Origin of the sequence: Pseudomonas sp. 1928-m (assembly GCF_029269135.1) — a bacterium.
Lineage (GTDB): Bacteria > Pseudomonadota > Gammaproteobacteria > Pseudomonadales > Pseudomonadaceae > Aquipseudomonas.
The window spans coordinates 624666-738302 of record NZ_JARIXO010000001.1; the positions used below are offsets into that span (position 1 = coordinate 624666).

The 113637-nt window shown below is 62.3% G+C and carries 103 protein-coding genes, 1 pseudogene and 1 riboswitch (1 of these 105 cut by a window edge); of the genes and pseudogenes, 48 read left to right on the plus strand and 56 right to left on the minus strand.

What is annotated here, in order from left to right:
• Positions 1-116 precede the first annotated feature (116 nt).
• From P3C18_RS02785 to P3C18_RS02810, 6 genes are all read right to left on the minus strand, one after another.
• Positions 117-368, minus strand: a complete 252-nt coding sequence (locus P3C18_RS02785; protein WP_090250215.1) for a YfhL family 4Fe-4S dicluster ferredoxin — start codon at positions 366-368, stop codon at positions 117-119.
• A 108-nt stretch (positions 369-476) separates the two neighbouring features.
• A complete protein-coding gene (coaD, locus tag P3C18_RS02790; RefSeq protein ID WP_160013623.1) occupies positions 477-956 on the minus strand; it encodes a pantetheine-phosphate adenylyltransferase in 480 nt (159 codons plus the stop codon).
• Between the two features lie 79 nt (positions 957-1035).
• Complete coding sequence (locus P3C18_RS02795) at positions 1036-1419, minus strand: phosphopantetheine adenylyltransferase (RefSeq protein ID WP_275960349.1); 384 nt, start codon at positions 1417-1419, stop codon at positions 1036-1038.
• Positions 1420-1441: 22 nt separating this feature from the next.
• Positions 1442-3034, minus strand: coding sequence for a GMC family oxidoreductase (locus tag P3C18_RS02800; RefSeq protein WP_275960350.1), 1593 nt, complete (start codon positions 3032-3034; stop codon positions 1442-1444).
• A 214-nt stretch (positions 3035-3248) separates the two neighbouring features.
• A complete protein-coding gene (locus P3C18_RS02805) occupies positions 3249-3794 on the minus strand; it encodes a twin-arginine translocation pathway signal protein (RefSeq protein ID WP_275960351.1) in 546 nt (181 codons plus the stop codon).
• Positions 3795-3848: 54 nt separating this feature from the next.
• Complete coding sequence (locus tag P3C18_RS02810; protein ID WP_275960352.1) at positions 3849-5291, minus strand: coniferyl aldehyde dehydrogenase; 1443 nt, start codon at positions 5289-5291, stop codon at positions 3849-3851.
• Positions 5292-5527: 236 nt separating this feature from the next.
• Between P3C18_RS02810 and P3C18_RS02815 the strand changes: the two genes are divergently transcribed.
• A complete protein-coding gene (locus P3C18_RS02815; RefSeq protein ID WP_275960353.1) occupies positions 5528-6187 on the plus strand; it encodes a TetR/AcrR family transcriptional regulator in 660 nt (219 codons plus the stop codon).
• Positions 6188-6390: 203 nt separating this feature from the next.
• Here the strand turns inward: P3C18_RS02815 and P3C18_RS02820 are convergent, their stop codons facing one another.
• From P3C18_RS02820 to P3C18_RS02840, 5 genes are all read right to left on the minus strand, one after another.
• Entirely contained in the window at positions 6391-7386 is a 996-nt protein-coding gene (locus P3C18_RS02820) for a hydrolase (protein ID WP_275960354.1), read from the minus strand.
• A gap of 126 nt (positions 7387-7512) precedes the next feature.
• Positions 7513-8121 (minus strand): 16S rRNA (guanine(966)-N(2))-methyltransferase RsmD, encoded by a 609-nt coding sequence (rsmD, locus tag P3C18_RS02825; protein WP_275960355.1) that lies wholly within the window; start codon positions 8119-8121, stop codon positions 7513-7515.
• Positions 8121-9602, minus strand: coding sequence for a pitrilysin family protein (locus P3C18_RS02830; protein ID WP_275960356.1), 1482 nt, complete (start codon positions 9600-9602; stop codon positions 8121-8123). Before P3C18_RS02830 ends, rsmD begins: the two co-directional genes overlap by 1 nt.
• A complete protein-coding gene (locus P3C18_RS02835) occupies positions 9595-10950 on the minus strand; it encodes a pitrilysin family protein (RefSeq protein WP_275960357.1) in 1356 nt (451 codons plus the stop codon). Before P3C18_RS02835 ends, P3C18_RS02830 begins: the two co-directional genes overlap by 8 nt.
• A gap of 266 nt (positions 10951-11216) precedes the next feature.
• The gene (locus tag P3C18_RS02840) at positions 11217-12152 is read right to left on the minus strand and encodes a LysR family transcriptional regulator (RefSeq protein WP_275960358.1); all 936 of its coding nucleotides are present in this window, start codon (positions 12150-12152) and stop codon (positions 11217-11219) included.
• 108 nt (positions 12153-12260) lie between these two features.
• Here P3C18_RS02840 and P3C18_RS02845 point away from each other — a divergent pair, with 108 nt between their 5' ends.
• The 7 genes from P3C18_RS02845 (at position 12261) to P3C18_RS02875 (ending at position 19865) form a co-directional block, all read left to right on the plus strand.
• Positions 12261-14003, plus strand: coding sequence for an amidohydrolase (locus P3C18_RS02845; RefSeq protein ID WP_275960359.1), 1743 nt, complete (start codon positions 12261-12263; stop codon positions 14001-14003).
• A gap of 118 nt (positions 14004-14121) precedes the next feature.
• Positions 14122-14898 (plus strand): TorF family putative porin, encoded by a 777-nt coding sequence (locus P3C18_RS02850; protein WP_275960360.1) that lies wholly within the window; start codon positions 14122-14124, stop codon positions 14896-14898.
• A gap of 208 nt (positions 14899-15106) precedes the next feature.
• On the plus strand, positions 15107-16540 hold the full coding sequence (gene ftsY, locus P3C18_RS02855) for a signal recognition particle-docking protein FtsY (protein WP_275960361.1): 1434 nt from the start codon (positions 15107-15109) through the stop codon (positions 16538-16540).
• Between the two features lies 1 nt (position 16541).
• Complete coding sequence (ftsE, locus tag P3C18_RS02860) at positions 16542-17210, plus strand: cell division ATP-binding protein FtsE (protein WP_090250172.1); 669 nt, start codon at positions 16542-16544, stop codon at positions 17208-17210.
• Entirely contained in the window at positions 17207-18226 is a 1020-nt protein-coding gene (gene ftsX / locus P3C18_RS02865; RefSeq protein ID WP_275960362.1) for a permease-like cell division protein FtsX, read from the plus strand. The genes ftsE and ftsX overlap by 4 nt, the downstream gene beginning before the upstream one ends.
• 113 nt (positions 18227-18339) lie before the next feature.
• Complete coding sequence (gene rpoH, locus P3C18_RS02870) at positions 18340-19194, plus strand: RNA polymerase sigma factor RpoH (RefSeq protein WP_167143438.1); 855 nt, start codon at positions 18340-18342, stop codon at positions 19192-19194.
• Between the two features lie 59 nt (positions 19195-19253).
• A complete protein-coding gene (locus P3C18_RS02875) occupies positions 19254-19865 on the plus strand; it encodes a hypothetical protein (RefSeq protein WP_275960363.1) in 612 nt (203 codons plus the stop codon).
• Position 19866: 1 nt separating this feature from the next.
• On the opposite strand, the gene mtgA is transcribed toward P3C18_RS02875, so the two are convergent.
• A complete protein-coding gene (mtgA, locus tag P3C18_RS02880; RefSeq protein WP_275960364.1) occupies positions 19867-20604 on the minus strand; it encodes a monofunctional biosynthetic peptidoglycan transglycosylase in 738 nt (245 codons plus the stop codon).
• Between the two features lie 67 nt (positions 20605-20671).
• Here mtgA and P3C18_RS02885 point away from each other — a divergent pair, with 67 nt between their 5' ends.
• The 6 genes from P3C18_RS02885 to P3C18_RS02910 all read left to right on the plus strand — a co-directional run bounded on the left by P3C18_RS02885 (position 20672) and on the right by P3C18_RS02910 (position 25044).
• Positions 20672-21058, plus strand: a complete 387-nt coding sequence (locus P3C18_RS02885; protein WP_275960365.1) for a DUF423 domain-containing protein — start codon at positions 20672-20674, stop codon at positions 21056-21058.
• Positions 21059-21160: 102 nt separating this feature from the next.
• On the plus strand, positions 21161-21361 hold the full coding sequence (gene thiS, locus P3C18_RS02890) for a sulfur carrier protein ThiS (RefSeq protein WP_275960366.1): 201 nt from the start codon (positions 21161-21163) through the stop codon (positions 21359-21361).
• 57 nt (positions 21362-21418) lie between these two features.
• Positions 21419-22213, plus strand: coding sequence for a thiazole synthase (locus P3C18_RS02895; protein ID WP_090250159.1), 795 nt, complete (start codon positions 21419-21421; stop codon positions 22211-22213).
• Between the two features lie 31 nt (positions 22214-22244).
• Positions 22245-22964 (plus strand): tRNA (guanosine(46)-N7)-methyltransferase TrmB, encoded by a 720-nt coding sequence (gene trmB / locus P3C18_RS02900; protein WP_275960367.1) that lies wholly within the window; start codon positions 22245-22247, stop codon positions 22962-22964.
• Between the two features lie 183 nt (positions 22965-23147).
• Complete coding sequence (locus P3C18_RS02905; protein WP_275960369.1) at positions 23148-24491, plus strand: DUF1329 domain-containing protein; 1344 nt, start codon at positions 23148-23150, stop codon at positions 24489-24491.
• A 151-nt stretch (positions 24492-24642) separates the two neighbouring features.
• A complete protein-coding gene (locus P3C18_RS02910; RefSeq protein WP_275960370.1) occupies positions 24643-25044 on the plus strand; it encodes a hypothetical protein in 402 nt (133 codons plus the stop codon).
• Here the strand turns inward: P3C18_RS02910 and P3C18_RS02915 are convergent.
• The 15 genes from P3C18_RS02915 to P3C18_RS02985 form a co-directional block, all read right to left on the minus strand.
• Positions 25041-25571, minus strand: a complete 531-nt coding sequence (locus P3C18_RS02915) for a type II secretion system protein N (RefSeq protein ID WP_275960371.1) — start codon at positions 25569-25571, stop codon at positions 25041-25043. The genes P3C18_RS02910 and P3C18_RS02915 overlap by 4 nt on opposite strands.
• 65 nt (positions 25572-25636) lie before the next feature.
• Entirely contained in the window at positions 25637-27433 is a 1797-nt protein-coding gene (locus P3C18_RS02920; RefSeq protein WP_275960372.1) for a zinc-dependent metalloprotease family protein, read from the minus strand.
• Between the two features lie 36 nt (positions 27434-27469).
• Positions 27470-28147 carry a hypothetical protein gene (locus P3C18_RS02925; protein WP_275960373.1) on the minus strand — a complete coding sequence of 226 codons (678 nt, stop codon included), beginning with the start codon at positions 28145-28147 and terminating at the stop codon, positions 27470-27472.
• Between the two features lie 223 nt (positions 28148-28370).
• Positions 28371-30620: a type II secretion system secretin GspD gene (gene gspD / locus P3C18_RS02930; RefSeq protein ID WP_275960374.1), complete on the minus strand. Its 2250-nt coding sequence runs from the start codon at positions 30618-30620 to the stop codon at positions 28371-28373.
• A gap of 292 nt (positions 30621-30912) precedes the next feature.
• A complete protein-coding gene (locus P3C18_RS02935; RefSeq protein ID WP_275960375.1) occupies positions 30913-31236 on the minus strand; it encodes a DUF3392 domain-containing protein in 324 nt (107 codons plus the stop codon).
• Positions 31237-31266: 30 nt separating this feature from the next.
• Positions 31267-32427 (minus strand): radical SAM family heme chaperone HemW, encoded by a 1161-nt coding sequence (gene hemW, locus P3C18_RS02940; protein ID WP_275960376.1) that lies wholly within the window; start codon positions 32425-32427, stop codon positions 31267-31269.
• Positions 32424-33020 carry an RdgB/HAM1 family non-canonical purine NTP pyrophosphatase gene (gene rdgB / locus P3C18_RS02945; RefSeq protein ID WP_275960377.1) on the minus strand — a complete coding sequence of 199 codons (597 nt, stop codon included), beginning with the start codon at positions 33018-33020 and terminating at the stop codon, positions 32424-32426. The genes hemW and rdgB overlap by 4 nt, the downstream gene beginning before the upstream one ends.
• Positions 33017-33436 carry a DUF4426 domain-containing protein gene (locus P3C18_RS02950; RefSeq protein WP_275960379.1) on the minus strand — a complete coding sequence of 140 codons (420 nt, stop codon included), beginning with the start codon at positions 33434-33436 and terminating at the stop codon, positions 33017-33019. The genes rdgB and P3C18_RS02950 overlap by 4 nt, the downstream gene beginning before the upstream one ends.
• Before the next feature lie 37 nt (positions 33437-33473).
• Positions 33474-34094 carry a methionine biosynthesis protein MetW gene (metW, locus tag P3C18_RS02955; RefSeq protein WP_275960380.1) on the minus strand — a complete coding sequence of 207 codons (621 nt, stop codon included), beginning with the start codon at positions 34092-34094 and terminating at the stop codon, positions 33474-33476.
• Positions 34095-34096: 2 nt separating this feature from the next.
• Positions 34097-35236 (minus strand): homoserine O-acetyltransferase, encoded by a 1140-nt coding sequence (locus P3C18_RS02960; protein WP_275960381.1) that lies wholly within the window; start codon positions 35234-35236, stop codon positions 34097-34099.
• A gap of 426 nt (positions 35237-35662) precedes the next feature.
• Positions 35663-37645 carry a dynamin-like GTPase family protein gene (locus P3C18_RS02965; RefSeq protein WP_275960382.1) on the minus strand — a complete coding sequence of 661 codons (1983 nt, stop codon included), beginning with the start codon at positions 37643-37645 and terminating at the stop codon, positions 35663-35665.
• Positions 37646-37882: 237 nt separating this feature from the next.
• Positions 37883-38179 (minus strand): DUF167 family protein, encoded by a 297-nt coding sequence (locus tag P3C18_RS02970; protein ID WP_275960383.1) that lies wholly within the window; start codon positions 38177-38179, stop codon positions 37883-37885.
• A 12-nt stretch (positions 38180-38191) separates the two neighbouring features.
• Positions 38192-38782 (minus strand): YggT family protein, encoded by a 591-nt coding sequence (locus P3C18_RS02975; RefSeq protein ID WP_090380362.1) that lies wholly within the window; start codon positions 38780-38782, stop codon positions 38192-38194.
• A 9-nt stretch (positions 38783-38791) separates the two neighbouring features.
• The gene (proC, locus tag P3C18_RS02980) at positions 38792-39610 is read right to left on the minus strand and encodes a pyrroline-5-carboxylate reductase (protein WP_275960385.1); all 819 of its coding nucleotides are present in this window, start codon (positions 39608-39610) and stop codon (positions 38792-38794) included.
• A 36-nt stretch (positions 39611-39646) separates the two neighbouring features.
• Positions 39647-40333, minus strand: a complete 687-nt coding sequence (locus tag P3C18_RS02985; RefSeq protein WP_275960387.1) for a YggS family pyridoxal phosphate-dependent enzyme — start codon at positions 40331-40333, stop codon at positions 39647-39649.
• A gap of 63 nt (positions 40334-40396) precedes the next feature.
• Between P3C18_RS02985 and P3C18_RS02990 the strand changes: the two genes are divergently transcribed.
• Both P3C18_RS02990 and P3C18_RS02995 read left to right on the plus strand, forming a co-directional pair.
• On the plus strand, positions 40397-41431 hold the full coding sequence (locus P3C18_RS02990) for a type IV pilus twitching motility protein PilT (RefSeq protein ID WP_090250115.1): 1035 nt from the start codon (positions 40397-40399) through the stop codon (positions 41429-41431).
• Positions 41432-41537: 106 nt separating this feature from the next.
• Positions 41538-42683 (plus strand): PilT/PilU family type 4a pilus ATPase, encoded by a 1146-nt coding sequence (locus tag P3C18_RS02995; protein ID WP_275960388.1) that lies wholly within the window; start codon positions 41538-41540, stop codon positions 42681-42683.
• Here the strand turns inward: P3C18_RS02995 and P3C18_RS03000 are convergent.
• Both P3C18_RS03000 and P3C18_RS03005 read right to left on the minus strand, forming a co-directional pair.
• Entirely contained in the window at positions 42649-43527 is an 879-nt protein-coding gene (locus tag P3C18_RS03000; protein WP_275960389.1) for a TIGR03915 family putative DNA repair protein, read from the minus strand. The two genes, P3C18_RS02995 and P3C18_RS03000, sit on opposite strands and share 35 nt — an antisense overlap.
• Positions 43527-44738: a putative DNA modification/repair radical SAM protein gene (locus P3C18_RS03005; protein WP_275960390.1), complete on the minus strand. Its 1212-nt coding sequence runs from the start codon at positions 44736-44738 to the stop codon at positions 43527-43529. Before P3C18_RS03005 ends, P3C18_RS03000 begins: the two co-directional genes overlap by 1 nt.
• A 156-nt stretch (positions 44739-44894) precedes the next feature.
• On the opposite strand from P3C18_RS03005, the gene P3C18_RS03010 reads away from it, so the two are divergent.
• Complete coding sequence (locus P3C18_RS03010; protein WP_275960391.1) at positions 44895-45293, plus strand: TM2 domain-containing protein; 399 nt, start codon at positions 44895-44897, stop codon at positions 45291-45293.
• A 52-nt stretch (positions 45294-45345) separates the two neighbouring features.
• On the opposite strand, the gene P3C18_RS03015 is transcribed toward P3C18_RS03010, so the two are convergent.
• The 7 genes from P3C18_RS03015 to gshB form a co-directional block, all read right to left on the minus strand.
• Complete coding sequence (locus tag P3C18_RS03015; RefSeq protein WP_275960392.1) at positions 45346-46617, minus strand: dihydroorotase; 1272 nt, start codon at positions 46615-46617, stop codon at positions 45346-45348.
• Complete coding sequence (locus tag P3C18_RS03020; RefSeq protein WP_275960393.1) at positions 46617-47627, minus strand: aspartate carbamoyltransferase catalytic subunit; 1011 nt, start codon at positions 47625-47627, stop codon at positions 46617-46619. The genes P3C18_RS03015 and P3C18_RS03020 overlap by 1 nt, the downstream gene beginning before the upstream one ends.
• Before the next feature lie 10 nt (positions 47628-47637).
• The gene (gene pyrR, locus P3C18_RS03025) at positions 47638-48144 is read right to left on the minus strand and encodes a bifunctional pyr operon transcriptional regulator/uracil phosphoribosyltransferase PyrR (protein WP_275960394.1); all 507 of its coding nucleotides are present in this window, start codon (positions 48142-48144) and stop codon (positions 47638-47640) included.
• Positions 48145-48175: 31 nt separating this feature from the next.
• Entirely contained in the window at positions 48176-48619 is a 444-nt protein-coding gene (ruvX, locus tag P3C18_RS03030) for a Holliday junction resolvase RuvX (RefSeq protein ID WP_275960395.1), read from the minus strand.
• Positions 48619-49188 carry a YqgE/AlgH family protein gene (locus tag P3C18_RS03035; protein WP_275960396.1) on the minus strand — a complete coding sequence of 190 codons (570 nt, stop codon included), beginning with the start codon at positions 49186-49188 and terminating at the stop codon, positions 48619-48621. Before P3C18_RS03035 ends, ruvX begins: the two co-directional genes overlap by 1 nt.
• Before the next feature lie 73 nt (positions 49189-49261).
• Positions 49262-50158 carry an energy transducer TonB gene (locus P3C18_RS03040; protein ID WP_275960397.1) on the minus strand — a complete coding sequence of 299 codons (897 nt, stop codon included), beginning with the start codon at positions 50156-50158 and terminating at the stop codon, positions 49262-49264.
• A 56-nt stretch (positions 50159-50214) separates the two neighbouring features.
• Positions 50215-51177 (minus strand): glutathione synthase, encoded by a 963-nt coding sequence (gene gshB, locus P3C18_RS03045; RefSeq protein WP_275960398.1) that lies wholly within the window; start codon positions 51175-51177, stop codon positions 50215-50217.
• 240 nt (positions 51178-51417) lie between these two features.
• On the opposite strand from gshB, the gene pilG reads away from it, so the two are divergent.
• From pilG to P3C18_RS03085, 8 genes are all read left to right on the plus strand, one after another.
• Positions 51418-51825: a twitching motility response regulator PilG gene (gene pilG / locus P3C18_RS03050; RefSeq protein WP_275960399.1), complete on the plus strand. Its 408-nt coding sequence runs from the start codon at positions 51418-51420 to the stop codon at positions 51823-51825.
• A gap of 47 nt (positions 51826-51872) precedes the next feature.
• Positions 51873-52238 (plus strand): twitching motility response regulator PilH, encoded by a 366-nt coding sequence (gene pilH / locus P3C18_RS03055; RefSeq protein ID WP_108485952.1) that lies wholly within the window; start codon positions 51873-51875, stop codon positions 52236-52238.
• 45 nt (positions 52239-52283) lie between these two features.
• On the plus strand, positions 52284-52820 hold the full coding sequence (locus P3C18_RS03060) for a chemotaxis protein CheW (RefSeq protein ID WP_160012894.1): 537 nt from the start codon (positions 52284-52286) through the stop codon (positions 52818-52820).
• Positions 52821-52904: 84 nt separating this feature from the next.
• The gene (locus tag P3C18_RS03065; protein ID WP_275960400.1) at positions 52905-54950 is read left to right on the plus strand and encodes a methyl-accepting chemotaxis protein; all 2046 of its coding nucleotides are present in this window, start codon (positions 52905-52907) and stop codon (positions 54948-54950) included.
• A 68-nt stretch (positions 54951-55018) separates the two neighbouring features.
• Entirely contained in the window at positions 55019-55876 is an 858-nt protein-coding gene (locus tag P3C18_RS03070) for a protein-glutamate O-methyltransferase (RefSeq protein WP_160090046.1), read from the plus strand.
• A gap of 177 nt (positions 55877-56053) precedes the next feature.
• Positions 56054-63490, plus strand: coding sequence for an Hpt domain-containing protein (locus P3C18_RS03075; RefSeq protein WP_275961566.1), 7437 nt, complete (start codon positions 56054-56056; stop codon positions 63488-63490).
• Positions 63483-64502 carry a chemotaxis protein CheB gene (locus P3C18_RS03080; RefSeq protein ID WP_275960401.1) on the plus strand — a complete coding sequence of 340 codons (1020 nt, stop codon included), beginning with the start codon at positions 63483-63485 and terminating at the stop codon, positions 64500-64502. The genes P3C18_RS03075 and P3C18_RS03080 overlap by 8 nt, the downstream gene beginning before the upstream one ends.
• Positions 64503-64533: 31 nt before the next feature.
• A complete protein-coding gene (locus P3C18_RS03085; protein WP_275960402.1) occupies positions 64534-65004 on the plus strand; it encodes a chemotaxis protein CheW in 471 nt (156 codons plus the stop codon).
• Between the two features lie 57 nt (positions 65005-65061).
• On the opposite strand, the gene P3C18_RS03090 is transcribed toward P3C18_RS03085, so the two are convergent.
• Together P3C18_RS03090 and P3C18_RS03095 are read right to left on the minus strand one after the other, a co-directional pair.
• A complete protein-coding gene (locus P3C18_RS03090) occupies positions 65062-65781 on the minus strand; it encodes a 16S rRNA (uracil(1498)-N(3))-methyltransferase (protein WP_275960403.1) in 720 nt (239 codons plus the stop codon).
• A gap of 80 nt (positions 65782-65861) precedes the next feature.
• The gene (locus tag P3C18_RS03095) at positions 65862-67268 is read right to left on the minus strand and encodes an adenosylmethionine--8-amino-7-oxononanoate transaminase (RefSeq protein WP_275960404.1); all 1407 of its coding nucleotides are present in this window, start codon (positions 67266-67268) and stop codon (positions 65862-65864) included.
• Positions 67269-67569: 301 nt separating this feature from the next.
• Between P3C18_RS03095 and P3C18_RS03100 the strand changes: the two genes are divergently transcribed.
• Together P3C18_RS03100 and P3C18_RS03105 are read left to right on the plus strand one after the other, a co-directional pair.
• On the plus strand, positions 67570-68115 hold the full coding sequence (locus P3C18_RS03100; RefSeq protein ID WP_275960405.1) for a cytochrome b: 546 nt from the start codon (positions 67570-67572) through the stop codon (positions 68113-68115).
• A 60-nt stretch (positions 68116-68175) separates the two neighbouring features.
• Entirely contained in the window at positions 68176-68754 is a 579-nt protein-coding gene (locus P3C18_RS03105; RefSeq protein WP_275960406.1) for a YceI family protein, read from the plus strand.
• A 124-nt stretch (positions 68755-68878) separates the two neighbouring features.
• Here the strand turns inward: P3C18_RS03105 and P3C18_RS03110 are convergent, their stop codons facing one another.
• The 5 genes from P3C18_RS03110 to ahcY form a co-directional block, all read right to left on the minus strand.
• Positions 68879-70753: a DEAD/DEAH box helicase gene (locus tag P3C18_RS03110; RefSeq protein WP_275960407.1), complete on the minus strand. Its 1875-nt coding sequence runs from the start codon at positions 70751-70753 to the stop codon at positions 68879-68881.
• Positions 70754-70967: 214 nt separating this feature from the next.
• Positions 70968-71732, minus strand: a complete 765-nt coding sequence (locus tag P3C18_RS03115; protein WP_275960408.1) for a transporter substrate-binding domain-containing protein — start codon at positions 71730-71732, stop codon at positions 70968-70970.
• Positions 71733-71917: 185 nt separating this feature from the next.
• Positions 71918-73291: a nucleotide 5'-monophosphate nucleosidase PpnN gene (ppnN, locus tag P3C18_RS03120; RefSeq protein ID WP_275960409.1), complete on the minus strand. Its 1374-nt coding sequence runs from the start codon at positions 73289-73291 to the stop codon at positions 71918-71920.
• A 213-nt stretch (positions 73292-73504) separates the two neighbouring features.
• Positions 73505-74350: a methylenetetrahydrofolate reductase [NAD(P)H] gene (metF, locus tag P3C18_RS03125; protein WP_275960410.1), complete on the minus strand. Its 846-nt coding sequence runs from the start codon at positions 74348-74350 to the stop codon at positions 73505-73507.
• Positions 74351-74436: 86 nt separating this feature from the next.
• Positions 74437-75831, minus strand: a complete 1395-nt coding sequence (ahcY, locus tag P3C18_RS03130) for an adenosylhomocysteinase (RefSeq protein WP_275960411.1) — start codon at positions 75829-75831, stop codon at positions 74437-74439.
• 22 nt (positions 75832-75853) lie between these two features.
• Positions 75854-76004: riboswitch (S-adenosyl-L-homocysteine riboswitch) on the minus strand.
• Positions 76005-76195: 191 nt separating this feature from the next.
• On the opposite strand from ahcY, the pseudogene P3C18_RS03135 reads away from it, so the two are divergent.
• A pseudogene (locus P3C18_RS03135) lies at positions 76196-76595 on the plus strand (MAPEG family protein).
• 123 nt (positions 76596-76718) lie between these two features.
• Positions 76719-77168, plus strand: a complete 450-nt coding sequence (locus P3C18_RS03140; RefSeq protein ID WP_275960412.1) for a cytochrome c — start codon at positions 76719-76721, stop codon at positions 77166-77168.
• Between the two features lie 7 nt (positions 77169-77175).
• Here the strand turns inward: P3C18_RS03140 and ligB are convergent, their stop codons facing one another.
• Complete coding sequence (gene ligB / locus P3C18_RS03145; protein WP_275960414.1) at positions 77176-78849, minus strand: NAD-dependent DNA ligase LigB; 1674 nt, start codon at positions 78847-78849, stop codon at positions 77176-77178.
• 140 nt (positions 78850-78989) lie between these two features.
• Between ligB and P3C18_RS03150 the strand changes: the two genes are divergently transcribed.
• Positions 78990-79853 (plus strand): hypothetical protein, encoded by an 864-nt coding sequence (locus P3C18_RS03150; RefSeq protein ID WP_275960415.1) that lies wholly within the window; start codon positions 78990-78992, stop codon positions 79851-79853.
• A 144-nt stretch (positions 79854-79997) separates the two neighbouring features.
• Here P3C18_RS03150 and metK read toward each other — a convergent pair whose 3' ends face one another.
• Genes metK through P3C18_RS03165 form a run of 3 tightly spaced genes read right to left on the minus strand, consistent with a single transcriptional unit; the run spans position 79998 to position 83183 of the window.
• Positions 79998-81188: a methionine adenosyltransferase gene (metK, locus tag P3C18_RS03155; RefSeq protein ID WP_275960416.1), complete on the minus strand. Its 1191-nt coding sequence runs from the start codon at positions 81186-81188 to the stop codon at positions 79998-80000.
• On the minus strand, positions 81185-82225 hold the full coding sequence (locus P3C18_RS03160) for a metalloregulator ArsR/SmtB family transcription factor (protein ID WP_275960417.1): 1041 nt from the start codon (positions 82223-82225) through the stop codon (positions 81185-81187). The genes metK and P3C18_RS03160 overlap by 4 nt, the downstream gene beginning before the upstream one ends.
• 46 nt (positions 82226-82271) lie before the next feature.
• Positions 82272-83183 carry a LysR family transcriptional regulator gene (locus P3C18_RS03165; RefSeq protein WP_275960418.1) on the minus strand — a complete coding sequence of 304 codons (912 nt, stop codon included), beginning with the start codon at positions 83181-83183 and terminating at the stop codon, positions 82272-82274.
• Between the two features lie 110 nt (positions 83184-83293).
• Between P3C18_RS03165 and P3C18_RS03170 the strand changes: the two genes are divergently transcribed.
• The 8 genes from P3C18_RS03170 to P3C18_RS03205 all read left to right on the plus strand — a co-directional run bounded on the left by P3C18_RS03170 (position 83294) and on the right by P3C18_RS03205 (position 93671).
• Complete coding sequence (locus P3C18_RS03170) at positions 83294-84418, plus strand: TDT family transporter (RefSeq protein ID WP_275960419.1); 1125 nt, start codon at positions 83294-83296, stop codon at positions 84416-84418.
• Positions 84419-84554: 136 nt separating this feature from the next.
• Positions 84555-86555, plus strand: a complete 2001-nt coding sequence (gene tkt, locus P3C18_RS03175) for a transketolase (RefSeq protein WP_275960420.1) — start codon at positions 84555-84557, stop codon at positions 86553-86555.
• 66 nt (positions 86556-86621) lie between these two features.
• On the plus strand, positions 86622-87677 hold the full coding sequence (gene epd, locus P3C18_RS03180) for an erythrose-4-phosphate dehydrogenase (RefSeq protein ID WP_275960421.1): 1056 nt from the start codon (positions 86622-86624) through the stop codon (positions 87675-87677).
• 3 nt (positions 87678-87680) lie between these two features.
• Positions 87681-88844, plus strand: coding sequence for a phosphoglycerate kinase (locus tag P3C18_RS03185; RefSeq protein WP_275960422.1), 1164 nt, complete (start codon positions 87681-87683; stop codon positions 88842-88844).
• A gap of 26 nt (positions 88845-88870) precedes the next feature.
• Positions 88871-89191, plus strand: coding sequence for an MliC family protein (locus P3C18_RS03190; protein WP_275960423.1), 321 nt, complete (start codon positions 88871-88873; stop codon positions 89189-89191).
• A gap of 110 nt (positions 89192-89301) precedes the next feature.
• Positions 89302-90366 carry a class II fructose-bisphosphate aldolase gene (gene fba / locus P3C18_RS03195; RefSeq protein ID WP_275960424.1) on the plus strand — a complete coding sequence of 355 codons (1065 nt, stop codon included), beginning with the start codon at positions 89302-89304 and terminating at the stop codon, positions 90364-90366.
• 185 nt (positions 90367-90551) lie between these two features.
• A complete protein-coding gene (locus tag P3C18_RS03200; RefSeq protein ID WP_275960426.1) occupies positions 90552-90989 on the plus strand; it encodes a hypothetical protein in 438 nt (145 codons plus the stop codon).
• A 189-nt stretch (positions 90990-91178) separates the two neighbouring features.
• Complete coding sequence (locus tag P3C18_RS03205) at positions 91179-93671, plus strand: collagenase (RefSeq protein WP_275960427.1); 2493 nt, start codon at positions 91179-91181, stop codon at positions 93669-93671.
• Positions 93672-93750: 79 nt separating this feature from the next.
• On the opposite strand, the gene P3C18_RS03210 is transcribed toward P3C18_RS03205, so the two are convergent.
• A complete protein-coding gene (locus P3C18_RS03210; protein WP_275960428.1) occupies positions 93751-94749 on the minus strand; it encodes an alpha/beta fold hydrolase in 999 nt (332 codons plus the stop codon).
• Positions 94750-94927: 178 nt separating this feature from the next.
• Between P3C18_RS03210 and P3C18_RS03215 the strand changes: the two genes are divergently transcribed.
• From P3C18_RS03215 to P3C18_RS03225, 3 genes are all read left to right on the plus strand, one after another.
• On the plus strand, positions 94928-95383 hold the full coding sequence (locus P3C18_RS03215) for a hypothetical protein (protein WP_275960429.1): 456 nt from the start codon (positions 94928-94930) through the stop codon (positions 95381-95383).
• A gap of 31 nt (positions 95384-95414) precedes the next feature.
• Complete coding sequence (locus tag P3C18_RS03220; RefSeq protein ID WP_275960430.1) at positions 95415-96515, plus strand: PQQ-dependent sugar dehydrogenase; 1101 nt, start codon at positions 95415-95417, stop codon at positions 96513-96515.
• A gap of 90 nt (positions 96516-96605) precedes the next feature.
• Entirely contained in the window at positions 96606-97130 is a 525-nt protein-coding gene (locus P3C18_RS03225; protein WP_275960431.1) for a M48 family metallopeptidase, read from the plus strand.
• Here P3C18_RS03225 and P3C18_RS03230 read toward each other — a convergent pair.
• Positions 97113-97346, minus strand: a complete 234-nt coding sequence (locus P3C18_RS03230; protein WP_275960432.1) for a DUF2789 domain-containing protein — start codon at positions 97344-97346, stop codon at positions 97113-97115. The genes P3C18_RS03225 and P3C18_RS03230 overlap by 18 nt on opposite strands.
• 151 nt (positions 97347-97497) lie before the next feature.
• Here P3C18_RS03230 and P3C18_RS03235 point away from each other — a divergent pair, with 151 nt between their 5' ends.
• Positions 97498-98253 (plus strand): transporter substrate-binding domain-containing protein, encoded by a 756-nt coding sequence (locus P3C18_RS03235; RefSeq protein ID WP_275960434.1) that lies wholly within the window; start codon positions 97498-97500, stop codon positions 98251-98253.
• On the opposite strand, the gene P3C18_RS03240 is transcribed toward P3C18_RS03235, so the two are convergent.
• Together P3C18_RS03240 and yccS are read right to left on the minus strand one after the other, a co-directional pair.
• A complete protein-coding gene (locus tag P3C18_RS03240; RefSeq protein ID WP_275960435.1) occupies positions 98250-98732 on the minus strand; it encodes a GreA/GreB family elongation factor in 483 nt (160 codons plus the stop codon). The genes P3C18_RS03235 and P3C18_RS03240 overlap by 4 nt on opposite strands.
• Positions 98729-100900: a YccS family putative transporter gene (yccS, locus tag P3C18_RS03245; protein ID WP_275960436.1), complete on the minus strand. Its 2172-nt coding sequence runs from the start codon at positions 100898-100900 to the stop codon at positions 98729-98731. The genes P3C18_RS03240 and yccS overlap by 4 nt, the downstream gene beginning before the upstream one ends.
• A gap of 228 nt (positions 100901-101128) precedes the next feature.
• On the opposite strand from yccS, the gene P3C18_RS03250 reads away from it, so the two are divergent.
• Complete coding sequence (locus tag P3C18_RS03250; RefSeq protein ID WP_275960438.1) at positions 101129-101848, plus strand: transporter substrate-binding domain-containing protein; 720 nt, start codon at positions 101129-101131, stop codon at positions 101846-101848.
• A gap of 4 nt (positions 101849-101852) precedes the next feature.
• On the opposite strand, the gene P3C18_RS03255 is transcribed toward P3C18_RS03250, so the two are convergent.
• Complete coding sequence (locus P3C18_RS03255; RefSeq protein ID WP_275960439.1) at positions 101853-103037, minus strand: NAD(P)/FAD-dependent oxidoreductase; 1185 nt, start codon at positions 103035-103037, stop codon at positions 101853-101855.
• Between the two features lie 134 nt (positions 103038-103171).
• Here P3C18_RS03255 and P3C18_RS03260 point away from each other — a divergent pair, with 134 nt between their 5' ends.
• Positions 103172-103909, plus strand: coding sequence for a transporter substrate-binding domain-containing protein (locus tag P3C18_RS03260; protein WP_275960440.1), 738 nt, complete (start codon positions 103172-103174; stop codon positions 103907-103909).
• A 3-nt stretch (positions 103910-103912) separates the two neighbouring features.
• Here the strand turns inward: P3C18_RS03260 and P3C18_RS03265 are convergent, their stop codons facing one another.
• The 3 genes from P3C18_RS03265 to P3C18_RS03275 form a co-directional block, all read right to left on the minus strand.
• Positions 103913-105148, minus strand: a complete 1236-nt coding sequence (locus P3C18_RS03265) for a diguanylate cyclase (RefSeq protein WP_275960441.1) — start codon at positions 105146-105148, stop codon at positions 103913-103915.
• Positions 105149-105208: 60 nt separating this feature from the next.
• Positions 105209-106588 (minus strand): ATP-dependent RNA helicase DbpA, encoded by a 1380-nt coding sequence (gene dbpA / locus P3C18_RS03270; protein ID WP_275960442.1) that lies wholly within the window; start codon positions 106586-106588, stop codon positions 105209-105211.
• Positions 106589-106677: 89 nt separating this feature from the next.
• Positions 106678-108897, minus strand: coding sequence for a primosomal protein N' (locus tag P3C18_RS03275; RefSeq protein ID WP_275960443.1), 2220 nt, complete (start codon positions 108895-108897; stop codon positions 106678-106680).
• A gap of 364 nt (positions 108898-109261) precedes the next feature.
• Here P3C18_RS03275 and rpmE point away from each other — a divergent pair, with 364 nt between their 5' ends.
• From rpmE to P3C18_RS03295, 4 genes are all read left to right on the plus strand, one after another.
• Positions 109262-109477: a 50S ribosomal protein L31 gene (rpmE, locus tag P3C18_RS03280; protein WP_275960444.1), complete on the plus strand. Its 216-nt coding sequence runs from the start codon at positions 109262-109264 to the stop codon at positions 109475-109477.
• A gap of 26 nt (positions 109478-109503) precedes the next feature.
• Entirely contained in the window at positions 109504-110304 is an 801-nt protein-coding gene (locus P3C18_RS03285; protein ID WP_275960445.1) for a thermonuclease family protein, read from the plus strand.
• On the plus strand, positions 110301-111740 hold the full coding sequence (locus tag P3C18_RS03290) for a M48 family metalloprotease (RefSeq protein WP_275960446.1): 1440 nt from the start codon (positions 110301-110303) through the stop codon (positions 111738-111740). Before P3C18_RS03285 ends, P3C18_RS03290 begins: the two co-directional genes overlap by 4 nt.
• A 102-nt stretch (positions 111741-111842) precedes the next feature.
• Positions 111843-113111 (plus strand): malic enzyme-like NAD(P)-binding protein, encoded by a 1269-nt coding sequence (locus P3C18_RS03295; protein ID WP_275960447.1) that lies wholly within the window; start codon positions 111843-111845, stop codon positions 113109-113111.
• A gap of 95 nt (positions 113112-113206) precedes the next feature.
• Here the strand turns inward: P3C18_RS03295 and P3C18_RS03300 are convergent, their stop codons facing one another.
• Positions 113207-113637, minus strand: the 3' portion of a protein-coding gene (locus P3C18_RS03300) for a penicillin-binding protein 1A (protein ID WP_275960448.1). The gene runs 1987 nt beyond the window's last position; 431 of the gene's 2418 nt are visible here — the last part of the coding sequence; its start codon lies off the right edge, out of view — the gene reads right to left on this strand; it ends in the stop codon at positions 113207-113209.

Below are 113637 nucleotides of genomic sequence, written 5' to 3' on the forward strand. Positions count from 1 at the left end.
CGAAGGCCAGGCAAGGCGAAATCAGGCGAGGCCGCGGAGTGTACGAGTTGTACATGAGCAGGCCGAGCCTGATTTCAACGCGGCATGGCCAAGTGCAGTAGCTTTCCATGGGCCTGTCAGGCTTTACCGGTAATGATTAGATACTTCTGCATCAACTCATCCTTGCTCTCGACATTGTTCTCATCGAGCGGGATGCAATCGACCGGGCAGACCTGTTGGCACTGCGGTTCATCGTAATGGCCGACGCATTCCGTACACAGGTTGGGGTCGATCTCGTAGATCTCTTCGCCCTGAGAGATCGCAGCGTTCGGGCATTCGGGTTCGCAGACGTCGCAGTTGATGCAGTCGTCGGTGATGATCAGGGACATTACGCACTCCTGCTGCGCCCTTTTGGGTACAGCCATAAAACTTGGGGAAGCAATGCGCAAATTGTGCCGCATCGGGGCCGCGCATGCACGCGGCCATGCGGTAATGGCTCAGCGCTTGAAGCGTTCGGTCAGCGCGGCAGCTACGGCCGGGTGCACGAAGTTGGAGATATCACCGCCCAGTGCGGCGATTTCGCGGACCAGGGTCGAGGATATAAACGAGTACTTTTCCGACGGGGTGAGAAACAGGCTTTCCACATCCGGGGCCAGTTGGCGGTTCATATTGGCCAGCTGGAATTCGTATTCGAAGTCCGATACCGCGCGCAGGCCGCGCAGAAATACATTTGCGCCTTGCTCTTTGGCAAAGTGCGCCAGCAGGGTGGAAAACCCCACCACTTCAACGTTGGGCAGATGCTGGGTGACTTCCCGGGCCAGCTCGACGCGTTGTTCCAGGCTGAACAGCGGGTTCTTCTTCGGGCTGGCGGCGACCGCAATGATCACGCTGTCGAACAGCCGTGCTGCACGCTCGACCAAGTCGCCGTGCCCCTTGGTGATGGGGTCGAAGGTGCCTGGGTATAACACTCGATTCATCGTGACGTCCTGGCGGGTCCGTTGGGGAGTCGGATGGTAGCGCAGCAAGGCGACTGCGGCCAAGTCGGTGCGTTTGGCCTCAGGTTCTGCTACGGGCCAGAAAAACCAGCAAGGACGCGATCACCAAACATACCAGCGCCACCCAATCGGCGATCACCACTCGGCGCAGCGCCTCGTTGTAACCGGGAGTGCTCCAGGCCAGGTAGAGAAAGCTCACCACGCTAAGCATGCCGCCGATCAGGGCGATCGGTTGCAGTGTTGGGCGGAATGCGGCGTAGAACAGCAAGGCGCTGAGCAGGCCAAACAGCACGGCGCGGCTGCGCATCAGCAGAAGCAGGTTGGGTTCCTGGAAGGTGAGGCCATAGAGTTGCGCCAGGCGTTCTGCACCGAGTACGCCGCTAAGCGGCAGCAAGTGAATGATGCCGGCGATGATCAGCAGCACGGAAACCACTTTCTGCAACATGGTCTGGCCCCTCCGAGATTAGCTAGGCGCGCAGCCGCTCAGCCAATTGGCTGGCCAGCTTGGCGGTCAGGCCGTAGATCGACAGCTGCGGGTTGGCGCCGATGCTGGTGGGGAACAGCGAGCCGTCATGGATCGACAGATTGCTCAGTTGATGGTGACGACCGAGGCTGTCGGTGACGGCCTGCTGCGGGTCTTCACCCATGGCGCAACCGCCCATGACGTGGGCACTGCCGAGGCGGGTGCGGTACAGCTCCAGGCTGAGGTTGTCGATCAGGCTTTTCGCCTCGGCCAGGGTCTTCACATAGCCGGCGTCGGCGTGCAGCGGCAGCACGGCTTTGGCCCCAGCGGCGAACTGGATCTCGGCCATGGTATGGAAGGCGCGGCGTACGCCGTCCCAGGTGTAGTCGGTCATCTGGTAATCGAGCACCGGGCTGCCATCGCCGCGCAGTTCCACTGTGCCTTCGGCGCTGTCCGGGTGGAAGCCGTCGCGCAGCAGGGCCAGCATCACGTTGGTATTGGGCAGTTGCTCCATGCGCATGGCGTTGTCGATGCCGAAGCGGCCGAGCAGGGTGGCGGTTAGTGCCGGTTGCAGCGGCGGTACTTCCAGCTTGTAGGAGAGCCTGCCGGCGGTACCGTCGTCCCACTGGAAGTGGTCGGAATAGATCGATTGCGGCGCGCCGTAGAAGGGGTTGATCACCTGATCGAACAAGGCCGCGGAGAAGTTCACCAGGTGCAGGAAGGTGCGCTTGCCGGTGCGTTGGTGCGGGTCCGGTGCATTCGAGCGCAGGAGAATCCCTGGTGTGTTGATGCCGCCACCGGAGAGTACGTAATGCTTGGCCTTGACCGTGATCGTGCGGCCATTGGGGGCGACGCTGCGCTCGTCCATACCGAGGCATTCGATGCCCGTGACCTGGTCGCCCTCGATCAGCAGCTTGTCGGCGCGGGCCAGATAGAGCAGCTCGCCGCCTTTATCCAGGGTCGCGGGAATGGTGGTGACCAGCATCGACTGCTTGGCGTTGGTCGGGCAGCCCATGCCGCAGTAACCGAGGTTCCAGCAGCCGCGCACGTTGCGCGGAATCGTCTGCCACTCGTAACCAAGCTTATCGCAGCCGCTGCTGATCACCGCGTTGTTGGCATTCGGTGGCACGACCCAGGGCGTGACGCCCAGGCGCTGTTCCATCTGCTCGAACCAGGGCGCCATTTCCTCGGGGCTGTGGCCTTTTACGCCATGCTCCTTGGCCCAGTGTTCCAGGGTTGGCGCGGGCGTGCGAAAGCTTGAGGTCCAGTTGATCAGCGTAGTGCCGCCGACCGCGCGGCCTTGCATGATGGTGATGGCGCCATCCTTGCTCATGCGGCCGATGCCTTCCTGATAGAGGCTGGCGTAGGCCTTGTCTTCGAGCATCTTGAAGTCGTCGCTGGTCTTCAGCGGACCTTCCTCGATCAACAGCACCTTGAAGCCGGCCGCGCTGAGGATTTCGGCGGTAGTACCGCCACCCGCGCCGCTGCCGACGATGGCCACGTCGGCTTCCAGGGTCAGATCGCTGTCCAGGCGTGAGCCGTCATAGGTCTTCCAGCCACGGGCCAGGCCTTCTTTGAAACTGTCGGGTACAGGCATTTGAGGATCTCTTTCTTATGATTGCGCTGCATACAAGGCTGAGCGAGCTAGAGCCAGGCTAGGCGCAGATGCGCGAGGACGCGGAGTTTACGAGCTGTAAATGAGCAGTACTCGCTTCACTCACCCTTACGGGCCGCCCTCCGGGCGTTCGGTGACAAGTCACCGTCCGAGCGCATCTGCAACAACGCCTGGCCGACGCGCAGCCAGCCGTTAGTCAGACCGTCGGAGGGCCGGGGTAGCCGCAGTGGGCCCATGATTCGGCTCGGCTATACCAGCTCATCATCACCAGCTGCAGCAGCGAGGCGTGACCCATTTTCAGCAGGCCGATGGAGCTGTTCTGCCAGCGGTCGAGAAACGCCTGCACATCGGCGGGCGATGCGTTTTCCCAGCTGCCCCAGACGCCAGTCAGCGGGCCGCGGGTGATCGGCATGGCCAGCACGTCGAACAGTTGCACGGTCAGCTTGAGCAATTCCGGCGAGACGTGATTAAGGCTGTAGTCGAGGTTGGCGAGGGTGCCTTCGACTGCTTGCGGCATCTTCTCGGTCGTTACCGCGCCGGCCAGCATCACCGGGATCAAGGCATGCAGAAAGGCCAGATCGGACTCGCGGATTACCGCAAAACCGGCTTTCGGCGTACTCGCCGAACAGCCGCTGAGGCTGGCAGTCAGCCCGGCAGTGGCGAGAAAGGCCGAGCCCATCAAGCTGACCTTGAGTAGGTTGCGCCGAGTTAGGGCCGGCGCTTCAAACGTGGTGTTGTGCATTTATTGTTATCACCGAATTAAGCCTTTGCCCCGGCATGCCAGGGCAAGATGGGTTTAGCGAACGAACAGCTTGTACACCAGCGTCTGCAGGGCTTTGCCGTAGGGTGGGTAGATCAGTTTGGCGGCGTTGAAGCGCTGTTTGATAAACACGCCCTTGGCCTTGCTGAAGGTGAGGAAGCCTTCATGGCCGTGGTAATGCCCCATGCCGGACGGGCCGACGCCGCCGAACGGCATGTCGTCCTGGGCCACGTGCAGCAGGGTGTCGTTGAGGCATACGCCGCCGGAGTGAGTCTCGTGCAGCACGCGCTGCTGCTCACTCTTGTCGTAGCCGAAGTAGTACAGCGCCAGCGGCCGGTCGCGCTCATTGATAAAGGCGAAGGCATCTTCCAGCTTGTCGTAGGGGATGATCGGCAGCAGCGGGCCGAAAATCTCGTCCTGCATCACCTTCATCTCATCCGTTACGTTCAGCAGCACGGCCTGCGGCATGCGCCGGCCCTGGGCTTCGGGGTACAGCGGGACGATGGTCGCGCCCTTGCTCTCAGCGTCCTGCAGGTAGCCATTGAGGCGCTGCTGCTGACGCTCGTTGATGATCGCGGTGTAATCCGGGTTGTCCTTGAGTTGCGGGTAGAAGCTCTGCACCGCATTGCGGTAAGCCTCGACAAAGCCCTCCACACGATCTTTCGGCACCAGCACGTAATCCGGTGCGACGCAGGTCTGGCCGGCGTTCATGGTCTTGCCGAAGGCGATACGCTCGGCGGCGTCACTCAGCGGTACGGAGGCCGAAACGATGGCCGGCGACTTGCCGCCCAGTTCCAGGGTGACTGGGGTCAGGTTCTCGGCGGCGGCGCGCATCACGTGTTTGCCGATGCTGGTGGCGCCGGTAAACAGCAGGTGGTCGAACGGCAGTTTGGAGAAGGCCATACCGACTTCCGCCTCGCCCAGCACCACGGTTACCAGATCCTCGGGGAAGACTTTAGCCAGTAGATCCTTGACCAGCTGCGAGGTGGCCGGGGTCGACTCACTCATCTTGATCATCACCCGGTTGCCGGCGGCCAGGGCGCCAACCAGTGGGCCGATGGCGAGAAACAGCGGGTAGTTCCACGGCACGATCACCCCAACCACGCCCAGCGGCTGATAGATTACCTTGGCCGAAGCCGGCATAAATTGCATGCCGACGCTGCGCCGCGAAGGCTTCATCCACTTCTTGATGCGTTTGGTCGCGTAGTGGATGCCATGCAGGCTCGGCATCAGCTCGGCGAGCAAGGTTTCGTCGGCGCTGCGGTTGCTGAAATCCTGGGAGATGGCGCTGATCAGCGCGTCACGCTGGTTGCTGAGCAAATCGCGCAGCACGTTGAGCCACTGGATGCGCTGCTCGGCCGAAGGCATGGGGTTGGCTTTGAACGCCTGGCGCTGACGGGCAAAGCTGCTCTCCAACTGGCTAAGCTGCTGTTGGCTGCGTTGCAGGCTTTGTTCTAGGTAGGCGACGTCGGCGACCATGGTGATACTCCTCGGCATTCCAGCAATGCAGTGCGTCAGATGAGCTGAGGCCGCTGCAGAAAAGGTGTGCTGGATTTTTAGAGCAATTGCTCTAATCTGTCAAATAGCATGGCGCTGTCAGCCGACGGACGCAGCCCAACGAAAAGTTAGCGCGCAGGATTGAGAGGCGCGCAGGTAACACTTTGGCGGCGGGTGCGTGTACCTTTGCCGGGCTTTTGAGCCGAGAACGAGTCGTTATGTCAGCCCCACTGAAAACCCGCGAACGCATCATTCAGGAGAGCCTGGCGCTGTTTAACGCCCAGGGCGAGCGCAGCGTCACCACCAACCATATCGCCGCGCACCTGGGGATTTCGCCGGGCAACCTGTACTACCACTTCCGCAACAAGCAGGCGATCATCGCCGAGCTGTTTGCCCTCTACGAAAGCCAGGTGGATACCTTTCTGCGTCGCCCCGAAGGCCGCGCGCTGACGGTGCAGGACAAAACCTTCTATCTGGAAGCGTTGCTCGCCGCGATGTGGCATTACCGCTTTCTGCACCGCGATCTGGAACACCTGCTCGACAGTGACGCTGAGCTGGCTGAGCGCTACAAGCTGTTCTCGCAGCGCTGTCTGCAGCGTGCACAGGAGATTTATCAGGGCTTTGTCGAGGCCGGCATCCTGTTGATGAATGCGCCGCAGATCGAGGCGCTGACCCTCAACAGCTGGATCATCATGACCTCCTGGGTGCGCTTTCTCTGCACCACTCGCGGCAATCCCGGCGACCTCAGCCAAGAGATGCTGCGCCGTGGCATCTACCAGGTGCTGACGCTGGAAGGCGGCTATATCGCCCCGCAAGCGCGCGAGGCGGTAGAGGCGCTGTACGCCAAGCTGCATGTGCCGCTGGAGCAGGTGATCTAAGAACGACTCGCCAAGTCAGTAGCCCGGGTAAGCCTGGGCGCAATCCGGGGTTACTGTCCCGAATTGCGCTGCGCTTATCCGGGCTGTGGGTTGAGTTGTTGTTTCAGTCGTAGGGTGGGCAACGCGAAGCTTGCCCGCCGTCACCTACACAACCACTCGAATATCACCTGCCCTATTGGTGGATGATAAGAGCGTCATCCACCCTAGAGGAGTTTCGCGGCCTGCTCGGTCAGCCACTGCGGAATACGCCGTTCCAGGTAGTAACTTGGTTTGGTCAGGCTGCCTTCGACAAAGCCGACATGCCCGCCGTGGGCGTGCAGTTCGAATTCGATGCTGGGCGACAGTTCGCTGGCTTCGGGCAGGCTGTGCGGGAACACAAAGGGGTCGTCGGCGGCCTGGATAATCAGCGTCGGCGTCTCGATCTGGCCGAGGAAGTAGCGGCTGGAGGCGCGGCGGTAGTAGTCCTCGGCATCGGCATAGCCATGCAGCGGCGCGGTGATGCGCCCGTCGAAATCCCAGAAGGTACGCATATTGTCCAGCGGGCCGAGTTTCTCCAGGGTGGACAGGCGGTCGGCCATGCCCTGGTGAGCAAACAAGCGCTGTTTGTCCTTCACGTAGGCCACCATCTCGCGCATAAAGTGGCTCTGGTAGACCCTGGAAAAGCCCATGCCGATGCGGTCGGCGCACTGATCCAGACGAAACGGCACCGACACCGCCGCAGCGCCCTGCAACTGACTCTCTGCGCCGCTTTCCCCCAGGTACTTGAGCAGCACATTGCCGCCCAGGGAATAACCCACGGCATAGATCGGCGCCATCGGTCGTTGGGCGCGCAGGTGGCGCACGGTTTCCGCCAGGTCCTCGCTGGCGCCGGAGTGGTAACCACGGGCCAGCAGGTTCGGCTCGCCCGAACAGCCGCGCCAGTTCAACGCCACGCTGGCCCAGCCCTGGGCCGCCAGTTTCTGCTGCAAACCCAGCACATACAGCGAGTCGGATGAACCCGTCAGGCCGTGTAGCACCAGCACCAGCGGTGCGTCGGCTTGGTGCGGACCGTGCCAGTCCAGATCGAGAAAGTCGCCATCCTCGAGCCATAGCCGTTCGCGCGTGCGCTCAAGTTTCGCCGGCTGGCGACACATCGGGTTCCACAGGGTTTGCAGATGCGGGCCGGGTAGCCACCAGGCGGGCTTGAAGGACGTTTGCATGACAAATATCGATTGGGAAAGCGCTCAGGCTAGGGCCTGAGGCGGTGAAACGGAAGTTAAATGAGTGGGGCGAATAACAGAACCTGACCGAGGTTGGGCTTCACGACGTGAAGCCCGGAGTTTGCCTCAGGCTGCGACTGTGCGCTGCCATAGCGCGTAGTACACCTGGCCGGCCTTCTGCTCACGGTGCAGGCGCCAGTTGCCGGGCATGCCGAGGCTGGAGGGTGAGTTCTCGCTTTCGGTGTAGACCCAGGCGTCGGCCGCCAGCCAGCCGTTCTGCTCGAGCAGGGTGCAGGCAGGGAGCAGCAGGTTCTGGTTGAACGGCGGGTCGAGAAATACCAGATCGAACGGCGTTGCAGCCGGGCTCTGCAGGTAGAGCAGGGCGTCGGTTTGCTGCAGCTGGCCGTTGTCGCACTTCAGCGTTTGCAGGTGGCCGCGCAAGCTGGCGATGGCGGTTGGATTGAGGTCCAGGGCCAGGGCGCTGCCGGCACCGCGCGACAGGGCTTCAAGAAACAGCGCGCCGCTGCCAGCGAATAGGTCGAGCACCTTGGCGCCCTCGACATAGGGCGCAAGCCAGTTGAACAGGGTTTCCCGTACGCGGTTTGGCGTCGGCCGCAAGCCGGCAGCCATGGGGAAGTTGAACTGGCGCGAGCGCCATTGCCCGCCGATGATCCGCAGTTGGCCATCGCCGCTATGGGCGGGGTTGGCTTTCGGCGGCTTAGGTCGCTTGCTCATCAGTGCTCCGGGACGCCAGTAGGTTGCTCGGCTGGGTTGTCGGTGGGCGGCGGCAGTTCTTTCTGCGCCACGCTCGGGCCGGCGGTGACGATCACCAGGGCGTCCGGGTTGAGGTGCTTGGCCATGGCGGCCTTGACCTGTTCCACGCTCAGCGCCTCGACGTCGCGCATAAAGTCTTCCAGGTAGCTCAACGGCAGGTCATAGAAACCCATGGAGCCGAGCTGGCCGACGATGGCGGCATTGCTCGCGGTGGACAGCGGGAAGCTGCCGGCCAGCTCGCGCTTGGCGTTGTTCAGCTCTTCTGCAGTCGGGCCGTTGCTGATGAAGTCGGCGAGCATGCTTTTGACCAGTTGCAGGGTGCCGTCGCTGAGTTCGGCGCGGGTTTGCAGGTTGATCATAAAGGGGCCGCGCGCCTGCATGGCGCTGAAGCCGGAGTAGACGCCATAGGTCAGGCCGCGCTTCTCGCGTACTTCGGTCATCAGGCGGGTGCCGAAACCACCGCCGCCGAATACCTGGTTGCCCAGGTAGAGCGCGGCGTAGTCCGGGTCGCGACGGTCGATGCCGAGCTGGGCAATCATCAGGTGGGTCTGGTTCGAAGGGAACTCGATATGTTGCAGGCCCGGCTTGGGCACTTCCGGCTGGGCGATACGCGGCAGCGCCGGGCCTTTCGGCAGGGCGGCGGACACCTGGCTGGCCAGGGCATCGGCGTCGCTGCGCGAGAGGTCGCCGACCAGCGCGATAATCGCGTTATTGGCGGTGTAAGCCTTGGCGTGGAAGGCCTGCAGCTGCTCACGGCTGATGGCCGGGATCGACTCGGCATTGCCGTCACTGGAGTGCGCGTAGGGATGCGTGCCGTACAGCCGCTCGAACAGCGCCAGGCTGGCCAGCTTGCCGGGGTTCTGCTTCTGGTATTCGAAGCCGGCCAACAGCTGATTCTTGATCCGCGCCAGGGCGTCGTCGGGGAAGGTCGGCTGGCCGAGCACCTGATTGAACAGCTGCATGGCCGGCTCGCGCTTGTCCGCAGCACTGAGGCTGCGCAGGCTGGCGATGGCCATGTCGCGGAACGCGCCGTTGCCGAAGTTGGCACCGAGGTTTTCGAAGCCGGCGGCGATTGCGCCGACATCCTTGCCCGGTACGCCCTCATTGAGCATGGCGTTGGTCAGCATGGCCAGGCCGGCGGTTCCGTCGTCATGGCTGCTGCCGGCGGCAAAGGTCAGTTGCAGGTCGAACATCGGCAGCTCGCGGGCTTCGACGAACAGCACCTTGGCGCCTTCGGCGGTTTGCCAGGTCTGGATATTCAGATCGCGGCGGCTGGGTGGCTGATCGCCCAGAGCGGCCAGGGATTCGATGCTGTTCGATTCGGCGGCCGGAGCGGGGGTTGGGCTGCTTTCCGGGCGGTTGATCACCAGGGCCAGCAGCGCCATCAATATCAGTAGCGCCAGGCCGAGCAGGCCGTAGCGCAGGCCATTGCGCTCACTCATTGCGCTTCTCCTCAGGCAGAACATGGGCGACGCTCAGGTGGTCGCGGGTAAAGAAGGTGCTGGCGGCCTGCTGGATATCCGCCGGGGTGACGGCTTCCAGTTCGGCCAGTTCCTGATCGATCAGCGTCCACGACAGGCCGACGGTTTCCAGTTGGCCGATGGCGGTGGCCTGGCTGGTGATCGAGTCGCGCTCGTAGACCAAACCGGCGATCACTTGTGCACGCACGCGGGCCAGCTCTTCGGCGCTCGGCGGGGTGTTTTTCAAATCCTCCAGCTCACGCCACAGGCCGGCTTCGACCTGCTCCAGGTTTTTCCCGGTCTGTACATTGGGCGTGGCGGACAGGATGAACAGGCTGTCGCCGCGGGAGAATCCGTCGTACCAGGCCGATGCGCCGGAGACCAGTTCCTCGCCACGTTCCAGGCGTGTCGGCAGGCGGGCGCTGTAGCCGCCATCGAGCAGGGCGGCGGCTAGGCGCAGGGCATGCACCTGGCGCGGCTGTTCGGCGGTGGCCAGGCCTGGCACGTTGAAACCCATCATCAGGCTCGGCAGCTGGGTTTTCAGGTGCAGGGTGATGCGTCGCTCGCCCGGTGCGGCCAGCTCACGCGGCGCTTTTGCCGTGGGCACAGTGCGCTTGGGGATGGCGCCAAAATAACGCTCGGCAAGGATCTTCACCTCGGCGACGCTGACATCACCGACCACCACCAGGGTGGCGTTGTTTGGCGCGTACCAGGCTTCGTACCAGGCGCGCAGCTCCTCGACGGTCATGCGCTCGAGGTCGGCCATCCAGCCAATGGTCGGGGTGTGGTAACCGCTGGCGGGGTAGGCCATGGCCTTGAAGCGCTCATAGGCCAGGCTCGACGGTTTGTCGTCGGTGCGCAGGCGGCGCTCTTCCTTGATCACCTCGATTTCCTTGGCGAACTCATCGGCTGGCAGCTTGAGGCTGGCCAGGCGGTCGGCTTCCAGCTCCAGGGCGATGGCCAGGCGGTCGCGGGCCAGCACCTGGTAGTAGGCGGTGTAATCGTCGCTGGTGAAGGCGTTTTCCTCGGCGCCCAGTTCACGCAGGATGCGCGAGGCTTCACCTGGGCCGAGTTTGCGGCTGCCCTTGAACATCATGTGTTCGAGGGCGTGGGACAGGCCGGTCTGGCCGGGCGTCTCGTAGCTGGAGCCGACCTTGTACCAGAGCTGGCTGACCACCACCGGCGCGCGATGGTCTTCGCGCACGATGACTTTGAGGCCATTGTCCAGGCTGAATTCGTGGGTGGGTTGCGGCTCGGCGGCCAGAGCCAGCAGTGGGGTAAAGAGCACGCCGAAACATAGGGCGGCGACACGATGGGCAAGCGTTGGCATGGGAGTCTGTTCACCGTAAATGACATGTTGCCGTGGCGCGGAGGGCGACTCGGCACGCTGTGAGGCGCAGGTATGAGGTGTTGGGCAAAACCTGCGGCAGAGTATGGCGTGTTGCGGCAGTCAATCCATAGAACCTGTTTGTGATCTGCATAGCCTCGGCCTCTCGGGCGGCTCAGGCAGGGGCGGATTCTAACGGCAAGCGGCGTGCAACAGAACCGTGAGACCTTGCCGCTGTGGGCCGGTTCCGCCTGCTCCGTGGCTATTATTTAGGTCTCGGCGGCGGAATTGAGGCCCAGCCCGCGGGCGTCGAGAAACGCCGCCAGGTAGTCGATGAAGGCCTGCACCTTGCGCGTGGCGCGCCGATGGCTGGGGTATACGGCGAGGATCAGTGGGCCGAAGGCGTCCGGGTCGAAGTCATATTCGCTCATCACCTGCATCAGTTGGCCGCTGTCCAGATACGGCTGCACGCTCCAGGTCGGGCAGCCATACAGACCGGCGCCGCTCAGGGTATTGCTCAGCAGCAGGTCGTAGTTGTCGCTTTCCAGGCGGGCATTAGGCACCGGGACGCGCAGGCGCACGCCGTTTTGCGCCAGCCACCAGAAATGCTGGTCCAGCGATGGGTGGCGGTAGAGCAGCCACTGGTGCTTGGCGAAGTGCTCGGGGCGCACCGGCGTCGGGTTGGCGACCAGGTAAGCCGGGCTGGCGCATAGCACGATGCGATTGTGCCCCAGGGGTTTGGCGATCAGCCCCGGCAGGTCACTGCGGCCCTCGCGCAGGGCCAGGTCATAACCACCTTCGACCAGATCGACAAAGGCGTCGCTCAGGTCCACCCTCAGGCGTATCTGCGGATTGGCGGCGAGAAAACCGCCACAAGCCTCATCGAGAAACGCCCGGCCAAAACCCAGCGGCGCGGTCAGACGCAGGTTGCCATGTAGGCCGTGCTTGAGCTGGCCGATTTCCTCACCAGCATCGTGCAGGCGTTGTAGCACCTGGCGCGCGGTATCCAGATAGAGCCGCCCGGCCTCGGTCAGCGCGGTGCGGCGGGTGCTGCGCTCGAACAGTTGCGCGCCCAGTTCGGCTTCCAGATGGCTGACCGCCTTGGTCAGGGCCGAAGGCGTCTTGCCCAGTTGCTCGGCGGCACGGCTAAAACTGCCGTGCTCGGCGGTGGCGACAAACATGCTCAGGGCGCTGAGCTTGTCCATATAGTTTTTCCTGTTTGGCAAAAGCGTTTTGCTTGGTACTGCGGTTCTGCACCGCTGCGCCAGGCGCTAGTCTCGCGGCGAATCCTATAAGAACAAGAGGCTAAGGCAATGCAACGATTTATTCCAAGCCTGTTGGCCGCAGCCATGGCTTTTTCCTCGATGGAAGCCATGGCTGCCGCCGACCTGCTGCTATTTAACGGCAAGGTGTACACCGCCGAACCCGGTCAACCTTTGGCGCAAGCGGTCGCCGTGGCCGATGGCAAGATCCTCAAGGTGGGCAGCAATGCCGAGATCAAGGCCCTGGCCGATGCCGATACGCAGCTGATCGACCTGGCCGGCAAGGTGCTGATGCCGGGCATGATCGACACCCACAGCCACCCGGTGGTGGCGGCCTACGACAGCATGGGCTCCAACCTGTATGACGAAGTGAAGCCGCTGGCCGAGCTGGAGCAGTGGATCATCGCCCAGGATCAGGCCGGCGCAGCGCGGGTGGGCGATATCATCGTCATCTCCGGCGCCAGCTCGGGCTATTGGGAGCAGAGCGCGGGGCTGGGCAAGATCTTCAACCAGGGCCGCTGGGCCGATCAGCCGGTGGTGCTGAATGGCATCGACGGCCATACCGGCTGGGCCAACAACGCCATGCTCGCGCGGGTGAAGATCGACGCGGCGCTGGTAAAAAGCCTGCCGGAGAAGGAACGCAACTATATCGGCCATGCCGCCGACTTCACCCCCAACGGCTACCTGGCGGAAAACGGCTGGGATCGGGTGCGCAGCCAACTGCCTGCGCCCACCGAAGCGGTGATGCTCAACGCAGCGCGTGAGGCAGTGAAGGTCAATAACCAGGTCGGCGTTACCGCCTGGATGGACGCGGCGTCCAATGCCGGCAGCGGCGATTCGCTGTTCGAAATGCGCCCCACCGAGCAGGATGTTGGCGTACTGCCGCTGTACCGCAAGCTGGCCGAGAGCGGTGAGCTGAGCGCCCACGTTGCGGCGCTGCTGATCACCCATCCGCAGAGCACGCCGGCCGATCTCGAAGTGTTGGGCAAGGTTATGCAGCAATTCCAGGGTGTGCCGAACCTGACGTTCCCAGGGATCAAGATCTTTGCCGACGGCGTGATGGAGTTCCCCGGCCAGACCGCTGCGGTGATCGACCCATTCAAGAACAGCCTCAAGCGCGGCGAGCTGCTGATCGATCCGAAGCACTTCGGCCAATTGGCGGTGGCGGCTGAGCAGCGCGGCTGGATCATGCATGTGCATGCGGTCGGCGACCGCGCGGTGCGTGAGGCGCTGAATGGCTTCGAATACGCCCGCTCGCTCAAGCCGGCGCTAGTGCCACACAGCATCAGCCACCTGCAGCTGGTCAATCCCAAGGAGTTTGCGCGCTTCAAGCAGCTTGGCGTGATCGCCTCGATGCAGCTGCTTTGGGCCACCGCCGAGACTTACACCGAGGAGCTGGTCAAACCCTACGTCAGCGCCGCCGCCTATCAGTACCAATACCCCGCACGTTCGCTGCACCAGGCCGGTGCGACCATCGCCGGTGCCAGCGACTGGCCGGTATCCAGCCCCAATCCGTGGAATGCCATCGCCCAGGCCAGCACCCGCAAGGGCCCGATGGGCGTGCTGAATGCCAAGGAAAGCATCGACCGCGAAAGCATGTTCCAGGCCTACACCCTGAATGCCGCCAAGGCGCTGCGCCTGGACAAGCAGATTGGCTCGCTGGCGCCCGGCAAGCAGGCTGACCTGATCGTCCTCGACCGCGATGTGTTCAAGGTCAGCGATGAAGAGCTGTTCGACACCCAGGTGCTGCGCACCTTCTTCGCCGGCAAGCAGGTTTACGCCAGCGAGGCCTGAGCCCGTTCCAGCCCCGTCTTACCCATAACAATTCACAGCCACCCTGCTCCGCGTACCGCGCGGGGCTTGGCGCTGCTTTGTCGCATCTGCCCACACCTATAAAAACAGGAAGATTCGTATGCGCTCCTTACCCACCGTGTTTCTCAGCAGCCTTGTCCTGGTCCCACTGAGCTGCGTTCAGGCGTTCGAGCTGAATCAGCAGTTTCGCCTCGACGTCACCCCAGCGATTGTCAGCGACTACCGTGCCAGTGGGCTTTCGCAAACCCAGGGCGATCCGGCGGCCCAGCTGAATCTTGTGCTCAGTCACGTCAGTGGTATGTACGCCGGGGTGTGGACCTCCAGCGTCGACTTCGGCTTCGACTCGAAAACCCGCCAGGAACTGGAGTATTACGCCGGTTACTACTGGCAGATCAGCGAGAACATCAGCCTCGACACCTACTACACCCGGTACGATTTCCCCCGTGAAAGCGATTACAACCAGAGCGATGTGCAGGCCCTGCTGGATGTCTATGGCGTGCTGCTGGGCGCCAAGTACGTCAGCAATATCAAAGGCCCTGACGCCTGGGATGAAGAAGGTAATTTCTATAAAGGCGACAAGGATGAAGACCTGGCCTCGTTCCTGATCGGCTACCGCACTCAGCTACCGGGCGAAGTCGGCCTGGAGGTGCGCTACGAATACGTCGATTACAAGGACGAGGTGTTTTTCCGCAACGAGGAGCAGGGCCGTGCGCAATACCGCAACTGGGAGGTCAAGCTGAACCGCGATTTTGTTGGCGTGACCTGGGGCCTGAGCTACATCGACACCGACCTGTCGAAAAGTGAGTGTGCAAGCTTTATGGGTTATGACGACCTGTGCGGGCCGACCCTGGTCGCCAGCGCCAGCAAGACCTTCTAAACGGCAGTACAAGCTGTCGGACGCGCCCGCTTGGTCTTAGCGCCGGCGGGCGCGGAGGTGCTAGGATACGCATCCGTTTTACTGGCGGCCGTGTCTGCTGGGGCATCCGGGTATTACTGCGCACACTCTTCAGCTCTGTTGCGCTGCGTGGGTAATACTTTCTGAGCCTTGTACCGGCGTGTCGCACCTTTCGAGATAGCCGTCCTCCATGTTTGGTTCCAACGACGACAAAAACACTCCCGCGCCTTCTGCGCCGGCCTCTGCCGAGAAGCCTGCGGAGAAGAAAGACCTGTTCGGCTGGCTGCGCAAGAAGCCACAAGCACCGGCCAGCCCTGAGCCGCAACCAACTCCGGTTAGCGAGCAGCCTGTTGTTCCGACTGTTGCCGAACCCGCACCTGCGCCCGTTGCGCCGGTAAGCGAAGTCGCTGCGCCAGTCGTAGAGCCGGTTATTACCGCTGAGGTCGTTGCTGAGTCGCAGCCTGCTCCGGTCGCTCCGGTCGCTCCGGTTGAGCAGGCCGCTGCCATGCCCGCGCCGGTTGACGCCAGCGAAGCCAATCCACAGCCACGCCCGTCGCGTTTCCGTATCAATGCCGGCAGCGAAGTGCTGCACGCGCATATTGAAGTGCCCGCACCGGTTGAAGTGGTTATCGAGCCGCCTGCGGCCGAGCCTGCTGCCGTGCAGCCAGCCGCTGCGCCGGTCAAAAGCGCCGAGGAAAGCCGCGCTGGCTTTCTCGAACGCCTCAAGCAGGGCCTGTCGAAAACCAGTGCCAGCCTTGGCGAGGGCATGGCCAGCCTGTTTCTCGGCAAAAAGGTTATCGACGATGACCTGCTCGAAGACTTGGAAACCCGCCTGTTGACCGCTGACGTGGGCGTCGAGGCCACCACCGCGATCATCGGCAACCTGACCAAGCGTGTCGCGCGCAAGGAGCTGGCCGACAGCGGTGCGTTGTACAAGGCCCTGCAAGATGAGCTGGTGGCGCTGCTAAAACCGGTCGAACAGCCGTTGAAAATCGACAGCAGCAAACAGCCCTATGTGATTCTGGTGGTCGGCGTTAACGGCGCGGGCAAAACCACCACCATCGGCAAACTGGCGAAAAAACTCCAGCAGGACGGCAAGAAGGTCATGCTCGCCGCCGGCGATACCTTCCGCGCTGCCGCCGTGGAGCAGTTGCAGGTGTGGGGCGAGCGCAACCAGATTGCGGTCATCGCCCAACACACCGGCGCGGATTCCGCGTCGGTGATTTTCGATGCCGTGCAGGCGGCCAAGTCGCGCGGCATGGACGTGCTGATCGCCGACACCGCCGGGCGCCTGCATACCAAAGACAACCTGATGGAAGAGTTGAAGAAGGTCCGTCGGGTGATCGGCAAGCTCGATGACACCGCGCCGCACGAAGTGCTGCTGGTGCTGGATGCTGGCACCGGGCAGAACGCGATCAATCAGGCCAAGCAGTTCAATCAGACGGTCAATCTCACCGGTTTGGCGCTGACCAAGCTGGATGGCACCGCCAAGGGTGGGGTGATCTTCGCCCTGGCCAAGCAGTTTGCTTTGCCGATTCGTTATATCGGGGTGGGTGAGGGCATTGATGACCTGCGCACCTTCGAGGCCGAGGCCTTCGTTCAGGCGCTGTTCGCGGAGAAATAGGATGATCAAGTTCGAGCAGGTCGGTAAACGCTACGCCAACGGCCACATCGGGCTGCACGAGCTGAGCTTCCACGTGCGCCGTGGCGAGTTTCTCTTCGTCACCGGGCATTCCGGCGCCGGCAAGAGCACCTTGCTGCGCCTGCTGCTGGCGATGGAGCGGCCGAGCAGCGGCAAACTGCTGCTGGCCGGGCAGGATTTGTCGCATATCACCAATGCGCAGATTCCCTTCCTGCGTCGGCAGATCGGCGTGGTTTTCCAGAACCATCAGCTGCTGTTCGACCGTAGCGTGTTCGACAACGTGGCGCTGCCGCTGCAGATTCTTGGCCTGTCCAAGGATGAGATCGGCACCCGTGTGCGCACCGCGCTGGAGCGCGTGTCCCTGGCCGACAAGGCCGAGCAGTCCCCTGGCGACCTGTCCACCGGTCAGCAGCAGCGCGTCGGTATTGCCCGCGCCATCGTGCATCGTCCGGCCCTGCTGCTGGCGGATGAGCCCACCGGTAACCTCGACCCGCGCCTGGCGGCCGAGATCATGGGCGTGTTTGAAGACATCAACCGCCTGGGCACCACCGTGCTGATCGCCAGTCACGACCTGGCCCTGATCGCGCGCATGCGCCACCGCATGCTGACCCTGCAGCGTGGCCGCCTGATCGGCGACGGGGAGGCCGCATGAGCGCCACCCGCATGCCGCCTCCGCAGCCCGCACAACGCGTCGGTGCCGCGCCGAAGAAATCCGAGTCGCCAACGCCGGGCGATGACGGCCCAAGCTTTACCCACCAGCTGCACGCCTGGCTGGAAAACCACCGCGCCAGCCTGGTCGACAGCCTGCGCCGTTTGGCTAAACAGCCGATTGGCAGCTTCTTTACCTGCCTGGTGATGGCCGTGGCCCTCAGTCTGCCCATGGGCCTGGCGCTGCTGCTGGATAACGTCGAGCGCCTGGGCGTGTCCTGGCAGCGTGCGGCGCAGATTTCCTTGTTTTTACAGATCGACGCCACGGATGCTCAGGGCCAGGCGCTGCGTGAGCAGATCGCCGAGATGGACGATGTGGAAGAGGCCGAGTGGATCAGCCGCGAACAGGCCCTGGCCGAGTTCCAGCAGCAGTCCGGCCTCGGCGAAGCGCTTAAAGAACTGCCGGACAACCCGTTGCCTGGAGTGATCGTGGTAACGCCGCAGCAAGTCGACAAGGTCGCCCTGGAAGCACTGCGCCTGCGCCTGGCCGAGTTGCCACGGGTGCAGCAGGCGCAGCTGGATCTGCTCTGGGTCGAGCGCCTGAGCGCCATGCTCAAGCTGGGTGAGCGCTTCGTCTTCGGTCTGACTCTGCTGCTGGTGATGGCGCTGCTGCTGGTGATCGGCAATACCATTCGTCTGCATATCGAGAACCGCCGCACCGAGATCGAAGTGATCAAGCTGGTCGGCGGCACCGACAGCTATGTGCGTCGGCCCTTCCTCTATATGGGCACGCTGTACGGTTTGGGCGCCGGGCTGCTGGCCTGGCTGCTGCTGGCTTACGGCTTGGGTTGGCTGAATGACGCCGTGGTGCGCCTGGCCGGTTTGTATGGCAGCGACTTCGCCCTGGCGGGTGTGCCGATAGCCGATGGTCTATCCCTGCTGCTCGGCGCGGTACTGTTGGGCTATATTGGCGCCTGGCTGGCGGTCGCACGGCACTTGAGCGAACTGGCCCCTAGATAGTAAGTTATTGTTTTGCTTGATATTGACTATGTGTAAGGGAACTTGTACCCCGGTATAAAGTCCCATGGGGCAGTGCTAGACTGCTCCACGATCTCGTAAGTCGGAGGATTCAAATGTCCACTTCTTTGCAACCTGTTCATGCTCTGGTTCCGGGTGCCAACCTGGAGGCATACGTGCATGCGGTAAACGGCATCCCGCTGTTGACCCCCGAGCAGGAGCGTGAGCTGGCGGAAAGTCTCTTCTACAAACAAGACCTCGAAGCCGCCCGGCAAATGGTGCTGGCTCACCTGCGTTTTGTTGTGCATATCGCCCGCAGCTACTCCGGTTATGGCTTGGCCCAGGCCGACCTGATTCAGGAAGGCAACGTCGGCCTGATGAAAGCGGTCAAGCGTTTCAACCCGGAAATGGGTGTGCGCCTGGTGTCGTTCGCCGTGCACTGGATTCGCGCCGAGATCCATGAGTTCATCCTGAAAAACTGGCGCATCGTCAAAGTCGCCACCACCAAGGCGCAGCGCAAGCTGTTCTTCAACCTGCGCAGCCAGAAGAAGCGTCTGGCCTGGCTGAATAACGACGAAGTGCATGCCGTAGCCGCAAGCCTCGGCGTTGAGCCGCGTGAAGTGCGCGAGATGGAAAGCCGTTTGACCGGCCATGATATGGCCTTCGATCCGGCTGCCGAAGCGGACGACGAAAGCGCCTTCCAGTCGCCAGCGCATTACCTGGAAGACCACCGCTACGACCCGGCGCGTCAGCTGGAAGATTCCGACTGGAGCGACAGCTCCACCGCCAATCTGCACGAAGCGCTGGAAGGTTTGGATGAGCGCAGCCGTGACATCCTTTATCAGCGCTGGCTGGCCGAAGAGAAAGCCACGCTGCATGACCTGGCTGCCAAGTACAACGTCTCGGCCGAGCGCATCCGTCAGCTGGAAAAGAACGCGATGAACAAGCTCAAGGGCTCAATCGCCGCGTAATCGCGCTACTGTCAGAAGCCGCACCCAGGTGCGGCTTTTTTCTGCCTAAGGAAAAGCCCGTGAAATTACCGCCCATACGCCCGCAGCACTGGCTGATCTTTGCCGTGGTCGCCGCCTTGTTCTTTGCCTGGGGTGCGTGGTTGATGCGCCCGCAGCCGGCTGCGCAGCCTCTGCCCTGGCTGGCGCAATGGCAAACCAAAGTGCTCACGCCTCTGGCCGATGATCGCTTGAGTCTGGTGCATCTGCATGACGCTCTGGATGGTGAGCTATGGCTGCAGCCTAATCTGGAAGGCGCACGCCTGCTGTATCGCGGCGACTTGCAGGATGCTGATGGCAATTGGTCGTTGGAGGCGGAAGTCGGTCTGGATAAGGCCGAGCGCGAGAGCTTGCTGGCCGCTGCAGGGTTAAAACCAACGGACAAGGAGCAGCCGCTGGGCAGTCAGCTGCTGGTGCCATTGGCCAATCGCCCGATTATTGCGCTGACCTTGCTACCACCGGCGCCGCTGGATGTTGCGCGACTCGCCGCGAGTATCGGTCAACCGCGTCTGACCCTGGAGCTGGCCGAAGGGCAGGCTTGGGTCTATCCCGAGCTGGGCATGACCGCACACCTGCAGGACGACGAGCTGTACTTCCTCTATGCCGTGCCGCGGCGCCTGCTTAAACAGCGCTGAGCTAAACGCCCTTTAACCAGCTCGGCCACCACTCGGGGCGGCTGGGTTGCAGGCGGTTGAGGTAATGGCTGCCGCCCAGTTGCCACATCTGCTGGCGAATCCAGCTGGCCCGACGGCTGATGTGCGCACTCGGGCGGCTGGCGCTCCACTCGCGCGGGTTGGGCAGCACGGCGGCCAGCAGGCTGCTCTGCTGGCGCGACAGGTAAGGTGCGCCGACCTTGAAGTGATGCTTCGCGGCTGCTTCGGCACCGAACACGCCATCGCCCCACTCGACGCTGTTTAAGTACACCTCAAGAATCCGCTGCTTGGGCCAGAGCAGTTCGATCAAGCCGGTAAACCACACTTCCATGCCTTTGCGCAGCCAGCTGCGCCCCGACCAGAGAAACAGATTCTTCGCCACCTGCTGGCTGAGGGTACTGGCGCCGCGCAGTGAGCCGCCTTGCTGATTGTGCTCCAGGGCGGCCTGGATGGCCGCGACATCGAATCCCCAGTGTTCGGCGAACTTCTGATCTTCGCCGGCAATCACTGCCATCTTCAGGTCGTCCGGCAGTTCACTCCACGGCCGCCAGCTGCGTTGCAGGTCGATGGGCTGATCAATGAGCCAGGATTCGACCTTGCGCTCGACCATCAGCGCTGTGCCGGGTGGCGGTACCCAGCGAAACAGCAGCACCAGCAATATAGAGCCGAGGATCAGCCAGAGCAGGAGTTTGAGCAGGCGACGGGCGATGGATCGAAACATGCGTGCTTGGCCAGGGTGATTTTGCCGGCCATTATAGCCAGCCCTGTCTTTATAGCTGGAGTGATGCATGGCTCGTCTGTGGTTATTGCTGTCTGCCTGTGCCGGTTTTACCGGTGTTGCCCTCGGTGCCTTTGCCGCGCATGGCCTGAAGAGCCAGCTGACGCCAGCCTATCTCGCGGTATTCCAGACCGGTACTCACTACCAGCTGATTCACGCCCTGGCGCTGTTCGGCGTCGGCCTGCTGGCCTTGCTGCGGCCAGCGCCGCTGGTCAATTGCGCCGGCGCACTGTTTGCCCTGGGCATCGTGCTGTTCTCCGGCAGTCTGTATGCGCTGACTTTGAGCGGCATCAGTGCGTTGGGCATGGTCACGCCTTTCGGTGGTTTGGCGTTTCTTGCCGGCTGGCTGTGCCTGGGCACGGCGGCCTGGAAGCTTGGTGGGCGTCATAACGCCTGACTCGTAAGTCAGAAAGCAGGGCGAGCGGCAGCCTTCAGCCTTGGTCAACGCCCATGATCAGGCTAGAATGCCGGCCCTTTTCCCAGTTGTGACCGACCCGTCATGCATATTCAGTTAAACGGTGAAGCATTCGAATTGCCCGACGGCGCCACCGTCGCCGGGTTGATCGACCGTCTGGATCTGGCCGGACGCCGCGTGGCGGTTGAACTCAATCTGGATATCGTGCCGCGCAGCCAGCACGCCACCACCGCCTTGCGCGAGGGTGACCAGGTTGAAGTGGTCCACGCCATTGGCGGTGGTTGATCCCCGCTCATCGGTTTATCGCGTTCTGACTGCCGCCCACCTTCACGAGGATTACCCATGAGCCATGCGCCCAGCGACAAGCCCTTTACCCTGGCCGGCCGTACTTATCAGTCGCGTCTGCTGGTGGGGACCGGCAAGTACAAAGACCTCGAAGAAACCCGTCTGGCCATCGAGGCTTCGGGTGCCGAGATCGTCACCGTGGCAGTGCGGCGGACCAATATCGGGCAGAACCCGGGCGAGCCGAACCTGCTGGATGTGATCTCGCCGGACAAGTACACCATCCTGCCGAACACCGCTGGTTGCTACGACGCCGTTGAGGCGGTGCGTACCTGCCGTTTGGCCCGTGAGCTGCTCGACGGTCACAAGCTGGTCAAGCTGGAAGTGCTGGCCGATCAGAAGACCCTGTTCCCCAATGTGATCGAAACCCTCAAGGCCGCCGAAGTGCTGGTCAAGGACGGCTTCGACGTGATGGTGTACACCAGCGATGACCCGATCATCGCCCGCGAATTGGCGGCCATGGGTTGCATCGCGGTGATGCCGCTGGCCGGTCTGATTGGCACCGGCTTGGGCATCTGCAACCCGTATAACCTGCGCATCATTCTCGAAGAGGCTACCGTTCCGGTATTGGTCGATGCCGGCGTGGGCACCGCGTCCGATGCCACCATCGCCATGGAGCTGGGCTGTGAGGCGGTGCTGATGAACAGCGCGATTGCCCATGCGCAGAACCCGATTCTGATGGGCGAGGCGATGAAGCACGCGATCATCGCCGGGCGCATGGCCTACCTGGCCGGGCGCATGCCGAAAAAACTCTATGCCAGCGCTTCTTCGCCGCTGGATGGTCTGATTAAGTAAAAGCACTCTATAAGCACTTTAAGAGCACAGCATGACCGAATTGCAGCAACAACCTGAGCCGGCTGAAGACACCTCCAAGCACCGCGCGATCAAGAGTTTCGTGATGCGTGCCGGGCGCATGACAGAAGGTCAGCAACGCGGCCTCGATCAGGGCTGGCCGAAGTTCGGCTTGCAACTGGAGGACGGCCTGCGTGATTTTGATCAGGTGTTCGGCCGCCGCGCGCCGCGCACCTTCGAGATCGGTTTTGGCATGGGTCATTCCACCTTGGAAATGGCCGCCGCATCGCCCGAGCAGGACTTTATCGGGGTGGAAGTACACCGTCCGGGTGTCGGCGCGCTGCTTAACGGCCTGATGACGCAGAACCTCAACAATATGCGCGTCTACAGCTGCGATGCGCTGGACGTACTGCGCAACTGTGTGGCCGACGCCAGCCTGGATCGGCTGCTGCTATTCTTCCCAGACCCGTGGCATAAGGCCAAGCACAACAAGCGGCGTATCGTGCAGCCGGCGTTTGCCGAGCTGGTGCGGCAGAAGCTCAAGGTTGGCGGTGTACTGCATATGGCCACCGATTGGCAGCCTTATGCCGAGTACATGCTGGAAGTCATGAATGCTGCGCCTGGTTACCAGAATCAGGCCGAGGACGGCCAGTATGTGCCGCGCCCGACGGAGCGCCCGACCACCAAGTTCGAGCGCCGCGGCGAGCGTCTGGGGCATGGCGTATGGGACCTGAAGTTCCAGCGCATCGACTGATTGATTCACGCGCTGAGGTATCGGCGCAGCAAGACCATAAGCACAGGGACGATTGCACAAGATCGGAATAATCCGACGCCCGCCAGGACGGCTCCTCACCAAGACGGCACATAAACCCGGGCAGCACTGCCCCGGTCATAAAAACAGCAGCCCTGCCTCAGGCCAGGCTGCGAGGAGATCGCTGTGTTGAGAACGCTTTCAATTCTGCTGCTGGCTACGTGCGCGTTACAGGCACAGGCCAAAGTCGACAGTACCCAGGCTGCACGTCTGGGCCAAGACCTGACCCCGCTGGGCGGTGAGCGCGCGGGCAATGCCGCCGGCACCATCCCGGCCTGGGACGGTGGCCTGGCGCAACCGCCGGCCAACTACCAGCCGGGCATGCATCACCCTGACCCCTACAGCGCCGATGCGCCGCTGTATCAGGTCAACAGCCAGAACCTGGCGCAGTACCAGGCGCAGCTGCCGGCGGGCCTCAAGGCATTGCTGGAGAAGAACCCGGATTACTTCCTACGGGTATTCCCGACCCGTCGCAGCGCCGCCGCGCCGCAGCGTATCTATGACGCCACGCGCTTCAATGCGCAGACTGCCGAGCTGATTTCCGGCGGTAATGGTGTCGACGGTGCCGCCGCCGGTATTCCCTTCCCGCTGCCGAAAACCGGCCAGGAAGTTATCTGGAACCACATCATGCGTTACCGCGGTGACCAGATCAGCTTTGTCACCAACCAGGCGGCGGTACTGAGCAACGGCGCCTACAACCTGCTCAAGCTGGAGCGCGACATCTACTTCCTCTACGGTCGCGAAGGCGTCAGCCCGCAGGATCTGGACAACACCCTGTTCTACTACAAGTACAAGGTGGTCGCGCCGGCCAAGCTCGCCGGTTCGGCGCTGGTGGTGCAGGAAACCCTCGACCAGGTACTGGCGATCCGCAAGGCCTGGCGCTTTAACCGTGGCGAGCGCCGCGTGCGCCGCTTGCCGATGTTGGCCTACGACACCCTGCAGCCGGACAGTAACGGCATGGCTACCGCCGATCAGGTTGACTCCTACAATGGCGCGCCGGATCGTTACGAGTGGACGCTGGTCGGCAAGCAGGAAATGCTGGTGCCATACAACAGCTACGCCGTGCACCAGAAGGGCATCCCCTACGACAACATCCTGCGCAGCAACACCGTCAACCCGGATCTGTTGCGTTACGAACTGCACCGTGTGTGGGTGGTCGAGGCCGAGCTGCGCAAAGGCTTTAGTCATCCGTATGCCAAGCGTCGCTTCTATATCGATGAAGACAGCTGGCAGATCCTCGCCGCCGATCTTTACGACAAGAGTGGCGAGCTGAGCGGCGTGCAGGAAAGCCACCCGATCAGTTACTACGACGTACCAATGTTCGGCAGCACCCTGGAAACCATCTACGACTTCAAAGGCAAGCGCTACTTTGTCGACGGCCTGGATAACAACGAGCCGATGTACAACTTCAACGCCAAGCTGGGCCCGCGAGATTTCACCCCGCAGGCGCTGCGCCGCGAAGGCAACTGAGCCTCGCTAGCATTGGAAAAACCGCCTCTTTGCAGGCGGTTTTTTTATGGCTGACGACTACAGTGATGCGAATGCCCGCAGCTGAGCATGCCTGTGCTGTGGCAGCTATCGGGCTGTTTCTATCGGCCAGGTGAGGCTCTAGGGAGGACTTATGGGCAAGTTGGGACAGTGTCTGCTGCTGGCGGCGGTGTTGTTGAGTGGTTGCAGCACCCAGGGCGAGCGCAGCATTCAGGAGGTGGCCGGCAGTTGGTCGATCCGCCAGTTCAATCAAAGCAGTTTTGCCTTGGGCAAGAGCAGCCATTACCGGGTTTATCACCGTGGTCAGCTGGTGCGCCTGACGCCACCGTTGGTGCAGCGCGAAACCAGCGAGCTGCTGGCAGTCGGCCACTTCAATGCTGGGGTGTTTCCTTATCCGGACCTGATCGTGCTGGTGCATGACCGTTTTACCAATGCGCAAGGCTATGGCGATGCCAAGCTGCGGGCATTTCAGCTGATCTCCAAGCAGGATCGGTTCGAGATCGTGCCGATCGAGATAGCCGCTGCGGGTTTTTAGTCGAGGCTGCTGGCCTGACTAAGTAATCCGGTCGCGACAGGGTCGGCAGCAGGTGTAAGCGGCTGGTTGGATTTATCCGGGAAGTGCAGGCTCTCGCGGCGACCCTGACGGAGCAGGGTGACATGCTGGCGCTGTACGCTCTCCAGAGTGACGCCTGGGGCGATGGTGGCACCGACCATAAAGCGCGCCGGGGGCAGGCCGGCCTGGCCAATAATGGCGCTGGAGCGGCTGCTTTGTGGATGATTGAAGGCGGCCATCAAGGTCAGTTGCAAGGATGTAGCCGGAGCCGGGCCGCCGCTGTCGAGTAGAGGGAGGCCGAACAGTCCCGCCAGTTGCTGCTCATCGATAACCGGCTGCACGGGGGCGTGCTGCACGGGCGCCAGGTTGATTGGGCTGTGCAGTAAGCGCCAGAACGCCGCGCCCTGATAGGCCAGGCTGAGGCTGCCAGCGAGCAGAAGCAGCAGGCACAGGCCCGTGATCAGATGCTCCGAGGCGACGGACTGGGCTGGTTTATTGGGCTGCAGCATAAAAATCCTTAATGAAAAAGCCCATGACTGCTAAGGCAGCCATGGGCTTGGGTACTACTGGGTGTTTACAGCTTGCCGATGCTGACGTTGTCGATAAACAGCGACTCACTGCGTTGGGTGCCCAGGATCAGCAGGTCGACGCGGCGCAGCGTACCGGCTGGCAGCTGCACCTCATGCTGCAACTTGCTCCAGCTGCCACCACGGGTGGAGCGTTGGCCAAGCGGCAGGTACTGGCCACGGCCATTGCTGTCTTCGACATACAGGTAGGCGTAGGCGATGGCGCTGACCGCGCTGCTGCGGCCAATGCTCAGGTCGGCCGAGACGCGGTAACGATTACCCGCCTGGACATTGCCGAGCAGGCTAACGCTGGCACCGGCGCCTTCGTACTGACGCTGATAGGCTTCCAAGGCCTGGCGGCTGCCGCTGGCGAAGGTGCTGGCGCGGGCGCTGCCATGGAAACCAGACCAGCCACCAATGCCGTTCTCGAAGTTCCAGCCGAACTGGGTTGGCGCAGGTGGTACCGGAGGCGCAGCGGCCTGGACTTCCTGCAGCTCGACTTCATCAACCAGCAGGCTGCTGCCGCTGTCGCTCCAGATCGCCACATACAGATTGCGCACGTTGCTTGGCGTTGTGTAGGTGAAGGCTTTTTCCAGGCGGCTGAACTCGTTGCCAGTCACCGACAGGCTGACCGTCTGCTCGGCGCTGTAGGTAAAGCGGCCGTCGGTGCTTTCCTGGAGGATCGCCACGCGCACGTTCTCACGGCTGTCGCGGGCCTTGAGCATGGCCTTGGCTTTCAGGCGATATTGCGCGCCAGCAGTCAGGCCGGTGACCGGTGTAGCCAGTACGTCGAAGGCCCGCGCATCCATTTGCAGGGCATTGTCGCGGCAGTTCAGCGCCACATTGACCAGGCTCAACTGAGCCTGGCCGAACAGCGCGCGCCAACCTTCGTTGCTGTTGAACTCGCCGTTGCTGACCAGGCCCTTGAGCGCTGGCTTGCTGCACCAGGGCAGTTCGGCCGGTGGCGTGGTTGGGTTGCCGGTACCGGGGTTAGTGGTGACCGGCACCTGGGTGGCGCGGAAGGCGGCGATCTGTCCGGCCATGGCGTTGAGCGCGCGCACGGCATCGGAGCGATCCGGCATGCCGCAGGGCTGATTGGCGCAGTCGGCGTCATTCAACCGTGGGTTGGAAAATACCGGCGCCTGACGACGAGCATTGAAGACCTGCGGGTAGGCCATGATGGTGCTGAACTGACCCTGGACGCCGTAGCCACGGCTCCATTCGTGGGTGCCATTGTGGCCGTTGGCGTTGTAGTAACCTTCCTGCTGGTCCTGCTCGTAGGAGTGGCGCAGGCCCATGTTGTGGCCAGCCTCATGGGCGAAGGTGCTGAGGCTGCAGTCGACGCCGGTCAGGCCATAGGCCATTTCCTTGGCGCCGCTGTTGAAGCGGTCGCTGTTCTTCGTGCCGGTGCCCATCCAGGCGATACCGCAGACGCCATAACCCTGGCCCTGGGTGGTGCGGTTGATCAGCTGTACCACGTCGGCGCCGTATTGCTCACGCAGGCGCTTTACCTGGGCGTCGTCGGTGAATTTGTTGAGGTTGGCGCCGGACACGTCGTAGTAGTTGGCCCAGTCGAGCAGCTGCTTGTGCACCAGGCGCAGGCGGATATTCACGCCGCTTTTGGCGTAGGCCGTGTTGGTGTATTCGATATAGCTGGCGATGCGTGCGTCGATATCGCGGCCGTTGGGCAGGCTCTGCGCGTCTTTGGTGTAGAGCACCATGATGTCGACGGTTTGCGGGTTGGCCTGGGCGCTATGGGCGGTTAGGGCCAGTGCGAGGGCAGAGAGCCATTGCACTTTCTTCATATCAGCGTTCCTTGTGCGATTTGAGTAAGACGGCGATCAGCCCTGGGTGGGCGGTGGCAGCGGGGCCAGTTCTTTATGGTCGTAGTGCAGGTGGTCATTGGGGTCGGCGCGCATTACCAATTGGTTCTCATCGGTGATCACCGTCTTGCCCGTGGCGTTATCGATGATGATCGACAGGCTGCCGTCGAGCGTGGCGACGGTGATATGGGTCTCCAGCGCGCCCTTGACCAGGGTCATGCTTTCCACCTCGTCGCCATCGATCAGGTTGCCTTGCCATACGGCGCTGCCAGCGGTGTTGCGGGTTTCGCCGAGGCTGGCGCGGGTTGGGCTGCTGCGCCCCGGTAGTGCCAGAGAAACCACCTGACCGAGCGCCAGGTTGTTGAGTTGCTCAGGGTCGACCTGGGTCAGGTGCTGGGTAATGCCGTTGCTCTCGGTTTCCTGCAGTGAGTCGGCATCCCAGAGCGTGGCCTGCGCGGCGCTGCTGGTGGCCACGGGCGGTTTGGCCTGCAGGGTGGAGACGCCGCTGGCGCCTTGGCTGGCTGCTGGGCTGGCGGATGCGGCCGTGCTTGCGCTGGGCGCGGACGATTTGCTGTCGGGATTGTTATTCGATGCCGCTTGGCTTGGCTTTGGCTCAAGGTCAGCCGAGAGCACGACCCCCAGGACGCCGCCGACAATGGCGGTGGCGACTGCGGCTGTAATCCAGCGTTTTGACATGCGACTGCTCCATTAGTCTGGAAAGTTGAAGTCGCGCAGTCTAGGTAGAGCCTCTGTGGTTATTCGCTATGCAGTTCACAGGCAGAGGGTATGGGCAGGGCCAGCTTGTTTAATTTGAACCTTGGTCTCATATCCAGGGTGTGCCACGTCTCGCTCGGAATGGGGCACAGTTCCACGCCGCTCGGCCATGGCGTTGCGGCGTGGTGCCGCAACGCCTGGTTGCTTACTCGGGCAGGGCGCTGGCGCCGCGTTTGGGCAGCTGTTCGGGCAGGGCGGCCAGGGCTTTAAGCGCGGTCTCGCGGCTCGGGTAACTGCCATAAAGCACGACGTAGCGGGTTTCCCCGTCCTGCTCGCGCTCGGCCAGGCGCAGCGGTTGTTTGGGGTGGCGCTCCAGCAGAGCCTGCATAAATTCGCGGTTGCTGCCTTCAACCAGCTGGATGGTGTGGCGGCGCGCTGCAACCTGGGGTTTGCTCTCGCCGCCACGACCATCGCCGAGGGTGGCGGGGTCGACAGGTTTGGGCGTCTCGATCAGGGTCTTGCTCGGTTTTGCCGGGATGGCTTTGGCCGGCTGGCGCAGGTCGGTCGCGGGTGCCTCAATGCCCTGGTCGAACAAAGCGTGGGCCTGCTGCGGCAGATGGTCGTAACCGTTGGCCTGGCCGAGCAGGCGCAGGTCACGGTATTTGCCCAGGCTCAGGTTGGCCAGGCCGACACCGTCACGCGCCACGGTGGGGCGCAGGAACACCATCAGGTTGCGCTTCTGTCGGGCTTCGCGGGTTGAGCGGAATAGCCGGCCGACGCCGGGAATATCGCCGAGCAGCGGCACCTTGCTCTCACTGCTGGTGATGTCGTCCTGAATCAGGCCGCCGAGCACGATCACCTGGCCGTCATCGGCCAGCACGGTGCTCTTGATCGAGCGCTTGTTGGTGACCAGGTCCACCGCCTGGGCATTCAGCCCGGTGCTCGGGGCAATGGAGGAAATTTCCTGCTCGATCACCAGGCGCAGGGTGGCGCCTTCATTGATATGTGGGGTGACTTTGAGGGTCACGCCGATATCCTTGCGCTCGATGGTGGTGAAGGGGTTGCTCGAGCCGGCGGCGTCGGTGGTGTAGGAGCCGGTCTGGAACGGCACATTCTGCCCGACCAGAATCTCGGCGGCCTGGTTGTCCAGAGTCAGCAGGGTGGGGGTGGAGATCAGGTTGCTTTTGCCGGTCGAGGACAGTGCGGTGATCAGCGCGCCGAAGTTGTCGTTGCCGACGCCGAAAATCGCCCCGTTGGGCAGCGCCTTGGCCAGCTCGGCGGGGTTCTCGCTGGCGATGGCGCCAAGCAGGGTGCCGACCGACAGCCCAGCATTGCTGAAATTGACGCCGCCCAGGCCACCGCCGTTGCGGCCATCGATGGCCCATTGCACGCCGAGGGCGTCATTGATGTCGCCGGACATCTCGACGATGGCCGCTTCCACCAGCACCTGGGCGCGGGGTATATCCAGCTGGCGTACCAGGTCCTCGAACATATTGACGATATCGGCTTCGGCCATGATGACGATGGCGTTCAGGCTCTCGTCGGCGCGAATCATCAACTTCAGCGGTGCGGCGTTTTCACTGCCCTGGCTCTGGCTCAGGTTGTCGCCGAAGTCGCCGAGGGTCTTTGCCATTTCCTTGGCATCACCATGGCGCAGGCGGATAACCCGGGTATTGGTCGAGCGCGAGCTGGGCGTGTCGAGGCTTTGCGCCAGCTTCAACAGGCGCGCGCGGGCGTCGCTGGGGCCGAGCAGCAGCAGGCGATTGGCGCGGGTGTCGGCGATCACCTGGGCGCCGCTGGTCTGAGCGTTTTTCAGTGAGCTGTTGATCACCGCCGCCAGCTCGTGGACCCAGGCATGGCGCAGGTCATAGACGCTGAAGTCATCCTGATTCTGGCTGTCCAGCTGGCGGATGATTTCGTCGATACGGGCGATATTGGCCGGGGTGTCGCTGATGATCAGGCTGTTGGATGAAGGCACGGCAGCCAGGTGGCCGTGGTTGGCCACCAGTGGGCGGATCAGCGGCAGCAGGTCGTTGGCGGCGCCATGCTGCACCTGCAGCACGCGGGTTTCCAGGTTGCCGTGGCTACCGGCGGTGGTCTTGGCCTCGCTGCTGGGGATGATGCTCAGCTGATTGCCCTGCGGCATCACGGCGAAGCCATGGGTGCTCATCACCGAAAGGAACAGCTTGTAGACCTCGGCGATATTCATCGGCTGCTGGGCAATCACCGTGACCTGACCTTTTACCCGCGGGTCGATGATAAAGGTCTGCCCGCTGATGCTGGAAATCTGCTCGATAAAGTCGCGAATCTCCGCGTTCTGCATATTGATGGTCCAGCTGTCCTCGCTCTGCGCAGATGCTTCAGTTGAGGCATTGGCCTGGCTGGCGATGCTTAGCAACAGGGCTGTGTGCAGCAGTAGCAGGCGGAACAGATGGCGCAGGGCAGGCGTGATCATGGCAAGGGCATCAATATGTGTGGCCGTAATGCACTGCCGCAGCTGACGCGAAGTCGGGCAAGGGAAGGCTGGAGGCGCTGTTCGGACGGGAGAAAACGGCTGCAACCAGTACTGCGAGCAGTGTTGGGGGCGCAAGGCTAATGAAAAAAGCCGGCGTATGTTGAGGCGTGATGGCGATCTGCGATGATCGTCACAGTCAGTCGGCGATTTGTTGCCAGGACGTGATGCGCGCTTCAGTTGGCAACTGCAGCCGAGAGCCCGTGGCCGGGCTGTCGATCAGTGGGCGCGCAGCTTAGCTGCGGTCGGCGAGGATACCGATGATAAAGAACACCAGAATCAGCACCGGGGCCAGGGTGAAGTTGTTGAAGAAACCCAGGCCCTTGGCCAGGTACGGCGTGGCGAAGACGATCAGCAGGCCGTAGCCGACCGCGCAGAGCAGCACGAAGATCAGCGTACGCAAGATGAAATTCATGCTGCTGGTATTGCGCTGCACCCAGGCATTGACCCCAGGCCCGAACAGCACCAACAGCGTCGCGATAATCGCCAGGGAGATGTCGTAGAGGTGGCTGCGGCTCCAGCGCGACAGGGTGACGATCAGGTCGAGTAGCAGGTCCATCAGGTTTCCTTAGCCGGGTGGGCGCATGCGTCAGGGTAGAAAGTGTTGCAGCAGATCATTGAGAAACAGCTGGCCTTCGCGGGTAGCGCTCAGGCGTGTCGGGTCGCTGTGCAGCAGGCCGCGTTGCTGGGCTTCGGCGCGCGCGGCAGCGAGCTGGATGAGCGGCAGGCCGGTGCGCTGAGTGAACAGCTCGCTGGCGACGCCGTCCGTGAGGCGCAGCACATTCATCAGAAATTCGAAGGGCAATTCATCGGCGCTAAGGGCGCGCTCGCCAGCGCTGAAGCGTTTGCTGCGGTCCAGGTAGTCCTTGGGCAGGCGGGTTTTCCAGCTGCGGCTGATGCTGCCGTCCGGGCGACTTAACTTGGCGTGGGCGCCAGCACCGATGCCGAGGAAGTCGCCAAAGGTCCAGTAATTGAGGTTGTGCCGGGCCGCCTTGCCAGGCTGGGCGTAGGCCGAGACTTCGTACTGCGCGTAACCTTCGGCGGCCAGCAGAGCCTGCCCGGCTTCCTGAATGTCCCAGAGAATATCGTCCTCGGGCATCACCGGCGGCTGGTTCCAGAACACCGTGTTCGGCTCCACCGTCAGCTGGTACCAGGACAGGTGCGTCGGTCCCTGGGCAATGGCGGTGCGCAGGTCGCTGAGGGCATCCTCGATGGACTGGTCCGGCAGGCCGTGCATCAGGTCGAGGTTGAAATTGTCGAAGCCGGCGGCGCGCGCCATATCGGCTGCGTGCACCGCTTCATCGCCGTCGTGGATACGTCCTAGGGCGATCAGCTTGGGCGCCTGGAAACTCTGTACGCCAATCGACAGGCGATTGATGCCAAGGCTGCGGTAGTCCTTGAACTTGGCCTGTTCGAAGGTGCCGGGGTTGGCTTCCAGGGTGATTTCGATATCGGCGGCAAACGGCACACGCCGCTCCACGCCTTCGAGCAGGCGACCGAGGGCTTTGGCCGAAAACAGACTAGGCGTGCCGCCGCCGAAGAAGATCGAACTCAGCGGCCGCTTATGCACCTGCGCCAGGTCGGCATCCAGATCGGCCAACAGGGCGTCGACGTACGCTTCTTCTGGCAGCGTTGGCCCGGCGGCGTGGGAGTTGAAGTCGCAATACGGGCACTTCTTCACGCACCAGGGGATGTGCACATAGAGTGCAAGTGGCGGCAGCTCGAAGCCGCCGCCGGGCGCGGTGGTCATGCCAAACCCAGCCGCTGTTTCAGCAGGGCCATGGCGCGGGCGCGGTGGCTGATCTGGTTTTTCTCGGCCGCCGGTAGCTCGGCGCTAGAGCAGTCGCGCTCGGGCACCCAGAACAGCGGGTCATAACCAAAGCCTTCCACGCCTTGCGCGGCGTGCAGGATGCGCCCATGCCAGAGGCCTTCGCAGATGATTGGCAGCGGATCGTCGGCATGCCGCACCAGCGCCAGGCAGCAGACGAACTGCGCGCCGCGCTCGGCATCCGGCACATCTTTCAGGGCGTCGAGCAACTTGGCGTTATTCGCCGCGTCACCCTGGCCATCGGCGTAGCGCGCCGAGTAGATGCCCGGCGCACCGCCGAGAAAATCCACCGCCAGGCCGGAGTCGTCGGCCAGCGCCGGCAGGCCGGACAGTCGCGCGGCGTTACGCGCCTTGAGGATGGCATTCTCGATAAACGACAGGCCGGTTTCCTCCGGCTCGACCATCGAGAATTCGCCGACCGAGCGCACGCGTACGCTGCTGCCGAGCATGGCTTGCAGTTCTTTGAGTTTGCCGGCGTTGTGGCTGGCAAGTACCAGTTCGCTGAAGGTCATCATTCGTCTGGGAAGAATTCCTGGTTGAAATTGAAGCTGTGCGCCACGCCATCGGCCGCGCGCACATTAATGGTGAAACGCAGCATCTCGCGCTGGGTAAAGGGGAACTGCGCCAGGTAATAGATGGCGGCGCCCTCGTTGACCTGCTTGAAGGTCAGCGGGTGGCTGCGGCCGACCAGGTCCTTCACTTCGCCGCTGACACTGGCGCTGCTGGCGGTACCGGCCTTGAGCACGGAAATGTTCACCACGCCCTGGGTCTTGCTGCGTACCAGGCCATTGGCAGCGGCGATATCCGGTTGCAGAAAGCCGGAATTGAAGGCGATGTAGTGCACGTCGAGATCGCCAAAGGTCTGCTTGCGTTCAGCCAGCGCCGGTAGGCTCAGGCACAGGGCGATAAACAGTAGTGCGATGTGACGCATAAGGATCTCCTGGTAGCTAATCGTGCAGTGCAGCCGCCTAGTTGGCGATCTGCAGGTCTTCGGCCGTAGGCCCGCTGATCCGGTAAATGCCGATTTCACCTAACAGATTAGGCCAGATCCGGCTGGCCCAGCCGTGCCGGTGGTCGCGGTCTACGGCCAGGCGATCCATGACTTTCGCGCCCTGGTCGTGGCACAGCTTTTCGAAGTCTTCAAAGGTGCAGAAGTGGATGTTCGGCGTGTTGAACCAGGTGTACGGGAGAAAGTCCGATACCGGCATGCGGCCCTTGGTGGTGAGGTACCAGCGGCAGTGCCAATGGCCAAAGTTGGGGAAGGTGATGATGCAGGTCTTGCCGACGCGCAGCATCTCCGCCAGCACCTTGTCCGGGTAATGCAGGGCTTGCAGCGACTGGGTCATGACCACCACGTCGAAGCTGTTGCTGGCGAAGTTGCCGAGACCCTTGTCGAGGTTCTGCTCGATCACGTTGACGCCCTTGCTCACGCATTGGGCGATGTTGTCCGCATCGATTTCCAGGCCGTAGCCGCTGACCTGTTTGTGCTCGGCCAGCCAGGCGAGCAGCTCGCCATTGCCGCAGCCCAGATCAAGCACCCGGCTACCCGCAGGAATCCACTCTTGGATGATTTCGAGATCCGCGCGCATGGCTACACCTTAATCCGTTTCATATAGCTGTCGAACGCCTGCAGGTAGCGCGGGATCGGCATGAGGAAGGCGTCGTGGCCCTGAGGCGCATCGATTTCCAGGTAGCAGACGTTTTTCCGCGCAGCGGTCAGCGCATCGACGATTTCCCGCGAGCGCGCTGGCGAGAAGCGCCAGTCAGTGGTGAAGGACATCACGCAGAAGTCGGCGGTGACGTGGGCCAGGGTCTTGGCCAGATCGCCATCGAAGGACGCCGCCGGATCGAAGTAGTCCAGCGCTTTGGTCATCAACAGGTAGGTGTTGGCGTCAAAGCGCCCGGAGAACTCTTCACCCTGGTAACGCAGGTAGCTTTCCACCTGAAACTCGACGCTGTGGAAGTCGTAGTTGAGCTTTTCGCTCTTCAGACCACGGCCGAATTTTTCGCCCATGGCGTCATCCGACAGGTAGGTGATGTGGCCGACCATGCGCGCCAGCATCAGCCCGCGCTTGGGGATCACGCCCTGTTCCTGGAAGTGCCCGCCATGGAATTGTGGATCGGTGAGGATCGCCTGGCGCGCCACTTCGTTGAAGGCGATGTTCTGCGCCGACAGCTTGGGTGCCGAGGCAATCGCCAGGCAGTGACGCACGCGCTCTGGGTAGCTGATGGTCCATTGCATGGCCTGCATGCCGCCCAGGCTGCCGCCGATCACCGCGGCCCACTGGCGGATGCCGAGGTTGTCGGCCAGCCGCGCCTGGCTGTGCACCCAGTCTTCCACGGTCATCACCGGGAAGTCGGCGCCGAAGGGTTTGCCGGTCGCCGGGTTGATGCTGCTGGGGCCGGTGGAGCCGTTGCAGCCGCCAAGGTTGTTCAGGCTGACGACAAAGAATTTGTTGGTGTCGATGGGTTTGCCAGGGCCGATGCAGCTGTCCCACCAGCCCGGTTTACGGTCTTCCGCGCTGTGATAACCGGCAGCATGGTGATGGCCGGACAGGGCGTGGCAGATCAGCACGGCGTTGCTGGCCGTGGCATTCAGCTCGCCATAGGTTTCGAAGATCAGTTGGTAGTCGGCCAGGCTGCGCCCGCAGGCCAGCGCCAGAGGTTCTGCGAAGTGCAGCACCTGCGGAGTTACCAGGCCAACAGAGTCTTGGGGAAAGGCAGTCGACATCGACCCTGCTCGCAATAAAAGAAGGCCGCAGTCTAGGGTCTGTTCCCATTTCGTCGCAAGCCGCGTTGCTGCGCAAAATTTCGCCAGGCTAGGCGGAGGGCGAAGGTAATGGTTGTTCCCTTGCCAAGTCCTCCAACACCGCATGGCGAAATTTTTCGCGCAACCCGCAGGGCCGGGCCAGTTTTTACGCGATGCAGCGTTTCTCGACACTCATTTGGAACAACCACAAAAACGCCGGGAGCGTTTTTGCGCGCAAGCCCCGAAGGGGTGAAGCACATGGATGTGCTGAACAAACTTCGTGTCTCGTGCCTTGCCTCGCGTAAAAACGGGCTCCGGCGCGGCTGCGCACGAAACGGGAACAGACCCTAAAAGCACCGCCCCACGCGGCAAGCGCATGGGGCGGCTGGGTATAGCTGGTGAGGAGGACTATTCGCCGATGCTATGCGGGCGCGCAGCCCCAGGCAGGTTGACCACCTTGCCTTGACGTTGCACAGGGGCGGGACGGCGCAGGATGCGCAGCATGTCGTTGGCCTGCGCCAGTTGCTGCTCCAATTCGCTGCTGTAACGCGCCAGTTGCTGGCCGCGCTGGCGCGACTGCTGGGTTTCCTGGGCCAGGGCCTTGAGCCGCAGCATGTGGGTTTCCAGCAACTGCTTGTGCTCCAGGGTGTGCTGCATCAGAGGCATCAGCGCATCGCTGGCCCATTGTTCGGCTTCCTGGCGCATGCGTTGGTGCAGGCCGATCACTTCCTGCACCAGGGTGGCGAAGAAGCGTTTGGTCAGGCTGCGCTGCTCGGTCAGCAGGGTTTTCAGTTGCAAGCGGAACTGGTCGGCTTTGGTTTGCTGCTGCTTGAGTTCGCGCAGGTAGCGGTTGACGTTGAACTGCGGGGCGTCCACACCGTGCAGCGGGTTCTCTTCGTTGTGCCGACGGTAGATGGCCGCGACCATCTTGTTGGCCATCTCGGCTTCCTGCGCCAGGTTGTGCAGGTCCTGCTCCACGCTGCGGAAGAAGTGCAGGATGGCCTGGTTGATACCCAGAGTGGTCCAGCTGCCGGTGAGATTCTTGCGCACCTTGTTCAGGTGTTCGTCCAGGCGCTCGCTGCGTGAGGCATGGCGCAGCAAGTCGCCCTGACGCTTGAGCAGGCGCTGGTTGGTTTTCAGGCCCAGCAGGCGTTTGTGGTGCTGGCTGTGGTCTTCTTTGGTCTTGGCGGTCAGCTCGAAGAGCATCTGGCCGTTGTCGTGCTGATGGTTGCTCAGCAGCGCCTGCTGTTCGTTGACCTTTTCCAGGCGCAGGTTGAGCACGTGCTGGCTGTTCTGCAGCAGAGCGAGCACCTGATTGACCACGCGGTCTTCGAGCAGGCGTTCCTTCTGCGCGATGATGCGCTCGCAGAGCAGGTTTTCCAGGTTGCTCATCTGGCTGCGAGCCAGCAGGTCCGGGTCCTTGCGCACCTTGGCTAGCATCGCTTGCTTGGCCGACAGCGGCAGTACGTCCTCGACGCGGATGCCGAGCTGGCGCGCGGTGCTGGTCTGGATCTGGCGGATGGCGTTCTGCACAAAGGCTTCGCCGGCCAGGTCATCCCACAGCACGTCGATCTTGTTCAATACGGCGAACAGACTGGTCTGGGTGTCTTCGTCGAGCTGGCGGATATGTTGCTGCCACACGGCCATGTCGCTGGCGGTCACGCCGGTGTCGGCGGACAGCAGGAAGATGATCGCCTGGGCGCTGGGCAGCATCGACAGGGTCAGCTCCGGCTCGCTGCCCAGGGCATTCAGGCCTGGGGTGTCGAGAATGCGCAGGCCCTGGCGCAGCAGCGGGTGGTCGAAGTTGACCATGGCGTGGCGCCAAGCCGGCACCAGTACTTCGCCGGGTTTATTGGTGCTTTCCAGCATGTCCGGGTGGAAGCCCAGGGCAATCGCCTGTTCGACCGGCATGGGTTTGGTCCGTGCGACCTGGACAAAGGCCTGGACCATATTGTCCGGGTCGCTGAGGTCCAGCGGGATATTGACCCAGTGCCGTGGAATACGTTTGAACTGCGCCACGCTGGCCTCGGACACACGGGTCTCGATCGGCAGCAGGCGGATATAGGAACGCTCCGAGCGCGGGTCGAAGAACAGCTCGGTCGGACACATGGTGGTGCGCCCCGCCTGGGACGGCAGCATGCGCTGGCCGTAGGAGGAGAAGAACAGGCTATTGATCAGCTCGGTCTTGCCGCGCGAGAACTCGCCGACAAAGGCCAGGGTGATGTGGTCGGTGCGCAGCAGTTTCAGCGCGCGCTCAAGCTTGGCTTCCACGGCCTCGGAGTTCAGCCGATTGGTCACCAGCCAGCTGCGGTAGCGGGTGATTTCGCGCATCAGCTCGCGCTTCCAGGTGACGTAAGCATCGACCTGCTGACTGAGACGTTCCATGCTCATCCTGGGCTTTCCTCCGGTTGGCGCATCCATTGTGGGGCGACTGGGGCTATACGGCACCCAGGTTAAGTCGGGCACACATTGAACGATGCCGCGCAGCAAGCCGACGCGGCAGATAACGCTTTAAAGCCTGTGGAATTACGCCAGATCCACGACGTTCGTGGATTGACCTGCTTGGCATTATGCGGGTCGCAGCTATGGCGTCAATTGCATGTCGTCGCACGCCCGCCTTATGGTCGGTCAGAGTGACCGAGCGGTCAGTGCGAGTTCGTCTGGCAGGCGCTGCGGTTGTTTGATGCGCACGCGCTTTTGCCGGCTTTGCTGGCCGCTTTCCAGGCTGACCTGGCTCTTGCTGACGGCGAACGCGCTGGCGAGAAAGGCCAGCAGCTGGGCGTTGGCCTTGCCATCCACGGGCGGCGCGGTGAGGTGGATCTTCACTCGATCACCGTGCAGCCCAGCGAATTCATCCTTGCTCGCCTTGGGCTGCAGGTGGCACTCGAGAATCAGGTCGGCGCCATCCCAGCGAAAGTGGCTCATCAGCGCTCGCGGTCAGATCGCCAGGCTCAGGCCTTTGTACATGCCCGTCATGATCGCCAGGTTGCGGATCACCAGCATGTCGATCAGGTTGAGCAGCAGAAACGCGACGATGGGCGACAGATCCAGCCCGCCCATGCTCGGCAGGATGCGGCGGATCGGCGACAGCAGCGGCTCGCAGATCTGGTTGATCAGCATGGCGGTCGGGTTGTGGCTGCCCTGGGCGACCCAGGAAAGAATCACGCTGATGATCAAGGCGAAGAAGAACACCTTGAGGAACAGCGCGGTGACGCCAATGATCGACCACACCAGCAGCTGCAGCGGGTTGTCCAGGCCATAACCGAGCAGCATCAGGGTCAGCGCCATCAACACCAGCTGTACCACGATGGCCAGCACCAGCGAGGCCAGATCAAGCCCGGCCAGGCTCGGGATGATCTTGCGCAGCGGTTTCAGCAGCGGATGGGTGGCGCGCACGATGAACTGGCTGACCGGGTTGTAGAAGTCTGCCCGCACCAGTTGCAGGATAAAGCGCAGCAGCACGATCAGCAGGTACAGGCTGCCAATGGTCTGCAGGATATAAACGGCGGCGGTGTTGAGTCCGATCATTTTCGTTCCTTATTGACCGAGTTGTTCGGCCAGCTCGGCAGAGCGGTGGGCGGCGGCGTTCAGGGCTTTTTCAACCAGGGCTTCGAAGCCTTCGGCCTGGAAGGTCTTGATTGCCGCTTCGGTGGTGCCGGCCGGTGAGGTTACCCGGCGGCGCAGTTCGCTGGCATCGACATCGCTGGCCACGGCCATGCGTGCGGCGCCAAGAGCGGTGTGCAGGGTCAGCTGGGCGGCGGTCTCGCGCGGTAGGCCAAGCTTCTCGCCGGCGGCGGTCATGGCTTCGATCAGCAGGAAGAAATACGCCGGGCCGCTGCCGGACACGGCGGTCACGGCATCGATCTGCGCTTCCTGATCCAGCCACAGAGCCAGGCCGACGGCGCTGAGCAGTTGTTCGGCCTGCTGGCGCTGGGCCGGCGAAACCTGAGCATTGCCATACAGGCCGCTAACGCCCTGACGTAGTAGCGCGGGCGTGTTGGGCATGCAGCGCACAATGGCGCGCGGGCCGAGCCAGCTTTCCAGGCTGGCGCAGCTGATGCCGGCGGCAATCGACACCACCAGCTGCTGCTCGCCGATATGTGCGGCGAGGTCCAGGCATACCTCTTTCATTACTTGCGGCTTGATCGACAGCACGATCACGTCCGCACCCTGAATCGCCTCGGCGTTGCTGGCAAAGGTTTCGATGCCATGCTCGGCGCTGATCTTGCTGCGCTGTTCGGCGCCGCGGTCACTGGCGCGAATGGCGCTGGCGTCGATGCCCTGGGCACGCAGGCCGCCGATCAGGCTGGCGGCCATATTGCCGGCACCGATAAAGGCAATGCGGGGAGTGGTCATAACGGGCTTCCTTAATAAGGCTGAAGGCAAACTCAATCAGTTATTGCTGTAGTCGCGCGCGCCGAACAAGGCGGTACCGATGCGTACCCAGGTCGCGCCTTCGGCAATCGCCGCTTCCAGGTCATGGCTCATGCCCATGGACAAGGTGTCGAGGTCCAGGTTCAAGCCGTGTTGCAGCTCACGCAGGCGGGCGAAGGCGGCGCGTTGCTCGCCGGGGTCATCGGTGGGCTCGGGGATTGTCATCAATCCGCGCAAGCGCAGGTTGGGCAGTTGTGTAACCGCTTGTGCCAGTGCCAGCAGCTCGTCCGGATTGCAGCCAGACTTGCTGGCTTCACCACTGACATTTACCTGCAGGCAGATATTCAACGCCGGCAAATGCGCCGGGCGCTGATCAGACAGGCGCTGGGCGATTTTCAGGCGGTCCACCGAATGCACCCAGGCAAAGTGCTCGGCGATGGGCTTGGTCTTGTTCGACTGGATGGGGCCAATGAAGTGCCAGGTCAGCGGCAGATCGCTCAGTTCGACCTGCTTTTCCAAGGCTTCCTGCAGGTAGTTCTCACCAAAATCGCGGGTGCCGGCGGCAAACGCCTGGCGAATCGCCGCGGCCGGTTTGGTTTTGCTCACCGCGAGTAGGCCAACAGTCGCACAATCTCGCTGCGAGGCTTGCGCCGCCTCACGGATGCGCACTCCGACCTTTGCAATATTCTCTGCTATCGTGGACATTACTTGCGCCCGCCGCCTGGGTTTCGCGGCATTCTACCTGCTTGTCTGTCATTAGGGAGTCCCATGGATATCACTGAATTGCTGGCCTTCAGCGCCAAGCAAGGTGCATCGGACCTGCATCTCTCCGCTGGCCTGCCTCCGATGATTCGGGTCGACGGTGATGTTCGCCGGATCAATTTGCCTGCGCTGGACCATAAACAGGTGCACGCACTGATCTACGACATCATGAACGACAAGCAGCGCAAGGATTTCGAGGAATTCCTCGAGACCGACTTCTCCTTCGAAGTGCCCGGCGTGGCGCGTTTCCGGGTTAACGCCTTCAACCAGAACCGTGGTTCTGGTGCGGTTTTCCGAACCATTCCGTCGAAAGTGCTGAGCATGGAAGACCTCGGCATGGGCGAGATCTTCCGCAAGATTTCCGATGTGCCGCGTGGTCTGGTGCTGGTGACCGGGCCGACCGGTTCGGGCAAATCGACCACCCTGGCGGCAATGCTCGACTATATAAACAGCAACAAATACCACCACATCCTCACCGTTGAAGACCCAATCGAATTCGTTCACGAATCGAAGAAGTGCCTGATCAACCAGCGTGAGGTGCACCGCGACACCCTCGGCTTCTCCGAAGCCCTGCGTTCGGCCCTGCGGGAAGACCCGGACATCATCCTGGTCGGCGAGATGCGCGATCTGGAAACCATCCGCCTGGCCCTGACTGCTGCAGAAACCGGTCACTTGGTGTTTGGCACCCTGCACACCACCTCGGCGGCCAAGACCATCGACCGCGTGGTTGACGTATTCCCGGCCGAAGAGAAGTCCATGGTTCGTTCCATGCTCTCCGAGTCCCTGCAATCGGTTATCTCGCAGACCCTGCTGAAGAAGATCGGCGGCGGTCGTGTGGCAGCCCACGAAATCATGATCGGCACCCCGGCCATCCGTAACCTGATCCGCGAGGACAAGGTCGCGCAGATGTACTCGGCGATCCAGACCGGTGGTTCGCTGGGCATGCAGACACTGGATTCCTGCCTGAAGACCCTGGTAACCAAGGGCATCGTCAGCCGTGAAGCGGCGCGCGAGAAAGCCAAAACGCCAGAAAATTTCTAAATCGACAGTACCCGGCCGGCAATCGCCTGTCGGGTTCAGCCAAGCGGCAATCCACGCGCCTGCCGCTGGCCTTGGATAACCGCGTGATGCACATGGGCGAACAACGATGGAATTCGAAAAACTGCTGCGCCTGATGGTGGAAAAGGGCGGCTCCGACCTGTTTATTACTGCTGGCGTGCCGCCGTCGATGAAGGTCAACGGCAAGATCATGCCGATCACCAAGACGCCCATGTCGCCGGAGCAGACCCGCGAAACCGTGCATGCAGTGATGAACGAGCAGCAGCGCCGCGATTTTACTGAAAATCACGAATGCAACTTCGCCATCAGCGCCCGTGGCGTTGGCCGTTTCCGCGTCAGCGCCTTCTATCAGCGCAACCTGGCTGGCATGGTGCTGCGTCGGATCGAGACCAATATCCCGACGCTGGACGAGTTGAAACTGCCGGAAATTCTCAAGAAGCTGGCCCTGACCAAGCGCGGTCTGGTGCTGTTTGTCGGTGCGACCGGTACCGGTAAGTCGACTTCTCTGGCGGCGATGATCGGCTACCGCAACAAGAACAGCAGCGGCCACATCATCTCCATCGAAGACCCGATCGAATATATCCACCAGCACCAGAGCTGCATCGTTACCCAGCGTGAAGTCGGCATCGACACCGAATCCTTCGAAGTGGCGCTGAAGAACACCCTGCGCCAGGCGCCAGACGTGATTCTGATTGGTGAGGTGCGTACCCGCGAGACCATGGACCACGCCGTGGCCTTCGCCGAAACCGGCCACCTGTGCTTGGCTACCCTGCACGCCAACAACGCTAACCAGGCGCTGGACCGCATCATCAACTTCTTCCCGGCCGACCGGCAGAACCAGGTGTGGATGGACCTGTCGCTCAACCTCAAGGCCATCGTCGCCCAGCAGTTGATCCCCACTCCTGATGGCAAGGGCCGCCGCGCGGTGATCGAGGTGTTGATCAATACCCCGCTGGCTGCCGACCTGATCCGCAAGGGCGAGGTGCACGAGCTCAAGGCGCTGATGAAGCGCTCCACCGAGCAGGGCATGCAGACCTTCGACCAGGCGCTGTACAACCTCTACAGCCAGGGCGAAATCACCTACGAAGACGCGCTGCTGTATGCGGACTCGGCCAACGACCTGCGCCTGATGATCAAGCTCGGTTCGGAAACCGATGGCGACCATCTGAGCAGCATGGCCCAGGGCTTGTCGCTGGAGGTCAGCGAGGAAGATCCGGGTCGGCGTTTCCGCTGACGTCAGGCGCTTGCGCGTGGGTGTGGCGAATGCGTTTGCCGCCCTGGCGCGCGACGGCCTCAGCCTGGCCATCGCGTTGCGCGCCGGCGCGGGCTTGGCTCATCAGGCGTGGAATAAGCGGGCCTTCCGGCAGGTTTTTCCAGAAACGCACGGGCAGGCTGGTTTCCAGGGCGCTGCGGTTCAGCCGCGCTGGGTTGAAGGTGCTGCCGTAATAGGCCAGCCACAGCGCTTCCCCCTCATCCTCGGGCGTTTGCGCCAGGCGTTGCCACTCACTCGGGCAAGGCCGTTGGTAGTGCAGGCGCTGGCCATCCCAATACACGCCGTCATCCGGCGTGGCAATCAACCAGGTACTGCGTCCCAGGCGTTCGGCAAAGTGCCCGCTGGCACTGGCCAGAATGTCGTGGGCCGGTTCGTGCCAGGCCACCAGCTGCGGCCCTTCGGCGTGTTCCGGGCGTGGATGAAAGCGTAGAAAGGCATGCAGGTGGTGGGCTTCGCGGCGCACCGCTTTCAGTCGTTTATGCAGCTGACTGCCGTCAATATCGCCCGGCAGCATGGCCGCGCGATCACCTTGGGCGACACGCCAGAGAATCCGATAGAGCAGGCTCCAGCGATCCTCAATGCGAAAGCGTGCAGCGCTCTGCAGCAACTCCAGCAGCTGCTTGGGGATGCGCGGCGCAGGGGTTGTTGCGGCGGGGGTGGGGCTTATCGGCGTCTGGTCAAACAGCCCGCCGCGGTCACCATCGCCCAGCCAGGTGACCTGGTGCGGTGGCACGCCTTGCTGCAAAAGGCTTCTGGCAACTTCACGCCAGCCGGCAAAGCTGCCGTCGAATGGGGCGCGGTGCATTACCAGAGCGCCATCTGTGCTGGCGTTTCGCTCAGTTGCTGACGCAGCAGTAGCGATTCGCGGCTGGCCTGCAGAGGGCGATAGTCCTGAGTGACGATAAAGGGCTTGGCCTTTTCCAGTGCGCAGCGCAGGCGCGTCAGATCCTCGAAGCGGATGCGTTTCTGCCTGCGCAGGGCGACCAGGCGTTTCGCGCTCAGCACGCCGATGCCGGGAACGCGGGCGATCATCGAAGGTTCGGCGCGATTCAAGTCGACCGGGAAGTGCTCGCGGTTGTTCAGTGCCCAGGCCAGTTTCGGGTCGATATCCAGGGCCAGGTTGCCCGGGCCGCTGAGCAGTTCACTTACCGCGAAGCCGTAACCGCGCAGCAGAAAGTCAGCCTGATACAGGCGGTGTTCACGCAACAACGGCGGCGCTTCGAATGGCACGGTATTCGGGCTTTGCGGGATTGGACTGAACGCCGAGTAATACACCCGGCGTAGGCGGTAGTCGCCGTAGAGCGAGGCCGCGGTGTGCAGGATGGTGCTGTCATCGGTGGCGTCGGCGCCGATGATCATCTGTGTGCTCTGGCCGGCCGGGGCGAAACGCGGTGCACGTATTTCTGCGCGGGCTTCGCTCTCGCCCTGATGGATCGAGTGCATGGCCTGCTTGATGGTGAGCACCTTTTTCTCCGGGGCCAGGCGGATCAGGCTGCTCTCGGTGGGCAGTTCGATATTCACGCTGAGGCGGTCGGCGTAGCGCCCGGCTTCGGCAATCAGCAGTGGGTCGGCGTCGGGGATGGTCTTGAGGTGGATATAGCCGCGAAACTCATGCTCTTCGCGCAGCAATTTGGCCACGCGGATCAGCTGCTCCATGGTGTAGTCGGCCGAGCGGATAATCCCGGAGCTGAGAAACAGCCCGCTGATGCAATTGCGTTTGTAGAAGTCGAGGGTCAGGGTCACCACTTCTTCTGGGGTAAAGCGCGCGCGCGGTACGTCACTGGAGCGGCGGTTGACGCAGTACTGGCAGTCATACAGGCAGAAGTTGGTCAGCAGGATCTTCAACAGCGCCACGCAGCGCCCGTCCGGGGTAAAGCTGTGGCAGATGCCCATGCCATTGGTCGAGCCGATTCCGCTCTTGCCCTTGGAGCTGCGGTTTGGCGCGCCGCTACTGGCGCAGGAGGCGTCGTACTTGGCGGCGTCGGCGAGGACGGTGAGTTTTTCGATCAGTTGCATGGTGTTGCCTGCTTAACTGTTTATACATACAGTATTTAGCAATCCAGTGCGGGCTTCAAGCGCGGCGATGCTGGTGGCTGCGCTGGATTTCCCCAGGCGGCGAACCTTGCGTAGAGTGTGGCGTCAAAGCGTTACCAGCCACTAGGAGGCACATCTATGCAGCGACAGGACACGCACAGCAAACTTATCGGCTACCTGCTGTGGATTTTCGGTTTTCTCGGCGCGCACCGCTTCTATTACGGTAAGCCGGTGACCGGGACCATCTGGTTCTTCACCTTCGGTCTGCTGTTTATCGGCTGGATCGTCGACCTGTTTCTGATTCCGGCAATGGATCGCGAGGCCGATCTGCGCTTTACCGCAGGCGACACCGATTACAACGTGGCCTGGATTCTGCTGACCTTCCTCGGCATCTTCGGTGTGCACCGCATGTACCAAGGCAAGTGGATCACCGGGATCATCTACCTGTGCACCGGCGGCCTGTTTCTGCTCGGTGTGCTGTATGACTTCTGGACGTTGAACACCCAGGTGTCGATCAAGAACGCCGAACGCGGTTGATTTCAGGCACACAAAAAATCCCGCCGCGGCAGGTTTTTTGTGGGGCCAGGTTTTAAGCCTGGTAGCTGATATGCCCATCCACCAGGGTGAAACGCACGGCGCCCGGCAGGCAATGGCCGATAAACGGGCAATTGGCACCTTTCGAATACCAGCTCTCACCGGCCAGGGTCGAGGCCTGCGGATCAAACAGCAGCAGATCGGCGGGTGCGCCTACGCTGAGGTTACCAGCAGGCAGGCGCAGCGCTTGCGCCGGGCCGCTGCTCAGGCGGGCGAGCAGGGTGGGCAGGTCGAGCAGACCGTCCTGTACCAGACTCATGGCCAGCGGCAGCAGCAACTGCACACTGCTGATGCCTGGCTCGGTGGCGCCGAACGGTGCCAGTTTGGCGTCGCGTTCGTGCGGCTGGTGGTGGCTGGCGATGGCCGAGATCACCCCGCTTTTTACCGCAGTACGCAGGCCATCACGGTCGGCGGCGGTGCGCAGCGGCGGTTGCACGTGATAGAGACTGGAGAAATCGCTGAGGGCTTCATCGGTGAGAATCAGCTGATACAGCGCCACGTCGGCTGTTACTGGCAGGCCGCGGGCCTGGGCGTCGGCGATCAGTTGGGCGCCGCGCGCGCTGGTCAGCTGGCTGAAGTGCGCACGCACGCCGGTCTGCTCAACCAGCAACAGGTCGCGGGCCAGGGCCACGGTTTCCGCGCTTTCCGGAATGCCTGGCAGGCCGAGGAAGCTGGCGGTGGCGCCCTCGTGGGCCAGGCCGCCTTCGGCCAGGTCATGGTCCTGGGAATGGAAGATCACCGTCAGGTCGAAGGTGGCTGCGTATTCCAGGGCGCGGCGCAGGGTGCGGTTATTGCGGAAACTGTCCAGGCCGTTGCCGAAGGCCACGCAGCCGGCGTCGCGCAGGGCTACCAGTTCGGCCAGCTGCTCGCCTTCCAGACCTTTGCTCAGCGCGCCAATCGGGAACACCTTGGTGTGCCCGGCCTCACGAGCGCGGTCGAGGATCAGCTCGGCGACCGCCGGGGTGTCCAGTACCGGCTTGGTAAAGGGTGGGCAGCACAGGCTGGTGACGCCACCGGCGGCTGCCGCCAGGGTTTCCGTGGCGATGCTGCCTTTGCGGCTATAGCCCGGCTCGCGCAGGGCGACGTTAAGGTCGACCAGCCCGGGTGCGGCGACCAGGCCCTGGGCGTCGATGCTCTGCTCGGCGACGAAGCCGGCCGGTGCCTGGCCAATGGCGATGATCTTGCCGCTTTCGATATAAAGGTCGGCAAGTTGATCGAAGCCGCTGCTGGGGTCGATAACCCGGGCACCGAGGATACGGATGCGCATCAGTTTTGCTCCTCGGCATCTAGGTTGAGTTGGCGTTGCGCGGTCTGCCCGCTCATGGCCATGGACAGCACGGCCATGCGCACGGCGATGCCGTAGGTGACTTGATTGAGAATCACCGACTGTGGGCCATCGGCCACTGCCGATTCGATCTCCACGCCACGGTTGATTGGGCCTGGGTGCATGACCAGCGCATCCGGTTTGGCCAGTTTCAGGCGTTCCTCGGTGAGGCCGAACAGGCGGTAGAACTCGCCTTCGCTAGGCAGCAGGCCGCCGGTCATGCGCTCACGCTGCAGGCGCAGCATGATCACCACGTCGACATCTTGGAGGCCTGCAGCCATATCGCTGTAAACGGTCACGCCGTATTGCTCGATGCCGACCGGCAGCAGGGTTTTCGGCGCGATTACGCGGATATCGGGGCAGCCGAGAGTTTTCAGCGCAAGCATATTCGAGCGCGCTACCCGCGAATGCAGGATGTCGCCGACGATGGCTACCGAGAGGTTCTCGAAGCTGCCCTTGTGCCGGCGGATGGTCAGCATGTCGAGCATGCCCTGGGTCGGGTGGGCGTGACGACCGTCGCCGCCGTTGATGATCGCCAGGTTTGGGCACACGTGCTCGGCAATAAAGTGCGCGGCACCGGAGTCGGCATGCCGCACGACGAAGATATCGGCGGCCATGGCTTCGAGGTTGCGCAGGGTGTCGAACAGGGTTTCGCCCTTGCTGGTCGAGCTGGTCGACACGTTGAGGGTGATGACGTCGGCAGACAGGCGCTGGGCGGCCAGTTCGAAGGTGGTACGGGTGCGCGTGGAGTTCTCGAAAAACACGTTGCACACGGTCTTGCCGCGCAGCAGCGGGACTTTCTTCACTGCACGCGCGCCGACTTCGAGGAAGGAGTCGGCGGTGTCGAGGATTTCCGTCAGCAGCTCGCGGGGCAGGCCGTCGAGGGACAGGAAGTGGCGCAGTTGGCCTTGGTCATTCAGCTGCAGCGGGCGCTTGGCGGCTATGGTCGTCATCTGGCGAGTCTCAGTGGGCAAGCGTCTGGAGTTCGAGGGTCAGCGGCGTGGGGCCGGACAATTTTACCCGCTGGTCGCCGTCCAGCGACAGGGTGGCACCGACCACGTCCGGGCGGATCGGCAGCTCGCGGGCATTCAGGTCGAGCAGGCTGACCAGGGTTACGCTGGCCGGGCGGCCGTAGTCGAACAGCTCATTGAGCGCGGCGCGAATGGTGCGGCCGCTCATCAGCACGTCATCGATCAGCACCAGGTGTTGGCCTTCGATCTCGAACGGCAGCTCGGACGGTTGTACCTGTGGGTGCAGGCCATTCTGGGTGAAGTCGTCACGGTAGAAGGACACATCGAGAATGCCCAGCGCGTCGTCGCGGCCGAGGGCTTCCAGCAGCGCCTGGGCAACCCAGACGCCACCGGTGCGGATGCCGATAAAGCGCGGTTCGCTGATCTGCCGCTGATTCAGGTGGCTGGTCAGGGCGGCGGCCATTTGCGGTAGCAGTTCGGCCGGGTTGGGTAAGCTCATGGCAACACTCCAGGTGCAATCTTGGTGGGGGTTAGCCCAGGCAGTTTTCTTCGAGCCAGCCCTGTAAAAGTAGGGCGGCGGCCAGGGCGTCGACCGGGCGCTCGCGGTAGCCGCTGTTCTGCCCTTGCTGCAGGCGCTGGCCCTTGGCCTCGTAGGTGGTCAGGCGTTCGTCGTGGGTGTGTACGGGCAGATTGAAGCGGCCGTTAAGGCGGCGGGCGAACTTCTCGGCGCGCTCGCTCATCTCGCTTTTCGTGCCATCCATGTTCAGTGGCAGGCCAACGACGATGGCGTCCGGCTGCCATTCCTTGATCAGCGCTTCAACTTTCTGCCAGTCCGGCACGCCGTTCTGCGCCTTGAGGATGCACAGCTCGCGGGCCTGGCCGGTGATCACTTGGCCGACCGCGACGCCGATCTGTTTGCTGCCATAATCGAAGCCCAGCAGCAGGCGCAGCGGTTTTGTATTCGCCTCGGCCATCAGGCGTGCCCGGCTTGTGAGGTGAGCAGGCTGAGGTTGACGCCTAAGCGCGCGGCGGCGGCATTCAGGCGCTGATCGAAAGGCAGGTCGAAGAGGATGGTGTTATCGGCTGGGCAGGTCAGCCAGGCGTTGTCAGCCAGCTCGGCCTCCAGTTGCCCGGCTTCCCAGCCGGCATAGCCGAGGGTGATCAGGTATTTCTCCGGGCCAGTGCCGGCGGCGATGGCGAACAGCACATCTTGTGAGGTCGACAGACCCAGCTCGCCCAGCTCCAGGGTCGCCTGAAACTGCGAGCCGCTGGGGTGCAGAACAAAGCCTCGGTCAGTCTGCACTGGGCCGCCGGTAAATATCGGCAGGCTTTGGCACAGCACCGGCGGCTCGTCATCCGGGCGTAACTGTTCGAGCACGTCAGCCAGGTTGAGGCCGTTGGGCTTGTTGATCACCAGGCCCATGGCGCCGAACTCGTTGTGATCAATCAGGTAGGTGACGGTCTGCGCAAAATGCGGATCGGCCATGTGCGGCATGGCGATCAGGAAGTGGTGCTTGAGGTAGCTGGGGCTGGCGTCTTTCATGGGCGTTAGTTTCAGGCTTCAGGCCATTGGCTTCAAGCGCTGCGCTTGTTACGGCCGGTAAAAGTCTGGCTGATCAGTTGCTCGACAGGCGGTCGCCGCGCTCGAAGCGCCAGGTGCGGATGATTTCCAGGCGGTCGACATCGGCCAGGTCGCCGGTAAACGGTGCAAACGGCGCGGCCAGGCGCACGATGCGTAGGGCTGCTTGGTCGAGCGTGCGCTGGCCGGAGGATTCCAGTACCTGCACTTCGTACAGGGTGCCGTCGCGGTTGATCGATACCAGCAGGCGCAGGCTGCCGTAAATGCCCTGGCGGCGTGCTTCATCCGGGTAGTTGAGGTTGCCGACCCGCTCGACCTTCTTGCGCCACTCATCTTTGTACCAGGCACCTTTGTCGCGCATGGTCGAGGCGGCGTTGAGGCGATGGATCTTCGGCCGTTTGGCGTATTGCTGAACTTCCTGGGCCAGTTCGGCTTCCAGGCTGGCGATTTCCGAAGACAGTTGCGCGCTGTCGAATACCGGTGCTGGTCGGGTTTGCGGTGTGGGCTTGGTTTCTTCGCGTTTGACCGGGGTTTTCTGCTGTTGCGGGGTGCGAGTGGCGACGGCGGCTTTGGGCGCTTCCTGGCGCACGGCCGGCTGTTGCGGCGCGGCGGGCGGGGTGATGCGTTTGACTTCGCTGTCCTGAAATAGAGCCTGCTCGGTGGTTTTCGGCGCGGCCTTGTGGTCCAGGGTGCCGCTGCCTTGCTGGTTGTCCTGGGCGAGGAAGTCGGCTTCTTTGGGCTTTTCTTCGCTCTTGAAGGTGGAGAGGGTGATTTCCAGGGTTTTGCTGATTTGGCTCGGCTCGGCCAGGGTAAAGCCCAGGCCGAGGATCAGCGCAGCATGCAGTACGGCAGCGAGGAACAGGGTAAAGCCCAGGCGGTCCGCCGGCTGTACGCCGGCGCTGGAAAGTTCAGGGAGTTGGGCTGCTGCGTTCATCGCGTTTCGGGTCTGCTCAGGTTGCCGCGCAGTCTGCCGAGGGTGCATGGAAAAGTCTATGAAGCACTGCGCGCATTGAGCTTCTCGGCAATCACGTCCATCAATCGTTCGCCGATGCGCGTATCAAAGGCCGCGTCGATCTCGCGAATGCAGGTCGGGCTGGTCACGTTGATCTCGGTTAGGTGCTCGCCAATCACGTCCAGGCCAACGAACAGCAGGCCTTTCTCGCGCAGCGTCGGGCCGACGGCGGCAGCGATTTCACGGTCGCGCTCGCTCAGCGGGCGGGCTTCGCCGCGACCGCCAGCGGCGAGGTTGCCGCGGGTTTCGCCAGCCGCCGGAATGCGCGCCAGGCAATAGGGCACCGGTTCACCGTCAATCATCAGGATGCGCTTGTCACCATCCTTGATCGCCGGCAGGTAACCCTGGGCCATGATCTGCTGCTGGCCGTGGTTGGTCAGGGTCTCGAGAATCACCGAAAGGTTGGGATCGCCCTCGCGGTGACGAAATATCATCGATCCGCCCATTCCATCGAGGGGTTTGAGAATGATGTCACGCTGCTCTTTGGCAAACTCGCGCAGAATGTCGGCCCTACGGCTGACCACGGTCGGCGGTGTGTATTGGCTGAACTGGGTGGCAAAGTACTTTTCATTACAGTCGCGCAGACTTTGCGGGCGGTTGACCACCAGAACGCCTGCTTGCTCGGCTTGTTCCAGTAGGTAGGTGGAGTAGACAAACTCGTTATCGAAGGGCGGGTCCTTGCGCATCAGGATCACGTCCAGCTCGCTTAGCGCGATATCCTGCTCGTTACCCAGTTCGAACCAACGCTGTGGGTCGTTGTATACGCTAAGCTCTGAAAGTCGAGCGCGTGCTTCGCCCTTGGCTTGGTAAAGATCTTTCTGCTCTATATAGAAGAGGGTCCAGCCGCGCGCTTGGGCGGCCAGTAACATGGCCAGCGAGCTGTCCTTCTTGAAGGCGATCTGGGCGATGGGGTCCATGACAATGCCGAGGCGGACGCTCATGGCGGTGTTCTCCGTAAAATGGCAGCGATTAAAGTGTGCTAAGACGTGATGTGGCGTCAGGGTGGCGCTGACAAGTCGGGTGGTCAAGGAAAAACCTTGGCCCCGCGCGGCTTATAGATTGCATCTGGAGAGTGTGCTAAAAAGGCCCGACGATTGGGTTGTAGCCCGTCGGTGACAGGGCCTCAGGCGCACTGATATAACGCAAAAATAACGACTCACCGAGGCGATGGTAGGGCAAACATGGAACAGCATTCCGAGGGTTTGAGGGTGATGGTGATCGACGATTCGAAAACGATTCGTCGTACCGCGGAAACCCTGCTGAAAAAGGTGGGCTGCGAGGTGATTACTGCAGTTGACGGCTTCGATGCTTTGGCAAAGATCGCCGATACCCATCCGAACATCATCTTTGTCGACATTATGATGCCGCGGCTCGATGGCTATCAGACCTGTGCCTTGATCAAGAACAACAGCGCTTTCAAATCCACCCCGGTGATCATGCTGTCTTCCAAAGACGGTCTGTTCGATAAAGCCAAGGGTCGCATTGTCGGTTCCGATCAATACCTGACAAAGCCCTTCAGTAAAGAAGAGCTGCTCGGTGCGATCAAAGCCCATGTGCCTAACTTTGTACCGGTGGAACAAGCGTCCTGACGCCTGGCTGAACAGCTGAGCGCCTTTTTAAAGTATTGGGAAACACCATGGCTCGAATTCTGATTGTTGATGACTCGCCGACTGAAATGTACAAGCTGACCGCCATGCTGGAAAAGCACGGCCATCAGGTACTCAAGGCGGAAAATGGTGCCGACGGCGTTGCCCTGGCTCGCCAGGAAAAGCCGGACGCGGTGCTGATGGATATCGTCATGCCTGGCCTCAACGGCTTCCAGGCGACCCGCCAGCTGACCAAGGATGCGGACACCAGTCACATCCCGGTGATCATCGTTACCACCAAGGATCAGGAAACCGACAAGGTCTGGGGCAAGCGCCAGGGCGCGAAGGATTACCTGACCAAGCCGGTTGATGAAGAAACTCTGGTTAAAACCTTGAATGCGGTATTGGCCGGCTAATACCGGGTCAGTCCGCAATTAAAAAAGAATAAGGCCGCAGCTGGCATGTCGGACGCGCAAACACCTTTTCAAACCCTTCAGGATATCGACAGGCTCTGTCGTTCGCTGGCGGCTGGCTTGCCTTCGCAGCAAGCGGTGGTACAGACCTGGAGTGGTATCGGTTTTCGCATGGGCGAGCGTTTTTTCGTCGCGCCCATGGGCGAAGTTGGCGAGGTGTTACATGAGCCGCGCCATACCTTGTTGCCGGGTGTGAAAAACTGGGTCAAGGGCGTGGCTAACGTGCGTGGTCGCCTGCTGCCGGTGATGGACCTGTGCGGTTTCTTTGGCAGCGAGCTGTCGCCGCTGCGCAAAAAGCGCCGAGTGCTGGTGGTTGATCACCAGGAAGTCTTTGCCGGCCTGACGGTCGATGAAGTGTTCGGCATGCAGCATTTTCCTGTGGACACCTTCTCTGAGCAGCTGCCGCCGCTCGAGGCGTCCATAGCACCCTTTATCCACGGAGTATTTCAACGTGAACAGCCCTGGTTGGTGTTCAGCCCACACGCGCTGGCCCAGAACCCGGGTTTTCTCGACGTGGCGTATTAACAGTTTATCGGTGGGGTCGGCTTTGCCGGCCTTTTGGCGTTACATGGGAACCGTAGTGCGGTCGGTCCAGGCGGGGGCCAGTAAATGAAAAAACTAAATGCAGGTAATTTGTTAGCAGGTGCGCGCAGTAGCACGTTGATCGCGGGGCTGTTTATTGTCCTGATCGTTTCGATCGTGCTGTTGTTCGCCAACTTCGCCTACATCAACACCCAATCCAACTACGACACGGAATACATCGGCCACGCCGGTGAACTGCGCGTACTGTCCCAGCGTATCGCGAAAAACTCCACGGAAGCGGCGGCCGGTACGGCTGAAGCGTTCGCCTTGCTGCGCGATGCACGTAACGACTTCCAGACCCGCTGGGGTTATTTGACCGACGGTAACGAGGAGACCGGGCTGCCTGCAGCGCCGGAATCCCTGCAGCCACAGATTGCTGTGGTGCAGCAGGACTGGGATACGCTGCGGCAGAACACCGACGCCATCCTGGCCAACGAACAGACCGTACTGTCGCTGCACCAGGTAGCTGCCACCCTGGCGGAAACCATTCCGCAGCTGCAGGTCGAGTACGAAGAAGTGGTCGACATTCTGCTGGAAAGCGGTGCGCCGGCGGCTCAGGTCTCGGTAGCTCAGCGTCAATCCTTGCTGGCAGAACGTATTCTGGGTTCGGTAAACAAGGTACTCGCTGGTGACCAGGATTCGGTGCAGGCCGCTGACATGTTCGGTCGTGACGCCAGCCTGTTCGGTCGCGTATTGAGCGCGATGCTCGAAGGCAACGCCGCCATGGAAATCTCCCAGGTCAGCGATGCCGAGGCACTTGAGCGTCTGGCGGAAATTTCCGAACTGTTCGAATTCGTATCCGGTTCGGTGGACGAGATTCTCGAAACCTCGCCGGAACTGTTCCAGGTGCGTGAGTCGGCCAACGTGATCTTCAGCGTTTCGCAGACCCTGTTGGACAAGGCTTCCACGCTGGCTGTCGGCTTTGATGATCTGGCCACTGGCCGTGCGATCAACACCCTGATCGGTTACGTGCTGGGTGCACTGGCGCTCGGTTCGATTATCCTCATCGGCCTGGTGATGGTGCGGGAAACCAACCGTCGTCTGGCGTCTACCGCCGAGAAAAACGAACGTAACCAGGCGGCGATTCTGCGACTGCTCGACGAAATCGCTGACCTCGCAGACGGTGACTTGACCGTGGCCGCGACGGTAACCGAAGATTTCACCGGTGCCATCGCTGACTCCATCAACTACTCCATCGACCAGCTGCGTGACCTGGTAGCAACGATCAACCTGACCGCCGTTCAGGTAGCCGGTGCGGCCCAGGAAACCCAGGCCACGGCGATGCACCTGGCTGAAGCGTCCGAGCACCAGGCCCAGGAAATTGCCGGTGCTTCTGCGGCGATCAACGAAATGGCCGTGTCGATTGACCAGGTATCGGCGAACGCCTCGGAGTCCTCGGCGGTAGCGGAACGTTCCGTAGCCATCGCCAACAAGGGCAACGAAGTGGTGCACAACACCATTACCGGCATGGATAACATCCGTGAGCAGATCCAGGACACCTCGAAGCGGATTAAACGCCTCGGTGAATCGTCCCAGGAGATCGGTGACATCGTTAGCCTGATTAACGACATTGCTGACCAGACCAACATCCTCGCACTGAACGCCGCGATCCAGGCCTCCATGGCCGGTGATGCGGGTCGAGGCTTCGCCGTGGTAGCGGACGAAGTACAACGCCTCGCAGAACGTTCGTCTGCTGCAACCAAGCAGATTGAAGCGCTGGTTAAGACGATTCAGACCGACACCAACGAAGCCGTTATCTCGATGGAGCAAACGACTTCCGAAGTGGTGCGTGGTGCTCGTCTGGCACAGGACGCCGGGGTGGCGCTGGAAGAGATTGAGAAGGTATCCAAGACCCTCGCGGCCTTGATTCAGAACATCTCCAACGCTGCTCGCCAGCAGGCATCTTCGGCGGGCCACATTTCCAACACGATGAACGTGATTCAGGAAATCACCTCGCAAACTTCCTCCGGTACCACTGCCACCGCCAAGAGCATTGGTAACCTGGCCAAGATGGCCAGTGAGATGCGTAAGTCGGTATCCGGCTTTACCTTGCCGGGTGGGGAACAGGCTTAATCAGGTGCTGCGCGGCAGGCTGAAAGGCCTGTCGCACAAGGACTATGGCCGTGAGCGAGGGGCACGACATGCAGTCAGGCGTCTGGGCCTTGCAGCCTCTGGCAGACATGACAGCCACGGAGTTTCGTGACTGGCAGACGCTGCTTGAGGAGCGTACCGGAGTCGTTCTCAATGAGCGGCGGCGGGCGTTTCTGCAAACCAATCTGAGTGCGCGGATGCGCGAGCTGGGCGTAATGGATTACGCCACGTATTACCGGCAGGTAACCGATGGTCCCCGCGGTGCGGTGGAATGGTCGACCCTGCTGGATCGGCTGACTGTGCAGGAAACCCGTTTCTTTCGTCATCGCCCTTCCTTTGAAGTGCTCGAAAGCTATTTGCGCGAGCGTTTGCAGCAGGGCGTGACGCAGCCATGGGAACTTTGGAGTGTTGGCTGTGCCAGTGGCGAAGAGCCTTATTCGCTGGCCATCAGCGCGGCCGAAGTTCTGCGTGAAAGTGAACACCCGGATCATTTCGGGGTAACAGGCACTGACATCAGCCTGAATGCCTTGAGCAAGGCGCGCGATGGCCAATATGGTGCGCGCCGTCTGGAGCAGTTGGATGCCGATCTGTGCCAGCGATACTTCCTGGCCCAGGACGATGGACGTTTCAAAGTGGTGCCGAATCTGGCCGCGCGCGTGTGTTGCGCCCGGCTCAATGTGCTGGAACTGGCCAAGGCACCGATGTCCGGAATGGACGTTATTTTTTGTCAGAACTTGTTGATCTATTTTCGTCGCTGGCGTCGCCGCGAGATCCTCAACCGCCTGGCCGAGCGCCTGGTGCCCGGGGGGCTGCTGGTGGTGGGAGTGGGCGAAGTAGCAGGTTGGCAGCATCCGGAGTTGATCCCGGTAGCCGACGAGCGAGTGCTGGCGTTTACCCGCAAGGGATAACAGGCTGTTGAAAAACGTAAGCGAGGCAGCCAGTGCAAGGCAAAAGCAGGCGAGAACGCGGAGTTTACGAGCTGTAAATGAGCAGTTCGAGCCTGCTTTTAACGCAGCAATGGCAACGCAGGTAGTTTTTCAGCAGCTTGATAAGGCAGAAGAGCCAAGTATATGAGTGGAGTGGCTATGGGTGATCGGCACGATTATGTCGCCCTGGAATGGGTTAAGGGCGAGATCGCGGAAACCCTGAAGCAGGCGCGTCAGGCGCTTGAGGCGTTCGTCGAGAACCCCCAGGACGCTACGCGCATGCGTTTCTGCCAGACCTATGTGCATCAGGTGCTCGGCACCTTGCAGATGGTCGAGTTTTTCGGCGCGGCGTTGCTGGCTGAGGAAATGGAACAGCTGGCCGGCGCCTTGATCGACGGCCGGGTGACCAACCAGGGTGAAGCCCTGGAAGTGCTGATGCAGTCGATTCTGCAGCTGCCGGTTTACCTCGACCGTATCCAGACTGCCCGCCGCGACCTGCCGATGGTCGTGTTGCCTCTGCTCAATGACCTGCGCGCCGCGCGCGGGGAAAAACTGCTCTCGGAAACCAGCCTGTTTGCCCCGGATATGTCCGGCCGCACGCCAGCGCTACCCCATGAAACCATTGACCAACTACGCACTGCCGAACTGCCGGTGTTGCTGCGCAAACTGCGGCAAATGCTGCAAATGGCCCTGGTCGGGGTGATCCGCAACCAGGACTTGCCGACCAACCTGGGCTATATGGCACGGGTGTTCGCGCGCCTGGAAAATCTCTGCAAGGACTCTCCGCTCGGCCCGTTGTGGCAGATCGCTTCGGGTGTGGTCGAAGGTCTGGCCAACGGCAGTGTGAGCAATGGCACCTCGATCCGGACGTTGTTGCGTCAGGTTGATAAGGAACTCAAGCGCCTGCTCGAGCAGGGCGCCGATGGTCTTAACCAGGCAGCTCCTGACGAGCTGAGCAAGAACCTGCTGTTCTATGTGGCCAAGTCGTCGGCGCAGTCGCCGCGCGTGCGCAACCTCAAAGAGCAATATCGCCTCGACGATGCACTGCCGGACAACGATGTTGTCGACGAAGAACGGGCCCGCCTGGCTGGTCCGGACCGCGACGCCATGCGTTCGGTGGTTGCCGCTCTCTGTGAAGAACTGGTGCGGGTCAAGGACAGCCTCGATCTGTTCGTGCGCAGCGACCGTACCCAGGTCGCTGATCTGGATGCGCTCGCCGCACCGCTCAAGCAGATTGCCGACACCCTCGCGGTGTTGGGTTTCGGTCAGCCGCGCAAAGTCATTGTCGATCAGCTCGATGTGGTCAACGGCCTGGCCAAGGGCCAGGGCGAACCGAGCGATGCGGTGCTGATGGATGTTGCCGGCGCTCTGCTGTACGTCGAGGCCACCCTGGCCGGCATGGTCGGTCCCGCGCAGGACGGCGGCCGCGAAGAAAGCCATCTGCCGACCACCGACGTGGCGCAGATTCACCAGCTGGTGATCAAGGAAGCGCGCAATGGTCTGGAACAGGCCAAAGACGCGATCATCGAATTTATCGCCTCGCAGTGGAACCACGAACACCTGGCCCGTGTGCCCGATTTGCTGACACAGGTGCGTGGCGGCCTGGCGATGATTCCGCTGCAGCGCGCCGCCGACCTGCTGAATGCCTGCAATCGTTATATTCAGGAGCAGCTGCTGGCACGCAAGGCCGTGCCCAACTGGCAGAATCTCGACACCCTGGCGGACGCCATCACCAGCGTCGAGTACTACCTCGAGCGCCTGGCTGAAGACCACGCGACCCAGGGCGACCTGATTCTCGACGTGGCCGAGGAAAGCCTGGAAAGCCTGGGCTACCCACTGAAAGAAAAGCCATCGATTCTCGACCGTGTCGAGCCGCCTGTAGAGTCCTTCGCGCCATTGGCCGATCCGCTGGACGATATGGAAGTGCTCAGCGCCGAACCGGAGCAGCCAGCCGAAATCGAGCCGAGCCTGGAGCCGGTTGTCGAAGAACCGTTGAGCCTGGAGCTGGCGGATGACTTCAGTGCCGAATTTGCCGATCTGGACTCGACAGCGATTGAAGCGCCATCCAGTGAGGCTGAGTGGGTTACTGAAGCGCCAGCTGGCGATCTTGAACTGATCGATTTCAGTATCGATCTGCCCGACGCCGAGCCTCTGCCGCTGGCTGAAATGCCTCAGGAACAAGCCTTTGCCGGTGAAGAGTTGCAACTTGGCAGCTTTGAACTGGACGAAAGCGACAGCCCGGCCAACTGGAATGAAGCCGAACTGGCTGCCCTCGAGTTGCCTGAGGTCGAGCTGCCCAGTGCCCCGCTGAGCGAAGAGCCCGAGCAAGCTGTTGCCGAAAAAGCGCTGTCGATGGCTGATGTGATGGCCGCTCCAGTGCAGGCGATCAACCCGCCGGCTCACGATGTGCCGCCAAGCCTGCTGCCGCCACCGGCTGATGAAGAACCGATTGATGAAGAGTTGCTGGAAGTCTTTATCGAAGAAGTCGGTGAAGTGCTGGAAACCATTGGCGAGTACTTCCCGCAGTGGTGCGCCGACACCGACAACAAAGAGGCCCTGACCGAAATCCGCCGCGCCTTCCACACCCTCAAGGGCAGTGGCCGTATGGTTCGTGCTCTGGTTATTGGTGAGCTGGGCTGGTCGATTGAGAACCTGCTCAACCGCGTGCTGGATCGCAGCATTCAACCTGGCGCCGAAGTGCAGCAGGTGATCGCCGATGTGGTCGCGCTGATGCCGGCGCTGGTCGAGGAGTTCGCCAATAAAGCGCAACGCCAGCGCGACGATGTTGACCACCTGGCCGCGACGGCGCACGCCTTGGCTAAAGGCCGAAGCCTCCCAAAACCTCAAGCCCCGGTTGAGCTGGTAGCGGAGCCCAAGGGCAGTCCAGTTGCTACCGCCGAAGTTGTTGAAGACGAGGACGGACTAGACCCGCAGTTGCTGGAGATTTTCCGCAACGAAGCGGAAATGCACCTCGATACCCTGGTTGGCTTCCTGGCTGACTGTGCCCAGGTGCTGCCGCAGCCGGTTACTGACGACCTGCAGCGTGCCCTGCACACCCTCAAGGGCAGCGCCTCGATGGCCGGCATTCAACCGGTGGCCGAGATTGCTTCGCCGCTGGAAAAGCTGGTCAAGGAATTCAAGACCAACCTGATCCCGATGGACCTGGCCGAAGCGGAGCTGCTGAGCAGCGCCGAGAAACTCTTCCGTCTGGGCCTTGAGCAGCTGGAAAGCCAGCCACTGGCAGTTCTGCCGGGTGCTGCCGAGTTCCTTGAGCGCGTGCAGAAGCTGCACAGTGACCGCCTCGAGCACGCCGAGAACAGCCGGCAGAGCGATCAGGGTGAGAAGCGCGACCCGCAGATGATCAGCATCTTCCTCGCCGAAGGTATGGATATTCTGCTGGATGCCGAAGACCTGCTGCGCAAATGGCGCGAGCATCCGTCCGAGCGTCAGGAACTGAGTTCTCTGCTGGACGAACTGACCACCCTCGGCCGTGGCGCCGAGATGGCTGAATTGCCGCAGATCGATGAGCTCTGCGAAGCCTTGCTTGATCTGTATGGCGCGGTCGAAGAGGGTCGTCTGGCGGTCAGCGAGCGCTTCTTCAGCGAAGCTGAGCAAGCCCACGAAGCGCTGATCGGCATGATGGATCAGGTTGCCGCTGGCCTGCAGGTCAGCGGTGCGCCTGAGCGCGTAACGGCCCTGCGCAACTTGCTGATGGAAGCGTTGGACCCTAACACCCTGGCCTTGCTGTCCAACAACGGTGACAGCGGTATCGAGATTGTCGAGCTGGCCGACGCCACAGCTGCGCTGGAAGAGCTCAGCCTGGCCGAGCCGGATGAGCTGATTGAGCCGCTTGAGCTCGACGCGCCGGATGTTGAAGAACTGCCTGCACCTATCGAGGCTCTCAGTGAACCGCTGGTCGAACCGCCGGCTGCTTCGTTGTATGAATCGCTCGACGAAGAAATGGTGTCGATCTTCCTCGAAGAGGCAGTCGATATTCTCGAGAGTGCCGGCCAGGCGCTGGAGCGCTGGTTGGCTGATACGGATAACAAAGCGGCGCTGTCCTCGCTGCAACGTGACCTGCACACCCTCAAGGGTGGTGCGCGCATGGCCGAGATCCGTCCGATTGGCGATCTCGCCCATGAGCTGGAATCCTTGTACGAAGGCCTGGTTGATCGCCGCTACAGCTTCTCGCAACCACTGGCGAACCTGCTGCAGCAAAGCCATGACTCCCTGGCACAGCTGCTGGAGCAGCTGCAGGCACGCCTCGCCATGCATTCGCCACTGGAGCTGATCGAGGCCATTCGCAGCTTCCGTCAGAGTGGCGGGCAAAGCTTGCCTGTGGCCCCAGCTATCCCCGAGCCTGTTGCCGAAGCCGAAGCCGAAGCCGAAGCCGAAGCCGAAGCCGAAGCCGAAGCCGAAGCCGAAGCCGAAGCCGAAGCCGAAGCCGAAGCCTTGCCGATGATCGAGTCGTTCGATCTGGTAGAGCCCGAGCCTGCTGAGCTGCCAGAGATAGAAGAAGAGATCGACTTTGGCATCTTGGCGGATGCGCCGCAGGAACCACTGGATAGCGAGCCATTGGCAGCTGAGGCTCTGGAGATCGAAGCGTTCGAGCTGCCTGCTGTGGAGTTCGACGAGCAACCACTGGTCGAGTCTGTTGCTGAAAGCGAAGTTGAATTTGCTGCCGTCCCTGATATTGCGCCCGAGCCCGAGCCCGAGCCCGAGCCCGAGCCAGTTCCAGCGCCGGTCGCTGTAGCTGCGCCTGCCGTATTTGATGACGAGCGTGATCCTGAGCTGGTGGAAATCTTCCTTGAGGAAGGTTTCGACATCATCGACAGCGCTGGTGCGGCGTTGCAACGCTGGATGGGCGACGTTAACAACAGCCTGGAGCTGGAATCGCTGCAGCGCGATCTGCACACCCTCAAGGGTGGTGCACGCATGGCCGAGATCCGTGAAATCGGTGATCTGGCCCACGAACTGGAATTCCTCTACGAAGGCCTTGGCCAAGGGCGTTTGCGCGCCAGTCAGGACCTCTTCACCCTGCTCCAGGCCTGTCACGACAGCCTGGCCGAGATGCTCGAAGCGGTTCGTGGCAAACGCGGCGTACCGAGTGGTGAGGCGCTGATCGAAACCATCAAGCGGTTTCGCGCCAACCCGGATGAACAACTGAGTATGCCGTCTGCGGTTGCCCTCAAGGCTGCCGACGCCCTGCAGGATGACGATGCCGAATCGGACATCCTCGACATCTTCCTTGAGGAAGGTGATGACCTGCTGGAAGCCATGGAAGTCGCCATCGGCCGTTGGGAGGCTGACCGTGAAGACGGCGCCGCCATCGACGATATGCTGCGCATCCTGCACACCCTCAAGGGTGGTGCACGTCTGGCCGGGCAGAAGCGCCTGGGCGACCTGACCCACAGCCTCGAACAGCACCTGACCGAAGCGCAAGCTCAGGGTGCGCCGTGGCCGCAGAGCCTGTTTGTCGATGTGCAGTCCGGCTTTGAAGGCTTGCAGCAGGAGCTGGACGCGCTGCGGCAGCGTCTGAATGACAGCCTGGTGGCCGATACGGCGAGCCAGCAAGCGCCTGCGCCAGTTGCCGAACAAGCCCCGCGCCTGCCGGAATTGAGCGCACCGATTGTTGCAGCCAGTGCCATGCCAGCGCAGGAGCTGGTAGCCAAGGTGCTGCCGTTCGTGCGCCGCGCTGAAGAGGCTGCGCAGGAAGCGGCCTCGCGGCGTGCGCCGCAAGAGTTGGTCAAGGTGCCAGCCGAATTGCTCGAAGGCCTGGTCAACCTGGCCGGTGAGACATCGATTTTCCGTGGTCGGGTCGAGCAACAGGTGAGTGACTTCGGTTTCACCCTGAGTGAGATGGAAGCCACCATCGACCGTGTGCGTGATCAGTTGCGCCGCCTCGATACTGAAACCCAGGCGCAGATCCTCAGCCGTATTGAGGCTGAAGCCGAGCGTATGGGCTATGAGGATTTCGACCCGCTGGAAATGGACCGTCACTCGCAGCTGCAGCAGCTGTCGCGTGCACTGTTCGAGTCCGCCTCCGACTTGCTCGACCTGAAAGAAACCCTGGCCGCGCGTAACCGCGATGCGGAAACCCTGTTGCTGCAACAGGCGCGGGTCAACTCCGAGCTGCAGGAAGGCCTGATGCGTACGCGCATGGTGCCTTTCGACCGTTTGGTGCCGCGTCTGCGCCGTATCGTGCGGCAGATTTCCGGTGAGTTGGGCAAGCAGGTTGAGTTCGTCGTCGGCAACGCCGATGGCGAGATGGACCGTACCGTACTCGAACGTATCGTCGCGCCGCTGGAACACATGCTGCGCAACGCCGTCGACCACGGCATCGAAGCCGCCGATGTACGCCGTGCTGCCGGCAAGCCGGAGCAGGGTACCATTCGCCTGGCGCTGGGCCGTGAGGGCGGCGATATCGTCCTGACCCTGGCTGATGACGGCGGCGGTATTCGCCTGGAAGCGGTGCGGCGCAAAGCCATCGAGCGCGGCTTGATGGACGCCGACTCCGACCTCACCGACTACGAAGTGCTGCAGTTTATCCTCGAGGCCGGTTTCTCTACCGCCGAGAAGGTCACGCAGATTTCTGGGCGTGGTGTGGGCATGGACGTGGTCCACTCCGAGGTCAAACAGCTCGGCGGTTCGATGAGCATCGAGTCGATCCCGGGCACCGGCACCACCTTTACCATTCGCCTGCCGTTTACCGTGTCGGTCAACCGCGCGCTGATGGTGTTGTCGGGTGAAGACCTCTACGCCATTCCGTTGAACACCATCGAAGGTATCGTGCGGGTCTCCCCGTATGAGCTGGAAGCCTACTACGCGCCGGATGCGCCGCGCTTCGAGTACGCCGGGCAGAGCTATGAACTGCGCTACCTGGGCGACCTGCTGAACAACGGTCAGCAGCCCAAGCTGGTTGGTCAGAGCCTGCCGCTGCCGGTGATTCTGGTGCGCTCCAAAGAGCACGCCGTGGCCGTGCAGGTTGACTCCCTGGCTGGTTCGCGGGAAATCGTGGTGAAGAGCCTCGGCCCGCAGTTTGCTGGTGTACACGGAATTTCCGGTGCAACCATCCTCGGTGACGGTCGCGTGGTAGTCATTCTCGACCTGCTGGCGACTATCCGCGTGCTGCATGCGCATTTGCTTACCCAGCTGACGCCGCGTCTGCTCAAGCAGTCGGCAACGGCGGCGGAGATCGAAGCGGATCGGCCGACCCTGGTCATGGTGGTCGACGATTCGGTCACCGTACGCAAGGTCACCAGTCGTCTGCTCGAGCGTAACGGCATGAACGTGCTGACCGCCAAGGACGGTGTCGATGCCATCTCGCAGCTGCAGGAGCGTAAGCCCGACATCATGCTGCTGGACATCGAAATGCCACGCATGGACGGCTTCGAAGTGGCAACCCTGGTGCGCCACGATGAAGGCCTGAAAGATCTGCCGATTATCATGATCACCTCGCGTACCGGTGAAAAACACCGTGAGCGGGCCATGAGCATCGGCGTCAACGAGTACCTTGGTAAGCCTTACCAGGAGTCCTTGTTGCTTGAAACCATTCAGCAACTGGTGGGCCGCCACCCGGTAAACCGCAATGAGTGAGAAAACTGCAGCCCGCATCGCGGTGATTGCCGATACCTCGCTGCAGCGTCACGTGCTGCAGCAGGCGTTGACCGGCAGCGGCTATCAGGTGGTGATGAACAGCGACCCGGCGCGCCTCGATCAGGAAACCCTGAACGCCTGCGAAACCGATCTGTGGCTGGTTGATCTGGCCCAGTCGGAGGACTTGCCGCTGGTCGACAGCCTGATGGAAAGCGCCTCGGCCCCGGTGCTGTTTGGTGAAGGCCACGCCCCCGAGCGTCATTCGGAAAACTACCCGCGCTGGGAACGCCGCCTGTTCGGCAAGTTGAAGAAGCTGGTCGGCGATCCCTCGCAGGCGGTTGGTCCGAGCCTGGAAGCTTTGTTGGCGGAAGCGCAGCGTCCATCGCGTCTGGACCTGCCGGCTGCGCTGGCGGATACACCGCTGGTAGCCGGCGAGCCGGCGCGCCAGGTGTGGCTGCTGGCAGCTTCTCTGGGCGGCCCGGCGGCGGTAAAAGCCTTTCTCGATGCCTTGCCGGGCGGTCTGCCGGTGGGCTTTGTCTATGCCCAGCATATCGATGCGAGTTTTGAGAGTGCACTGCCGCAAGCGGTGGGACGCCACAGTCAGTGGCATGTTAACCCGGCGCGCCATGGCGACGCAGTGCGTTGTGGTGAAGTGGTGGTGGTGCCGATCAGTTATGAGCTGGGCTTCAACGATGACGGCCAGATGCAGATTGCCGAGCGCGGCTGGCCAGAACCCTACAGCCCGTCGATTGATCAGATGATGCTTAATCTGGCCCAGCATTTTGGTGCGCTCAGCGGTGTAATCGCCTTCAGCGGCATGGGCAGCGACGGCAGCGCCGCAGCCGCCTATGTGCGTCGCCAGGGCAGCGTGATCTGGACGCAGCGCGCCGACAGCTGCGCCTGCCCGAGCATGCCGGACAGCCTGCGTGAAGCCGGCTACAGCAGCTTCAGCGGGGACCCGCGCGAGCTGGCCGAAGCCCTGGTCAATCACCTGGCCGAGCAGTGCCGATAATCCGGGGCCGTGCCCTGTACAGGAAATATCCATGAGCCAAGCCGTCGCCACGCAGAACAGCGCCAACAGCCTTACCGGCCTGTTGATGCCGCTGACTGACCGTACTCTGCTGCTGCCCAACGTCGCGGTTGCCGAGCTGATTCCCTACCGCACGCCGCAGGTCAGCGAAGGCATGCCCAGCTGGTTCCTCGGGCAGATTGCCTGGCGCGATCTGCGCCTGCCGCTGTTGTCGTTCGAGGCCGCATCGGATGGTCAGGCCAGCATCAGTCCCGGCTCACGGGTGGCGGTAATCAACGCCCTGGGTGGCCGGCCTAGCGTCAAGTTCATTGCCGTGCTGGTGCAGGGTATTCCGCGCTCGATCAAGGTCGGTAGCGATCTGCTGCGTGCGGATGTCGATCTGGCGCCGCTGGAGCTGGATGCGGTGCAGTTTGGCGACGCGGTACTGAAGATCCCGGATTTGATCGGTCTGGAGCAGAAGCTGGCGGATGCCGGATTGATCTGACCGAAGGAAAAACAAAAGCCCGCATCAGCGGGCTTTTTTATGGCGTTGGAGTAGCGCTTAGAAATCGCCCCACAACTGCTGCGCCACGCTCAAGGCGACGACCGGCGCGGTCTCCGTACGCAGCACCCGTGGGCCGAGGCGCGCGGCGTGAAAACCCTGGGCCTTTGCCTGGCTTACTTCGCTGTCACTCAGGCCGCCTTCCGGGCCGATCAGAAAGGCCAGCGACTGTGGTTGCGGATGGCTGGCCCAGGGCTCGGCGACCGGGTGCAGCACTAGCTTGAGGTCGGCCGAGACCTGCGTCAGCCAGTCTGCGAGGCTGGTGGGCGGGTGAATGATCGGCAGCACCGAGCGGCCGCATTGCTCGCAGGCGCTGATCGCCACCTGCCGCCAGTGCGCCATGCGCTTGTCGGCGCGTTCATCCTTGAAGCGCACTTCGCAGCGTTCGCTGACGATCAGGCTGATTTCGTTGGCACCCAGCTCGGTCGCCTTCTGAATCGCCCAATCCATGCGTTCGCCTCGTGACAGGCCCTGACCCAGATGAATATGCAGCGGTGATTCGGCCTGTCCGGAAAAGGCTTCACGTAACTCGACACGCACGCTTTTCTTGCCCACTTCGATAAGCTCGCCGCGGTATTCCTGGCCACTGCCATCGAACAATTGCAGCGCATCGCCCACGGTATGCCGCAGCACGCGGCCGATGTAATGGGCCTGGGCTTCCGGCAGCTCGTGTTGGCCGAGGGAGAGGGGGGCATCGATAAAGAAACGGGATAGGCGCATAAGAGGTGAACCTAGAGTAAAGGCGCGAATTTTAGCCTTAGGCTGAGCCGTGCGCATTGATATCCGTAGGGTGGATGACGTCAGCCCGGATCGCGAAAACCGGGGTAGTTGGCATTGCCTTGCGCCACGCTGACCGAGGTGCGGGTGGCGATGTCGATGCCTTCACTGGCCACCTCGGCAAGAAAGTCGATCTGCTCGGGGGTGATCACGTAAGGCGGCAGGAAATACACCACGCTGCCCAGTGGCCGTAGCAGTGCGCCGCGCTCCAGGGCGTGCTGGAACACCTTGAGGCCGCGACGCTCCTGCCAGGGGTAGGCGGTTTTGCTGGCTTTGTCCTGCACCATCTCGATGGCCAGGGCCATGCCAGTCTGACGCACTTCGGCGACATGCGGGTGATCGGCCAGGTGCGCGGTGGCGCTGGCCATCCGCGCGGCAAGGGCCTTGTTGGCTTCAATCACATTGTCCTGCTCGAAGATATCCAGGGTCGCCAGGGCGGCGGCGCAGGCCAGCGGATTGCCGGTGTAGCTGTGCGAGTGGAGAAAGGCGCGCAGGGTCGAGTAGTCGTCGTAGAACGCCTCATACACCTCGTTGGTGGTCAGGCAGGCGGCCAGCGGCAGATAGCCGCCGGTGAGCGCTTTCGATAGGCAGAGGAAATCCGGACGGATGCCGGCCTGTTCGCAGGCGAACATCGTTCCGGTGCGGCCGAAGCCTACGGCAATCTCGTCATGGATCAGGTGCACGCCGTAGCGGTCGCAGGCTTCGCGCAGTAGCTTGAGGTAGATCGGGTGATACATGCGCATGCCGCCGGCGCCCTGGATCAGCGGCTCGACGATCACCGCCGCGACTTCATGGCCGTGCTCGGCCAGGGTCTGTTCCATGGCGGCAAACATAGTGCGCGAATGTTCTTCCCAACTGATGCCGTCGGGGCGGTGGTAGCAATCCGGGCTGGGCACCTTGATGGTGTCGAGCAGCAACGCCTTGTAGGTATCGGTAAACAGCGCCACATCGCCCACCGACATCGCCGCGATTGTTTCGCCGTGGTAACTGTTGGAGAGGGTGACGAAGCGCTTCTTCGCTGGTTTGCCGACGTTGAGCCAGTAGTGAAAGCTCATCTTCAGCGCGACTTCGATGCAGGACGAGCCGTTGTCGGCGTAGAACACCCGGTCCAGGCCCGCCGGGGTCATTTTGACCAGGCGCTCGGACAATTCGATCACCGGCTGATGGCTGAAGCCGGCGAGGATCACATGCTCCAGCTGATCGACCTGATCCTTGATGCGCTGATTGATCCGTGGGTTGGCATGGCCGAACACGTTGACCCACCAGGAGCTGACCGCGTCGAGGTAGCGCTTGCCGTCGAAGTCCTCGAGCCACACGCCTTCGCCGCGCTTGATCGGCACCAGCGGCAGCTGCTCGTGGTCCTTCATTTGCGTGCAGGGGTGCCAGAGCACTTTCAGGTCACGCTGCATCCACTGGTCGTTCAGGCTCATCGCTCTACTTATTCCTCGGCTCGCAATCATCTGCGCCAAGCCTATCAGAAGCACTGCGGCGGATGGACGGCACAACCGCGCTCAAATACCCAAGCCTCCGCTGATCCGCTCTATCATGCCGCCTGTAGCCTGGCGGCTGAACTTTGCCGAGTACCGCTAGACTAAATTCGCTGAGTTGAAGGGGCGAGTAACGCATCGTATTTCCCGATATTTCAAAGCGAAAATTTCCGCTTTTAGTCGATAGGTTTGTTGCTAGTCTTGCTCCACTCGCGGTCTCAGTTCTTCTTTCGGAAAGCTTTCAATGCAATGGCGCAATAGCTCTTCTCACTACGGCCTGGTCAGCATCCTCATGCACTGGCTGGTGGCGATGTTCGTGTTCGGCCTGTTTGGTCTGGGTTACTGGATGGTCGACCTGGACTACTACAGCAGCTGGCGCCAGACCGCACCGGACCTGCACAAGAGCATCGGCCTGGTGCTGTTCGCGGTGATGCTCGGTCGGGTGCTGTGGCGCTGGTTCAGTCCGCCACCGGCGAGTTTGCCGAACCACGGGCGGATGACCCGCCTGGCCAGCAAGCTGGGCCACAGCTTTCTCTACCTGGGGCTGTTTGTGCTGATGATTTCCGGCTACCTGATCTCTACGGCAGACGGTCGCGGCATTCCGGTATTCGGCTTGTTTGAAGTACCGGCCAGCCTGACCAGCATTCCTGATCAGGAAGACTTAGCCGGGCTGGTGCATGAATACCTGGCGTGGGCGCTGGTGATCTTTGCTGGCATTCATGCCCTGGCTGCGTTGAAACACCACTTTATTGATCGTGACCGTACGCTGACGCGGATGTTTGGTCGCTAATGACCTTTGCTGTTTCCGGGGCTGAATTGGCCCCATCCCACACTCATAAGGAGCATGCCCATGTTGAAGAAAACCCTCGTAGCCCTGGCACTTGGTGGCGCACTAATCGGCGCTGGTCAGGCGATGGCCGCCGATTACGCCATCGACAAGCAAGGCCAGCACGCCTTCGTCAATTTCAAGATCAGCCACCTGGGCTACAGCTGGCTGTACGGTACGTTCAAGGATTTTGACGGCAGCTTCAGCTTCGACGCCGCCAAGCCGCAGGACAGCAAGGTCAACGTGACGCTGAACACCACCAGCGTCGACACCAACCATGCCGAGCGCGACAAGCACATCCGCAGCGATGATTTCCTCAACGTCAGCAAGCACCCAACCGCGACCTTTGCGTCCACTTCGGTCAAATCCACTGGCGAAGGCACTGCAGATATCACCGGCGACCTGACCCTCAATGGCGTGACCAAGCCGGTGGTGATTGCCGCCAAGTTTATCGGTGAAGGCAAAGACCCATGGGGCGGCTACCGTGCCGGCTTCGAGGGCAGCACCACGCTGAAGCTGAAAGACTTCGGCATCACCAAGGATCTGGGCCCAGCGTCGGAAAGCGTTGAGCTGATCATCTCGGTTGAAGGCGTACGCAAGTAGGTTGGGGCGGGCGGCGATCCGCTGAGCGTAGCGATACCCATGCCGATGGCGTGACCTGCAACGCTTACTATGCACAAACAAAAACGCCGCCCATTGGGCGGCGTTTTTGTGTACGGCTAGCGAGTTACGACTCTTCGCGGTTGCGCGTCAGCAGGGCCGGCTTTTCGCCGCGCGGACGGGCGCTCGCCAGTTCGTCGAGCTGCTCCGGCGTCGGGAAGCGGTCCAGGCGCGAGCCCTTGTGCACGATCACCGGTTGCTTGTCGCGTGGGCTTTTCACTGCGGCTTCCTGGCGTGGCAGCTCATCGCGGTTCAGCGAGGTGGTGCGGGTGTCACGCGGCGGACGTGCGCGACCGGAGCCATTACGGCCCTGACCACCCTGGCCAGCAGAGCCTGAACCCTGGCGACGGCCTTGGCCGCCAGCATTTGCACCGCCGCCGTTGCTGCGTGGTGGCTTAGCTGGACGAGCACCCAGGCCGACGCCATTGCTGGCGCTCGGACCGCTTGGTGCTGCAGGCGCACCGGGCCGACGGCCACGGTTCTGCTGCTTGTTCTGGTTCGGGCTTACATAGTCGGCACGGTTGCCGAAATTATCGATTTCATCGTCGCGGAACTCGTCCGGCGCGCGGTCCGGAGGGAGTGCGGGCACGGCTGGCGCGGCGGCGCGGCTTGATGATGCGCCACGCGGCTGTTGGCTACGGCCGCCCTGGGGCTTACTGCGGTTGTTGTCGCGACCGCTGTCCTTGCCTTTGTCCTTGCGCCCGCCGCCATGGCGTTCGCCTTCCGGCTTGGCACCGCGCGGTTGACGTGGCTTCTGCGGCTCACGCACTTCCGGGCGCTCGGCCTCGACGGTGCTGGCATCAAAGCCGAGCAGATCACCGTCGCCGATCTTCTGCTTGGTCATGCGCTCGATGCCCTTGAGCAGCTTCTCTTCGTCCGGAGCAACCAGGGAAATCGCTTCACCGCTGCGACCGGCACGGCCGGTACGGCCGATGCGGTGCACGTAATCTTCTTCGATATTGGGCAGCTCGAAGTTGACCACGTGTGGCAGCTGATCGATATCCAGACCGCGGGCGGCGATATCGGTGGCCACCAGAATGCGTACATTGCCAGCCTTGAAGTCGGCCAGGGCTTTGGTGCGGGCGTTCTGGCTCTTGTTGCCGTGGATCGCCACAGCCGGCAGGTTGTGCTTGTCGAGGTATTCGGCCAGGCGGTTGGCGCCGTGCTTGGTACGGGTGAACACCAGTACCTGTTCCCAGGCGCCAGCGGTGATCAGGTGGGCGAGCAGGGCGCGCTTGTGGCTGGCCTGAACGCGGAATACCCGTTGCTCGATGCGCTCGACCGTGGTGTTCGGCGGTGTGACTTCGATGCGTTCCGGGTTGTGCAGCAGCTTGCCGGCGAGATCGGTGATGTCTTTCGAGAAGGTCGCCGAGAACAGCAGGTTCTGGCGTTTGGCCGGAAGCTTGGCGAGGACCTTCTTCACGTCATGGATAAAGCCCATGTCGAGCATGCGGTCGGCTTCGTCGAGGACGAGGATTTCTACATGCGACAGGTCGATGGCGCGCTGGTTGGCCAGGTCGAGCAGGCGACCGGGGCAGGCCACCAATACGTCGACGCCTTTGGCCAGTGCCTGGACCTGCGGGTTCATGCCAACGCCGCCAAAGATGCAGGCGCTGACGAATTTCAAATCGCGGGCATACAGCTTGAAGCTGTCATGCACCTGGGCGGCCAGTTCGCGGGTCGGGGTCAATACCAGGACGCGCGGTTGTTTCGGGCCGTGACGCTGTTCGCGATCTGGGTGACCGTTGGGGAACAGTCGCTCGAGGATCGGCAGGGCAAAACCGCCCGTCTTACCTGTACCCGTCTGGGCTGCAACCATCAGGTCGCGACCTTGCAACGCGGCGGGGATGGCCCGCTGTTGCACCGGAGTGGGTTGGGTGTAGCCGGCGGATTCGACCGCACGGACTAATGCCTCGGAGAGACCGAGGGAAGCAAAGGACATGTGTAATCCTGTCTAGTGAGGGCGCAGCCCTATGGGGTGTATTGCCTGGCTTGAATCGCGCTTGGGGGGCGCAATCCCGTCCGGTACTGCTGACCTCTGGGGGCTAGCATCCGGGCGCAAGCCTGGCGGGAAGGCCCGAGTATAACAGAGCTGAGGCTTTGCGCAGCTGTGGCCTGCTTAACGGTGCGAAGCGCCGTCGTCGTGGGGTTTTCGGCTACTGCGGTGCGGGGTTTGAGGCCGCGAGTTGCAGGCTGGGACGTATGCCGTAGCGGGCAAGCAGCAGGGTGTAGGTCGGCTCAAGCTTGAGCAGACGCAGTTCGCGGGCGAAGTCCTCGGCCAAGTCATCTAGACCCGCGCCGCGCCGCAAACCAAGGTAGAGGAAATCGCGACCGATCACCTGGGGATGATGACTGACCGCATCGTTCAGGCCCATGCTGGCGAGCACGAAACGCCCGGTATGGCGGTCGTTGACCACCAGGTGCACTCGCTCGCGCATCAGCTTGCCGAAATTGGCTGCATGGTTGGGCGCCGGTTCGCGGACGAACTGTGTTGATTCGGCGAAGGCCCGCTCGGAATACCGGTAGCGGCTGGACACGCCTATTCTCAGGCCTTGCAGGTCGTCGATGGCGCGAAACGGGTAGGGGCGGTTCTTGGTATAGAACAGTAACAGCTCAATCCGCGACAGCGGTTCGCTGGGGAACAGCAAAGTAGCCTCGCTTTCCCGGGTACGGTAGCTGCCGAGAATCGCATCGGCTTTGCCCTGTTCCAGGGCCAGCGCGCAACGCTTCCAGGGCAGCATTTGCCATTCGGCTTGCACCCCGAGGCGTCGCAGGACGATCCTCGTGACGTCGTAGTCGAGGCCGTGCAGCTCGCCGTTTTCTTCGTAGATATAGGGCGGCCAGGCTTCGCTGACGATGCGCAGCGTGCGGCCTTGGGCGGTGAGACTCAAGCACGCGAGAACAACAACGATGAAGAGCATGCTGCGTTTGGTGTTCATGGCAGCAGAGTAGGCAGCAAATAGTTCGACTGCATAGTCATGCTTTGGTCGAATGCTACTAGGCGCGACCTTGTATTGACACTATGACGGAGTGGTCGCCATGCCCAGTCCTGGTGTCAAAGGGGAATCGGCGAGCATCCCGCGTGCTCGCCGAAAATCCCCTCCGCTCAGGTGGTCAACCTATAGCAGGGCTCATAGGCGCTGTTGCCCGGCAGTTTCATCCGATGCTGATCGACGAAGGCCTGCAGCAATTGGTCGAGCTGCTGCATGATGTCGCGGTCGCCGGTGATCTCGTAAGGGCCGTATTGCTCGATCAGGCGGATGCCTTTGTCCTTGACGTTGCCCGAAACAATCCCGGAAAACGCTCGGCGCAGGTTGGCCGCCAGTTCATGCACCGGCTGCTCGCGGGTCAGCTTGAGGCTGGCCATGTTGGCGTGGGTCGGCTCGAACGGGTGCTGGAAGCTTTCGTCGATCTTCAGCAGCCAGTTGAAGTGGAAGGCGTCGTTATGTTCGCGGCGGAACTGTTTCACCGCTGTGATCCCTTCGGCCATTTCCCGGGCGACCTGCTCGGGGTCGTTGATGATGATGCTGTAGCGCTGCTGCGCCGCTTCACCCAGGGTCGCACCGATAAAATCATGCAGCTGTTCGAGGTAGGCGGCGGCGCTGCGTGGCCCGGTCATGATCAACGGGAAGGGAATGTTCTGGTTGTCCGGGTGCATCAGGATGCCGAGAAAATACAGCAGCTCCTCAGCCGTGCCTGCACCGCCGGGGAAGATGATGATGCCGTGTCCGACACGGACGAAGGCCTCCAGGCGCTTCTCGATATCCGGGAGGATCACCAGCTCATTGACGATCGGGTTGGGCGCTTCGGCGGCGATGATCCCCGGCTCGGTCAGGCCCAGATAGCGGCCATGCACATTGCGCTGTTTGGCATGGGAAATGGTCGCGCCTTTCATCGGGCCTTTCATCACGCCGGGGCCACAGCCGGTGCAGATATCCAGGCCGCGCAGGCCCAGTTCGTGGCCGACTTTCTTGGTGTATTTGTATTCTTCGGTGCTGATCGAGTGGCCGCCCCAGCACACCACGATCTTTGGCTCGACGCCGGCGCGCAGGGTGTGGGCGTTGCGCAGCAGGTGGAAGACGTAATCGGTGATGCCCTGGGAGCTGTCGAAGTCGACGCGCTTGTTCTCCAGCTCGCTCTGCGTGTAGACGATGTCGCGCAGGGCGCTGAACAGCATCTCTCGGGTGCTGGCGATCATTTCGCCATCGACGAAGGCGTCGGCCGGGGCGTTGAACAGCTCCAGGCGGATGCCGCGATCCTGCTGCAGGATGCGGATTTCGAAGTCCGGGTAGGCTTCCAGAATGGTTTTGGCGTTGTCGCTGTGCGAGCCGGTGTTGAGGATTGCCAGGGCGCACTGGCGGAACAGCGCATAAACGCTGCCGGAACCGGTTTCGCGCAGCTGCTGCACTTCACGCTGCGAGAGGGTTTCCAGGCTGCCTTTGGGGGTGACTGAGGCGTTGGTCTTTCTTCGTGCGGCCATTGCGGCGCTCCATGGTTGTGATACCGCGTAAGCCCTACATGGCTAGACGCTTGCTGAAAGTATGGTCGTGACTGACTGCGCTGACCGGGCAGTGCGTTGCAAAAGGCTACCGTGGTTTGCCAGGCGAGTGGTGAAAAAGGCTGCGGCGCAGGGCCGGATAAACAGCCCTCGGCATCCGCAGGGCGCGGGTGCCGAGGCTGCTGCCGTGAAGCGTTAGCGTGGCAGCTTGAGGTTGTTCCAGATTGCCAGGCTCGGTTCGGCCTGGTTCATGCTGTAGAAGTGCAAACCCGGAGCGCCGCCTTGCAGCAGGCGCTCGCACATCTCAGTGATGACCTGCTCGCCATACGCCTGGATGCTGTCGGTATCGTCACCGTAAGCTTCCAGTTGCTTGCGCACCCAGCGCGGGATTTCCGCACCGCAGGCGTCGGAGAAGCGCGCCAGCTTGCTGTAGTTGGTGATCGGCATGATGCCCGGCACCACGGGGATATCCACACCCAGCTTGCGCACGCGTTCGACGAAGTAGAAGTAGCAGTCGGCGTTGAAGAAGTACTGGGTGATCGCACTGTCCGCGCCGGCTTTGGCCTTGCGCACGAAGTTGGCGATATCGTCTTCGAAGTTGCGTGCCTGCGGGTGCATTTCCGGGTAGGCGGCCACTTCGATATGGAAGTGATCGCCAGTTTCTTCGCGGATAAAGCTGACCAGTTCGTTGGCGTAGCGCAGCTCGCCACTGGCCATGCCCATACCGGACGGCAGGTCACCACGCAGGGCGACGATGCGCTTGATCCCGGCATTCTTGTACAGGGTCAGCAGCTCGCGCAGCTCGGCCTTGCTGTCACCGACGCAGGACAGGTGCGGCGCAGCCGGGACCTTGATCTCGCCATCGAGTTGCAGCACGGTATTGAGCGTACGGTCGCGAGTGGAGCCACCGGCACCGTAGGTGCAGGAGAAGAAATCGGGTTTGTAGGTCGCCAGTTGGCGCGCCACACTCATCAGTTTTTCGTGCCCGGCTTCGGTCTTGGTGGGGAAGAACTCGAAGCTGTAACGGCGTTCTTGAGACATAAGGACATTCCGTAGGGTGGGTCAGCCGCAGGCTAACCCACCAGGGTTCTCGATGGGTCGGCCGCGCGGCCAACCCACCCTACGCATCAATAGCGGTAAGCGTGCGGCTTGAACGGGCCTTCGACGGTCACGCCGATATAGTCGGCCTGGGTCTTGGTCAGTTGGGTGACCACGCCGCCGAAGCCTTTGACCATTTCCAGGGCCACTTCTTCGTCGAGCTTCTTCGGCAGCACTTCCACGGTCAGGCGCTCGGCTTTCTGGTCTGCCGACAGGTCGGCGTACTTCTGGCCGAACAGGAAGATCTGCGCCAGCACCTGGTTGGCGAACGAGCCATCCATGATCCGGCTTGGGTGGCCAGTGGCGTTGCCCAGGTTAACCAGGCGGCCTTCGGCCAGCAGGATCAGGTAGTCATCGTTGTGCGGGTCGAAGCTGCCGGCACCGGTACGGTGGATCTTGTGCACCTGTGGCTTCACTTCTTCCCACGCCCAGTTTTTGCGCATGAAAGCGGTGTCGATTTCGTTGTCGAAGTGACCGATGTTGCACACCACGGCGCGCTTTTTCAGAGCCTTGAGCATGTTGGCGTCGCAGACGTTGACGTTACCGGTGGTGGTGACGATCAGGTCGATCTTGCCCAGCAGCTGTGCGTCGATGCTGGCGGCGGTGCCGTCATTGATGCCGTCCTTGAACGGCGAAACCACTTCGTAGCCGTCCATGCAGGCCTGCATGGCGCAGATCGGATCAACTTCGGTGACCTTGACGATCATGCCTTCCTGACGCAGCGACTGCGCCGAGCCCTTGCCCACATCACCGTAGCCAATCACCAGCGCTTGCTTGCCGGACAGCAGGTGGTCGGTACCGCGCTTGATCGCGTCGCTCAGGCTGTGACGGCAGCCGTATTTGTTGTCGTTCTTGCTCTTGGTCACCGAGTCGTTGACGTTGATCGCCGGGATCTTCAGCTCGCCCTTGGCCAGCATGTCCAGCAGGCGGTGTACGCCAGTGGTGGTCTCTTCGGTAACGCCGTGGATGCGCTCGAGCATCTGCGGGTATTTCTTGTGCAGGATCTCGGTCAGGTCGCCGCCGTCGTCGAGGATCATGTTGGCATCCCACGGCTGGCCATCCTTGAGAATGGTCTGCTCGATGCACCACTCGTACTCTTCTTCGGTCTCGCCCTTCCAGGCAAATACTGGAATGCCGGCAGCAGCGATGGCGGCAGCGGCCTGGTCCTGTGTCGAGAAGATGTTGCAGCTCGACCAGCGTACTTCGGCGCCCAGTGCCGTCAGGGTTTCGATCAGCACGGCAGTTTGGATGGTCATGTGGATGCAGCCGATGATCTTCGCGCCCTTGAGCGGCTGCTCACCGGCGTATTTGCGGCGCAGGCCCATCAGGGCTGGCATCTCGGATTCGGCGATGATGGTTTCGCGACGGCCCCAGGCAGCCAGGGAAATGTCGGCGACTTTGTAATCGTTAAAAGCGGCGCTCATAAAAAGCTCTCCATTCGTTGTCTGCGAATGGGCGCCGTTGATGCGTATGGTTAACGCCCCATCCGAGCCTGACAGACGGAAGTCTGATTTGAATCCGCCTGATTGCATTGCTGGAATGCGGGGCTTGGGGATTCAAAACAGATTTACCGCTTGCTGCAGCGCCCCTCGGACAGGTGGCGGGAGCAACCGGAGCTGTGCCGGTTGCGTGAAGCTGGCGAAGTATAGCCAGCCTGGCGCATAAGCCCAAGGCTTTCTGTCGGGCGAATTGGCTGTTGCGCCGTGCGTTCTGGCCAGTTCAGCCATGGCCTTTGTGTCGCACCTGCGACAGGCTGCAAGTCTCACTGTCCTAGCCTCTGGAGCCTGTATGACCCTTGCCTACTGGTGCGTGCTGATTGCCATCGTCCTGCCTTACCTGGCCACCGCCAGCGCCAAGTTCCTCGGCGCCGGTTATGGGCCGCGTGCCAACAGCGACCCGCGTGCGTTTCTCTCCGGTCTGGAAGGCTGGCGCAAGCGTGCCAACAACGCCCAGCTCAATGGCTTCGAGGTGACTCCGGCATTCGCCGCGGCGGTGATCATCGCCCACCAGGCCGGCGGCGCCGAGCAGGGGTTGCTGGATCAGCTGGCGATTGCCTTCGTGCTCAGCCGGGTGCTGTATTTTCTGTGCTACCTGGCCGACTGGGGGCCGATCCGTTCGCTGGTGTGGTTCGCTGGTGTGGTTCGCCGGTATGGCGCTGATCGTCAGCCTGTTTGTGGTCTCCGCTTAACCTCTGCGCACCAGCGCCCGCGCAGCTTCCGACATCTGCGGCAAAACACCACGCTTGGCCGGTGGGTGGTGGGTGGCGATACTGTCGCCCGTTATCCACCCGGTTGTTGGCATTGAAGGTGTTATGAAGCTTAAAACCCTGTCCCTGGTTTTACTGGCGCTGGCCGTAAGTGGCTGCGGCGGTGTCGATCCCAATTCGCCGCAAGGCCAGCGTCAGAGCATTTTCAAGCAGATGCTCAAGGTCAGCGAAGACCTCGGCGGCATGCTGCGCGGACGGTTGGCGTTCAAGGAGCAGGCATTTGTCGAGGGCGCCAGCAAGCTCGATCAGCTGACCCGCACGCCCTGGCAGCACTTCCCGCAGGTGCGCGAAGACGGTGAGGAAAGCCGCGCCAAGGATGATGTCTGGCAGCGCCAGGCGCGTTTTCAGGAATTGGCCCAGGCCATGGAAGCCAGCACCGCTGCGCTGGTGACCGCCACTGCAGCACAGCCGTTAAAGCCGGAGGCGCTGGTTGCGCCGATGCAGCGGGTCGAAGACAGCTGCAAGGCCTGTCATGAAGAGTTCCGCGCGTTCTGACGACTGCTCAGAACCCCACTATCTGCGCCTCGCGCAGTTGTGCGCGCAGAGCCTGCACTTCAGGGTGTTGAAAGAAGGCCTGCAGCTGCGCCGCGCGCTGCGGGCCGATACCGGGTTGGCGTTGCCAGTCGGCTAGGCTGCGTTGCGCCAGGGTGTCCCAGTCGGCGTCCAGCGCCAGATTGCCATTGCCCGGCAGGCCGAGGGCGCGTAGCCAGTCCTGCATGGGCCGTTCGCGGGCCAGGTCGAAACTCTGTTGCAGGGCACTGGCGCTGCGTGGGCCCAGGCCTGGAATGCTTTTGAGTTGTTCGGCCGAGAGGTGCAGCCAGTCGAGCAGGCTGTCGAGTTGTTGCGCATGCAGCAGCTTTTCCCAGGTGCCGGGGCCCACGCCCGGTAGCGCCAGGCCCTGTTTACTGCTGAGCCAGGCCAGGCGTGCGCGGAACTGACTGGCGCACGTCGGTGTGGCGCGCCAGCAGCTCAGTGGGTGATAGGCCGCAGGGTCAGGCACTTGCAGTGTGGCGCGTTGCTGGGTGCGCCAGAGCACGCTGTCCAGCACTGGGATGGTCAGCCCGGACAGGCGGATCACCACCTGGTCACCGGGACGAATGTCCAGGGCCTGCCAGCGTTGCAGCGAGCCGGCGCTGACATATTCGATGCGCCGGTCATCCAGTTTTATCGGTTGTACGCGCAGCACCGGGGTGATGCGCCCGCTGCGCCCGATGCGAAAATCCACCGCTTGCACCACCGCCAAGGCCTGGCTGACCGGGTACTTCCAGGCCACCGCCCAGTGCGGCGGTTCGGCTTGCCAGCGCCCGGCAGCCGGGCGTTGCCCTTGGCGCAGCACCACGCCATCGGTGGCGAAGGGCAGGGCGCTGTTGTACCAGCGTTCGCGCCAGTGGGCGGCCTGTTCCAGGCTGCGGATCGGTTGGCTGAACTGCTGGCTGTCGGCAAAGCCCAGCTCCGCCAGCTGCTGCAAGCGCTGGGGCATCAGTGCCGGGCCGTCGGGCCAATCCCAGACAAACAGACCGATGCCGGCGGCTTCTTCGGTGGTCAGTGTCTGTCTGTTCATCAGTCCTGCGACCTTGCTGCGCGCACCGAGGCCGCCGGCCTTGTGCTGGATATGCCCCGGCAGACGCCAATACAGTTCGCCCTGCAGCACCAGGCTGAGCGGCTTGGGCAAGTGTGCAGGAATGGCCGGTAGGTGGCGGGCGTGGATGCTCCAGTCTTGTCCCGTGCGACCATCACCACGGCTGATCAGCTGCTGCAGCTGGCCATCGCGATAGACCAGGCTGACGGCAACGCCATCGACCTTGGGTTGAACCCACAAATCCTCGCGACTGCTGATCCAGGCTTCCGCTGCATGGTTGTCAGCCAGTTTACGCAGGCCGGTATGCGCTGTTGGGTGCTGATGACGGCCGTTGCTGGTACTGAGTGGGTTAGTCGCGGCTACTGTGATTTCAGGGAAGCAGGCAAGCCAGCGCTGCAGGTTGGCGCTGGCTTGGTCATAGAGCTCGTCGGCCACCAGTGATTCGCCCTGGCGGTGGTAGGCATCGTCCCACGCGGCCAGTTGCTGGCTCAGCGCGGCGATTTCCAGCTCAGCGCGTTGCCTCTGCCAATCCGGGCAGGGGGCGGCCCAGGTGTCGAGGGTCAGGGCGATTAATAACAGCGCTAGGGCGGCTTTCATGCTGAGCATCCTTGCTCGGAACGGTTTATCCAGCGTAGCAGCTATGCTTAATAGGTCAGCTTAAGCGCGTGTTTGGGGGTGGCAGCTTTATGCCAATGGGATTGCATCGGTTTTGGGGTGTAGGCCTGTGCCTGCTTGTCATGGGTTTTGCGCCATTTGGCGGGGTGCGGGCGGCCGATGCGCTGGCCGAGCAGTGGCGCTTTGTGCACAACGCGCCGGAGACGGCCGATGACCAGCGCTACGATTATCACTGGCGCGTATTACGCGCGGCGCTGGAGGTAACCCGCGAGCAATACGGCGATTATCGGCTTGAGCCCGGCCAGCCAATGAGCGAGAAGTTGCAGGTCGTCGAGATGCAGCGCCCGCATGGCGGCCTCAATACCCTGGTGCTGGATGCTACGCAGGCACTGGAAGAAAGCCTGCGACCGGTAAAGATTCCGGTCGACAAGGGCTTGCTCGGTTACCGGGTGTTCCTGATTCAGGCCGAGGATCAGCCGCGTTTTGCCGGCGTGCAGTCGCTGGCGCAGTTGCGCCAGCTGCGTTTTGGTCAGCAGCGTGAGTGGTCTGATGTGGCGGTGTATCAGGCGGCCGGCTTGCCGGTGGTCACCGGTACCAGCTATGAAGGCTTGTTCCATATGCTGATGCTGCGGCGCTTCGATGCCTTCGGTCGTGGCGTCAGCGAGGTCAGCGGCGAGCTGACGCATTGGCGCAAGAAATACCCACAGATGGCCATCGAGCGCGAGCTGCTGCTGTATTACCCGTTACCGGTGTACTTCTGGTTTGCCCGCACTGACGAGGGGCGCTGGCGCGCGCAGCGTGTCGAGGAAGGCATGCACGCGCTGATTGCCGATGGCACCCTGGATCGCCTGTTTACCGAAGAATATGCCGCCACCATCGAGCAGCTCGGCCTGGATCGTCGACGCACATTGAGGATTGCCAATCCCCATCTTTCCTCGAACCATCCCTTCGACAAGCCTGCTTATTGGTTTACGCCGACGCCCTAGGGCGGTGAAGTGACAGTCGAGAGCAATAAAAAACCCGCCGTAGCGGGTTTTTTATTGCCCGCCATCCATGGCGGCCACCCTGCGGGCCGTCGCTGTGCGACGTTAAATGGCTCCCGGCCATTTTTTTCTGCAGCCGATTTTGGCTTACAGGCCAGCGGCAGCGCGCAGGTCGGCGACCTTGTCGGTCTTTTCCCAGGTGAAGGTGGTGAAGCTGTCGTCGCCGACAGTCTTCCGCTCCGGGGTGCGGCCAAAGTGGCCGTAGGCCGCGGTTTCCTGGTACATCGGGTGCAGCAGGTCGAGCATCTTGGTGATGGCGTACGGACGCAGGTCGAACACTTCGCGCACCAGCTTGATGATCTTGTCTTCGGCGATCTTGTGGGTGCCGAAGGTGTTGATCGAGATCGAGGTCGGTTGGGCTACGCCGATGGCGTAGGACACCTGGATTTCGCAGCGCTCGGCGAGGCCGGCGGCCACGATGTTCTTCGCCACGTAGCGGCCAGCGTAGGCGGCCGAACGGTCAACCTTGGATGGATCCTTGCCGGAGAACGCGCCGCCGCCGTGACGGGCCATGCCGCCGTAGCTGTCGACGATGATCTTGCGCCCGGTCAGGCCGCAGTCGCCCACGGGGCCACCGATCACGAAATTACCGGTCGGGTTGATGTGGTACTGGGTGCCTTTGTGCAGCAGTTCGGCTGGCAGGGAGTGCTTGATGATCAGCTCCATCACGCCTTCACGCAGATCGCTCAGCGACACTTCCGGGTTGTGCTGGGTGGACAGCACTACGGCGTCGATGCCAACCACCTTGCCGTTTTCATACTGGCAGGTGACCTGGGATTTTGCGTCCGGGCGCAGCCACGGCAGCAGGCCGGATTTGCGCGCTTCTGCCTGGCGCTGCACCAGTGCATGGGAGAAGCGGATCGGTGCGGGCATCAGCACGTCGGTTTCGTTGCTGGCATAGCCGAACATCAGGCCCTGGTCGCCAGCGCCCTGATCTTCCGGCTTGGCGCGGTCGACGCCCTGGTTGATGTCCGGGGACTGCTTGCCAATGATGTTCAGCACGCCGCAGGTGGCGCCGTCGAAGCCGACGTCGGAGTTGGTGTAGCCGATATTGCAGATCACGTCGCGGACGATCTGCTCCAGGTCGACCCAGGCGCTGGTGGTGACTTCACCTGCGACGATGGCCACGCCGGTCTTGACCAGGGTTTCCACGGCCACGCGGGCGTGCTTGTCCTGGGCGATGATGGCGTCCAGCACCGCATCGGAAATCTGGTCGGCGATTTTGTCGGGATGGCCTTCGGAGACGGACTCGGAGGTAAAGAGGGAGTATTCGCTCATCGTGCGGGTTCCTGTTGGTTACCGGTAATTGCAGCCCGTGGGCCATGAGTTAGTGAAGGTTTGGCAAAGTGCCGCACCTGAATCTGGAAGCCATTGCGCAAGCCGACATACAGGCTTTCGCAGGTGTTGAGACCAGCGGCGACCGCCCAGCGGGCCAGGTCGTCCTGTTCGAAGCCCAGCCACAGATCGCCGCAGGCCTCGCGGGCCCAGCTCTGGTTGTGGCTGCACAGTTCGGTGATCAGCAGACTGCCGCCGGGGTTCAGGCGCTGAGCCAGCTGTTTGAGGGCATCGGCCGGGGCGGCGAAGTGGTGCAGCACCATGTTCAACACCAGGCAATCGGCGGCTGGATAGTCGTCCTGCAGCGCGTCGGCCAGCTGTAGCTCAACATTGCCCAGGCCTTCTTCGGCGCAGCGCATGCGCGCCAGTTCAAGCATCGCCGCGCTGTTGTCCAGGGCCAGCACATGCTGGAAGCGCCGCGCCAGTTCCGGCAGAAAGCCGCCGTCGCCGGGGCCGATCTCTACGGCGCTGGCATCACTGGCAAAGCCCAGGGAGTCGAGCAGGGCCAGTACGCTGTCGCGGTACTGCGGCAGGCCGGCTATCAGGTCCTGCTGGGCCTGGAAGCTCGCCGCGCTGCGGGCGAAGAATTCCTGACTGGCGGCAGCGCGCTGACCGTGCACGGCGGCAATACGTTGCTGCACTTCGGCTGGGAGCTGCAGCTGATCGACCTCTTCCAGCAGTGCCGAATGCAGGCGGCTGCCCAGCTGCTCGCCCTGAGCCAGCGCGCGGCGGTAGAAAATCGCATTGCCTTCGCGGCGTGTCGCCACCAAGCCGGCCTGGGCCAGGACCTTGAGGTGGTGGCTGATGCCGGATTGGCCGGTGGCGAAAATTTGCGCCAGCTCCAGTACGCCAAATGAATCGTTGGCCAGGGCACGCAGTATATTCAGGCGCAGCGCATCACCGCTGGCCTTGCACAGGGCGGCGAGGGCGGCGAGGGCGTCGACCGGCTCAAAGGCCAGATGGGAGGCGCGCATATTCATAGGCTGGGCAGTCTAGTCGGTCACTTTTTATCCAGCAAGGGGAATATCAAAAAGTTTTGATATTGCCCTTGCTGGTGCTCAGTGCCTGTTCCACCTGCTCCAGCAGTTCATTCGCGGCCGGACTCAGGCTGTGTTCGCGACGCCAGACGGCATGCAGGTCGCGGCTGATCTGCAAGTCGCGGACGGGCAGGTGGCACAGCTGTCCGTTGCGCAGCTCCTGCTGCACCGCCAGTTCGGAAATCCAGGCCACGGCTTGACCGGCCAACAGGCTGCGCTTTAGCGCCTCGCTATTGCCCAGGGCCATGGCGATACGCGGCTGCAGGCCGAGCGCCTGGTAAGCCTGCTCCAGGGTGGCGCGGGTGCCGGAACCCTGTTCGCGGATCAGCAGGGCGGCGTCGGCCAGCTCAATCGGGCTGATGGCTGCTTGCTTGGCCAGCGGATGACTGGGACTGGCGACGGGCAGCAACGCATCCGTGCCAAGGTGGCGGTGGTTGAACTGCTCCGGGGCGAATGGCCCTTCGATAAACGCCAAGGTGATGGTGTTGTCTTCCAGCTGTTGCAGGCAGGCGGCTGTATTGTCGATTTGCAGGCTCAGCTGCAGGCCGGGGTACTGCTGATGAAACTGCGCCACCAGCGCCGGCAACAGGTAGCTGCCCAGGGTGGCGCTGGCGCCCAGATGCAGCTCACCGCAGCCGAGGCTGGCGAACGCCTGCAGGTCACGCTCGGCGGCCTGCTCCAGAGCAAAGATGCGCTCGGCGTAGGGCAGCAAGCGTTGCCCGGCAGCGGTGAGGGTGACGCCGCGGCTTTGTCGGTCGAACAGTGGCAGGCGCAGGCGGGCTTCCAGCTCGCGGATCTCGCGGGTCACCGCCGGCTGGCTGATAAACAGGCGGGCGGCCCCGGCGCTGATGCTGCCGGTCTGGGCGATGGCGAGAAAGACCTTGAGGTGGTGCAGGTTCATAAATAGAAGGTATGCCTTGTATCTTTTATATGTATTTTACCTATAGCACGGCTGTGCCTAACCTCCCAGTCATGGATCGCCAGTGGCGATTGTCTGTGAGGAATGCCGTGATGTTGCGCCCCTTTACCCGTTTGCATGAGCCGCTGGCTTTTGTTCGTCAATTCACCCCCAACTGGTTCGCCATGACCATGGGCACCGGCGTGCTGGCGCAGGTGGTGGCCAAGCTGCCGCTGTCTTTCCCAGGGCAGCTGTTGCTGGCCGAAGGCCTGTGGTGGCTGACGGTGTTGTTGTACGCGCTGTTCAGTCTGCTGTTTGCCGCACGCTTGCTGCTGTTTCGCGACACCCTCTGGCCGATGCTCGATCACCCGGTGCAGTCGATGTTTCTGGGGGCGATCCCCATGGGGCTGGTGCAGGTGATCAACGGCCTGCTGCTGTTTGCCGTGCCGCTGCATGGCGCCGCCCTCGTGACGCTGGCTCATGGCTTGTGGTGGCTGGCGTTGGTCTTGGCCCTGGGCGCTGCGATCGGCGTGCCGTATTTGATGTTCACCCGGCAGAAGCATGTGCTGGAAACCCTGACCGGCGTCTGGCTGCTGCCGATTGTCGCCCCCGAGGTGGTGGCCAGCGGCGCGGCGGCACTGGCGCCACACCTGGCTGCAGAGTCGGCGCAGTTGCTGCTCAGCCTGGGCTATGTGCTGTGGGGGTTGTCGCTGAGCCTGGCGTTTGCCCTGATCGCCCTGGTGCTGCTGCGCCTGGCTCTGCACAAGTTGCCGGATATGGATTTTGCCGCCAGCAGCTGGTTGCCATTGGGGCCGCTGGCCACCGGTTGCCTGGGCCTGATCAGCCTGGGTCAGGCAGCGCCGCAGGCCTGGCAGGGGACGGCCCTGCAGGGTGCGGCCGAGATGGCGCAGCAGCTGGGCCTGGTCGGCGGGTTGGCGCTGTGGGGCGCGGGGTTGTGGTGGCTGGTGGCGGCCAGCCTGTTCACCCAGCATTACCTGCGCCGTGAGCTGCCGTTCAACCTGGGTTGGTGGGGGTTCACCTTCCCACTGGGGGTGTTCACCCTGGCCACCTTTGCCCTGCAGCAGCTGACCGGCTTGGCCTTCTTCACCTTGGTGGGGCTGCTGCTGGCGGCCAAGCTGGTGCTGGTCTGGTTACTGGTGATGCGCCGCACGCTGCACGGTTTGTGGCATGGCGAGCTGTTTCGCGCGCCGTGCCTGGCCACGCAAACGTCGATTTGAGGCGTCTGGCCCGAGCTAATTGCCGATTGTCCGGGGTTAACGACCATCTGTGATTGCCCCAATAGGCCCCGCTGGGCGAAAATGGCCGCCTTTTTCGACCCCCAGTTGCCCAAGCAGCCCCGTAGGAGATTCAGTGATGCCCAGCCGTCGTGAGCGAGCCAATGCCATTCGTGCCCTGAGCATGGATGCCGTGCAGAAAGCCAACAGCGGCCACCCCGGTGCCCCGATGGGTATGGCGGATATCGCCGAAGTGCTGTGGCGTGATTTCCTCAAGCACAACCCGAGCAACCCGAAATTCGCTGACCGTGACCGCTTTGTTCTGTCCAACGGCCACGGCTCGATGCTGATCTACTCGCTGCTGCACCTGACCGGTTACGACCTGGGCATCGAAGACCTGAAAAACTTCCGCCAGCTGCACAGTCGCACCCCGGGCCACCCGGAATACGGCTACACCCCAGGTGTGGAAACCACCACAGGCCCGCTGGGCCAGGGCATCGCCAATGCCGTGGGTTTCGCTATCGCCGAGAAAGTGCTGGGTGCGCAGTTCAACCGTGACGGCCACCAGATCGTTGACCACTTCACCTACGCCTTCCTCGGCGACGGCTGCATGATGGAAGGCATCAGCCATGAAGTCTGCTCGCTGGCCGGCACCCTCGGTCTGGGCAAGCTGGTCGCCTTCTACGACGACAACGGCATCTCCATCGACGGCGAAGTGCACGGCTGGTTCACCGATGACACCCCGGCGCGCTTCGAAGCCTACGGCTGGCAGGTGATTCGCAATGTCGACGGCCACGACGCCGACGAAATCAAGATCGCCATCGAAACCGCGCGCAAAACCAGCGACCGTCCGACCCTGATCTGCTGCAAGACCACCATCGGCTTCGGTTCGCCGAACAAGCAGGGCAAGGAAGAGTGCCACGGCGCACCGCTGGGCAACGATGAAATCGCCCTGACCCGCGCCACCCTAGGCTGGAACCATGGCCCGTTCGAAATCCCGGCCGACATCTACGCCGAGTGGGACGCCAAGGCTGCCGGTGCTGCCGCCGAGGCCGAGTGGAACGAGCGCTTTGCTGCCTACGCCGCCGCCTATCCGGAGCTGGCCAGCGAGTTCAAACGCCGCGTCGCCGGTGAGCTGCCCGCCGATTTCGCCGCCAAAGCCGCTGCCTATATTCAGGAAGTCGCCGAGAAGGGCGAAACCATCGCCAGCCGCAAGGCCAGTCAGAACGCACTGAACGCGTTCGGTCCACTGCTGCCGGAATTCCTCGGTGGCTCGGCGGATCTCGCCGGCTCCAACCTGACCCTTTGGAAAGGCTGCAAGGGCGTGTCGGCTGACGACGCGTCCGGCAACTATATGTTCTACGGCGTGCGCGAGTTCGGCATGAGCGCGATCATGAACGGCGTGGCCCTGCATGGCGGCTTCGTGCCGTACGGCGCGACCTTCCTGATCTTTATGGAATACGCACGCAACGCCGTGCGCATGGCCGCGCTGATGAAGCAGCGCGTGCTGTTCGTGTTTACCCACGACTCCATCGGCCTCGGCGAAGACGGCCCGACCCACCAGCCAATCGAGCAACTGGCCAGCCTGCGTGGCACACCGAACCTCGACACCTGGCGCCCATGCGACGCCGTGGAATCGGCGGTGGCCTGGACGTACGCCATCGAGCGCAACGACGGCCCTTCCGCGCTGATCTTCAGCCGGCAGAACCTGCCGCACCAGGCCCGCAGCGCCCAGCAGCTGGCTGATGTCGCGCGTGGTGGCTATGTGCTGAAAGACTGCGCTGGCGAGCCGGAACTGATCCTGATCGCCACCGGCTCGGAAATCGGCCTGGCCATGCAGGCTGCCGCCAAGCTGGAAGAGCAGGGCCGCCAGGTGCGTGTGGTATCGATGCCGTCCACCAGCGTGTTCGACCAGCAGGACGCCGGCTACAAGCAAGCCGTGTTGCCGGTGCAGGTCGGTGCGCGGATCGCCATCGAAGCCTCGCATGCCGACTACTGGTACAAGTACGTGGGTCTGGAAGGCCGCATCATCGGCATGACCACCTTCGGTGAGTCTGCCCCGGCCCCGGCGCTGTTCGAGGAATTCGGCTTCACCGTCGAAAATATCCTGGAAACCGCCGCCGAGCTGCTGGACGCCTGATCCGGCGAATGATGGGTGATGCCGCGTTGCGGCTCACCCATCCTACGGTTCCCTATCGAGACCACCATGCCCAAGCGCCCCTATCGAATTGCCCTCAACGGCTACGGCCGTATCGGCCGCTGCGTGCTGCGCGCGTTGCATGAGCGTGGCGCCGGGGCGCAGCTGGAAATCGTCGCGCTGAATGACCTGGCCGACCAGGCCAGCATCGAATACCTGACCCGTTTCGACTCCACCCACGGGCGTTTCCCCGGTGAGGTGAAGGTCGACGGTGATTGCCTGCATATCAATGGCGACTGCGTGAAAGTGCTGCGTCAGGCGACGCCTGAGGCCATCGATTGGGCAGCCCTGGATATCGACCTGCTGCTCGAATGCTCGGGCCAGTACACCAGCCGCGCCGATGCCCAGCGTTTTATCGATGCGGGTGCGCCACGGCTGCTGCTGTCGCAACCGATGGCCAGTGAGGCGGATATCGACGCTACGGTGGTCTACGGGGTCAATCAGGATTGCCTGACGGGCCGCGAACAGCTGGTGTCGAATGCCTCCTGCACCACCAACTGTGGCGTGCCGCTGCTCAAGTTGCTGAATGAGACGGTGGGCATCGACTACGTGTCGATCACCACTATCCACTCGGCGATGAACGATCAGCCGGTGATCGATGCCTATCACCACGAAGACCTGCGCCGTACGCGCTCGGCCTTCCAGTCGGTGATTCCGGTGTCCACCGGCCTGGCCCGCGGTATCGAGCGCCTGCTGCCGGAACTAAGCGGGCGCATCCAGGCCAAAGCTATTCGCGTGCCGACGGTGAATGTTTCGTGCCTGGATATCACCTTGCAGACTGCTCGCGATACCTCGGCGGCCGAGATAAATGCCGTGTTACGTCAGGCGGCCGAGAGCGGCCCGCTCAAGGGGTTGCTGGCCTACACCGAACTGCCACACGCCAGTTGCGACTTCAACCATGACCCGCATTCGGCGATTGTCGACGGCAGCCAGACCCGCGTCTCCGGGCCGCGTCTGGTGAATTTGTTGGCCTGGTTCGACAACGAGTGGGGCTTTGCCAACCGCATGCTTGATGTTGCTGAACACTTTCTCTCCCTGACTACTCCAGCCCCCGTGAAGGACTGAACTATGACCGTTCTGAAGATGACCGACCTCGACCTCGCCGGTAAGCGCGTGCTGATCCGCGAAGACCTCAACGTGCCGGTAAAAGACGGCGCGGTGAAGAGCGACGCGCGCATCCTCGCCTCCCTGCCAACCATCAAGCTGGCGCTGGAGAAGGGCGCAGCGGTCATGATCTGCTCGCACCTGGGTCGTCCGACCGAAGGCGAGTTCAGTGAAGAGAACAGCCTGGCGCCCGTTGCCGCTTACCTGAGCAAGGCGCTGGGCCGCGATGTCCCGCTGGTGGCGGATTATCTGGGCGGCGTTGAGCTCAAGGCGGGCGAGATCGTGCTGTTCGAGAACGTGCGCTTTAACAAGGGCGAGAAGAAAAACGCCGATGAACTGGCCCAGCAATACGCCGCGCTGTGCGACGTGTTTGTTATGGACGCCTTCGGCACTGCTCACCGCGCTGAGGGTTCGACCCATGGCGTGGCCAAGTTCGCCAAGGTCGCCTGTGCCGGCCCGCTGCTGGCGGCCGAATTGGATGCCCTGGGCAAGGCCCTGGGTAACCCGGCCAAGCCAATGGCCGCAATCGTTGCCGGCTCCAAGGTGTCGACCAAGCTCGACGTGCTCAATAGCCTGAGCCAGATCTGCGACCAGCTGATCGTCGGTGGTGGCATCGCCAACACCTTCCTTGCCGCCGCCGGTTTTCCGGTGGGCAAGTCGCTGTATGAAGCTGATCTGGTCGACACCGCCAAGGCTATCGCGGCCAAGGTCAGCGTGCCGTTGCCGGTTGACGTGGTAGTCGCCAAAGCCTTCGCCGAAGACGCCGAAGCCACCGTCAAGCTGGTGGCTGATGTGGCTGAAGACGACATGATTCTGGATATCGGCCCGCAGACCGCTGCGCAGTTTGCCGAGCTGCTGAAGTCGTCGAAGACCATCCTGTGGAACGGCCCGGTCGGGGTGTTTGAATTCGACCAGTTCGGCAACGGCACCAAGGTGCTGGCCCAGGCCATCGCCGAAAGCCCGGCGTTCTCCATCGCCGGCGGTGGTGACACCCTGGCCGCCATCGACAAATACGGCGTTGGCGCGCAGATCAGCTATATCTCCACCGGCGGCGGCGCGTTTCTCGAGTTCGTCGAGGGTAAGGTGTTGCCGGCCGTAGAAGTGTTGGAACAGCGCGCTAAAGCGTGAACAGCCTGATCAGGGAGCGAGCCACGATGCTGAAAAGAACCACGCTGCTGACGTTGCTCAGCCTGCTTGGCGCCTGCGCCAGCCAGCCGGCACCGTCGGATAACTGGACGCGCTGGGTGTGCGACAGTCAAACCGAAGTACTCTGGCGTTTTGCCGACAGCAGCCGTGAGTCCGTTGATCTGCGCCTGGGCGGCGGCGATATTGTCTATCGCCTGACTCAGGAGCCATCCGGCTCGGGTGTGCTGTATAGCGACGGCATGCTGTCCTTTCACACTAAGGGCGAAGAAGGGCTGGTCTACTGGACGGCCAAGGATGACCTGATCGGCCGTGGCTGCAAGGCACCCTGACAACGACTTGAATACAGGCCGGGCTCACCCCCGGTCTGAATGACTTGAATAGCGCCTGCCCCTGCGGCAGGCTTGCACGATTAACGAGCCCCACCGGGAGAAAGAACACCATGGCACTTATCAGCATGCGCCAGATGCTCGACCACGCCGCCGAATTCGGCTACGGCGTGCCGGCCTTCAACGTCAACAACCTCGAGCAGATGCGCGCGATCATGGAAGCGGCCGACAAGACCGATTCCCCGGTGATCGTCCAGGCTTCCGCCGGTGCCCGTAAATACGCCGGCGCGCCCTTCCTGCGTCACCTGATCCTGGCCGCCATCGAAGAGTTCCCGCATATCCCGGTGTGCATGCACCAGGACCACGGCACCAGCCCGGATGTTTGCCAGCGCTCGATCCAGCTGGGTTTCAGCTCGGTGATGATGGACGGCTCGCTGAAAGAAGACGGCAAGACCCCGGCCGACTACGACTACAACGTCCGCGTGACCCAGCAGACCGTGGCCTTCGCTCACGCCTGCGGCGTGTCTGTGGAAGGTGAGTTGGGTTGCCTGGGCAGCCTGGAAACCGGCATGGCCGGCGAAGAAGACGGTGTTGGCGCCGAAGGCGTGCTGGATCACAGCCAGATGCTGACCGACCCGGAAGAAGCTGCCGACTTCGTCAAGCAAACCCAGGTCGACGCCCTGGCCATCGCCATCGGCACCAGCCATGGTGCCTACAAGTTCACCAAGCCACCTACCGGTGACATTCTCGCCATCGACCGCATCAAGGAAATCCACAAGCGCATCCCCAACACCCACCTGGTGATGCACGGTTCCTCGTCGGTGCCGCAAGAGTGGCTGGCGATCATCAACCAGTACGGCGGCGACATCAAAGAAACCTACGGCGTACCGGTTGAAGAAATCGTCGAAGGCATCAAGTACGGCGTGCGCAAGGTCAATATCGACACCGACCTGCGTCTGGCGTCTACCGGTGCCATGCGCCGCCTGATGGCCGAGAACCCAAGCGAGTTCGACCCGCGTAAATTCTTCGGCGCCACCGTCACCGCCATGCGTGATATCTGCATCGCGCGCTACGAAGCCTTCGGCACTGCCGGCAACGCCTCGAAGATCAAACCGATCTCCCTGGAAGGCATGTTCCAGCGTTATGCAAAAGGTGAGCTGGCCGCCAAGGTCAACTAACCCCAGACAATCAGCTGCGCGTCGGCGCTACGGCGTTGAAAGCAGCCTCGGAATGCTCATGTACAACTCGTACACTCCGCTTCCTCGGCTGCTTTCGCCTTGTATCGCTCTAGCTCGCAAGATCGTGCGTAATTTGTACTTAGAGCCCCGCCGATGCGGGGCTTTTTGTTATCCAGGAGGACTCTATGACGAGGTTGATCGCGCTGTTAGTCGGACTCACCGCATTGGCCGGCTGTACAAGTCAGCCGCCGGTTAGCGAGCCGCCAGCCGTCATGGTTGTGGCGAGCGATCCGCAGCACTGTGATAGCCGCGCCGAGTGCACCACCAAGACCTCGCGCACGCTGCTGTTTGTCTTCGACTACGCCGCAGCCGGCGCGGCGCTGGTGCAGCGTGACGGACGTTTGCTGTTTACCCCGGCCGATGCGCCCGTCACTGACTGGCCGGCGCTATATATCCGTCTGGCCGAAGCCGAGCAGAGCGCCTTTGCCTTTAATGCGCAGTGCCGGGCGCAGACCTGTCGCCTGACGGCCGCGCAGCTGTTGCAGATCTACCGCAGTTATTTGCGTGGGCAATCCTGTGATTTTCATGTCGACGCTCGGTCCTGTGTGGATCAGGCGCAGTAATCCCAGGTAGATGCATTGAGGGTTTGCGGTACGAACGAGTTGGCACTTGCGTTGCGATCAGTTGCGCAAATTCGGGATTTAACCAGTAAAAGCCGGCTAAGTTGCAGGCAACGTGCGGTGATTGGCGTCTTCACGGTAGGGGGCTGGATAGAATCCGCGCCCCTTACTATTCATCAAGATGATGACGCTATGTTCAGAAAAATAATCAGAAAAGACCTGCACGCCTGCGCACTAATCCTGGCTTTGACGCCACTGAGCGCGGCGCTTGCTGAGGTTAACCAGGCCCCTGAAGTGCGGGGGCACAGTGAGCACATCGCCGCGGGTAAGGTGAATGCCAGCTGGATCTGGGCGCGCGATGCGCAAGGCGAGCGGATCACGTTTGCCATTACCAAGCAGCCCAAGTACGGCCGTATTCAGCTGGATTGGAACACTGGGCGTTATGAGTATCAGCCGACTGCCAGCGCCCCTGGCCATTACGACGAATTCGAATACCGCGCTACCGATGGCAAGAGCTGGTCGGTACCTGCCGTGGTGCAGCTTAACCTGTTGCCTGCAGACGGCAGCGCCGGTAATCGTGCGCCAGAGGCGACCAGCCAGGTTCTGGCGGTGAGTACCAATACGCTGTTTGAAGCGACTCTGTTGGGGCGGGATGCGGACCGCGACCCGTTGACGTTCAGCATCATTGATTACCCACGCCTGGGCAGCCTCAAGCTGGATGGTAAAACCGGGCGCTACAGCTATCGGGCCTATCGTGAGCAGAACGCCGAGGACAGCTTCAGCTACCAGATCAGGGACAGTACGCATGCCCATTCTGGTATTACTCAGGTTCGTCTGCAGTTGCGTAGCGGGGCACAGCCACAGCCGCCGGTTACACCTCCCGTTACACCACCGGTGCAGCCCCCGATAGAGCCGCCGGTTACGCCGCAACCTCCGGTGCAGCCGACCCTGCCGCCGCTGGACCCTTCGCTGCGGAGCAAAGCGGATTTCTCGCCAATGGTCCGTGAGGTACTGGAGAACGAGTTCTTCGTGGAGCATTTCCAGCATGCCAAGGCTGGACGTCTGGAGGCGGTATTGGCCGCCATCGACTTCCTGGCCCGCCAACAACAGATTCAGGACCCTGACCTGAACAAGCTGTTGTACTACGTGCGCGCCTATAACTACTTCCTGGGTTTCAGCAAGGCCACTGCGGCGCAGTTGAGCATGCTGGAGCACGCGCTGTTCCAGGTGTCGAACATGCGTGAATTGCTGACCTATCAGAAAGCCTCGGGTGAGGTGATCGAAGGTTATGTCGTCGGTCTGGGTGCGCTGATGGCTACACCGCAAGCCAGTGCCGGCATCGTGCGGCACCTGCCGCGTTTGCAGGCGCTACTGCAGCATTTCACCACTACCGCGCAGCTGAGCAAGGAGCGCAGTTACGGTGATGCAGTGTTCGAGACTTTGAACCTGTTTGACCGTTTTGGCTGGGCCGAAGGCGCATTACGCAGTGCGTTGATTCAGGACAGCCGCTTTCCAGACGCGATCGCCCAACTGGCCAGCAGCCGCAATGCGCTGTGGCTCAATCGCGATGGCTTTATCGTAATGAACGCCATTGAGGCCTTGGGCAAACTTGCCCAGCTGAGTGATGGCGTCTGGCGTGAGGGCAGCAACCGTGCAGTACGCCAGGTGATGCAGGCGCATCTCGGACAAGGGGCGCTGGATGATCTGGAGCTGAAGAGCAACTTCCGCAGCTATTACGTGGACTACGCCTACCGTGCAGATGTTGACGGTGCGTGCAGCAGCCTGTTCAACGGGCTGTGCTACAAGTTTGAAATCGCTCAGGTGTTGCCGCACACGCACGTCTGCGGTCCCACGCTGAAGGTGCGTTCACAGCCATTGAGCCAGACGCAAATGCTGGACATCTGTCAGAGCCTGGGCAAGCAGGAGCAGGACTTCCATCGCATCATGCAAACCAACTGGACGCCGGTTGCCGATGACCTCAACGCGGCTCTGGAATTGGTGATTTTCTCCAGCCGCGAGCAGTACCAGAAGTTCGGCGGACTGCTGTATGGCTTCAGCACCGACAATGGCGGCATGTACCTGGAAGGCAGCCCTTGGCTGGCGGGCAATCAGGCGCGCTTCTTCGCTTATGTGCAGGCGGGGCAGGTGTGGAACCTGAATCATGAGTACGTCCACTACCTGGACGGTCGCTTCAATCAATACGGCGCGTTTGGCCACTACCCGTTGAATCTGACCACCTGGTGGGCGGAAGGCTTGGCGGAATACCTGGCTTGGGGAAGCCATTTCGAGCGTGGCATGAATGACATCAGCCGAGTGGCTGCTGGCCAGCGCCCGAGCCTTGAGGCGATCACCAAGCTGAGTTACGAGAGTGGCAGCAGCATGGTTTATCACTGGTCTTATACCTTGCATCGCTACCTGCAGGAGCGTGATCCAGCCCGCCATTTGGCCTTGGCCGCACACCTGCGCCGCAATGACCTAGGCGCCTACCGGCAGGGGCTGGATGAGCTGAACCGGCTGCACGGCGCCCAGTATCCGCAGTGGCGCGATCAGCTACTTGCCAGCTGGCTGCAACAACCCCGTAGTGCGGCGCAGCTGAGTGAGGTGCAGGACATACCGGAGCATGCCACGGTGCATCAGCGTCAGCTGGACACGCGTGCAAGCCTGGCCCGTCCACCGCGTGACTGAGGTACGGCTGGCCTAGAGCCACGCTTTGCTCGCTAATCAATGCTCGTATCCTTGGATACGAGCATTTTTTATGGGCCGCTTATTGCGAGTCTGCGTTGCGCATCGATATTGACGGCAGGCCCGGCAAAGCTTTTAGAAACTGCATGATCGCCAGGTTTACTCGCGCGGTGTCGCTTGGCGAAAGAATCTCGCCAGCCAGCACATGGTGCGATGGGTCTTGGGTGTCCTTGAGGGCAATCAGCTGCTTGTGCGGTGAGCCGAAGCGAGCGAAGGCGGCTTCGATGGCGGGGGCGCTGACCACCTGATCGTCCTGCGAATAGAGCGTGAGAATCGGCGTGCTGATCTGCTCCAGCGGCTGCTCGCGTACGTACTTCACCAGCGCCATCATCGGCAGCAGCGCCTGCACCGGGTAGCGGTGGCTCCAGTAGCGCGCCTGTTCGGCATTGCGCGGTTGCCATTGATGCTCGGGGCCCAGCAGTAACGGCACGAAATGGCTGGCCCAGGGCCAGGTCAGCACGGTGGCGGCTGGGTCTTTGGGGGCGAAGTTCGGCGATACCATGATATAGGCCAGCACCTGCGGGTTCTCACCCTGCAACGCCAGCCAGGTGGCGAGGGTGGCGCCGGTCGAGGTGCCGATCACCAGCACCTGTTTGCCCAGGCGCTGGCCGATCTGCAAAGCCTCCTGGCTGTCCTGCAGCCAGTCGTGCACGCTGGCCTCGGCCATCGCCGCGCCACTGCGGCCGTGACCGTTGAGGCGAGTAGCGAACAGGTTGGCGCCCAGTTGCTCGGCCAGTTGTTCACTTAGCGGCGCGGTTTCCTGGCGGGTGGCTGAGTAGCCATGCAGGTAGATGATTGCCAGGTCCGTCTGGCGTTGATCCGGGTGGGCCCAGACGATGGTTTTTTCCGCGCCGGGGGTAATGTCCGGGTAGCGCGCTTCGCTCTCGGCCAGATAACGGTTGAGGTCGGCAGGCAGCTGGACCGAGCTCAGTTGTGTGTCGACCGGTGGCACGGGACCGAGGCTGAACACTACGGCGAATAGCGCAAGCGTCAGGGCGCAGAAGGACAGGGCTTTTTTCATCGTGCGGTTCTTGTGTGGGTTGTTGTCGGCAGGATGGCTGCTGGCATTCTGCTACAGCGCTGTGGCTGCGCCTATCGCCCATTTGTGGGCTTGGTAAAACCATGTAAAACACCTAGCACATGCCGCACGGCGCGCTGGTCCATACTCGGGCCACTGTCGTCTCTGGAAGTCCGCCCGCATGCCGAGCAAATTGCGCACCCTGCTGTACTTCTTCCTGGCTGTGCTGCTGGCGAGTGTGATGGGCACTGTGCTGCAGACTCAGTTCAATCTGGCCAATCTGCAAGCACTCGGCGCGCCCATGCCGCTTGGCGTGCGGGTGCACACTACCTGCCTGGACCTGCTGGGCTTTAGCCCGACTTTCGCGGTGCTGGTGATCCTCGGATTTATCTTTGCCTTGCCGGTGGCGAGCGGCCTGGCGCGCGTCTGGCCAACAGGCCGCTGGCTGCTGTTTGCCCTGGCCGGAGCAATCGCGGTGCTGGCGGCGATGGCGCTGGCCAACGCGCTGCTGCCGATGCCGACGCTGATCGGCGCCAACCGCACGCTGGCCGGCACCCTCGGGCTGATGGCCTGCGGCAGCCTGGGCGCGCTGTTATTTGCCGTGCTGGCGCGGCGCTCGTTGCCTGCACAATCCTGATTGATTCCTCTGTGAGCAAAAGGCCCGAACCATGCTGAATACCTCCCGCGCTCTGTTGTTGCTTGGTCTGCTTGGCAGCAGCCTGGCGCACGCCATGGATTACCGCATCGAAACTGTGACCGCAGGCCTGGAGCACCCCTGGTCGCTGGCCTTTCTGCCGGATGGGCGCATGCTGGTGACCGAGCGGGTCGGCCGCCTGCGCATCATCGAGCCGGACGGCAGTCTTAATCCGCAGCCGGTCGGCGGCGTGCCCGAGGGCTTTGTCGCCGCCCAGGCCGGGCTGATGGAGGTGCTGCTTGACCCCGAGTTCGCCAGCAATCAGCAGCTGTATCTAAGCTACGCCTACGGCACCGCCCAGGCCAACAACACCCGCCTGAGCAAGGCGCGGCTGGTCGATGGCCAATTGCAGGAGCTGCAGGTGCTGTTCAGCGCGCAGCCGGCCAAAGCAGGTGCCGCGCACTATGGCGGGCGCATGGCCTGGCTGCCGGATAACAGCCTGGTGCTGACCCTGGGCGATGGCTTTGACCTGCGTGAGCAGGCCCAGGACCCGACAAACCATATCGGCAAGATTGTGCGCCTCAACCGCGACGGCAGCATTCCCAAGGACAACCCGCTCGTAGGCCAGGCCGGCGCCGCCGCGGAGATCTACAGCCTGGGCCATCGCAACGTGCAGGGCATCGTCTACGACAGCCAGCTGCAGCGCCTATACAGCCACGAGCACGGTCCGCGTGGCGGCGATGAGCTGAACCTGATCGAGCCCGGCAACAACTATGGCTGGCCGCTGATCACCTTTGGCGTCGATTACACCGGCGCGCAGATATCGCCTTACACCGAGCTGCCCGGCCTGCAGCAGCCCTTGTTGCAATGGACGCCCTCGGTCGCACCGTCGAGCCTGACCCTGTACCGCGGCGCGCTGTTCCCCGAATGGCAGGGCGATCTGTTTGCTTCGACCCTGGCCGAACGCAGCGTGCGCCGCATTCGTCTGCAGGACGGCAAGCTAGCCGGTGAAGAAGTGCTGTTCGAAGAGCTGGAAGAACGTATCCGTGACGTGCGCGTGGGGCCGGATGGCGCGCTGTATCTGCTCACCGATAGCGCCGATGGTCGGTTGCTGCGGGTGGTGCCAAGCCAGTAACCGCGCCGCTGAGTGGTGCGAAAAGCCGCCCCCTGGCGCGTGCGGCTTGCGGCATAATTCACGGCCTTATCGTGCCGCGTTACTTCGACCATGACCCCGCTTAAATACCTGCAAGGCTACCCGACCCAGCTGCAAGACAAGATCCGCCAGCTGATCGCCGAGCAGCGCCTGGGCGATTACCTGGCGCGGTCTTACAGCGGCAAGCACGGAATTCAAAGCGACAAGGCGCTGTACGCCTATATCCAGGGCCTCAAGCAGGAGCACCTGCGTAATGCCCCGGCCATCGACAAGGTGCTCTACGACAATCGCCTCGACCTGACCCATCGCGCCCTCGGCCTGCATACGGCGATCTCGCGGGTGCAGGGCGGCAAGCTCAAGGCGAAGAAGGAAATCCGCGTGGCCTCGCTGTTTCGCGAGGCCGCGCCGGAGTTTTTACAGATGATCGTGGTGCACGAGCTGGCGCATTTGAAGGAGGCCGAGCACAACAAGGCCTTCTACAAACTCTGTGAATACATGCTGCCGGGCTACCACCAGCTGGAGTTCGACCTGCGGGTGTACCTGACCTGGCGCGAACTGCCCGGTTCGCTCGGCGAGTTGTCAGCCCCGCAGCAGTAGATTGAGCTGATCCACCACCTCGGCCCATTCGGCGTCGGCCAGTAGCTGTTGGCGGAGAAAATCGGCTTGGGCGGTGTCCCAGAATGGCGCATCGGCTAAGCGGCAGTCTTCCGGCAGGGGCGAGTGGCGCTTGATAAAGCGGTCAATGCTTTCCTGGTCATGGTCGAGCCCCAGTTGCTGGAACAGTGTTTCGAGCTCTTGGACGTTGGCTTGCATAGCGGTCTCCCCTGAAAGCTATCGGCTGATAGTCCTTTAGTCGACCGACAGATGCGTAAACAGTTGCATGACGGTGCGTTGCCCTGCTGCGGCCCCGACTGACCTGCTAGGCTGGCAGATATCGCCACCCTGTGGCTGAGGCCGCTACCCCATGTGTTCGAACTTTCTGCGCAGGCTGTCGCTGGCATTTTGCTGTGTGCTGTTGATCCCGCCCCTGGCGGCGCGCGAACTTTTGGCTGTAGGCAGTAACTTTCCCGGCGTATTTGAGCAGCACGGCAGTGGTTACAGCGGCCTCGCCACCAGTGTATTGCGCCAGGCACTGGAGCCGTTGGGCTACCAGGTTCGCTTCGAGCTGTATCCCTGGGCCCGTGCGCAGCACATGGTGGCGCGTGGGGAGGGCGATATCCTTATCGGCCCCTACAAGAACGCCGCACGTGAGCAACTCTTTGCCTTCTCTGCTCGGCCTTTCTACCGCGACCACATCGTCTTCTACCGCCAGCGCGGCAGCGTATTGAGCTGGCGCGGCGACTATCAGCAGTTGCTCGGTCGGCGCATCGGGGTGGTGCGTGCCTGGGCCTATGGTGCGCGTTTCGACAGCCTGCGCGAGCAGCTCGAGTTAGTCACCGTGGAAAGGGTCGAGAATGGCCTGAAGATGCTCGGTGCCGGCCGCCTGGATCTATTGGCCAGCAATCAGCGTAATACCCAGTCGGTGCTTTTAGCATTGGGGCTGGCTGACAAACTCGAACAGCTTGAAACGCCGATCGACCTGCAGGACGGCTACTTCGCCTTTCCCCGAGATGAGCGTTACCGGCCTTTGCGTGAGGAGTTCGATCGGGCGCTGCAGCAGATGATCGAGCAGGGCCGGCTGGCGCAGTTGGCTGCCGACTGGCACGTGGATATTCCTTAAACGACTCGCACTATTTCCAATAGCTGCACACCACTGGCCAGGCGCAGGGTCACTTCGTCGCCAACGGTCTTGCCAAGCAGGATCTGCCCGAGGGGCGCTTGCGGGCCGATTACCTGCACGGCCTGGCCATCCTGCAGCAGCTTCATCGCCGCGCCGTCCGGGCCGAGGAACAGGCATTGGCGGCGGTCTTGGTCGTCGCTTAGCTCAATCAACGCGCCGAGTTGAATGCCCAGCTGTGGGTCAAAGGTGCGTAATACCAGCTGCTTCCAGTTTGCCAGGGTCTGGCGAATGGCGGCCGCGCGGCGTGCCTGCCCGGTGGCCAGATAGGAAGCCTCCAGGCCCAGGGTGTCGTATTTGTTTTCGGCGATGTTTTCTTCGTGGGTCGCCGTTTCATAGGCGGTCAGCGCCGCCTGCTGGGCCTGCAGCAGGTCATCTTCGAGGCGGGCGATTACCTGTTGCAGCAGCTGGGGTTTGTTCATGTTTGCTTCTTCAGTAAGTGCGCGGCCAGGGTGCGCAGTGGCCCGAGCTGGCGGCAGATCAGCGCCAGCTGGGTTTGCAGCAGGCGTTGTTGGTCGTCCAGGTCGTCGCTGAGTTGTTCAAGCTCGGCGGCTAGTTGCTCTTCGGCGTCACTGTGGATGGCCACCGGGCGCTCCTCGTTGAGGCAGCTGGCAATCTCTTCCAGGCTGCTGGCCAACTGGCTGGCGCTGCTCAGCAGCGGATTGTCGCTGCCGCTCAGGCTGGTTTCGCCACGGTGCGCGCCGAGGCCCGATAGGTAGCTCAACAGGGTGTGCGAGAGCACCAGAAAGCGAAAGCCGATATCCGCTTCCTTACGGAAATGCCCCGGCTCCATCAGCATATTGCCCAGGGTGGTCGACAGCGTGGCGTCGGCGTTGTGCGCATTGCGCCGCGCCAGGCGGTAGGCCAGGTCGTCACGTTTGCCGTTGGCGTACTGAGCGATGATTTGCTGCAGGTAGCGGCTGTTGCAGCTCAGGGTGCTGGCCAGCAGGCGGTTCAGACGACGGCCCTGCCAGTCCGGCAGAATCAGCAGCACCGCCAGGCCGGCGATCAGGCTGCCGAGTAGGGTGTCGACCAGCCGCGGAATAAACAGCCCGTAGCCATCGCCGACCTGGTTGAAGCAGAACAGCACCAGCAGGGTGATGGCGGCGGTGGCCAGGGTGTAGCGGCTGCTACGCAGGGCGAAGAACACCACCCCGGCGACCACCGCGAACAGCGCCTGCACCAGCGGGTTGGGGAACAGGTCGAACAGCGCCCAACCCAGCAGCAGGCCGAGCACCGTGCCGCTGATGCGCTGCACCAGCTTGAGCCGGGTCGCGCCGTAGTTCGGCTGGCAGACGAATAGGGTGGTCAGCAGAATCCAGTAGCCTTGGGTCGGGTGAATCCAGTGCAGCATGCCGTAGCCGGCGGCCAGCGCGATGGACAAGCGCAGGGCATGGCGAAACAGCAGTGAGGTCGGCGTCAGCTGCAGACGCAGGCGTTCCCAGACATCCTTGAGCGACTGCGGTTCGCGATCGAGCAGGCTGCTGTCCTGCTGCTCGGCCATGGCGTCGGGGTTGCTGGCGTTACCCAGCAGCGTATCCAGGCTGCGCAGGTTGCCGGCCAGCGCGCCGAGCGAGCGCAGCAGGTGGCGCCAGGCCGGGTTGCTCTGCACGCGCAGGTGTTCGAGGGAGTCGTGCAGGTCGTCCAGTGCCTGGCGGCACAGCTCGCGGTATTCGAATGGCTGGCGCAGCTCGATGGCCTGGGCCAGCCGCTGGCAGGCCTCGCCATGCAGGCGCAGCAGGCGCTGGCAGCGAAACAGCACATCGCTGTGGAAGAACGCCTCGGCCAGCTCGTTGTACGGATAGTGCGAGGAGCTGGCGCGCTCGTGGATGTCCTGAGCGAGAAAGTACAGTTTCAGGTAGCGACTGACCTTCGGCCCGGGCCGGCCATTACCGACCCGGTGCAGGATGATTTCCTTGGCCGCATTCAGCGCCGCCACCACCCGGCCATTCTGTTTGGCCAGAGCCAGGCGGCGTTCTTCCACATCGAGCTGGCGCAGCGGTTCGAACAGCGCCGCCTTGAGCTTGAGGTACTGGCCCAGCTCACGAAACAGCCGCGCCAGGCTGTGCTGCACCGGCTGGTTGGCAAACAGCGCATTCCACAGCACCGACAGCAGGCCGTACCAGGCTGCGCCCGCCACCAGCAGCAGCGGCTCCTGCCAGAGCCCCGCCGCGCCACCGCGCTGTTCCACGCCGATCATGCTGTACACCGCGAGAATCAGTGTGGCCGCGCCGAGGGTGGCGTAGCGTTCGCCGAGGGCGCCGAGCATGGTCAGGGCAAAGCTCGACAGCGCCAGGGCGCAGACGAACAGCCAGGGGTAGGGAAAGAGAAACTCCACCGCATAGGCCGCCACACTGAAGCAGCCGAGGGTCACCAGCAGTGCCATCACGCGGCCTTGCCAGCTGTCGTCGGTTTCCGCCAGGGCACTGGCGATGACCCCGAGAAACAGCGGGATCAATGCATGCATCCAGCCCTGCGACCAGCACAGCAGCAACGCCCCGCTCAGGGCAATAAACACCCGCAGGCTGTAGCTGAATTTATCCTGAGCCCAGAGACGACGAAGCGAGTGGCGCAGCGCAGTGGACGGCATGGCCCGACCTTGATCAACCGTAACAGGTAGCAGCCTAACGGAGTCTGTCTCGACTTGGCAGCAGCAAGCGCTGCTCGGGCCGATTAAAATGTCGCGCTGATCGGTTGTGTGAGGTGAATCACCGTGGCCGGGCTACGCTGAAACTATCCGCTCATTCGCGAGGCATCTGCCGTGTTGTACACCTGTGTGCGTGGATTGCTCGCGTTGCTGCTTGCCAGCTTGTTGTGTGTGAGCCTACAGGCCCAGCCGCTGCGCCTGTACACCGAAGAATACCCACCGATCAACTTCAGCGAAGAGGGCAAACCGACCGGGCTGGCCACCGAGGTGGTGCAGGCCATCATGCAGCGCACCGGGCAGAGCGCGCCGATTACTGTGGTGCCCTGGGCGCGCGGTTATCAAGAAGCCCTGACCCGTGCCAATACTGGGCTGTTCGTGACCATGCGCACCCGTGAGCGTGAACAGCTGTTCAAATGGGTCGGGCCGATTACTCGCAACGTCACCAGCTTCTACGCGCTGCGCCGCTCCTTTCTGTCTATCAGTCGTTTAGAGGAAGCCCGCGAGTACGGCGAAATTGCCGTGCCGCGCGATTGGTACAGCCACCAGCGCCTGCTGGCCGAGGGCTTCAGCAACCTCACCCCGGTCACCGGGCCGGCGCAGGTGGTGAGCATGCTCAAGCGCGGGCGGGTCAAGCTGATGGTGCTGGATAACCTCAGCCTCAATGCGCTGCTGGCGCAGGGTGATATCCAGGCCGATGAAGTGCAGCTGTTGTTCAACTTTATGCATAGCGACAGCTATATCGCCTTTTCCCAGCAGACCGATGACGCCTTGATCGCCCGCTGGCAGCGCGAACTCGACAGCATGAAACGCGACGGCAGCTTTGCCGCGATCCATCAGAAGTGGCTGCCGGGTGAGCCGTTGCCGCCGCTTGAGCCTGCCCCAGCGCCCTGAACGGTCAGACGTATTGCGCGGCGGCGTAACCCGAGGCCCAGGCCCACTGGAAGTTGAAGCCGCCCAGATGCCCCGTCACATCCAGCACTTCGCCGACAAAATACAGCCCTGGCGATTTCAGCGACTCCATGGTCTTCGACGACACCTCGCGGGTATCCACGCCGCCCAGGGTGACCTCGGCGGTGCGGTAACCCTCGGTGCCGGCTGGCACCAGCTGCCAGTCGCCGAGCTGCTCGGCAATCGCCTTGAGCTCGGCGTGGGTGTACTGCTTCATTGGCTTGGAGGCGAACCAGTTGTCCGCCAGCAGGCCGGCCATCTTCTTGGTAAACAGCTCGGCGAGCAGGGTTTTTAGTTCGCTGTTAGGGCGTTCGCGTTGTTGCTGCTCCAGCCACTCGGGCAGGTCGATATGCGGCAACAGATTGATGCTGATAGCCTCGCCGGGTTGCCAGAATGAGGAAATCTGCAGAATCGCCGGGCCGCTGAGGCCGCGGTGGGTAAACAGGATATTTTCCTTGAAGCTCTGGCCGTTGCAGCTCACCACGCAGTCTTCCACCGAGGTGCCGGACAGCTCAGTGCACAGCGCCTTGAGCTGCGGGTCGGTGATGGTAAACGGCACCAGGCCGGCGCGGGTCGGCAGCAGTTCGTGGCCGAACTGCTTGGCCACCTGATAACCAAAGCCGCTGGCGCCGAGGGTCGGGATCGACAGGCCGCCGGTGGCGATCACCAGTGATTCGCAGCGCACTGCGCCGGCGCTGGTCTGCAGCTGGTAGCCGTTATCCAGCTTGCTGATCTCGCTCACCGAGGTGTCCAGACGCAGCGTCACGCCGGCTTCATCACACTCGCTGAGCAGCAGGTCGAGGATGTCGCTGGCCTTGTTGTCGCAGAACAGCTGGCCGAGCTTTTTCTCGTGGTACGGCACGCCGTGTTTGGCCACCAGGCCGATAAAGTCCCACTGGGTGTAGCGCGCCAGGGCCGACTTGCAGAAGTGCAGGTTTTTCGAGAGAAAGTTGCTCGGCTCACAGTACATATTGGTGAAATTGCAGCGCCCACCGCCGGACATCAGGATCTTCTTGCCGGCCTTGTTGGCGTGATCCAGCAACAGCACCTGACGCCCGCGCGCCGCAGCGGTCAGCGCGCACATAAGCCCGGCGGCACCGGCTCCGATAATCACGACCTGGGGTGTAAGCACAGCTATTTCCTCAACCTGCGACACGCGCCAAGGCTGGCGCAAAACAGCGCGCATCTTAACGTATGGTCAGTGGGGTGTGGCTGCGCCAGTGATCGACTAGGATTAGTGCTCCGCTATCTCTGGAACCGCCGTTGATGAATGGACTGCGTGCCTGCCTGCTGTCGTGGGCGCTGTTGGCGCCTCTGTATGGCCATGCTGCAGAGACCTTGCGGTTGGTGGCGGACCCTTGGCCGCCATTCAATGACCAGACGCTGCTGAACAATGGGGTGTCCTCCGACCTGGTGACCACCGCGCTGACTCGCGCCGGTTACACCACCAGCTATGTGCAGGTGCCGTGGGAGCGTGCGGTGCGGGGGTTGCAGCAGGAAATCTATGATGTGCTGATCAACGCCTGGTACACCGACGAGCGCGCGGTTTTTGGCCATTACTCACAGCCCTACCTGATCAACCGCGTGCGGTTTCTGCAGCGCAAGGGCAGCCAGATAAAATTCACCCAGTTGCCCGACCTGTACCCCTACAGCATTGCCGTGGTGCGCGGTTATGCCTATTCCAGCGAGTTTGATCAGGACAGCCGGCTGACCAAGGTCGGCGTGGTCGGCTTTGAAGTGGGCGCGCGCATGCTGCAGGCGCGGCGGGTGCAGCTGACCCTGGAGGACGAGCTGGTGGCGCGCTATCACCTGAGCCGCAGCCTGGCCGGGATTCGTAATCAGCTGGAGTTTCTGCCGCAGCCGTTAAGTGAGAACGGCCTGCATATTTTGGTCAGCCGCAAACACCCGCAGCATCAGCAGATTGCCGATGCCTTCAACAAGGCGATTGAGGACATGCGCGCCGATGGCAGCTATGCGCAGATTTTTCAGCGCCATGGTTTGTAGCGGCTACTGCCAGCAGTTGCGCCCGCGGCCCTGGTTCTTGGCCTGATACAGGCGCAGGTCGGCCTGGTGCAGCAGGCTTTCCAGATCATCGGGGGCACCGTGGTAGATGCCGGCGCTGAACGACAGCGGCGGTGCGCCGATGGCGTATTTCAGGCTGGCGCAGTGTGTGCGCAGTTGGTCGAGGGTGTCGCTGAGGGTCGCGGCATCCTGCTGGCTGACCATGGCGAACTCTTCGCCACCCAAACGGCCGAGCAGGGCATCGGGGAAGGCGGCAGAAAACGCGCGGGAGAAGGCAATCAGTGCTGCGTCGCCGCTGGCGTGGCCGTGTTCGTCGTTGATCCGCTTGAAGAAATCCAGGTCGAGCATCGCCACGCTAAGGTCGCGGCCGCCCGAGCGTGCCTGCTGGAACAGCTGCTGGCCATGTTCATAAAACGCGCGGCGGTTGTTCAGGCCGGTCAGGGCGTCGAACTGTGCGGCTTGTTTCAGTGCGCGCAGCAGGTCGCGGCGCTCCAGGGTCGACATCACCCGGCAGTTGAGCTCTTCCGGGCAGAAGGGTTTGCGCAGGAAATCATCGGCCCCGTGCTTGATAAATTTGGCGCTGAGCGAGCCCTTGGTGTCGGCGGACAGACCGAGAATGATCAACTCGTGGCGCTTCATCTTTTGCCGCAGCAGCTTGACCAGCTCAAAACCGCTGAGCCCCGGCATGCTGTGGTCGACCACCAGCAGGTCGATATCCGGCTGTTCCTTGAGGATGCGCAGGGCTTCGTCGCCGTCGCAGGCTTCCATAATCTGGTAGCGATGCGGGGTCAGCACGTGGCGGATGTAATGGCGGGTGGCGTCGGAATCCTCGGCGATGAGGATCTTCACCTCGCTGTTGCTTTCCAGGCGGTGCAGCAGGCGGAAGGCATACTCGTAGGAGTGCTGGCTTTCCTTGAGGACGTAATCGACCACGCCCTTGAGCAGCATCTGGTCGCGGCGCTGCTCGTTGTAGGTGCCGCTGAGCACGATGCAGGGCAGGTGATAGCTCATCACCACATCGACGATCTCGCCGTCCGGGGCATCCGGCAGGTTGAGGTCGACGATGGCGGCGAAGAATAGCTCGGCGGAAGTTTCCAGCATCACCTGGGCTTCGCCCATGGAGGCGCAGAAGATCGGCTGAAAACCGCTCTCCTTGCGAAACAGATGTTCGAGAATTTTCAGCACCAGCGGGCTGTCTTCGATCACCAGAATATTGCGCAAGGGGATACTCCTCTGTCGCTGGCCGCGTCACTGCGGCCGTCTGTTTAGCTTATGCGGCCACTATAGGGTACGAATACGCAGCGAGCGGCCCTTGATCTTGCCTTCACTGAGGCATTTGAGTGCCTGCATGGCCACGACGCGCTCAACGGCGACATAGGCCTGGAAGTCGAAGATGGCGATCTTGCCGACCTGCGCGCCAGGGATGCCAGCCGCGCCAGTCAGGGCGCCGAGAATATCGCCGGGGCGTAGTTTGTCTTTGCGTCCGGCGCCGATGCACAGGGTAATCATCGGTGGCTGTAGCGGCGCGCCACCCTGGTGCTTCAGGCTGCTCAGCGGGTGCCAGTTGAGCGGCGCCCTTTGCAGGGTTTCGATAGCCTGGGCGCGATGGCCTTCGGCCGGGGCCACCAGGCTCATGGCCAGGCCCTTTTCACCGGCACGACCGGTACGGCCGACGCGGTGAATGTGAATTTCCGAGTCGCGCGCCAGTTCGACGTTGATCACCATGTCCAGTGCATCGATATCCAGACCGCGTGCGGCCACATCGGTGGCCACCAGTACCGACAAGCTGCGATTGGCGAACATTGCCAGTACTTGATCACGGTCGCGTTGCTCCAGGTCACCGTTCAGCGCGGCGGCCGAGATGCCTTTGGCGGTGAGGTGGTCGACCACTTCCTGGCACTGCTGCTTGGTAAAGCAGAAGGCCACACAGGACTGTGGGCGGTAGCTGTTGAGCAACTTGACCACCGCGTCCATGCGCTCTTCCGGGGCGATTTCGTAGAAGCGCTGCTCGATCTGCGTGTCATCGTGCAGCGCCTCGGCCTTGACCTGCTGCGGGTCGCGCATAAAGGTCGCGGACAGCTGCTTGATCCCGGCTGGGTAGGTGGCGGAGAACAGCAGGGTCTGCCGGCGCGTCGGGGTCTGGCTGATGATTTCGGCGATGCTGTCGTAAAAGCCCATGTCGAGCATGCGGTCCGCTTCATCGAGCACCAGGGTATTCAGGCCGTCGAGCTTGAGGGTGCCCTTGCTCAGGTGCTGCTGGATACGCCCCGGGGTGCCGACGATGATCTGCGCGCCGTGTTCCAGCGAGCCGATCTGCGGGCCGAACGGCACGCCACCGCAGAGGGTGAGGATCTTGATGTTGTCCGCCGAGCGCGCCAGGCGACGCAGTTCCTTGGCCACCTGGTCGGCCAGCTCGCGGGTTGGGCAGATCACCAGTGCCTGACAGCCAAAGTAACGCGGGTTTAGCGGGTTGAGCAGGCCGATGCCAAAGGCGGCGGTCTTGCCGCTGCCGGTCTTGGCCTGGGCAATCAGGTCCATGCCCTTGAGCATTACCGGCAGGCTCTGCGCCTGGATCGGGGTCATCTCGGTGTAACCGAGGGACTCGAGGTTCGCCAACATGGCGGCGGAAAGCGGCAGAGAAGAGAAAGCGGTGTTGGTCACGGTACAGGCCTGCTAAACGAAATGGCGTGCAGTGTAACAGGCTAGCTGCGGCGGCTTAGCTCTAACGGTCAGCCGGTCTTTGCGGGTGGTTAGAACAGATCAATCGGGTCAACATCCAGCGACCAACGCACGGCGCGGCCGCTGGGCATCTGCTCCAAAGCGTGCATCCAGGTGTTGAGCAGGCGGTGCAACGGTGCGCGGGCGTTGGCTTGCACCAGTAACTGGGCGCGGTAGCGGCCGGCGCGGCGTTCCATCGGTGCGGGCACCGGGCCGAGCAGCTCAATGCCGCTGAGTTTCAGCTCATTCAATAACAGCTCGGCTTCAGTGCAGGCATCATCGAGAAAGCCTTCGGCCTGCCCGGGTTTATGCGCTTCGGCGCGCAGCAACGCTAGGTGACAGAAGGGCGGCAGGCCGGCGCCGCGCCGTTCGCTCAGGGCCTGTTCGGCGAAGGCGAAGTAGCCCTGCTCGGTCAGTTGCACCAATAAAGGATGGTCGGCCAGGTGGCTCTGGATAATCACTTTGCCCGGCTCTTCGGCGCGCCCGGCGCGGCCGGCGACCTGAACGATCAGCTGAGCCATGCGCTCGCTGGCGCGAAAATCCGCGGAAAACAGGCCGCCGTCGGCATCCAGAATCGCCACCAGGGTCACGCGCGGGAAGTGGTGACCCTTGGCGAGCATCTGCGTGCCGACCAGGATGCACGGCTCGCCGCGCTGCACGGTGTTGAACAGGGTGGTCATGGCCTCCTTGCGCGAGGTGCTGTCGCGGTCGACGCGCAATACCGGCACGTCGGGGAAGAGAATCTCCAGGCGTTCTTCGGCGCGCTCGGTGCCCGCACCGACCGGGCGCAAGTCGACGTTGTTGCACTTCGGGCAGTTGCTCGGCTGACGCTCGACGTGGCCGCAATGGTGGCAGCGCAGCTCGCGCGAGCGTTGGTGCACGGTCATCCTTGCGTCACAGCGCGGGCATTCCGACAGCCAGCCGCAGTCGTGACAGAGCAGAGTCGGGGCGAAGCCGCGGCGGTTGAGGAACACCAATACCTGCTGGCCGGCTTGCAGGGTCTGAGCGATGGCTTGCTGCATCGGGCCGGAGATGCCGGAATCCAATGGCCGGCTTTTCACATCCAGCCGCAGAAAACGTGGCTGTTTGGCTCCGCCGGCGCGCTCGCGCAGGTGCAGCAGGGCGTAGCGGCCGTTGTGGGCGTTTTGCAGGCTCTCCAGCGAGGGTGTGGCCGAGCCCAGCACAATCGGAATGTTTTCCTGATGCGCACGCACCACGGCCAGGTCGCGGGCGTGATAGCGCAGGCCTTCCTGCTGTTTATAGGAGGCGTCGTGTTCTTCATCGATGATGATCAGCCCCGGCCGCTGCATAGGGGTGAACAGCGCCGAGCGGGTGCCGATGATGATGTCGGCCTCGCCATCGCGCGCCGCCAGCCAGGCGTCCAGGCGTTCGCGGTCATTCACCGCCGAGTGGAGCAGGGCGATACGGGCGTTGAAACGTTGCTCGAAGCGCGCCAGGGTTTGCGGGCCTAGGTTGATCTCGGGGATCAGCACCAGGGCCTGCTTGCCGGCCTCCAGGGTTTCGCGGATCAACTGCAGGTACACCTCGGTCTTGCCGCTGCCGGTGACCCCGGCGAGGAGAAAGGCGTTGAAGCTGCCGAGGCCCGAGCGAATCGCTTCGCTGGCCGCGCGTTGTTCAGCATTCAGCGGCAGTTCCGGTTGGGCCAGCCAGTTGGCGTGGCGCTCGCTGGGCGCATGGCGGCGCACTTCGACCTTGACCAGACCTTTTTCCAGCAGCAGGTCGAGGCTGTCCTTGTTCAGCTGCAGCTTACTCAACAGCGGATGGGCGACGCCGTGGGGGTGCTGGGCGAGGGTTTTCAGCGCATCACGCTGGCGCGGTGCGCGGCTTAGGCGTGGGTCGTCGAGTTGTGCGTCTTCAGTGACCGACCAGAAGCGCTGCTGGCGTACTTCCGCCGGCTCTCCCTGGCGCAGCAGCACCGGCAGCGCCCAGCTCAGGGTGTCGCCGAGGCTGTGCTGGTAATACTGCGCGGTCCACAGGCATAGCTTGAACAGTGCCGGTGGCAGTGGCGATTGGGCGTCGAGCAGTTGCAGGGCGGGCTTGAGTTTGTCTGCCGGAACTTCGCTGTGCTCGGTCACCTCGATCAGGATGCCGATCATCTCGCGCCGGCCAAACGGCACGCGCAGCCGTACGCCAGGCTGCAAAGCGCTGCTCGGCACACCGGGCGGGGCACGGTAGTCGAACAGGCGGCGCAGCGGCGAGGGCAAAGCGAGGCGCAGAATGACGTCGGGCAAGCAAGGGGCTCCTGGTCTCGGGGTAATAACCTGCCCAAAGTCTGCTGCGCGTCGGCCCTGCTGCGTTAAAGACAGGCTCGGAATGCTCATTTACATCAGTAAACTCCGCTTCCTCGCCTGTTTTATTCGCTGGCGCTTACCCTTCGGGCCAGCCTTCGGCTGTTACTCCCGTTGGTCGTTGCACCTTGCATGACTCTAGCTCGCGAGACTTTGAACACGTTCTTGGAGAGTCGCGATCTTAGCATGCAGCCAGTCGACGGCCGGCCTTGCGTCGCTGCGGTGCTCTGGTATTATCGCCGGCCTAATTCCGTGCGGTACCTGACAATAGTGTCTGGTGGCGGCACGACAGCCCTGAGGAATCACCATGAAAGCCGATATCCATCCGAACTATGTAGCCATCACCGCCACCTGCAGCTGTGGCAACGTGATCGAAACTCGCTCCACCCTGGCCAAGCCACTGAGCCTGGACGTGTGCAACGAGTGCCACCCGTTCTACACCGGCAAGCAGAAAATGCTGGATACCGGCGGCCGTGTTGATCGCTTCAAGCAGCGTTTCGGCATGTTCGGCGCCAAGCAGTAGGCTTGCGCGCAGCGACGCAGACCCACATGGTTTGCACCTCGCTACTGAAAAAGGCGTCCCTAGTGGGCGCCTTTTTCGTTTTCGGCGTTTATGCAGGCGTCGCCCTTGCGTTCTGCCCGGCGCCAGGCAACTTGCCCAGTGCCAAGGTGCAGCGCGTGGTGGATGGCGACACCCTGCGCTTGGTCGATGGGCGCAATGTGCGCTTGATCGGTCTGAATAGCCCGGAGCTGGGCCGTCAGGGCCGCTCTGCCGAGCCTTTCGCCGAGGCCGCTCGCAAGCGTTTGCAGGCATTGATAGCAGCGAGCGATGGCCGGGTCTCGTTGCAGTATGGTCAGCAGGCCAAGGATCACTACGGGCGCACCCTGGCGCACGCCTATGACAGCCGTGGGCGCAATCTGGAGGCGCAGTTGCTCGCCGAGGGTCTCGGCTATCTGGTGGCTGTCGCGCCTAACCTGGCGTTGGTGCAATGCCAACAGGCGGCCGAGCGCAGTGCTCGGCAGGCACGTGCCGGGCTCTGGCAGCGTTCGCCGGTGCAAGCCGCTGAACAGTTGAATAGCGGCGGCTTTGCTCTGCTACAGGGCCGGGTCCAGCGTATCGAGCGCAATGGCGGCGGTCTGTGGCTGGAAATGGGCGATGCGCTGGTGCTGCATATCGCGCCCCGTGCGTTGGGCGATTTTGATCTGCGTGCTGTCCAAGGCCTTGAAGGTCGCAAGGTCGAGGCCCGCGGCTGGGTCATTGACCGCTCCAAGCGTGGCGGTTTGCGCGCGGGGCAGGCGCGTTGGATGCTGCCGTTGACCGATAAGGCCATGTTGGAGGTGTTGCCATGATCCTGCGCGTACTGACCTTGTTCGCCCTGCTGCTGCAGCTGGCAGGCTGTGCGGTCAATCCGGCCACTGGACGCAGCAACTTCGTGATGATGAGCGAGCAGCAGGAACTCGATCTCGGCCGTCGCTACAACCAGCAGATCCTCAAGGAGAACCCGCGCTACGCCGACGAGAAGCTGCAGGCTTACGTGCAGCAGGTCGGTGAGCGGGTGGCGAAGCACAGCCATCGCAACCAACTGGCCTATCAGTTCACAGTGGTCGACAGCCCGGATATCAACGCCTTTGCCCTGCCGGGCGGTTACATCTACATCCATCGCGGACTGCTGGCTTACCTCAGCTCGGAAGCCGAGCTGGCCGCCGTGCTCGGTCACGAAGTAGGCCACGTTACCGCGCGGCACAGTGTGCAGCAGCAGAGTCAGTCCACCGCCTGGGGCTTGCTCGGTCAGGCTGTGGCGATTGGCACTGGCGTTGGCGCCGCCGCCGATGTCACCGGGGTGCTGGGCAGCGCCTTTGTCCGTGGTTATGGCCGCGATATGGAGCTGGAGGCCGACGGCCTCGGTGCGCAGTATCTGGCGCGTAGTGGCTATGACCCGCAGGCGATGATCGAAGTGGTCAAGGTGTTGAAGAATCAGGAAGACTTCGCCCGTGACCAGGCCGCTGCGCGCGGTGAGGCGCAGCCGGCCGGTGGTTACCACGGGCTGTTCGATACCCACCCGGATAACGACCGGCGTTTGCAGCAGGTGCTGGGCCCTGCACGGGCCTTGGCCACCGGTCAGCAGGAGGTCAATCGAGAGGCCTTTCTCAAGCGCCTGGAGGGTTTGCCCTTTGGTGACTCCGCCGAAACCGGCGTGCGTCGCGGCCAGCGGTTCTATCATGCCGATCTGAACTTCACCCTGGCGTTTCCCCAGGGCTGGAGCCTGCTTAATCGCCCGGATGCGCTGATCGGTCACACCGCCGATCAGCAGGCATTTATCGCCATGACCCTGGAAGACAATCCGCAAAACCTGACGCCGGCTGAGCTGCTGCGTCAGCGTGTCGGAGGTCAGCGGCTTTTGGCCGGCGTCGAGTTGCAGCAGGCCGGCCTCAAGGGCTACAGCGCGGTGATTCCAGGCAATGCCGCCAAGCGTGTGGCGGTTATTCAGTACGGTCCACGGGTTTACCTGTTTGTCGCTGCCGTGCGTGGTCGCGCCTCGCTGGAAACTCAGGATGAGCAGTTTCTCAGCGTGATCAAAAGCTTCCGGCCGATGACCAGTGCCGAGTACCAGCAGGCGCAGCCGCTGCGCCTGCAAATGGTCAAGGCCAAGCCGGGGCAAACCATCGAAGCGCTGGCCAAAGGCAGCAAGTTGCCGGGTGACGCGCTGAAGACCCTGCGTCTGCTGAATAACCTCTACCCGACAGGTCAGCCGCGTGCTGGCGACTGGCTGAAGGTCGTGCGCTAGGGCCTGCGTGCGCATCCGGACTTGCCAGTCTTGTGCAGCTGTATACAACTTGCGTATCCTCGGCCGCCTGCCTGTTCAACAGCCCAAAGCGGAAATGCCAACATGTCTGATTTGAAAACAGCCGCTCTCGAATATCACGCCCATCCCCGTCCGGGTAAGCTGAGTGTCGAGCTAACCAAGCCCACCGCAACCGCACGCGATCTGTCCCTGGCCTACAGCCCGGGCGTCGCTGAGCCTGTGCGCGAAATCGCGCGTGATCCGGAGCTGGCGTACCGCTACACCGGCAAAGGCAACCTGGTGGCAGTCATTTCCGACGGTACCGCTATTCTCGGTCTCGGCGATCTCGGCCCGCTGGCTTCCAAGCCGGTAATGGAAGGTAAAGGCGTGCTGTTCAAGCGCTTTGCCGGTATCGACGTATTCGACATCGAAGTCGAGTCCGAGAGCCCGCAGGCCTTTATCGACACCGTACGCCGCATCTCGATCACCTTCGGTGGCATCAACCTGGAAGACATCAAGGCGCCTGAGTGCTTTGAAATCGAACGCACGCTGATCGAACAGTGCGACATTCCAGTGTTCCACGATGACCAGCACGGCACCGCTATCGTGACCGCAGCCGGCATGCTCAACGCCTTGGAAATCGCCGGCAAGACCCTGCCAGACGCCAAGATCGTCTGCCTGGGCGCTGGCGCTGCTGCGATCTCCTGCATGAAGTTGCTGGTGAGCATGGGCGCCAAGGTCGAGAACATCTTTATGATCGACCGCAAAGGCGTGATCCACGCCGGCCGCGACGACCTGAACCAGTACAAGGCGGTATTCGCCAGCGAAACCACCAAGCGCACCTTGGCTGACGCTCTGGACGGTGCTGACGTATTCGTCGGTCTGTCGGGTGCCAACCTGCTGGCGCCGGAAGACCTCAAGCGCATGGCGCCGAGCCCAATCGTGTTCGCCTGCTCCAACCCGGACCCGGAAATCAAACCGGAACTGGCCCATGAAGTGCGTAATGACGTGATCATGGCTACCGGTCGTTCCGACTACCCGAACCAGGTCAACAACGTACTGGGCTTCCCGTTTATCTTCCGTGGTGCGCTGGACGTTCGCGCGACCCGCATCAACGAAGAAATGAAGATCGCCGCTGCCCTGGCCCTGCGCGACCTGGCCAAGCTGCCGGTGCCGCAGGAAGTCTGCGACGCCTATGGCGGCATTGCCCTGTCGTTCGGCCGCGAGTACATCATTCCTAAGCCGATGGACCCACGCCTGATCACGGTGGTCTGCGATGCCGTGGCCAAGGCTGCGATTGAAAGCGGTGTGGCGACTCTGCCGTATCCGAAGCATTACCCGTTGCAGTCGGTAAACGACGTGTTCAACGGCTAAGCGCTTAGCTCAAGAGCAATAAAAAACCCGCTACGGCGGGTTTTTTATTGGCGCTAATTCGGCTGTTTCAGAATGCCGCTCTGGGCGACGGTGATTTAGAACAGGTCGATCGGCGCGGACTCATCAGCGGGTAGCGGGCTGCCCGGGATATACATGCCAGGCTCAAACTCGCCCATGGGTGGCGGCGAGTCCTCACTCTTGAACAGCTCGAAGTAGGCCTCTGGCGTATCGGGTGTGGCCGCGCGACCGCTGTGTGGATCGATACGCAGGGTCAGCAGGCCTTCGGGTTCGGTCAGTAGGTGGCTGGGTTTGTCCTTTAGGGCGGCGGCCATATAGCTCATCCAGATCGGCAGGGCCACGGTGCCGCCGTACTCGTTGCGGCCCAGGCTTTCTGGCTGGTCAAAACCGGCCCAGACCGTGGTGATGTAGTCGGCGTTATAGCCGGAGAACCAGCTGTCTTTCGACTCGTTGGTGGTGCCGGTTTTGCCTGCCAGGTCATCGCGACCCAGGGCCATGGCGCGGCGGC

Bases quoted from the DNA above. Each gene is read 5' to 3' on its own strand.
- P3C18_RS03230 (WP_275960432.1), bottom strand. From the start codon at position 97,346: ATGCAAGCCAACGTCCAAGAGCTCGAAACACTGTTCCAGCAACTGGGG.
- P3C18_RS03260 (WP_275960440.1), top strand. From the start codon at position 103,172: ATGAATGGACTGCGTGCCTGCCTGCTGTCGTGGGCGCTGTTGGCGCCT.
- P3C18_RS02810 (WP_275960352.1), bottom strand. From the start codon at position 5,291: ATGGTCGCCGACGTCGCCTACCTAGAACAAAGCCTGCAACGCAGCCAA.
- trmB (WP_275960367.1), top strand. From the start codon at position 22,245: ATGACCGAATTGCAGCAACAACCTGAGCCGGCTGAAGACACCTCCAAG.
- coaD (WP_160013623.1), bottom strand. From the start codon at position 956: ATGAATCGAGTGTTATACCCAGGCACCTTCGACCCCATCACCAAGGGG.
- P3C18_RS03000 (WP_275960389.1), bottom strand. From the start codon at position 43,527: ATGCACCGCGCCCCATTCGACGGCAGCTTTGCCGGCTGGCGTGAAGTT.
- P3C18_RS02920 (WP_275960372.1), bottom strand. From the start codon at position 27,433: ATGAAGAAAGTGCAATGGCTCTCTGCCCTCGCACTGGCCCTAACCGCC.
- P3C18_RS02830 (WP_275960356.1), bottom strand. From the start codon at position 9,602: ATGAGTGAGCGCAATGGCCTGCGCTACGGCCTGCTCGGCCTGGCGCTA.
- P3C18_RS03165 (WP_275960418.1), bottom strand. From the start codon at position 83,183: ATGAACCTGCACCACCTCAAGGTCTTTCTCGCCATCGCCCAGACCGGC.
- epd (WP_275960421.1), top strand. From the start codon at position 86,622: ATGCCCAAGCGCCCCTATCGAATTGCCCTCAACGGCTACGGCCGTATC.
- P3C18_RS02995 (WP_275960388.1), top strand. From the start codon at position 41,538: ATGGAATTCGAAAAACTGCTGCGCCTGATGGTGGAAAAGGGCGGCTCC.
- pilH (WP_108485952.1), top strand. From the start codon at position 51,873: ATGGCTCGAATTCTGATTGTTGATGACTCGCCGACTGAAATGTACAAG.
- P3C18_RS03085 (WP_275960402.1), top strand. From the start codon at position 64,534: ATGAGCCAAGCCGTCGCCACGCAGAACAGCGCCAACAGCCTTACCGGC.
- P3C18_RS03210 (WP_275960428.1), bottom strand. From the start codon at position 94,749: ATGAAAAAAGCCCTGTCCTTCTGCGCCCTGACGCTTGCGCTATTCGCC.
- gshB (WP_275960398.1), bottom strand. From the start codon at position 51,177: ATGAGCGTCCGCCTCGGCATTGTCATGGACCCCATCGCCCAGATCGCC.
- P3C18_RS03220 (WP_275960430.1), top strand. From the start codon at position 95,415: ATGCTGAATACCTCCCGCGCTCTGTTGTTGCTTGGTCTGCTTGGCAGC.
- yccS (WP_275960436.1), bottom strand. From the start codon at position 100,900: ATGCCGTCCACTGCGCTGCGCCACTCGCTTCGTCGTCTCTGGGCTCAG.
- P3C18_RS03035 (WP_275960396.1), bottom strand. From the start codon at position 49,188: ATGAAAGACGCCAGCCCCAGCTACCTCAAGCACCACTTCCTGATCGCC.
- mtgA (WP_275960364.1), bottom strand. From the start codon at position 20,604: ATGTTTCGATCCATCGCCCGTCGCCTGCTCAAACTCCTGCTCTGGCTG.
- P3C18_RS02785 (WP_090250215.1), bottom strand. From the start codon at position 368: ATGTCCCTGATCATCACCGACGACTGCATCAACTGCGACGTCTGCGAA.
- P3C18_RS03285 (WP_275960445.1), top strand. From the start codon at position 109,504: ATGGTTTGCACCTCGCTACTGAAAAAGGCGTCCCTAGTGGGCGCCTTT.
- ruvX (WP_275960395.1), bottom strand. From the start codon at position 48,619: ATGGCCGAGGCGAATACAAAACCGCTGCGCCTGCTGCTGGGCTTCGAT.
- P3C18_RS03020 (WP_275960393.1), bottom strand. From the start codon at position 47,627: ATGACGACCATAGCCGCCAAGCGCCCGCTGCAGCTGAATGACCAAGGC.
- P3C18_RS02895 (WP_090250159.1), top strand. From the start codon at position 21,419: ATGAGCCATGCGCCCAGCGACAAGCCCTTTACCCTGGCCGGCCGTACT.
- P3C18_RS02820 (WP_275960354.1), bottom strand. From the start codon at position 7,386: ATGCAAACGTCCTTCAAGCCCGCCTGGTGGCTACCCGGCCCGCATCTG.
- rsmD (WP_275960355.1), bottom strand. From the start codon at position 8,121: ATGAGCAAGCGACCTAAGCCGCCGAAAGCCAACCCCGCCCATAGCGGC.
- P3C18_RS02850 (WP_275960360.1), top strand. From the start codon at position 14,122: ATGCGCTCCTTACCCACCGTGTTTCTCAGCAGCCTTGTCCTGGTCCCA.
- metF (WP_275960410.1), bottom strand. From the start codon at position 74,350: ATGTCTCAAGAACGCCGTTACAGCTTCGAGTTCTTCCCCACCAAGACC.
- P3C18_RS03170 (WP_275960419.1), top strand. From the start codon at position 83,294: ATGTTGCGCCCCTTTACCCGTTTGCATGAGCCGCTGGCTTTTGTTCGT.
- metK (WP_275960416.1), bottom strand. From the start codon at position 81,188: ATGAGCGAATACTCCCTCTTTACCTCCGAGTCCGTCTCCGAAGGCCAT.
- ftsE (WP_090250172.1), top strand. From the start codon at position 16,542: ATGATCAAGTTCGAGCAGGTCGGTAAACGCTACGCCAACGGCCACATC.
- P3C18_RS02845 (WP_275960359.1), top strand. From the start codon at position 12,261: ATGCAACGATTTATTCCAAGCCTGTTGGCCGCAGCCATGGCTTTTTCC.
- rpoH (WP_167143438.1), top strand. From the start codon at position 18,340: ATGTCCACTTCTTTGCAACCTGTTCATGCTCTGGTTCCGGGTGCCAAC.
- P3C18_RS03040 (WP_275960397.1), bottom strand. From the start codon at position 50,158: ATGAACGCAGCAGCCCAACTCCCTGAACTTTCCAGCGCCGGCGTACAG.
- P3C18_RS02935 (WP_275960375.1), bottom strand. From the start codon at position 31,236: ATGGACCTGCTACTCGACCTGATCGTCACCCTGTCGCGCTGGAGCCGC.
- P3C18_RS02985 (WP_275960387.1), bottom strand. From the start codon at position 40,333: ATGTCCACGATAGCAGAGAATATTGCAAAGGTCGGAGTGCGCATCCGT.
- P3C18_RS03200 (WP_275960426.1), top strand. From the start codon at position 90,552: ATGACGAGGTTGATCGCGCTGTTAGTCGGACTCACCGCATTGGCCGGC.
- ahcY (WP_275960411.1), bottom strand. From the start codon at position 75,831: ATGAGCGCCGCTTTTAACGATTACAAAGTCGCCGACATTTCCCTGGCT.
- P3C18_RS03080 (WP_275960401.1), top strand. From the start codon at position 63,483: ATGAGTGAGAAAACTGCAGCCCGCATCGCGGTGATTGCCGATACCTCG.
- P3C18_RS02910 (WP_275960370.1), top strand. From the start codon at position 24,643: ATGGGCAAGTTGGGACAGTGTCTGCTGCTGGCGGCGGTGTTGTTGAGT.
- thiS (WP_275960366.1), top strand. From the start codon at position 21,161: ATGCATATTCAGTTAAACGGTGAAGCATTCGAATTGCCCGACGGCGCC.
- P3C18_RS03160 (WP_275960417.1), bottom strand. From the start codon at position 82,225: ATGAATATGCGCGCCTCCCATCTGGCCTTTGAGCCGGTCGACGCCCTC.
- P3C18_RS03225 (WP_275960431.1), top strand. From the start codon at position 96,606: ATGACCCCGCTTAAATACCTGCAAGGCTACCCGACCCAGCTGCAAGAC.
- P3C18_RS03075 (WP_275961566.1), top strand. From the start codon at position 56,054: ATGGGTGATCGGCACGATTATGTCGCCCTGGAATGGGTTAAGGGCGAG.
- ligB (WP_275960414.1), bottom strand. From the start codon at position 78,849: ATGAAAGCCGCCCTAGCGCTGTTATTAATCGCCCTGACCCTCGACACC.
- rdgB (WP_275960377.1), bottom strand. From the start codon at position 33,020: ATGATGACCTTCAGCGAACTGGTACTTGCCAGCCACAACGCCGGCAAA.
- P3C18_RS02805 (WP_275960351.1), bottom strand. From the start codon at position 3,794: ATGCACAACACCACGTTTGAAGCGCCGGCCCTAACTCGGCGCAACCTA.
- P3C18_RS02990 (WP_090250115.1), top strand. From the start codon at position 40,397: ATGGATATCACTGAATTGCTGGCCTTCAGCGCCAAGCAAGGTGCATCG.
- hemW (WP_275960376.1), bottom strand. From the start codon at position 32,427: ATGACCACCGCGCCCGGCGGCGGCTTCGAGCTGCCGCCACTTGCACTC.
- P3C18_RS03090 (WP_275960403.1), bottom strand. From the start codon at position 65,781: ATGCGCCTATCCCGTTTCTTTATCGATGCCCCCCTCTCCCTCGGCCAA.
- pyrR (WP_275960394.1), bottom strand. From the start codon at position 48,144: ATGAGCTTACCCAACCCGGCCGAACTGCTACCGCAAATGGCCGCCGCC.
- P3C18_RS02795 (WP_275960349.1), bottom strand. From the start codon at position 1,419: ATGTTGCAGAAAGTGGTTTCCGTGCTGCTGATCATCGCCGGCATCATT.
- P3C18_RS02925 (WP_275960373.1), bottom strand. From the start codon at position 28,147: ATGTCAAAACGCTGGATTACAGCCGCAGTCGCCACCGCCATTGTCGGC.
- P3C18_RS03015 (WP_275960392.1), bottom strand. From the start codon at position 46,617: ATGCGCATCCGTATCCTCGGTGCCCGGGTTATCGACCCCAGCAGCGGC.
- ftsX (WP_275960362.1), top strand. From the start codon at position 17,207: ATGAGCGCCACCCGCATGCCGCCTCCGCAGCCCGCACAACGCGTCGGT.
- P3C18_RS03185 (WP_275960422.1), top strand. From the start codon at position 87,681: ATGACCGTTCTGAAGATGACCGACCTCGACCTCGCCGGTAAGCGCGTG.
- P3C18_RS03005 (WP_275960390.1), bottom strand. From the start codon at position 44,738: ATGCAACTGATCGAAAAACTCACCGTCCTCGCCGACGCCGCCAAGTAC.
- P3C18_RS03140 (WP_275960412.1), top strand. From the start codon at position 76,719: ATGAAGCTTAAAACCCTGTCCCTGGTTTTACTGGCGCTGGCCGTAAGT.
- P3C18_RS02915 (WP_275960371.1), bottom strand. From the start codon at position 25,571: ATGCTGCAGCCCAATAAACCAGCCCAGTCCGTCGCCTCGGAGCATCTG.
- rpmE (WP_275960444.1), top strand. From the start codon at position 109,262: ATGAAAGCCGATATCCATCCGAACTATGTAGCCATCACCGCCACCTGC.
- ppnN (WP_275960409.1), bottom strand. From the start codon at position 73,291: ATGGCCGCACGAAGAAAGACCAACGCCTCAGTCACCCCCAAAGGCAGC.
- P3C18_RS03290 (WP_275960446.1), top strand. From the start codon at position 110,301: ATGATCCTGCGCGTACTGACCTTGTTCGCCCTGCTGCTGCAGCTGGCA.
- P3C18_RS03150 (WP_275960415.1), top strand. From the start codon at position 78,990: ATGGGTTTTGCGCCATTTGGCGGGGTGCGGGCGGCCGATGCGCTGGCC.
- P3C18_RS03190 (WP_275960423.1), top strand. From the start codon at position 88,871: ATGCTGAAAAGAACCACGCTGCTGACGTTGCTCAGCCTGCTTGGCGCC.
- P3C18_RS03115 (WP_275960408.1), bottom strand. From the start codon at position 71,732: ATGCTCTTCATCGTTGTTGTTCTCGCGTGCTTGAGTCTCACCGCCCAA.
- P3C18_RS02965 (WP_275960382.1), bottom strand. From the start codon at position 37,645: ATGAGCATGGAACGTCTCAGTCAGCAGGTCGATGCTTACGTCACCTGG.
- P3C18_RS02950 (WP_275960379.1), bottom strand. From the start codon at position 33,436: ATGCGTCACATCGCACTACTGTTTATCGCCCTGTGCCTGAGCCTACCG.
- P3C18_RS02960 (WP_275960381.1), bottom strand. From the start codon at position 35,236: ATGTCGACTGCCTTTCCCCAAGACTCTGTTGGCCTGGTAACTCCGCAG.
- P3C18_RS03095 (WP_275960404.1), bottom strand. From the start codon at position 67,268: ATGAGCCTGAACGACCAGTGGATGCAGCGTGACCTGAAAGTGCTCTGG.
- P3C18_RS03010 (WP_275960391.1), top strand. From the start codon at position 44,895: ATGCAGCGACAGGACACGCACAGCAAACTTATCGGCTACCTGCTGTGG.
- tkt (WP_275960420.1), top strand. From the start codon at position 84,555: ATGCCCAGCCGTCGTGAGCGAGCCAATGCCATTCGTGCCCTGAGCATG.
- P3C18_RS03235 (WP_275960434.1), top strand. From the start codon at position 97,498: ATGTGTTCGAACTTTCTGCGCAGGCTGTCGCTGGCATTTTGCTGTGTG.
- P3C18_RS03065 (WP_275960400.1), top strand. From the start codon at position 52,905: ATGAAAAAACTAAATGCAGGTAATTTGTTAGCAGGTGCGCGCAGTAGC.
- pilG (WP_275960399.1), top strand. From the start codon at position 51,418: ATGGAACAGCATTCCGAGGGTTTGAGGGTGATGGTGATCGACGATTCG.
- proC (WP_275960385.1), bottom strand. From the start codon at position 39,610: ATGACCACTCCCCGCATTGCCTTTATCGGTGCCGGCAATATGGCCGCC.
- P3C18_RS02815 (WP_275960353.1), top strand. From the start codon at position 5,528: ATGTCAGCCCCACTGAAAACCCGCGAACGCATCATTCAGGAGAGCCTG.
- metW (WP_275960380.1), bottom strand. From the start codon at position 34,094: ATGCGCGCGGATCTCGAAATCATCCAAGAGTGGATTCCTGCGGGTAGC.
- P3C18_RS03060 (WP_160012894.1), top strand. From the start codon at position 52,284: ATGTCGGACGCGCAAACACCTTTTCAAACCCTTCAGGATATCGACAGG.
- P3C18_RS03215 (WP_275960429.1), top strand. From the start codon at position 94,928: ATGCCGAGCAAATTGCGCACCCTGCTGTACTTCTTCCTGGCTGTGCTG.
- P3C18_RS02840 (WP_275960358.1), bottom strand. From the start codon at position 12,152: ATGGACAAGCTCAGCGCCCTGAGCATGTTTGTCGCCACCGCCGAGCAC.
- fba (WP_275960424.1), top strand. From the start codon at position 89,302: ATGGCACTTATCAGCATGCGCCAGATGCTCGACCACGCCGCCGAATTC.
- P3C18_RS03100 (WP_275960405.1), top strand. From the start codon at position 67,570: ATGCAATGGCGCAATAGCTCTTCTCACTACGGCCTGGTCAGCATCCTC.
- P3C18_RS02800 (WP_275960350.1), bottom strand. From the start codon at position 3,034: ATGCCTGTACCCGACAGTTTCAAAGAAGGCCTGGCCCGTGGCTGGAAG.
- P3C18_RS03110 (WP_275960407.1), bottom strand. From the start codon at position 70,753: ATGTCCTTTGCTTCCCTCGGTCTCTCCGAGGCATTAGTCCGTGCGGTC.
- P3C18_RS03105 (WP_275960406.1), top strand. From the start codon at position 68,176: ATGTTGAAGAAAACCCTCGTAGCCCTGGCACTTGGTGGCGCACTAATC.
- P3C18_RS03295 (WP_275960447.1), top strand. From the start codon at position 111,843: ATGTCTGATTTGAAAACAGCCGCTCTCGAATATCACGCCCATCCCCGT.
- P3C18_RS03240 (WP_275960435.1), bottom strand. From the start codon at position 98,732: ATGAACAAACCCCAGCTGCTGCAACAGGTAATCGCCCGCCTCGAAGAT.
- P3C18_RS02975 (WP_090380362.1), bottom strand. From the start codon at position 38,782: ATGATCGGACTCAACACCGCCGCCGTTTATATCCTGCAGACCATTGGC.
- P3C18_RS03070 (WP_160090046.1), top strand. From the start codon at position 55,019: ATGCAGTCAGGCGTCTGGGCCTTGCAGCCTCTGGCAGACATGACAGCC.
- P3C18_RS03205 (WP_275960427.1), top strand. From the start codon at position 91,179: ATGTTCAGAAAAATAATCAGAAAAGACCTGCACGCCTGCGCACTAATC.
- gspD (WP_275960374.1), bottom strand. From the start codon at position 30,620: ATGATCACGCCTGCCCTGCGCCATCTGTTCCGCCTGCTACTGCTGCAC.
- P3C18_RS02835 (WP_275960357.1), bottom strand. From the start codon at position 10,950: ATGCCAACGCTTGCCCATCGTGTCGCCGCCCTATGTTTCGGCGTGCTC.
- P3C18_RS02885 (WP_275960365.1), top strand. From the start codon at position 20,672: ATGGCTCGTCTGTGGTTATTGCTGTCTGCCTGTGCCGGTTTTACCGGT.
- ftsY (WP_275960361.1), top strand. From the start codon at position 15,107: ATGTTTGGTTCCAACGACGACAAAAACACTCCCGCGCCTTCTGCGCCG.
- P3C18_RS02970 (WP_275960383.1), bottom strand. From the start codon at position 38,179: ATGAGCCACTTTCGCTGGGATGGCGCCGACCTGATTCTCGAGTGCCAC.